Below are 115,343 nucleotides of genomic sequence, written 5' to 3' on the forward strand. Positions count from 1 at the left end.
CCCTCCCTCGCCCCCCCCGCCGATAACAGGCTGCGCCCCCATGCACCCAGCCCCAAGCCTGGACCAACCACCCAGACCGAGGCAGCTTTCCCAAGCGCCAGCAGTTGATTGGCTGACGCCACCGGGGCTGCCATCACCTCTGGAATTCGCGCCTGAGCAGCTGCCACGTGCTCCGCCCGGGTCGCCAGGGAAACCAGCCCGGCACCGCTACGCTGCGCACTTTGCGCAGCAAGCAAGGCGGCACCGGCAAAATTGCGATCACCTCCCACAACCAGCACATGCCCCAACTGGCCTTTATGCACAGTCGGCAGGCGTACAGGCAACAGTGGCAGGTTACCCGCCGCCAGACGCTCAGCCGTGGCGGCCTGTGCCGCGACAATAGCGGGGTCGGGCTGCAAGGCATCGAACTGCAACTGTCCCACGTAGTCGGGTGCCGGCCCGGTGAACAAGCCGAGCTTCAGGCCAATCAGGCTCAGGGTAATATCGGCCCGCACGGCGCAACCAAGGACCTGTCCAGTATCGGCACTCAAGCCCGAAGGAATATCCACTGCCAGCACCGGCAGACCACTGTCATTGATCTGGGCGATGGCCGCGCTGTACGGCGACCGCACTGCCCCCTTGAGACCGGTACCGAGCATTGCATCAACCAGCACGCCCCGCAGCGACGCCTGGTCGGACCAAGGCTCAATCGACACGCCTGCCGCCTGCGCCTGCCTGAACGCCAGTGCTGCATCGCCAGCCAGCTTTGCCGGATCGCCAACGGCAAGCACCTTGACCTGCCAGCCTGCGCGCAATGCCAACTCAGCAATCAAATAACCATCACCGGCATTGTTGCCGCAGCCGGCCAAGACACTTAGCTCACCGACAGCATCCCAGCGCCGGCGCAAGGCGCGCCAGATTGCATGCGCGGCCCGCCCCATAAGCTCGAAGCCTGGAGTTCCCGCGGCAATCAAGCTGGCGTCAAGCTGCCGCACCTGGGCAGCGCTATAGAGGGCTAAAGGAAAATAGCCTGTAGAATCCGGCATGCGCGTCCTCCGTTGTCTGGCACAATTATACGCACCTCACCTCATGGTTTGCCGCTGAACATGTCTATCGAACCCCTTGACCTCAACCAACTCGCACAGTCGATAAAGGACTGGGGCCGAGAGCTGGGCTTCCAGCAGGTTGGAATCAGCGGGCTCGACCTGGGCGAACACGAAACCCACCTGCAACGCTGGCTGGATGCCGGATACCACGGCGAGATGGATTACATGGCCGCGCACGGCAGCAAGCGCTCGCACCCCGAACAGTTGGTTCCCGGTACGCTGCGGGTGATTTCGCTGCGCATGGACTACCTGCCCGGCGACACACAAATGGCCAAGCGCCTGGCCCAGCCGGAAAAAGCCTATGTCTCCCGCTATGCACTGGGGCGCGACTATCAAAAGCTGATTCGCAAGCGCCTGCAGCATCTGGCAGAACGCATCCAGAAAAAAATCGGACCCTTTGGCTTTCGCGCCTTTGTCGACAGCGCGCCAGTGCTCGAAAAGGCAATCGCCGAAAAATCAGGCCTGGGCTGGATTGGCAAAAACACCCTGGTGCTCAACCGCAAGGCTGGCAGCTATTTCTTTTTGGGCGAACTCTTTGTCGATATCGAACTGCCAGTGGATCCCCCGCACGGCAGCGAGCACTGCGGACGCTGCACCGCTTGCATGGATATCTGCCCGACCCAGGCCTTTGTCGGCCCCTATGAGTTGGACGCAAGGCGCTGCATTTCCTATCTGACGATTGAACTCAAGGGCGCAATCCCCGAAGAGCTGCGCGCGCCCATCGGCAACCGCGTATTCGGTTGTGATGACTGCCAGATGGTCTGCCCCTGGAACCGTTTTGCCAGCCCCACAGAGCAAACAGATTTCAAGCCGCGCCACCAACTCGACAATGCCGAGCTTGCCGAGTTGTTTGGCTGGAGCGAGGAACAATTCCTGAGCCGCACCGAAGGGTCGCCACTGCGCAGGGCCGGTTACGAACGCTGGCTACGCAACCTGGCCGTGGGCCTGGGCAACGCCCCCTCGAGCATCCCGGTGATCGAGGCGCTCAAGGCACGCCGCGAACATTCCTCGGCATTGGTACGCGAGCATGTCGAATGGGCGCTCAAGCGCCACAATCAAGCCTGATCAGACCTTGAGGAAGTGCTCGCGGTAGTACTGCAGCTCAGCGATGGACTCGCGAATATCATCCAGCGCCTGATGGGTGCCTTTCTTGACAAAGCCTTCCTTGATTTGCGGCGCCCAACGGTCCGCCAGGATCTTCAGGGTCGAGACATCCAGGTAACGGTAGTGGAAGTACGCCTCCAGCGCAGGCATGTAGCGATACAGGAAACGACGATCCTGGCCAATGCTGTTGCCGCAAATCGGCGACTTGCCTTTCGGTACCCATTGCTCAAGGAAGGCGATGGTTTGTGCTTCGGCCTCAGCCTGGCTGATCTTGCTCTCGCGCACCCGCTGAGTCAGCCCGCTGTCACCATGGGTGCGGGTGTTCCATTCATCCATGCCTGCCAACGCTTCATCGCTCTGGTGCACAGCGATGACCGGCCCTTCGGCCAGGATCTTCAGGTCGCTGTCGGTGACAATTGTGGCCATCTCGATGATGACATCACGCTCAGGATCAAGCCCGGTCATTTCCAGGTCGATCCAAATCAAGTTGTTTGCGTTTTGCATGTATCGCTCCTCTGCGGGTCTGTTGACGCTGCCGGCCCTATGGCTAAGGATGCTCGCGACGAAACATCAATAAACCCTGGCGCCGCAAGTTTAACCAATAAATCAGCCGGGGATACGCCAAAGCAGCAGGCTCGAGTCGCGCCAGTCATGTAAATCCAGCTCTCGGTCCGCCGGCACGCCAGGCACGGCGAAGGTATTGCTCACAAACAATGCACCGGGCTGCATCTCGGCACATACCTTTTGCCAGAGCTGCGGCATGGGCGCTGGTGATAAGAAACAGTACACCACATTGAACTCAGTCAAATCTGTGCGCCAAAGGCTCTGGTAGCGAATGCTGCAATTGCGCTGAAACAATGACCGAAGCCAGGCCAGCAAATAGGATAATGGCGCGGTTTCGACGCCCACAAAGCGCCCTTCAGGAAACTGCCGGGCGAGCGCCAGCAATGGCCCTGCGGGACCGCATCCCAAATCGACAAAACGCAGCGGCGCAGGTTGCCGGGCGAGGATATCGGCCAGCAACTGCGTGCCCTGCGCACCCGTGAGGTACAGCGGCACCCGTTCACTGAAACTGTTCCAGTTGAGCAACAGCAAAATAAAAAACACCAGCAGGAACAGCCAGGACGGCAACGGCGCGCCGCCAAAGGCCAACAACGCAGGTACGAACGCCAGGTTCAGCCACCACCACCAACGCGACAAGCCCAGCCAGCGGCCAATGCTTGCCGCCATCAAACCTTGCAGCAGGCCCGCTGTCAGCCAGGCAAAGCGCCAGTGCGCAATGTAATTGGCAAACAGCACAATGACCGTCAGCAATGCGGTCGCCGTCAACTGTGCAAGCAGCGCCACCAATGCCGGATAACGCTGAGCCAATCCGCGCAGCCCCTCAACCCACCCCATCAAAACGCCCCCTCAATAGTGCAGCATCAGGATTTCATTGCCTGCCTGTCCAGGCCGATGCGCTTCGCAGTTTAGTCGCAGCCGCAGTCTTTGGCGCCGCGCGTGGTAGAATCGCAAGCAAAATAAACGGCTGTAACTCTGCCACCCTTAAGTACCAAACCTTCGGAAACTCCATGGCCAAACGCCAACTCAATCGCCGGCAAAACTGGCGCATCGAAAAAATCCAGGGCGAGCGTGCTGCCCGCGCCGCCAAGCGCGAATCACAAGCACTGCAAACGCTGGAAGGCGGCGACCTTGGCCCAGAGCAAACCGGGCTGGTGATCGCCCACTTTGGCGTTCAAGTCGAGGTCGAAGCGCTCGAAGGGGAAATGGCTGGGCAGTTCTTCCGCTGCCACCTGCGCGCCAACCTGCCAACCATGGTCACTGGTGATCGTGTAGTCTGGCGCCCAGGCAATCAGGGGATTGGCGTAATTGTTGCGCAACTGCCGCGCAACACAGAGCTGTGCCGCCCTGACCCCCGTGGCCAACTTAAACCGGTGGCAGCAAACGTTGACCTGATCGTCATTGTCTTTGCGCCGCTGCCGGAACCCCATGCCAACCTGATCGACCGCTACCTGGTCGCCGCCGAGCATGCAGGCATCCGCCCCTTGCTATTGCTCAACAAGGCAGACCTGATCGATGAGCAAAACGCTGTCGCACTCAATGCCATGCTCGCGGTCTATCGCCAGCTAGGTTATCCACTGCTTGAGGTCTCGGCCCATCAGGGCGACGGCATGGAGCAGCTCATGCAGCAGCTTGACGGCCATGTCAGTGTGTTCGTTGGCCAATCAGGGGTTGGCAAGTCGTCGCTGGTCAACAGCTTGCTGCCCGAGGTGGAAACCCGCGTCGGCCCTTTGTCCGAGCTGACCGGAAAAGGCACTCACACCACAACCACGGCGCGCCTGTTCCACTTCCCGGGTGGCGGCGAATTGATCGACTCGCCCGGAATTCGCGAATTTGGCCTGGTCCATGTCAGCCGTGATGACGTTGAAGCCGGGTTTATCGAGTTCCACGAACTGCTCGGCCACTGCCGCTTTCGCGACTGCAAGCATGATCGCGAGCCAGGCTGCGCACTACTCAAGGCCCTTGAAGAAGGCCGTATCCAGCCACAACGCATGGCCAGCTACCGGCATATCCTGGCCAGCCTGCCTGAAGACGAGTATTAAGGAAAAGGGCCGGCAGCGCTGATGCCTATGCCTAGAGCTCGGGCTTATCGACCTTGAGCGTTCCGTCTTCAAAGATATTCAAGCGCTGCTTGATCTCTTCAGATGGCAAGATATCTGGCGCCGCCGGGGCCGGGGCGTCCGGCTTGGCTGAAGCCCCAGGCTCAGCCGCTTCCCCCGAACCCTGGGCGCCATCGATGGCGCGCTGCGCCCGCTTGGTCAATACGACTATGTCGATACGCCGGTTGACCGGATTAAAGGGGTCCTCCCGGTCGAACAACGCCGAAGACGCATAGCCCACCACCCGCGCCACTTTATCGGCGTCATAACCACCCTCGACCAACACCCGACGCGCCGCGTTGGCGCGATTGGCCGACAACTCCCAGTTGCCAAAACCGCCAGTGCCAGCAAAGGGCTTGGCATCGGTATGGCCGCTGATGCTGATTTTTTTCGGCACCGCGTTGATGGTGTCGGTCAGCGCCAGCAGGATATCCTCGAAATAAGGCTGCAGGCGTGCACTACCGATGGCGAACATGGGCCGATTTTCAGCATCCATGATCTGGATACGCAAGCCATCCTGGGTGATTTCAAAGAGAATCTGATCCTTGAAATTACGCAATTGCGGATCTTCGTTGACCTTGTTCTGCAGTTCCTGCAGCAAAAGCTCCAGGCGCTCGCGCTCCATTTGCTCGGCAATGCTTTCGGCCTTTTGCGGATCAACCGAGCTGGAGTCGGCATCTCCCGGCTGCACATCGGTGGCACTTTCCGACTCCTGGGGCTGAATCTCGGGATTCAATGTTCGGTCGGGTGAAGGGGTTGGCGAACCGCCCAGATCAATCACATAAGGGCTGGCGCTTTCAGTAAAGCCGATCGGGTCCTGAAAGTAGCCGGAAATCAATTTTTTCTGTTCAGGCGTGGCCGACGACATCAGCCACATGACCATAAAGAACGCCATCATCGCGATTGCGAAGTCGGCAAAGGCAATTTTCCAGGCACCACCATGCCCGCCGCCAACGACTTTCTTGACGCGTTTTACAATGATTGGCTGATTATTCTCCATGATTCAGCCTTTAGTTCCCGCGCATTGCCTGTTCAAGCTCGATAAAGCTTGGGCGGTGCGCCGGATACAAGACTTTACGTGCGAACTCGACAGCCAGTGACGGTGGCATCCCCGAGGAAGATGCGACCAAACCCGCCTTGATCGCCTCGTAGACATTGACCTCTTCCTTGGCGTCATGCTCAAGGGAACTGGCCAAGGGGCCAAAAAAACCATAGGAGGCCAAGATCCCCATGAAGGTACCTGCCAGTGCGGTACCGACCTTTTCACCAATCTCGGCATTATTGGCTTCGGCCAGAACCGACATGGTAATCACGATCCCCAATACGGCGGCGACGATACCCATTGCCGGCAAGCCATCGGCAATCTTCGCAACAGCATGGCTGGGATGCTCAAGCTCTTCCTTGAGACTGGCGATTTCCATGTCGAACAGGCCTTCAAGCTCATGGGGGGCCATGTTGCCGGACGACATGATGCGCAGGTAGTCACAGATGTACGAAGTCATCCGTTCGTCCTTGAGGATCGCCGGGTACTTGCTGAAGATGGGACTCGCCGCCGGGTCTTCAAGATCGGCCTCAATGGCCATCATGCCTTCACGCCGGCTCTTGTTAAGAATTTCGTAGATCAGCTTCAGCACATCCAGGTAGTAGGCGTGAGTGAAGCGCGAGCTGAACATCTTCAACGATTTCTTGAACACATGCATAAAGGTGCTGCCAGGGTTCGCCTGGAGGAATGCCCCCAAAGCCGCGCCCCCGATAATCAGCACCTCGAAAGGATGCACCAATGCCATGACATGGCCGCCAGACATGATGAAACCACCCAGGACGCTGGCGAACACCACTATGATGCCGATGATTTTTGCCATAATTTAAAAACTTATCTGACCTTGAAGTAAGGGAACGACCGAAAGAGCCAACCTGCCACGAGCAAACACGGTGCCAGGCTCAACCGATAACGCAACCCTTGGCGCGCCTGGTTTTTTCAGCCTGTTACCCGGAATAATTAAAACAGCCCTTCTCTATATCGGAAGATTTGCGCGAGACTATAGTCAGTTAATAATAAAAGCCAGTTTGGCCCACCCGATGCCCAATCAAATTGCTAGACCGCGCACATTGAAAGCATGGCTGGAGCTGTTGGATAAACAGCCACTGCCCGTACAGATCGAAAGCCGACAAAAAGTCCTGGCAGCGCTGACTGACAGTCGCCGCTCCCTGCGCGAGATAGCAGAATTAATTCAAAGCAGCCCCGCCTTGGCAATCAGCGTACTGCGCGAAGCCAATGCCTCGGAAAACAGCCTGGGCGAACCGGCTGAAAGCCTCGAAAACGCACTCAACAGGCTTGGACTGCAGCGCACGCAAACCCTGCTTGAACGCCTACCGGCCCTGAGTAGCGAAGAAATACCGCTCGCATTGCGCCAGATTCAATTGATTAGCCAACATGCATCGCAGCAGGCAAATGGCCTGTTCTCCAGCCGCCTGGCCCGGCTGTGGCAGGAAATTCACTGGGGCAGCCTGTTGTTTCTTGCCCCAGCCTGGGCACTGGTATCGGCCTACCCCGACTTGCTCGATACCTGGGAGCAACGCGTGCTGGTCAAGGCCGAACCCGCGCAAAAGGTCGAAATCGACATGCTCGGCGTGCCCCTACTCCAGCTTTGCCTGGCCCTGGCCGAACGCTGGAAGCTGCCCGAATGGATCTGCTACAGCTACCGGCTGCTGCTCAATGACCGTCGCTTTCTGGCCAAAGCCCTGCTGATTGCTCGTGACAATGAGCACCCGTTGCACCAACAGCAATGCCTGGATGCCGACCCCGACCTGCAGCGCTGGTTTGGCCAGCCTGCCAACTGCATTCTCCTGGCCAACGGCCTGGCACTTTCAGCGCACCACGCCTGGGATGGCCCGCACAGCCTGCGCTGGCAGCAGCTTACCGGTTTGTACCTGCAAGTTCCGGTTGCAGACCTGCAACAGTGGGTCCACCAACAAGCCGCAATCAGTGCGCGCAAACTGGTGACCAACGGCCTTTGGCATCCCGCGCAAGCAATGCTCTGGCCTTGGCATGTCAGCCACCTGCAGCCAGCCAAGCCGCCACCAGCCGGGATCATCGACAAGGACGACTGGCGCCAGCTTTGCCAGCAACTGCTGAGCGAGCCAAGCGCGTTTAACAATGTGTTGCAACTCACTTCCTGCGCCAGCCGCGCCTTGCATGCCTGCGGCATGCAGCGCGTCTTGTTGCTCCTGGCGGATCGCACGCAAAGCAAGCTGGTCGCGCAACACCCCATCGGCCTCAATCAAGCAGCCAACGGTCTGAGTCTTGACCCACAACACAGCCAGGTGATTCGTACCCTGCTGAGCAAACCCGGACAGCTTCGCCTGACGCCTGAAAACATGGCGCAATTCTCTGCCCGCCTGCCCGGTGCGCTCAAGGAGCTGTTTACTGGCGAACATTTGTTGCTCAGGTCACTGGGCGCCAATGGCCGTGTGGTGATGATTGCGATCACTGATTGCGGCGGCGCAGCCTTTGATGAAAGCCGCCTGCAGCTCTTCGCCAAAACCAGCCAATGCATTGAGCGTGCAATCAGCAACTTTGCCAATCGCGGACGCTGAGCGAACAGCAAAATGCCGAGGACACAATCTGACAAGCCCTTGAGATCATGCTCGTACCGCGACAGGCCGTCTCTCGTACAGCAGTTGTTCGAAGCTTATCCAGCCTTTCCGCTACAATGGCGCCCATCAACCCATCAGCAACCTATTTACTGAGGTCCGGCATGTCCGCCTTCGCTGAACTCCCACTGGTTATTGAGCCTGCCGAGCTGGCCAGCCGCCTTGATGCCCCCGAACTGATACTGGTCGATCTCACCAGTGCCGCGCGCTACGCATCCGGGCACATTCCAGGCGCCTACTTTGTCGATCCGAAGCGTACACAACTGGGCCTGCCACCAGCGCCCGGCCTACTGCCCACCCATGAAAACCTGGAGCAGATGTTTACCGAGCTTGGGCATAATCCCAATGCCGTTTATGTGGTGTATGACGACGAGGGCGGTGGCTGGGCCGGACGCTTCATCTGGTTACTCGACATCATTGGACACAAAAACTATCACTACCTTGATGGCGGCTTGCTCGCCTGGCTCGCGGAACACCGCGAAGTCAGCGTCGCCCAGCCAGCCCTGCACAGCGCCAAGGTCGAACTGCAGCTCGATGACAGCCCGGTCGCCAGCCGCGAATACCTGCAAAGCCGGCTCCGCGCCAGCGACCTGGCAATTTGGGATGCGCGCGGCCCGAGTGAATACAGTGGCGAGAAAGTGCTGGCAGCCAAAGGCGGCCATATTCCTGGGGCCATTAACTTTGAGTGGACCGCAGGCATGGACCCGGCCCGCTCGCTGCGCATTCGCCAGGATATGGCCGAGGTGCTGCACAATCTCGGTATCACGCCCGACAAAGAAGTGATTACCCATTGCCAGACGCACCATCGTTCGGGGTTTACCTACCTGGCGGCAAAAGCCCTGGGCTATCCCAATGTCAAAGCCTACGCCGGTTCCTGGGGCGAATGGGGCAACCACCCCGATACCCCGGTAGAATGCTGAGCAATCGCTTGCACACGCATTAGCCAGTGCAGTGCCTGCAACATCGCCGCACTGCACAATCAAGAAAGCCTCTAAGGAATTGCAATGAAACAACGCCTATTCATCATCAGCCAATATTTGCTGCCACATCATTTGTTGTCGCGGCTGATCGGCTACGCTGCTGAGTGCCGCACGGCCTGGTTCAAAAATCGCCTGATCAACTGGTTCATCAAGCGCTACAACGTCGACATGAGCCAGGCGCAGGTCGAAGACCCAACAGCTTTCGAGCATTTCAATGCATTCTTCACCCGTGCCCTCAAAAACGACGCACGCCCACTCGACCTCAGCGATGACGCAGTGCTCTGCCCGGCAGACGGCGCCATCAGCCAACTTGGCAAAATCGAGCACGGCCGGATATTCCAGGCCAAGGGGCACAATTTCAGCGTGGTCGAATTGCTGGGCGGCGATACCCAGCTGGCAAGCCCGTTCATGGGCGGTGAGTTTGCAACGGTTTATCTCTCGCCCAAAGACTATCATCGCGTGCACATGCCGCTGTCCGGCACACTCAAACAGATGATCTATGTGCCAGGTCGCCTGTTCTCGGTCAACCAGGCCACAGCTGAGAACGTGCCTGAGTTATTCGCCCGTAACGAACGCGTGGTTTGCCTGTTCGACACCGAGCGTGGCCCGATGGCCGTGGTGCTGGTTGGTGCAATGATAGTTGCCTCGGTCGAAACCGTCTGGGCTGGCCTGGTCACACCGCCTAAGCGCGAGCTGAAAACCTTTGCCTACGATGAAGCTGCACGCGCGCCAATCCATCTTGAAAAAGGCGCCGAAATGGGCCGCTTCAAACTAGGTTCGACCGCCGTTGTATTGTTTGGCCCCGAGCAGGTTAAATGGAGCGAGGCCCTGACCGCAGGCAGCAGCGTCCAGATGGGTCAACTCATGGGTTCCAAAGCGCTGAAGGCTGACGCATAGACACCGCACGACACCCAATAGTGTAGAGTTGCAAAATCGCTCGATCAGGGATTCCGGGCAGGACTGAGTCATAATGAACTGGAGCAATAGCTTTGTGACTCAGCTACCTACGGCGAGCTTTTTATCCAGTGTCACACAGGGATGATGCTAGAGTTTCTAGTATGACCACTAGAATGTTGGCCCTTTGCCGGCATGGAGTATTCAGGTTTGACTGAGACACAAGCACCTCACCTCTTGCTTCGCGTTTCGACGCCGAAAAACCAGAGCCTGTCGTTCTGTGACTCTACGCCGCGTGACCTCAAACGCTGGATAGCCCACCTGCCCAAAGCCAATATTGGCGAGACAGCTCGCCAGCTTTACCAGGCTCTGGTCGAGATCAACCAACTACTGACCCCTTCCGACAATCGCTTGCAGCTTTTGGAGTTGTTGCGCCCGGAAGTGCACTATGTCTGTCAGCATCTGGAAAAGCACTTCCTCAATCAGGCCATCGTCCTTGACGAGCGCCCGCGCAAGGTTGCCAACCTTTGCCAGGCCCTGCAGAACCATCTGGCAAACGGCTACAAGCTGGTTATCTCGCGTAACGTCATCAAAACCACCAAAGAGTCGAAGCAACTGCTGACAATCGCCCTGCAACGTGCGATCCACAGTCTTTGCGGTCCACTGGTGCGAGCCAGCCAGTTGTATTGCCCCGTTCCAGAAGGGTTGTGGTTTGAGTTGCATCAGCTGTATTTGATAGCCAAGCAGCGCGGCTTGAAAAACATCGTGGTGCGTGATCCTTTGGCCCGCCGCAGCCAAGGCTTGAGCGTCGAGCAAAACTATATCTTCGCGGCATTGATCGGCTGCTCGCGCTGTAACCAGATGCGCCAGAGTTCGATTGCCCGTGTCGCCGAAGCGCTTGAGCAATGGAGCACGCTGGTCAATATCGAGGACGGTAACGACCCCGAAAGCTTTTTCGCAATTGCCACCCAGCTCGATGGCCCGCCACGCTACACCTCGTTGTTTCAGAGCAAAGACCTGCAGATTGCGATCGGTATCGACACCCATCCGCTTGTCGATGCACTCAAGGAACACCTGCTCCTTGCACCCGAGGCGGCAGGCAAGTCACGCCTGGTGGTGCCGGAAGGCTTGAGCATCGACCTTTTGCAGCACCTGAGCGCCGCCTGGGGCGATATTTCCGAGCGCACTTTCCAGCGCAGCACAGGCCAGGGCTCGCTAAACCTGTGCATTGGCATGAGTGCACTGCACTATTTCATCGCCAACAAGCCCACATTTGCCGACATCCTCAAGCTACCCGTTGAGGTCAGCAAAGTTGAGTTCAAAGAATCAACGGGCAGGCCGGACATCTGGTCAAACGCCTTCGACGCCCAGAAAAATCCATCCTGGGATCATGGCCTGCCTTTAGAAGAGATCGAATACGAAAAACCGCAAGCGCCAGCCCATGCCAGCGCGCCAAATGAGCCTGCCCGGCAAGACGCCGACAGCTCGCAAGTTTTCCCGACGTTCGAGCTGCCCATTATCAATCTCAGCCCCGGCGGTTATTGCCTGACCTGGCCAAAGGACGTCCCCAGCCAGTTGCAAGCAGGGGAACTGCTCGGCATCCAGGACACCCCGGGCCAGGCCTGGAGCGTGGCGGTGGTTCGCTGGATACGCCAGGCGCGCGGTGGCGGCACCCAGATGGGGATTGAACTGATGGCCCCTCACGCACAGCCTTGTGGCTTGCAGCTGACCCGTAAAAGCGAGCAAAACAGCAGCTATCTACGCGGATTATTGCTACCGGAAATCAGTGCGATATCGCGCCCGGCATCGGTCCTGGTGCCACGTCTTCCGTTCCAGGAAGGCAATAAAGTGATGGTCAATATAGCGGGCGTGGAACACCGCGCCGTGCTGGGTCAGAAGCACGCCTCGACCGGCAGGTTCAAACAGTTTGAATAACGCCTCAGCAGCCTTGCAACTGAAGACCCCGGGAAGCCCGTCACACCCGCGGGAAGCCAACGCGCCGGTTCGGAGGAAGACTTTGACTCACTCTGGAAGTCGCTGTAGATTCCGTGCATCTTCACTCATTCAGTGAGCCGCCAGCGTAACTAATCCAGTGTGGCAGCTTTGTTTTGCATCCCCTGGCCCAACGCACCCCCAGTGCGCACAGCACAAGAGCCAAAGCGGCAGGCAGCAACAACCCCACTGACGATTAACCCTTGGCCGAGAGCTCGAATACCTTGGCGCAGATCGAACTAAACAATGGCCATCGAAAAAAAGACAATCCGCCTACTGATACTCGAAGACTCGCAAAATGAGGCCGAACGCCTGGTCAGCCTGTTTCGCAACTCCGGCAGCGCCACACGCGTCCACCGCCTGACCTCCAGCGATGATCTCAATGAAGTGCTGCAACAAACCTGGGACCTGTTGATTTGCGCCCCCAGCAGCGAACAGCTGTCGCCAACCGAGGCCATCAGTACCATTCGGCGACTTGCCAAGGATGTCCCGGCCATACAGTTACTCGCCGATAATGATTCGGACAGCATCACCGAGGCCCTGGCCATGGGCGCGCAGGATGCCTTGCCGCAAAGTGATGACGAACGCCTGATCCTGGTTGCCAAACGGGAGCTGCACAACCTTGAAGAGCGCCGGGCCCGCAGACGCGCGGAAGTTGCCCTGCGTGAAGCCGAAAAGCGCTGCCAACTGCTACTCGAAAGCTCCGTCGACGCCATTACCTACGTCCACGACGGCATGCATATCTACGCCAACCGCGCTTACCTGGAGCTCTTCGACTACGAAGATGCCGATGAACTTGAAGGCATGCCCATGATCGACTTGATCGACAGCGGCGACCAGGGTGAATTCAAGAATTTCCTGAAGAACTACGCAGATAGCGAAAGCACGACCGAACTCAGGTTCTCAGGGGTAAAAGCCGGCGGCAAGCGGTTCAAGGCGCGCATGAGCTTTCTGCCTGCCACCTATGATGGCGAACCTTGCACCCAGGTGGTCATTCGCTCGGATGCCGACAACAGCGAACTGGAAGAAAAGCTGCGTGAAATCAGCAGCCAGGACCTGGTCACCGGCCTGTTTAACCGCACCCACTTCCTGGAACTGATTGATGCCGCCGCTGATCGTGCGGTGAATGCAGGGCAACCCTCCAGCCTGGCCTATATCCGGCTGGATCAGTACGCGACACTGCTGGCCGATATCGGCATTGCTGGTATCGATATGCTGCTGGCCGACCTTGCCAGCCTGCTACGCACCCATTTTGCCGGTGAAGCGCAACTGGCGCGCTTTGGCGACGATGTATTTGCAGCCTTGCAACTGGGCTTAACCCCCGAACAAGCAGAGCCCGGCCTCAAGGTTCTGTTGAAAAAAGTTGAAGGCCACCTGTTCGACGTTAACGGCCGTACCGCACAGACCACCTTGTCCATTGGTGTTGCCGGACTCAATGAGACCACGCCCAAAGCGCAAATCGTTGTTGATCGTGCCCACCGCTGCGCCGATGAACAAGAACAGGGCAACAACCTCAAGCTGTTCAACCCAGCCGATGTCATAGCCGCGGCAGCCAATCGTGGCGATGTGGTGGCCATGATTAAAAAGGCCCCGGACAACAACGGCCTGCGCTTATTGTTCCAACCCATTATCAGCCTGCGCGGAGATAACCAGGAGCACTATGAAGTGCTACTGCGCATGCTCAACTCCAAAGGTGAGGAAATCCAGCCGACCGACTTCCTCGCCGATGCGGTTTCGGCTGGACTGGGCGAGAAGCTTGATCGCTGGGTAATTCTCAATGCGATCAAGCAACTCACTGAGCATCGTAGCAACGGCCACAACACGCGCTTGTTTGTGCATTTATCGAGCGCCAGCCTGCAAGACCAGACACTGCTGCCATGGCTTAGCGTTGCCCTCAAGGCCGCGCGCCTGCCTTCGGACGCACTGGCCTTCCAGCTTAGCGAAACCGATGCAGTGACCTACCTCAAGCAGGCCAAAGCCCTGACCCAGGGCCTTAACGAACTGCACTGTAAAGTGGCGCTCAGTCAATTTGGCTGCGCGCTCAATCCATTCAATTCGCTCAAGCACCTGCATATCGACTTCGTCAAGATCGACGGTTCGTTCAGCCAGGATCTCAATCGCCCTGAGAACCAGGAGGCATTGAAAACCCTGCTGGACAGCTTGCACTCACAAGCCAGGCTGACCATCGTCCCCTTTGTGGAGTCGGCCACCATGCCCTCGACCCTCTGGCAAGCCGGCGTCAATTACATTCAAGGCTACTATCTACAAGGGCCGACCCAGTCAATGAACTACGACTTCGCATCAGACGACGAGTAGCTGATATAACGCCCTGGGCCTCCGCGCTCCAGGGCTAGAGTGGCCATTGCGCAAGTGCTCGATAACGGCCCTTGTGCGACTCATACAAAACAAAGTGATCGGTCTTGAGCCAGAATTCTGGAGGCGTAACAGCCTCTGGTACCGCCATTCTGTAATCCCGGGACAGGGTCAGGTGTGCACGAAACTCACGCTTGTCCAGCACCAGGCCAAAAGGCAACAGCGCCTGCTCCAGCGCGTAGACCAAGCGTCCCAGTGCTGGCGGAGGGTCTTGTGGCGCCAACAATAAAATATTGGATTGGCGCCAGACATCCAGGGTGTCCAGGCAAAGACTCATGGATTTATTGCTCACCGGCATATGATCGATTGCAGCGCAGATTGCGCCAATCATGCTGACCGGAACCGAGCCAAGAAACGCCAGGGTCAGATGGAAATTCTCAGCGACAACCGGTCGACCAGAACGCAACTGCAAATGCCGGCGCCACTGTGAAATGGCGCTACGCTGCACGGCCGAGCATGGCAAGGCGAAGAACAGGCGCTTGCTGGGTTCAGCATTCAACAAGGGCATCGCGCCTCCAATCCCGTAACCGCGCCAGCACCTTTTAGTCCAGGCCGTCGCGGTCACGGAAACCGAGCAGGTACAAGATCCCGTCGAGTCCCAAGGTCGAGATCGCCTGCTTGGCTGACTGCTTCACCAGCGGCTTGGCACGAAACGCTACGCCAAGCCGGGCAATCGCCAGCATTGGCAGGTCATTGGCACCATCACCCACGGCAATGGTCTGTTCCAGACGCAAGCCTTCCTTGTCGGCAAGCAAACGCAACAGATCAGCTTTGCGCTGGGCATCGACAATGGGCTCGACCGCAACGCCGGTGACCAGGCCGTCGACAATTTCCAGCTCATTGGCGTAGACGTAGTCGATGCCCAGCTTGGCCTGCAATTGCTTGGCAAAATAGCTGAAGCCACCAGACAGGATCGCCGTTTTGTAACCCAGGCGACGCAGTTCGCTGAACAGGGTTTCGGCGCCTTCGGTCAGGCGCAATGAAGCACCAATTTCGCTTAACACCGACTCCGGCAAGCCTTTAAGCAAGGCCAGGCGCTCCTTGAAACTGGCAGCAAAATCCAGCTCGCCACGCATGGCCCGCTCGGTGATTTCAGAAACCTGGTCACCAACACCCGCCGCCTTTGCCAGCTCATCGATGACCTCGGCCTCGATCAGTGTCGAGTCCATGTCGAACACGGCCAGGCGACGGTTACGGCGAAACAGCGAGTCGCTCTGGAAGGCGATGTCGACATTCAGCTCCTGCGCCACACTGAGGAACTCCGCGCGCAATGCCGCCGGGTCAGCAGGCTCGCCTCGTACGGAAAACTCGATGCAACCCTTGCCTTGCTCAGCAGGCATGTCCAGCGGCATACGCCCGGAAAGGGGGTCGATATGATCGATATTCAAGCCGTACTTGGCTGTGATTGCACTGACTCGCTGCAGCTGTTCGGCCGTGACCTTTCGTTTAAGCAAGGTCACTATGTGGCGAGCCTTGCCCTGGCCGTCGACCCAGAGCTGGTAGTCGGCTTCGGAAACTGGGGTGAAGCGCACCTGCTGGTCCAACTCATAGGCACTGAACAATACATCCTTGAGCACTGAAGAGCCGCGCTCGGTATCAGGAATCTCGACCAGAATGCCAAACGACAGGGTGTCGTGAATGACCGCCTGGCCAATATCAAGAATATTGACGCCACCCTGGGCCAATACCCCTGTGATGGCGGCTGTAAGACCGGGACGATCTTCACCGGTAATGTTGATCAGGACGATTTCGCGCAAGGCGCACCCTCCGAGGCTCAGGAAGTTATAAACAGTCGAAAATGACCGTTAAGGCAATTAGTGACGTGCCAAATAGGACGCCAAAAGATAATAGCTAGACGGAAAAAGCATTTTTCCAGCCTATTTCGACACCTACCCAGCCTGGAAAATAGTTTTTCAACAGGAGGTTATACCCAGCAGGGCCGGTGAAGCGCTCACATTCTACCCACTTTCCCAGCAATTCGGACATGCGCAGTGCTTTGCCGTACGCGGGCCGCTCGCTATACTGCGCGGCATCTTCAGTCGACAAGAACCGAGCGCTGTGAACCGGCCCCCCCCCGTGAAATCCGATAACTTCTTTATCTTGCTTTTCCAGGCACTGCGCCAACGTCGCGTGCCGCTGGTATTGCGCATCGCTAGCCACAGCTTATTGCTCGTCGCCATGGCGTTGGTGATCTATGCCTGGGTGATCGGCATGCAATTCAAGCAGGCCATGCAGCAACAGGCTGAAGCCCTGGGAACCAGCCTGATTACGCAGACCGCATCCTCGGCCACTGAACTGCTGGTCTCCAACGATATTCTCAGCCTCAACGTGCTGCTCAATAACCTGGTGAAAAACCCGCTGGTCGCCCATGCAGCCATCTACAGCGTCGACAACCGAATTCTGGCCGAGGCCGGGTCACGCCCAAGCCAAGGCATGCTGGGCGAGACAGAAGGCCTGTACTCGACCCCCATTACCTTCCAAGAAGTGATCGCTGGACAACTGCGCATCAGCCTGGACATGCGCCAGTTTGAACAACCAATGACCATCAGCCTGCAAAGCATGGGTATTCTCAGCCTTATTTTGCTGGCGCTGGCCCTGACCCTGAGCCTGCGCCTGGGCCGCTATATTTCGACGCCGCTGTTGCAACTGCGCGTGTGGCTACGTGAACCTGATGACCCAGCCCCCGGCGCCGGCCGCCAGGATGAAATTGGCGATCTCGCTCGCCAGTTGCAAGCCCGGCTGGTTCCAGAAAAACCTGAGCCGGAACACGAGTTGGAACCCGAAGACCTGTACGAGGATACGGACTACGACGATGAGCATGACGCCGATGACCAGGCCTATGATGACGACGCCGATGAACCAGGTTTTTCGATGCCCAACCTCAGCGCCAGGGACGATGACCTGCACGACTTTGACGAGCCTGCACCACGCCCAGTAGCGAACCCGTCGCCACATGCGGCGCAGCAGGCCAAGCCAGACCCCTTTGCAGACTTGCACGATATCGACGAGCCAGAAGACAACCCGCTCCCAGAATCTGCGCCCTTTGCCGCTAAAGCCGCCAAGGCATCCCAGCCAAGCGCCGTGCTGGCAATTCAGCTAGGGGCACAGGAACAGCTGCGTCGCCTGCCACGCGCGCGCCTGATGGATTTATTGAAGCGTTATCGCGACTGCCTGGAGCGTGCGGCAAACCTCTACCAGGCCGAGTTGCACACACTCAAGGACGGCAGCAGCCTGATGCTGTTCCACCACCAGGATAGCGGCGAAGAGTTCCTGATCCACGCCATTTGCTGCGGCGAACTGATGCGCGCCCTCGGCCACGCCTTGCAAATCGAGGTCGCCGACAGCGGCATCACCTTGCAGTTGCAGCTGGGCATGACCCTGGGCGAAGACCTGATGGACCTTAGCCAGGGTGAGTTGCTCCTCAACGAAACCTCCCAGGATGCGCTGGCATTATCACAACACAGCCGTAATTTACTGCTGGTTGAACGTGGCGTCGCCGACGACGAACTGGTTCGCCAACGCGCCCGCACGCGCGCGATTGCCAGTCCAGAGGGTGCCTATTGCGTCGAAAGGCTGCTTGACCCGTACCCAGCCCTGCTGGAGCGTCAGCTAGGCAAGCTGCGCGACCACTAAGGCTGCTTCTTCGCAGCGTTTAATGCGCTGCGGCTCGCGCTCAAGGCCTGCTGTGTACAACTGCCGCTAATGCACCCTTGCAGACACTAAAAAACCCGCAATAGCGGGTTTTTTAGTGTGTTGCTCAGTCGCTCTAGAAACGGAACACTTCAGAATCAATCCGTACTGGCTGAGCCATTGGGATCTTCGGCGGATCTTCCTTCTTGGGCATGGTCACCGGCGCCTTTTTAGGTGCGCGCTCGGCAATTGCCGGAATTTCGCCATCATGCGCCTTGACCGCCGAGGCGACTTGCTCGACCAGTTGCCGCATCAGCGTACTCTGGGCATGCACCTGATCAGCAATAGTGCCACTGTGGGCCTGCTCCAGGCGCACCAATCGACCATCGAGCAATTCACCATTCTTGCCCATCAAGCGCCATTGCGCTTCAAGCACGGCAGGCCGGTGCGGGCCTGAATCAAGCCGGGCAATCGACATCAGGATTTGCACCTGCGGCGTAAAGCCAGGTGCTGCAGGCGCCAGCGCCAGACGCTGGCTATTGAGCTGCGAAGACAGTTGCAGGAGCAACTGCTGGTCAATGTCAGCTGCCAGGCTACCAGCCCAACGCGCATCTCTCGAGGCGATCAAGCTGCCGTCTTCCTGGCGCTGCAGCAAGGCTTCGCGCTGCAAGTAGTCGGCAATGGATACCGGGCCCAGCAATACCGCCAGACCCTCTTTAGCGGACGGGACTTCAGCGTCGCCACTATCGAGCTGGTACAAAGGCACTGGCTGGTAACGTGCACATCCAGCCAACCCGAGTAGAGCCACCAACAGAATCGAGGGGAGTCGCATTGCAATCATCAATATCATCCAGCCAGTCACGAGACCGGTCTATATATCCATAAAATTCAAAATATGGCGGAGGTTACAACTATCCATTCTTAGCGAGTTTATAACCCCGAATAGGGCTTACCTGAAATACAAATACCAGCCCTAAGATCAGATATGCTGTGGAAGTATTTGCAATAGTAATTAGCCATTACAGCGCCCACGGCAACGCCTTGAAAATGAAACCGCCAGAAGCTTCCAGCGGTCATATCATCCTAGAAAGCTGCGCCAGACTCCAGCGCTGATCTGCCAATCAGTATTTCAGGTGTTACCGCGCTACTCAACCAATAGACTATCAACTCGCTGGAAGCCCCGTGGCAGCTTGTTACCACGCCGGCCTCGCTCACCCTTGTAATGTTCAAGGTCTTCGGCCTTGAGTGACAAAGTGCGCTTGCCTGCTTGCAACACCAGGGTCGCTCCGACTGGAAGAACAGCGAGATCTGTCAGGTATTCTTCGCGCGAAGCGACTCGGTCACCAGGGATACCAATAATCTTATTGCCCTTGCCTTTACCCAATTGCGGCAAGTCTGCCACATTGAACAACAGCAACCGACCCTCGGTTGTCACCACAGCCAGCCAATCATCTTCGCGACTGACCAAAGGCTTCGGCGGTATCACTTTCGCCCCATTGGGCAGGCTCAACAAGGCTTTACCCGCCTTGTTCTTGGCTTGCAGGTCCTCGCCTTTAACCACGAAACCATACCCCGCATCGGATGCGATCACATACAGCGCCTCATCGTCCGGCAGCATCACGCACTCAAACGTAGCGCCAGGTGGCGGCGTCAAGCGCCCGGTTAGAGGCTCACCCTGCCCGCGCGCCGAAGGCAGAGAGTGGGCGGCCAATGAATAACTGCGCCCGGTCGAGTCGATAAACACGGCAAATTGATTCGAGCGCCCAGGCGCCATGGCCTTGAAGCCATCTCCGGCCTTGTACGACAAACCGGTGGCATCCAGGTCGTGGCCTTTACCGCAACGTACCCAGCCCTTCTCGGAAATCACCACAGTGACCGGCTCGGCAGGCATGAGCTCGTTTTCAGACAACGCCTTGGCTTCGGCACGCGCAACAATCGGCGAGCGTCGATCATCGCCGTAGGTTTCAGCATCCTTGATGATTTCGTCACGCACCAGTTTTTTCAGGCGCGCCTCGCTACCGAGCAACTTGAGCAGTTTTTCACGCTCCTTGGCCAGTTCGTCTTGCTCGCCACGGATTTTCATTTCCTCAAGACGGGCCAACTGACGCAAACGCGTATCGAGGATGTAGTCAGCCTGAATATCGGTCAGGGCAAAGCGCTCGATGAGCACCGCCTTTGGCTGGTCTTCGGTCCGGATGATATGAATGACTTCATCCAGATTGAGGAACGCCACCAACAAACCTTCCAACAGGTGCAAGCGGCGCTCGACCTTGTCCAGACGGAACTGCAGGCGGCGGCGCACGGTATTGACCCGGTACTCCAGCCACTCACGCAGCATCTGGCGCAGGTTTTTCACCTGGGGCTTGCCGTCCAGGCCGATCACGTTGGTGTTGACCCGGTAACTCGACTCCAGATCAGTGGTGGCAAACAAGTGCTGCATCAGCTCTGCTGCATCAACCCGGTTTGAACGCGGGATGATCACGATACGGCAAGGGTTTTCGTGGTCGGATTCATCACGCAGGTCAGCCACCATTGGTAGTTTCTTGGCCTGCATTTGCCCGGCAATCTGCTCCAGCACTTTGGAACCCGAAACCTGATGCGGTAGCGAAGTGACGACGATATCGCCATCTTCGATCCGGTAGACCGCTCGCATGCGCACCGAGCCACGGCCGGTTTCGTAGATTTTCAGCAAATCCGCGCGCGGGGTAACGATCTCGGCTTCGGTAGGGTAATCCGGACCGGATACATGCTCGCAAAGCTGCTCGACCGTGGCATTGGGCTCGTCGATCAGGCGCACACACGCTGCCGCGACCTCCCGCAGGTTATGCGGCGGCACGTCAGTCGCCATGCCGACAGCAATGCCGGTGGTGCCATTGAGCAGCAGGTTGGGTAGACGTGCAGGCAAGGTCGCCGGCTCGTTCATGGTGCCGTCAAAGTTTGGCACCCAATCGACTGTGCCCTGCCCCAATTCGGTCAGCAGGACTTCCGAATAGCGCGACAGGCGCGCCTCGGTATAGCGCATGGCCGCAAAGGACTTTGGATCATCCGGCGCACCCCAGTTACCCTGGCCATCAACCAGGGTATAGCGGTAGCTGAACGGTTGCGCCATCAGCACCATCGCCTCGTAGCACGCCGAGTCACCGTGCGGGTGGAACTTGCCCAGCACGTCACCGACTGTACGCGCCGATTTCTTGTGCTTGGAGTCCGCATCCAGCCCCAGTTCACTCATGGCGTAGATGATGCGGCGCTGAACCGGCTTCATGCCATCACCAATGTGTGGCAATGCACGGTCCATGATTACGTACATGGAGTAATTGAGGTAAGCCTGCTCGGTAAAATCGGCAAGGGAGCGGCGTTCAACGCCGTCCAGACTCAAATCGAGAGAATCGCTCATGCGTGCCTCATTGCAAGGTTGATTGGCGCAGCAACAACGTGCCGTCGCGCTGGGTAAATTCAAGTTTCTTCAGGGCACTCATGCCCAACAATACTTCATCACCGGCCATGCCGGGAGCAATCAGAGCGGCGACATCCCGCAGCACAATATCGCCTAATTTAAGCTGTTTGAGTCGCGTTCGATGCCCGGTTGTTTGACCATTTGCGGTTCTCAACCGGACCTCGGCTCCTGCAGGCAAACCCAGTCGTTTGGCCAGATCTGCCGGGACAGCGACATCAGTGGCCCCGGTATCCAGTAAAAATTCGACGTTTTCGCCGTTGATTTGCCCATTGGCGTAATAATGCCCCTGTCGGCTGCTGGCCAGGCGAACTTCGACATAGCCGTTGGCATGTATCGATTGTGGATCGCGGTTCGGGTTGCGCTGTTTATCTTCAAGGTTGCCAAAAAAGTGTGTCGCAAGGAACATGCCCGCCCCCCACGCCAGGAACAGCATCACCCGCCCCGCGCGCTTGCCGGCTGGCTGCGAACTCACTTGCCGTGCTCCCAGCCATCTTTCGGCGCGGCAAAGCGCCATACGATTGGGCGTGATTCACCATCGGCACGAACCAGGCCACCGTTATCAACGCCCAGCCAGGCGCCCTGTTCATCAATCTGCAAGGCTTCAACCCGCCCGAAAGTACTCGGGTAGCGTCGCGCATCGGTCAACACTTGATCGGCAAATGACCAGCAACGCTCAACTTCACCATTACTCAAGGTACGCCGGCATATGCGATGGGCCTGGCGCTCAAGGGTGAAGAGCTTTTCTGCGTAATAGCTCACATCAGAAAAGTCCTTGGGTTGCGGTTTGCCGCCAAGCTTCTCGGGGGCAGGTACCTTGCCGCTCTCGCTGAGCAGTACACAGCCGCCGGTACAGCCCCAAACCGAATTTTTCTTGTGCAGCACCAACAACCCACGGCGCTGGCGTTCGGCGGCCAGCCACATGCGTTCACCTGCCGGGTCAATTGCAATACCTTCAAGCAATGCATTGAAGTGCAGCAGCATGCCACTACCCCGGGCCTGGCGCACCAGCGATTCAGGCAACCGGAGCCATTCAGGGTCGGCCGCCACAGGCAACTGCAGCACTGCCACCTTGGCTTCGCTGACCAGGTAACGGTTTCCATTGGAGTCGCAGGTCATGCCCTCGAAGTCGAGCGAGCCGCCGCGCACCAGACCTGTCGCCCAGGCACGCATGCGAATCCCCCAGGGCAAGCCTGAATCGGGTGCAGGCGGAGCGGTAAACAGTTCGGGCTCAGCCTGCCAAACGCCCTCGCCACCGCTGAGACGGTAGATGCGACCATCATCCCGGTCCGAAACCGCCCACAGGGCATCACCGCACCAGGCAAAACCCGACAGGTTGCCCGCAGACATACCATCGACCGGGTGTTCACTGACGAGCTTGAGCGACTCTTCAGGCTGAGCCATCGCCTGGGAAGCAGCCGCTACAAGTGGCGAAACAGCAAGCAACAGCAGGGCGTAAAGCGCACGCCTCAAAGCAGAACCTCAGCCAGATCACCTTTGGACCCAAGCCACGCCTTGCGATCGCTCGCGCGTTTTTTCGCCAGCAGCATGTCCATTATTTCCTGGGTCGCGGGGTAATCATCCAGCGTCAACTGCACCAGCCGTCGCGTATTCGGGTCCATGGTGGTCTCACGCAACTGCGGCGGGTTCATCTCACCCAGGCCCTTGAATCGAGTGACCTGAGGTTTGCCGCGACGCTTCTCGGCTACCAGGCGGTCCAGGATACCGTCACGCTCGGCATCATCAAGGGCGTAGAAAATCTCTTTGCCCAAGTCGATCCGGTACAACGGCGGCATTGCGACGAAGATGTGCCCGGCATCGACCAGGGCACGGAAATGCTGGACAAACAATGCACAGAGCAAGGTTGCGATGTGCAGGCCGTCGGAGTCGGCGTCGGCGAGAATGCAGATCTTGCCGTAGCGCAGTTGCGCCAGATCGCTGGAGCCGGGATCGATACCAATGGCCACAGCAATGTCGTGCACTTCTTGCGAGGCCAAAACTTCGCTGCCGTCGACTTCCCAGGTGTTAAGGATCTTGCCGCGCAACGGCATGATCGCCTGAAACTCCTTGTCGCGTGCTTGCTTGGCCGATCCGCCGGCGGAGTCACCCTCAACCAGAAACAGTTCGGAGCGCATGGGGTCCTGCCCTGCGCAATCGGCCAATTTGCCCGGCAATGCTGGCCCTTGAGTGATTTTCTTGCGCTCGACCTTCTTGCCCGCCTTGAGGCGCCGGTTTGCATTGCTGATCGCAAGCTCGGCCAACTGCTGGCCAAATTCAGGGTGCGCGTTCAGCCACAGGCTGAAGGCATCCTTGACCACACCCGAGACAAAAGCCGCAGCTTCACGCGAAGACAGGCGCTCCTTGGTCTGTCCGCTGAACTGGGCGTCCTGCATCTTCATCGACAAGACGAAAGCAATTCGCTCCCAGATATCTTCCGGAGCCAACTTGACCCCGCGCGGCAGCAAGTTGCGGAACTCGCAGAACTCACGCATGGCATCGAGCAGGCCCTGGCGCAGGCCATTGACGTGCGTACCGCCCTGGGCCGTCGGAATCAGGTTGACGTAGCTTTCCTGGACACTGTCGCCGCCCTCGGGCAACCACAACAGCGCCCAGTCGACGGCTTCCTTGTTACCCGACAAGCTGCCACAGAATGGTTCATCCGGCAGGCGTTGATACTCGCTGACGGCATCGACCAAATAGGAGCGCAAGCCATCTTCAAACAACCATTCGACACGCTCGCCACTGGCCTTGTCTTCGAAGCTGACGCTCAGGCCCGGGCACAGTACCGCCTTGGCCTTGAGCACGTGCTTGAGGCGACTGATGGAAAACTTGGGGGAATCGAAATACTTGCCATCGGGCCAGAAGTGCACGCTGGTACCGGTATTGCGCTTGCCCACGGTGCCGACGACTTCGAGTTCACTGGCCTTGAAGCCGTTTTCGAAGGTCATGCGGTATTCGCTGGCGTCGCGCTTGACCCGCACCTCGACCAGGGTCGACAAGGCGTTGACCACGGAAATACCAACTCCGTGCAAACCGCCGGAGAACTGGTAGTTCTTGTTGGAAAACTTACCGCCGGCATGGAGCTTGGTAAAAATCAGCTCGACCCCGGGCACCCCTTCATCGGGGTGGATATCAACCGGCATGCCGCGGCCGTCATCGGTGACTTCGAGGGAATTATCCTCGTGCAGGATCACCTGAATGCTGCGGGCATGCCCGGCGAGCGCCTCATCGACCGAGTTGTCGATGACTTCCTGGGCCAAGTGATTGGGGCGACTGGTATCGGTATACATGCCCGGGCGCTTACGCACCGGGTCAAGACCGGAAAGGACTTCGATGGCATCGGCGTTATAACTGGCCATAGGGTCTCTTAATCATCAGTTAATCGAGAAATTCACAAAGTCGCTGGCTGCGCTGCCGAAAGTAAAAGGCAACGACGGCCAAGCGGAATCCGAGCCATTCAAAGGCCAGAAAAATCGATATCGCTCCACAATTTGGGCGCAATACCGGCAAAAGCAAAGAGCATGGGCAAGCGCTGGGCAAACCCCTGGAAACCATGGTCGCCACCTGCTTGAATACGCAGCGCACATCCCCGGTAAAATGCCTGGGCCTGGCGATAATCCAGGGTTTAATCCGCCGTTTGCAACCATACCTGATAACGCTCGGGGTCTTTAGGCGGCGTGACCTCCAACTCAGCCAAGGCGCTGACGTGATCGGCGGTCAGGTCCCAGGTTTCATCGCTGTAAAAGTTCTTTTGCGGTCCGAGGTAACCGTCAAACAGTGTATGCGGGCGAACAGCGGGGTTAATCAGCAGCGTTTTAAAGCCATGACGCTCAGCCAGATGCGTCGCATAGTAGCCGCCCAGAGAGCTGCCGACCAGCAACGGACGACCCAAGGCTGCAATTTCGGACTCAATCTGCACAATGGCTTGGCGCGGATGATGATGCAATGCCGGAACCCGTAATTGCCCAGCCAGCCCCATGCTTGTCATCGCACGGCGCAACTGACTGGCTTTAAGCGAGTCTGGTGAACTGTTAAGTCCATGCAAATAAAGGATAGTTTCAGTCATGGAGCAGGAGGCTACTCGTTCACGGCCACAGGCTGCAAGGGCCTGGTTCATGGTGCTTGTAGCAAAATACGAAGTGCCTGGCCGAGATGGCGGTCAATAGCCCTTGACGCTGTAATCGACTTCGAAATCGATTCCGGTCACTCGCGATACGCCAGTTTCAATCCGCCCATCTGCAAACAGGCGCAGCCAGCGATAGCCTGGGGCACTGGTATCGACCTGAAACTCTTCACTACCCGGCGCAAACTGCACACAGGTCGAAGGCGAAGCCAGCAGCCGCACCGCGTTGCGCACTTGATCGAACTCTTGATGGATATGCCCCCAGAGTAGGCAGCGCACCTGCGGGAAACGCTCCACAATCGAAAACAGCGCATCGGGTTTGCGCAAGCCAATCGGGTCCATCCAGCGACTACCAATGGGAACTGGATGATGATGCATGCAGATCATATGGTGGCGCTCGGGCGCCTCGCTTAGCGCTCGCTCCAGCAACGCCAATTGGCGATCACAGAGAAAGCCTGGCACCGCCCCGGGAATTGCAGAGTCGAGCAGGATCACTCGCCAATTGCCAACATCAACCAGGGTATCGAGCAAGTTACTGCCGACACAGGCCGCCTGCATTGCTTGAATTTCATCGTGATTACCGGGAAACCAGCGCATCGGTGCACGGATAGCCGAAGTCATTTGCCGGAAACGAGTGTATGAGGCTTCACTGCCGTCTTGCGACAAGTCGCCACTGGCCAACACGAGGTCGATTTGCGGCTGCTCTTCCAGAACCCGATCGATCACGCGTTGCAAGCTTTCCTCGGTATCCATACCTAGCAGCTTGCCATTAGCCTCGGCAAAAAGATGACTATCAGATAGCTGAACCAGCAGTATCGATGAGTCGGCGGTATTAGTTTGCGCGCTCGGCAAGGCCGTCTCCTTGAGCGGAATAGTTTAATTATGGCGGCTTGCATAGCGAGGGGAAACTCGATTTGCGCGGCCTGGTTCACAGAACCTGTGCACAACTGCAGCAAAACCATCGGTTTCAGTGAACCAAACCCAGCAATCCCCCCAAACACTGCCCGCCCTATTCAACGACTTCGTCCTTGCCCAAGCCTTGCAAGTCCCGACGCAAGGCACCGGCCAGTCTGTTAAATCCAGCGTAGCAAATGATGGGAGTTGTACAGGAGCCAAGTCACCCGGGCTGCGAAAAACGGGTTGCAGGGCCTCTGAAAAGGGTGGTGAAGGTGTGAAATGCGGCCAGCAGCGCCCTCGGCTTTAGCTGTTCCGAATAGGCATTATTCAGCAGAATCGTGCACGCGCCCAGGCTACAGCTCGCTCAGTCCAATGGCTGTGGGCAGCTTTCGACGCCCTTATATTTAAGAGGTTCCCTAGATCTGCAGCTCGGCTTCGTGCCCACACGCCAGGCAATGACTTAGCCATTCACCTAGGAAGAGATTGAGCTGGGTTTTCTCATCGGGCTGGTGCATGTCGGCATTGGGGTAGGGATAGACCCCACGGAAGCCGCGTGGGCTTTTCGCTCCCACCACTTCAGCCATGCGCGCATCGTGGTACACGCGCACCTCCAGCGCCGGGACCGGCAACCAGGGCAAGCTGTGCTCCTGGCGTACGCGGATCGTCGAGGTGTATGGGCAGTTTTCCAATACATCCAGCGCCAGCACCCCCAACAGCTTCTCGCCCTGGCTGACCGCAACACGGCGAGCACTAGGCTCTTCGCGCATCGCCGGGAGCAAACGCATCAACCGCGCGTAATTAGCCTCGCAAGCCGTTTGCAGCTCGACCAGGTCAACGCGGTAACGATCACGGATCACATTTACTGCCATAACCCCCTAACCTCGGCGCGGTTAAGCGCCAGCCATTGCAAGGCAATAATGCTTGCGGCGTTATCGATTCGCCCATCTTTTACCGCATCCAATGCGTCCTCAAAAGGCCAGACATGCACCTGAATGTCTTCGCCTTCCTCGGCGAGACCAAAGACTCCGCCGACCCCTTCGCTGTCACAACGGCCAACAAACAAGTGCACACGTTCGTTGGAGCCTCCAGGTGAAGGATAGTACTGAGTGATCGGCCACAGCGCCCCCAACTTCAGCCCTGCTTCTTCCATCGCCTCGCGGTGTGCCACCGCTTCGGGCTCCTCGTCCTTGTCAATCAGCCCGGCAACCAGCTCCACCAGCCACGGGTTGTCACTCTTGTGCATGGCGCCGACCCTGAACTGCTCGATCAACACCACCCTATCGCGCTGCGGATCATAAGGCAGCACACAGACCGCATCATGGCGCAGAAAGACTTCCCGATTAAGCACCGGCCCCATTTCGCCGGAGAACTGACGATGGCGCAAATGCAGGCGATCAAGGCTGTAAAACCCGCGAAAGCAGGCTTCACGCTCAACAATTTCGACCGCATCCGGCCCCGGTTTGAAGGTATCTGGCATGGAGTCCTCACTCGGCTGTTAACCTGACTTTCACGCATCCTACCCCTGCAACTCGCGCGACGCAGCCTCTTTACATTGGCTCGGCCAACACTTTGCAGATGCACGTGCGGCTGGAATCATGCAGCATAGATGGGGTCGCCAAGGCTCGAACTCAAGCGCCTGCCTGTAGTCGAAGCCTGCAACCCTTAACAGCCTTCAGCCAAATGTTGGATTACATGTCACTGACCAAAAAGCTCGCAATCGTCGGCATCAGTCTCTTCCTTGGTGCCTGCCAAAGCATGATGACTGGCGAAAAACCCTTGGTTGCCCAGCGTGTCGCCTGGGAACACGTAACGCCAGGTTGTACCGGTGAACCTTGCCCGCTGGTCAATATCGACACACTGCGCTTTGCCCAGGAGCCGCAGCTGAACCCACTGATCGAACGCGCCCTGCTACGCATGACCACCGATGCACCGGACGCGCCGCTGCCAGCCTCACTGGAATCCTATGAAAAGGACTTCCTGGTACGCGCCGAGCCCGGCTGGAAAACCTACCTGCAGGCCAAATTGCGCGAGCAACATGACCAAATGGTGATCATCGAGCTTTCCAGCTACCTGGCGACCGGCGGCGCACATGGCATGCCGGGTCGCGGTTTCATCAACTACGACCGCGACCAGCACAAGGCCCTGACCCTTAAAGACATGCTCAAGCCGGGCACCGAAGACGCCTTTTGGCATCTGGCAGAGCAGGCCCATCAGCGCTGGTTGAAAGCCAACAAGCTCGACCAAGACCCGGAGTATGTAAAAACCTGGCCTTTTGCACGCACCGAAAACATAGCCCTGCTGAAAAAGTCAGTCTTGCTCAAGTATGACGTCTACACCCTGGCGCCGTACTCCAGCGGCCACGTGCCCTTGACCATTCCTTACTCGCAACTTGGGGCAATACTCAAGCCGGAGTACATGCCGGCTTCGCAATAGCCCTGCCAAGCACCCATTGCAACCCGCCGGCGATCACCAACGCTGGCAGGGTTGCGCCGACGTCCGGCAGCAAATTGCTCAGCATGTGATAGACCACCACCCCGCACGCCCAGGCCAGCAAGGTATCCCAGCGCAGGCCGACCTTGGGCGCTAGAGCGGCCTGGCGACTGCGCAAGATGAAGTGATCGACCAGCACCACGCCAAACACCGGCGCAAACACCGAGCCGATCAGCAGCAAGAAGTTCTGGTACTCAGCCAAGGGCGCCAACAAGGCGATCAAGGTGCACAAGGCACCTATTGCCAGCGCCAGGTGCTCGACTTTGAACCTGAGCAAGATACCGCCAGACACTGCCGCCGAGTGGATGGCGGGAAAGGCGTTTTCTGACTCATCGAGCAGAATCAGCAATAGCGGAATCCCAAGCCCTGCGCCTGCCAATGCCAGCAACAGCGCATTGGCCTCACCGCTCGGTGCGAAGGCCAGGGTGTAAGCCACGCCGAGGCTCATCAGCCAGAAATTACCCAGGAAGAACCCCGCTGCGGTACCGCCGAAAACGTTGCGCGCACGCTTGCCAAACCGGGAATAGTCGGCAATCAGTGGCAGCCAGGACAACGGCATGGCGATGGCAATGTCAAAGCCCAGGGCAAATGGCATGGAACCGTCACCCGCACGCGCCCACAGCACAGACAGATCGGTCTTGTCGAATAGGTTCCAGGTCAGCCACACGCAAGCGCCCAGCAATAACCAAATCCCCCACTTGCGCAAAATACGCCGGACAAAGGTCAAGGGGCCGGTTACCGCGAGCAAGGTGGCTATTGCCCCAAAAAACAGGGTCCACAACGCGGCATTTGTCAGCACACTGCCTTCACCAAAGGCACGGGCCGAGAGCAGGCTGGCCGCATCGCGCATGACAATAATTTCAAACGCACCCCAACCGACCAGTTGCAGGATATTCAGCAAGGCAGGCACCACAGCGCCTTTAGCGCCCAGGCTGAGCTTTAACGCAGCCATGGCTGACAGGCCGGTATCGACACCTATTACCGCCACGGCACCCAGCAGCAAAACCCCCACTGCAGTGCCACAGGCGATTGCCAGCATTGCCTCTGCCATGCCCAGGCCCGGCGCCAGCAACGCACCGAGCTGCAGCACCATCAAGCCGATGCCAAGCGAGAACCAGAGTGAAAACAAATCGCGCGCGCCAAAAACCCGCTGATCGGCAGGTACCGCGTGATGTGGTGAATAAGTACTAGGAGTGTTCACACGCAAGACTCTCTAAAATTGGTATTGGAAGCGCAAACGCCCGACTGAGGGCAGCCGGGCGTTTGCAGCCTTGCTCAGCCTTTTGTTCAGACCTGGCGGTAGATCACCGAGCCTTCCTCTTTGAAGCGCTGCGCCTGCTCCTTGAAACCCGCCTCGATGGCCTGGCTCTCCTCGGAAAGACCATTGACCTTTGCGTACTCACGTACTTCCTGGGTGATTTTCATCGAGCAGAATTTCGGCCCGCACATGGAGCAGAAGTGCGCGACCTTGGCCGAATCCTTCGGCAGCGTCTCATCGTGATAGCTGCGCGCGGTGTCCGGATCAAGACCGAGATTGAACTGGTCTTCCCAACGGAACTCGAAACGCGCCTTGGACAAGGCGTTGTCACGAATCTGCGCCCCGGGATGGCCCTTGGCCAAATCGGCAGCGTGAGCTGCAATCTTTTAGGTGATGATCCCGGTCTTCACATCATCCTTGTTCGGCAGGCCCAAATGCTCCTTGGGCGTCACGTAGCAAAGCATGGCGCAACCGAACCAGCCAATCATCGCCGCGCCGATGCCCGAAGTGATGTGATCGTAGCCCGGGGCAATATCCGTGGTCAGCGGGCCTAGGGTATAGAACGGCGCCTCGTCACAACACTCAAGCTGCTTGTCCATGTTCTCCTTGATCAGGTGCATCGGCACATGCCCCGGACCTTCGATCATGCACTGAACATCATGTTTCCAGGCAATCTTGGTCAACTCGCCAAGGGTTTCCAGCTCACCAAACTGCGCGGCATCGTTGGCGTCGGCAATCGAGCCGGGGCGCAGACCATCGCCCAGCGAGAAGCTGACGTCATAGGCCTTCATGATTTCGCAGATTTCTTCGAAATGGGTATAGAGGAAGTTTTCCTGGTGGTGCGCCAGGCACCACTTGGCCATGATTGAGCCACCGCGCGAGACAATCCCGGTCACCCGCTTTGCCGTCAGGGGCACATAACGCAGCAAGACCCCGGCATGGATGGTGAAATAGTCGACACCCTGCTCGGCCTGCTCGATCAAGGTATCGCGGAACAACTCCCAGGTCAGGTCTTCGGCAACCCCATTAACCTTCTCCAACGCTTGGTAGATGGGCACTGTGCCGATTGGCACTGGCGAGTTGCGAATGATCCACTCGCGGGTTTCGTGAATATGCTTGCCAGTCGACAAGTCCATCACCGTGTCCGAGCCCCAGCGAATGCCCCAGGTCAGCTTGGCGACTTCTTCTTCGATGGATGAGCCGAGCGCCGAGTTGCCGATGTTGCCGTTGATCTTCACCAGGAAGTTGCGCCCGATGATCATCGGCTCAAGTTCGGTGTGGTTGATATTGGCCGGGATAATTGCCCGGCCACGAGCGACTTCCTCGCGCACGAACTCGGCGGTGATCTGCTGAGGAATCGACGCGCCAAAGCTCTGCCCCGGATGCTGCTCTTTCAGCAAGCCAGCGGCGCGGGCCTCTTGCAGCTTGAGGTTCTCGCGGATGGCCACGTATTCCATCTCAGGCGTGATAATGCCCTGGCGCGCGTAGTGCATTTGGCTGACATTACGGCCTTCCTTGGCCCGACGCGGATTACGCACATGGGCAAAACGCATTTTGCCAAGTTCTTCATCAGCCAGGCGAAGTTGCCCGAAATGCGAACTCAAGCCCTCGAGTTGTACGGTGTCGTCACGGTCCAGGATCCACGGCGTGCGCACATCAGCCAAGCCCTTGCGCACATCAATCTGCACCTGCGGGTCGGTATAGGGGCCTGATGTGTCGTAGACCAATACCGGTGCATTGACTTCACCGCCGAAGTCAGTCGGCGTAACGTCCAGGCTGATTTCGCGCATTGGCACGCGGATATCGGCGCGCGAGCCCTCAACATAGATTTTGCGCGAGCGGGTAAACGGCTGAACTGATTGCAGGTCAACCTGGGCGGACTCACTGAGGTTCTTGTGGCTATTTTGTTGTTTTACGCTCATCGACGTCTCTCTCCTGAGATAGTTGTCGGAGCGAACATGAACGAGGGAGTGCTGGCGCGGGGCACCGAGACGGTGCACAGAGGACTCGCCGAGGCAATGGCGAGGACATCTTGTTCCCTACGCAGGCCTTAACCTGATCAGGTTCAACGGGATCCGGCGACAGCCAATCTCAGCCCCTCGATTAGGGCACCCCGACAAGAACATCGCCATTCTAATCAGCACGCCCGGGAAATCCAACCCGCCAGTCAAAATAAGCTGACCCACGCGTCGTTTTTCGACCCTGGCACTTGCAGCAGCCCTATTAAGCCACTGATCTATTTGCCTGCATCTTTCATTGCCTGCCGATCGATTCGTGACGCGGTAATAAAAGAAGTATTAAGATCCACAACAGTGCCTACACTGAGCTGTGAATTGTTGCGGTCAAGCAACATAGCTTGTTGCAAACTACACCCATGACGCTAATTGTCAGCCTTGACCCTCCCGTCAGCGACGCTTAGCCTTGTCGATTACTGCTAATTCTAGGAACACCCCTAATGTTGCGTAGACTTTCTCTGGCTGTCGCTGTTGCGTCCGCGATGACCGGTCAAGCTTGGGCTGCACAAGCTCCGACCACCGCAATGAATGACCTGATATCGGTATACCGCGAAGCTGCACAGAACAACGCTGATATCGCCGCTGCCCGCGCCGACTACCAGGCACGCCGCGAAGTCGTGCCGCAAGCACGTGCTGGGCTGCTGCCCAACCTGTCTGCTGGCGCCGAGCTCGCCGACACCCGCACCAAGCTTGATTCCCCGTCCTACACGGCGAACCGCAGCGGTACCGTGTACCAGGCTAACCTGAGCCAGCCGCTGTTCCGTGCCGATCGCTGGTTCCAGCTGCAAGCCGCCGAAGCAACAAGCGAAAAAGCTGCACTTGATCTCTCGGCCACCGAGCAGAACCTGATTTTGCAAAGCGCCGAGAGCTACTTCAACGTGCTTCGTGCGCAGGACAACCTGGCCTCGACCAAGGCTGAAGAAGCTGCGTTCAAACGTCAGCTGGACCAGTCCAACAAACGTTTTGATGTCGGCCTTTCGGACAAGACCGACGTACTCGAATCACAAGCAGGCTACGACACCGCACGAGCCAACCGGATCATCGCCGAACGCCAGGTTGACGACGCCTTTCAAGCGCTGACCACCCTGACCAACCGCGAATACCCGGCGCTTGAAGGCATGCGCCACACGCTGCCGATCCTGGCGCCAACGCCAAACAATGCCAAGGCCTGGGTCGATACTGCATCAGCACAGAACCTCAATCTGCTGGCCAGCAACTATGCCGTCGACGCAGCCAAGGAAACCCTCAGCCAGCGTAAGTCGGGCCACGCCCCAACGCTCGATGCGGTTGCCAGCTATCAAAAAGGTGACAACGACAGCCTGGGCTTCACCAACAGCGGCTTGAACAGCGGCATCCCGCCCTACAGCGGTGATGTCGAGCAAAGTTCGATTGGCTTGCAGTTGAATATCCCGATCTACAGCGGCGGCCTCACCAGCTCGCAAGTGCGTGAAGCCTACCAGCGTCTGGACCAAACCGAGCAACAGCGCGAAAGCCTGCGTCGCAAGGTGGTACAGGACACGCGCAACCTGCACCGCGCCGTGAACACCGATGTTGAAACGGTCAAGGCACGCAAACAGTCGATCGTCTCCAACCAGAGCGCGTTGGAAGCGACCGAAATCGGTTATCAGGTGGGTACCCGCAACATCGTTGACGTGCTCGATGCCCAGCGCCAGCTATACAGCTCGGTTCGCACCTATAACGATGCGCGTTACGACTACATCCTCAACAACCTGCGCCTGAAGCAGGCGGCAGGCACCTTGAGCCCAGCTGACCTGGAGGCGCTGGACACCTACCTGAAGCCAGACTACAACCCGGACAAGGATTTCCTGCCGCCGGATCTGGCCAAAGCAGCAGAAGCTCAGATGCAAGGCAATCCAAACTACTAAGCTTGGATTGCAGGTATAAAAAACCCGACATCAGTCGGGTTTTTTATACCTGCAGACAATCATTGAACCTTTATAAGTCGCTGCAAACTTGCCAGCAATCGCTGCAGGGCACCCTGATTCGCCCGCATCACCGACACACCTGCATCGCGCATCGCCTGCGCCTGCTCCGGCGCTTGCCACAACCGGCCAATCTCTCTGGCCAAGCCTGCAGCATCACTTACCTCAACCAGTGCGCCTGCCTGACGCAGTTGGTTGGCGATATCGAGAAAGTTGAACAGGTGCGGCCCACTTAATACAGGTTTGCCCAACGCCGCCGGCTCCAGCAGGTTATGCCCACCATTGGCCACCAGGCTGCCGCCAACGAATGCAACATCAGCCAGGGCATACAGGAAAAGCAACTCGCCCATGGTATCGCCCAGCAAAGTCTGATGTTCAGCCGTAACCTGCGCACCAGTCGAGCGCCGCTGAACCTGCAAGCCAGCGGCCTTGAGCTGCTCGTACACCGAATTGAAACGCTCGGGGTGGCGCGGCACTAAAATCAACAACGCATCAGGCCACTGCTGGAGCAGGCTCCGATGCGCCGCGATCATCTGCGCATCCTCGCCTTCATGGGTACTGGCGGCAATCCACAGCGGCCGCTCAAGTGCGCCCCACTCGGCTCGCAATGCCTGGGCCCGCTCCAGCAATGCCGGGTCTATGCTCAGGTCGAACTTGATAGAACCGGTCACCTCGACACAGTCGGGACGCGCACCCAACTGACGGAAACGCTCGGCTTCAACCGCAGTCTGCGTGGCAATCAGGCTCATCTGGGCCAGCATTGGCGCTGTCAGCCTGGAAAACCTTGCATAACCACGTGCCGAGCGCTCGGACAAGCGCGCGTTGGCCAGCGCCACCGGAATGCCGCGCCTGGCGCACTGGTTGATGTGGTTGGGCCACAACTCGGTTTCCATGATCACTGCAAGTTTGGGCTGCACCCTATCCAGAAACCGCGCCGCGACCCAAGGCAAGTCGTACCCCAAGTAACAGTGCTGAATGCGGCCTTGGTATTCGGCACCAGCGAACAGCGCCTGGATACGCTCCGAGCCGGTTGGCGTCATGCAAGTAATGGTAATCGGCAAGTCGGGGTAACGTGCCAGCAGCTCACGGATCATCGGCGCAGCAGCAATGCTCTCCCCCACAGAGACTGCATGCACCCAGATGCCACCGGGCTTGAGCGCAGGCAAAGCAAAGGAAAAACGCTCGCCGATTCGCAACGCATAGGCAGGAGCCTTGCGTGCCCGCAAGGCCAGACGCACAGCCACCAATGGCAGTCCGAGGTGAAATAACAAGGTATAAAGCAAACGATTCATTGGCGCTCGGCTTAGTCAATTTTGAACGGCGATCAGCTTATCAGAGGCTCAGCCAATTGCGCGCAGGTGCTCGGCGAAGCGATCCGCCAACCAACGCGCCGCCGGCCCCAGGGTTTCATCTCGCCGCCAGACCAACTCAACCACCAGCGGCGGCGGAGTCCAGTCACTGCTCAATTCAACCAAATGATTTTGATAGGTAGGGTACTGCACAACGTGACGCGGCAACCATGCCCAGCCCAGGTTGCGTATCAACAATTCGGCCATGGCGTAAAAGCTGTCGGCACGCCATACGGCTGGACTGATTTGCTCACCGCCGGGGTAACGGCTGCCCTGGAGCGCCATCAATAACTGCCTGTGACGAGCCAGTTCACGCCGGTCAACCCGCTTGAGCCCGGCAAGCGGGTGCCCGGCACCACAGACAGTGACCATCTCCACCGTGCCCAAGCGCTGACGTTCAAGGGTGTCAGGCATTTGTTCATGATGAAACAACAGGCCCAGGTCTGCACGGCGCTCCAGTAATTTGCGCGCAACCTCGCCTTGCGCACCACTCGCCAACTGAACCTCGATCAAGGGATACGCCTGCGAGAGCGCCTCCAGGCTATCAAGCACGGGTTGATAAGGCATGGCCTCGTCTTGCGCCAGGCGCAAACGCAATTCCTCGCCACGCACCAGGCCAAGCGCTCTTCCCTCCAGACGCTGGCATTGGCGCAACACCTCGCGCGCCTCCTCCAGGAGCACCGCGCCCTCTTCGGTTAAGCGTGGTTGTCGACCACTGCTGCGCTCAAACAGCAACACCCCAAGATCCGCTTCAAGCATCGCGATCGAACTACTTACGGCCGACTGGACCCGATTCATTTGCCGAGCCACGGCAGAGAACGACTGGCCCTCGGCAACACTCACAAATAACCGGATCTGCTCAAGATTCCATTGCACAACCTATCTCCATAACAGGCAGGTAATGACTTTATCCCATCAGCTTAATAACTAGAATAGCGCGCATTGAAGAGGAGACTGGATATGAGCGGATACCTTTACCTGGCAATTGCAGTGACGGCTGAAGTCATAGCGACAACATCAATGAAAGCCATTAGTGGCCTGAGCAAACCGCTGCCGCTGATCCTGGTGATTGTCGGCTATGCAATCTCCTTCTGGATGCTCAGCCTGGTGGTCAAGACCATTCCGGTAGGCATTGCCTATGCCGTTTGGGCAGGGCTGGGAATAGTGTTGGTCAGTATTGCCGCGACCTTTATCTACCAGCAACGCCTCGACCTTCCTGCCATGCTCGGCATGGGCTTGATTATCGCGGGCGTCATGGTGATTCAACTGTTTTCACAGTCCACAGGGCACTGATCCTCACGTACGAGCACGTCGAGAACCTTGGGCTGCCCATAGGTTTTCGGCGTAGCCAGGCAAGCTCAATCCGTCAGGCAGGTTATACTGGGCGTCTGATATTTTTGATGAGACGCGAGCATGCCCAACACTCTAAGCACAGACGTTCTAATCATTGGCGGCGGCATCGCTGGCCTCTGGCTGAATGCACGTTTGCGCAAAGAAGGTTTCGCCACCCTCCTGGTTGAAAAAGACAGCTTGGGAGGCGGCCAAAGCGTTAAATCACAAGGCATCATCCATGGCGGGGCCAAATACGCGCTGCATGGCGCCCTCACTGGAGCATCCGAGGCGATTGCCGATATGCCTAGACGCTGGCGCGAAGCGCTGGCAGGCACTGGCGAGCTGGGCCTCAGCGGTGTACGCCTACTCTCCGACGCTCACTATTTATGGTCACCAGGCACAATTGCCGGCAACCTCACCAGTTTTTTTGCCAGCAAGGCCGTGCGCGGACGCGTCGACCAGGTAAAAGGCGATCAACTGCCACCCGCGCTGCAACACCCCAAATTCAAGGGCAAGGTCTACCGCCTCGCCGAGTTGGTGCTGGACGTACCAAGCTTGATCACGCGCCTTGCTGAACTGGCGGGCGACAGCTTGCTTGCAGGCCAGACTATCGAGCCGATACTGGAATCTGGCAAGCTGGTTGGGCTGCGAGTTGATGGTCGCGAAATCCGCGCACAACGGATCGTCCTCAGCGCAGGCAGCGGTAATGAAGCGCTGCTCAAGGCCCTCGATATCAGCCAGCCTGCGCAACAGTTGCGCCCGCTGCACATGGTGCTAGTCAAAGGTCCGACCTTGAAACCACTCTACGCTCACTGCCTCGGCGGCGGCCCCAAACCTCGCGTCACTGTCACCACGCATCCGGCAGCGGACGGTCAGTGGGTCTGGTATTTGGGGGGCGACATTGCCGAAGGCGACGCGATAAACCGCGAAGCTGATGCGCAGATAAAAGCAGCGCAAAAGGAGCTTGGCGACTTACTGCCCTGGATTGATCTCTCTGACGCGCAGTGGTCAACCTTGCGCGTTGATCGTGCCGAGCCCGCGCAATCAGGCCTGGTACGCCCCGACAATGCATTTCTCGCGGAGTCAGCCCCCCTGCTTATTGGCTGGCCGACAAAACTGGCGCTTGCCCCAGACTTTGCTGACCGGGTGCTTGCAACGCTGGAACGCGATGGCATCCGACCGGGCTACCAACCCGAACTGCCGGAGCTGCCTCGCCCCGCCATCGCCCAGCCCGTATGGGAGACTTTGTTTTGACTCAAACGCTACATGGCCTGCACCGCCCGCTTGGCGCCACAGGCCTGATGGTTTCCCCGCTGGGCCTGGGCACCGTCAAGATCGGGCGCGACCAAGGCGTGAAATACCCTAATGGCTTTACCATTCCCGATGATGCCAGTGTGCGCAACCTGCTTGCCCTCAGCCAGGACCTGGGCATCAACCTGATCGACACGGCCCCCGCTTATGGCACCAGTGAAACGCGCCTGGGTCCCTTATTGCGTGGCCAGCGCCAGGATTGGGTGATTGTCAGCAAGGTCGGTGAAGAGTTTGAAAACGGCCTGTCGTATTTTGACTTCAGCCCGGCGCACACGCGCCTGTCAGTGGAACGCAGCCTGCAACGCCTGGAAACCGACTATATTGATATGCTGCTGGTACATTCTGACGGCAACGACGTCTCGATACTCCGCGACAGCGGTATTTACCTCGCACTTTCAGAGTTGAAGCGTGAGGGCAAGATTCGTGGTTTCGGCTTATCCGGAAAAACCGTTGAAGGCGGCCTATTGGCACTGGCCGATGGCGATTGCGCAATGGTGACCTATAACCTTAACCAGCAAGACGAACGACCTGTACTGGATTACGCCCAGCAACACAGCAAGGGCATTCTGATCAAAAAGGCACTGGCCAGCGGCCATGCATGCCTGGCCCCGGGCGAAGACCCTGTGCGCGCAAGCTTCGAGTTGATATTTGCGCACCAGGCTGTTTCCAGTGCCATTATCGGGACCATTAACCCGCAACATTTGACCGCTAACGTCGCAAGCGCAGCAGCAGTGATTCGAGACATCAACTGAAACACATGCTGCCTAGCTTATCGCTTGGGTAACAGTGAAGTTGTGGCAGTCTCTAGCCTCTAGAGCCGTCACCCACTGCATTGGGGCTAACCGCATAGGAGTTGAGATGTCGCGCACCTTGATCAGCAAAGACCCTGGCAACTTTAAAACCCTGCCATTGCGTGTCGAAGCCACTCCCGACGGACTGACCTACCAGGGTTACGGATGGCCGCTCAACTTCGATGAAATGCTTGAGCGCCGAAAAGACGTAGATATCACCGACCCGCAACGTTTTTCGGTGGAACTGGCCAACCTTGGCGTTTCAGTGCGCCTGACACTGAACTGGCAAGGCCGGGAGTACTGGGTCTTGGTCCGCCAACGCCGCCTCGATCGGGGCGATGTCGTGCTCAAGCTGATATCGGGTTATGTTCCGGCTCACGAAATCAACCTGCCGCTGCTCACCGCCATTCAAGAAGTCGCGGAGGAATGCCTGCTGGAAACGCCGGAAGGCTGGCTCAGCGGCCGGTTTGGCGACACCTGGCTACCTGCCCCCTATCAGGGCACCCTGCATTATCGCGAAGCAGTCAACTTTAGTTTAAGCCCGCTTTCCGGCGCTGCTCGTCCGGTGCAGTGCGGCAACCTGAGATTACTGGAGCGCCCTCGCGCGTACGTACACCTCCCGACCGCTTCATTGCAGTTGGTTTACGACCTCAAGCTGGAATTGCCAAGAGAAGCTAAGCACCTGAGCCTGTTCCATGTCGATGAATGCCTTGAAGACGGCAAGTTGGTTGCACGCTTGCAGCGCACCCGGCCCGACCTGTTCCTGATTCCCCTGGAGCAAGGCCGCCCAACCGGCGAGCTGTACACCTTGCGCAAAGGGGTGCTCAAAGCCGCATCGACTCGCGGCATTTGGCTGGCCGAGAGCTTTGCCCCCCAGGACGGCTGGGTGGTACGAGACTCGCACATTCACTGGAAGGACTGGCTGCAGCAGCAAAAGCTGCAAGCAAAAACCAAACACGCGCCTAAAGCCGCAACCAGCGACATCCCCAACAACCCGCCACTCAAGGCAGCAGCTCATGCATAGAATCGTGCAAGCATGCAGCTACTTCAGTTCTGACGAAGTCTTGCCCAGCAAGCGACGGGCGATTATCAATAGCTGAATCTGTTGGGTGCCCTCGAAAATATCCAGGATTTTTGAGTCTCGCGCCCATTTTTCCAGCAACTCATCCTCGCCGTAACCCAGGGCACCGACCAACTCCACGCACGTCAAGGTCACTTCATTGGCCATTCGTCCGGCCTTGGCCTTGGCAATGGAAGCTTCTTTCGAGTTGGCAATCCGGTTGTCTGCCATCCATGCGGCTTTAAGGGTCAGCAATCGGGCAGCTTGCCAGTTGGCTTCGAGCTCGTATAACCTGGCTTCGGCATGACTGACGCTCAGTAGCGGCGCGGAGTAATCAAGCGGACAGCTTTTCCCGAGTAACTGCCGAGTACGATCAAGCGAGGCCTTGGCCACCCCAATGGCCATGCCGGCAACCAACGGCCGGGTGTTGTCAAAGGTTTCCATGACCCCGGCAAAACCCTTCTCGACATCAACTTCAGGCCGCCCCAACATGTTGCTGGCTGGCACCCGACAATCGTTGAAGCTGATGGATGCCGTGTCCGAAGCCTTGATACCGAGTTTTTTCTCCAGCCGCGTCACAGTCATGCCCGGCGTACCCTTTTCAACCACGAAGGACTTGATTGCCGCACGGCCAAGGGCCTTGTCCAGCGTGGCCCAAACCACTACCGCATCGGCGCGCTCGCCCGAGGTGACGAAAATCTTTTCACCATTGAGCACATATTCGTCACCCAGCTTTGTTGCAGTTGTGTGGATGGCAGCGGAATCCGAACCACAGCCTGGCTCAGTAATCGCCATTGCAGCCCAAACGCCCTTGAAGCGCTCAAGCTGCTGAGGGTTTGCCACTGCGGCTATCGCGGCGTTACCCAAGCCTTGGCGGGGCATCGCCAGCAACAAGCCGACGTCCCCCCAGCACAGCTCCATAATGCCCAGCAGGGCAGCCATATTGCCGCCGTTTTGGTTGGCATGATCCTGGTTGCCAACGCTACGCTTGCTGGCCGAGGTGGCTCCCACGGCCTCAGGCGAGCTGGCGTTCATTCCATCAAGCAACCCGGCGAGCAGATCCAGCTCACGCGGATAACTGTGTTCGGCTTTATCGTACTTGCGCGAGATTGGCCGGTAGTAACGCTCGGCGACCTGGTGAGCCTGGCTTACCAGCCCGCTGAATTTCTTCGGGATATCGAGGTTCATTGTCATTCCTCCAGGCAAAGTGGCCGGGACATGGCTGTCACTGGCTAGATCTGCAATCCACCCTTGAGCAGGGAGATGGCGCGAATGTCTCGATACCAGCGCTCTACTGGATGCTCCTTGGTAAACCCGTGCCCACCCAGCAACTGCACCGCGTCGGTAGCAATTTTCATCGATTTTTCGGCGCACAGGAGCTGGCTCAGGTAACTGGCCTGATGAAAAGGCTTGCCACGCTCAGCCCTCGAACAGGCGTTCCACACCATAAGTCGCATGGCGTCGATCTCGATTGCCATGTCGGCGATCATAAATGCCACCCCTTGACGGTGGCTGATCGGCTCGGCAAAGGCGACCCGCTCGTTGCAGTAGCCAATAACGTAGTCCAGGGCCGCCTGGGCGGTGCCTACCGCCAACGCAGACCATGCCAGGTCGGCATAATCGAGGAAGCCCTCATAATTGAAATCCTGGGCACTCAAGCGTGCCTCAAGCGGTACTTTCACCGCATTTAACTGCACCCTGCAGGTACGGGCTGCCTTCAAGCCCATCGCCGGCTCGGCTTTACGCTGGACGCCCTTGCTAGCGGCCTCGACAATAAACAGCGCAGGCCCGCGCGCGGCCTGCGCAGCGACAATCAAGTGGCTGGCATCAAGGCCAGCAACCACCAAGCACTTCTCGCCCCTGAGCACATAATGCTTGCCCTTGCGGCGGGCTCGGGTCGTCAGCTTGCGTGGGTCAAACAAGGGGTAAGGTTCATTGAACGCTATCGCCATACGAGGTCGGTCATTGTTGGCGAGAAAGCGTGGCAACCAGCACCGCTGCTGCTCGACCGAGCCCCAGCGGTGAATACAGTTGGCGCTGGACAATGGCACCAGCATAGTCGCGGCTAGGGATAAATCACCCTTGGCGAGTGCTTCGGCCATCAACGCATTGGTCAGTGCCGTACGCTCGCCCGCCATACCGCCGTCAAGCTCAGGCACCGCATAATGAACCAGGCCCAGCTCATCCATTTGCGTGAGTAACTGCGGTGCGACTGCCGCCTGCTCATCAGCCTCATGGGCCGCAGCGCGCAACACCTCGCTGGCGAAGCCTTCAAGCATCTCCACCAGCATTTCCTGCTCATCCGACAAGGACAGGTCAAAGAGTGCGCTCGAATCCTGCAAGGCCAGACGGGGCTGGATTTTGGTGGAGCGTCGCGCGGCAAGCTTGAAACCTGCTCGCGCACTGCTGTAAACCAAGGTTTCGAAAGGTTTGCGTAACTTCAGGTAGTCGGGCCAGTCAGCCTGGGCGGAGCGATTAAGCAACGCCAGGGCATGGCCATTAACAGTCGATGGCATGGCATCACGCTCCTTGAGCGATGAATGATGCCGAAGATCATGCCGCTAGGCGGATAGCCAGACCATGACCGCACAGCCAGTGGCCAGTGGCGATGGAGCCAGTGGCCAGTATTGCGCAGCTTAACGATTACGAATCTTGTCCACTATTGCGGTGGGGGAGCTGTTCTCGACCAGGCCCAGCACCTTAACTCCCCCACCATAGGCGGTGACGATATCAGCGCCGACGACTTTATCAATGGAGTAATCGCCGCCCTTGACCAGGACATCCGGCTGAACCAGCTTGAGCAGGTTTTCAGGGGTGTCTTCTGTAAAGCTCACCACCCAGTCAACAGCACCCAGCCCCGCCAGCACTGCCATGCGTCGATCAACCGAGTTTATCGGCCGGCCCGGCCCTTTGAGTCGGCTGACAGAGGCGTCGTCATTAACTGCCAACACCAGGCGGTCACCCTGGGCCCGCGCCTGCTCCAGGGAGGTCACATGCCCGGCATGAAGTATATCAAAGCAGCCGTTGGTGAAGACTATTTTCTCTCCGTGGGCGCGTGCATCTTCGATTGCAATAAGCAGTTGGTCGGGCCGCATCACGCCACGCTCGGAACCTTGCTCGCGCTGCACCGCACGGCGTAATTCAGGTGCACTGATAGCGGCCGTGCCGAGCTTGCCAACAACGATGCCAGCGGCCAGGTTGGCCAGTGCCACTGCCTGTGGCAACTCTTCGCCAGCTGCAATAGAGGCTGCCAGGGTTGATATAACAGTGTCGCCCGCGCCGGTGACATCAAATACTTCACGCGCACGAGCGGGAAGGTGCAAGGGAGCAAATTGTGGACGCAACAGCGTCATGCCATGCTCACCGCGAGTAACCAGCAAGGCCCCAAGCTCCAGCTCCTGCATCAGCTTGGCGCCTTTGCTTACCAACTGGGCCTCATCGGTACAAATGCCAACAATCGCCTCGAACTCACTGAGGTTCGGCGTGATCAGGCTGGCACCTCGATAGACTGAAAAATCCTTGCCTTTCGGGTCAGCCAATACTGGAATGCCACGCTTGCGCGCAAGCTGGACCAGGGCTTGATGATTTCTCAGCGCGCCTTTGCCGTAATCGGACAGCACCAGCACCTTGACCCCATCAAGCAGCGCATCGACATCCTTGGCCAATGCATCGGAGTCGGTATTGAACAGCTCTTCGAAATCCATGCGCAGCAATTGCTGGTGTCGGCTCATGACCCGCAGTTTGACTATGGTTGGCTGGTCATGGATACGCTGAAAACGTGTCTTGACACCAACGCAGCTCAAGCTGGCGCTGAGGCTGTCGGCGGCTTCATCTTCGCCAGTGACACCCACCAGTGTGGCAGGCGCGCCCAGCGCGGCAATGTTCAAGGCAACGTTGGCCGCACCGCCCGGGCGGTCTTCAATTTGATCAACCTTGACTACTGGCACCGGCGCTTCGGGAGATATCCGCGAGGTTCCGCCATGCCAATAACGGTCGAGCATGACATCGCCCACAACTAAAACCGGGGCTTGTTCAAAACGTGGCATGGACAACTTCATTTGGACTCCGAGGGCCTTCGATGGCGGTCGATAGTTTATCAGGCGTGATCGAGTGGTGCGTTTTCATCCAGACCCAAGGCATGCAAACGGGCGTAGTAACCGTTCAATGCCAGGAGTTCGACATGGGTGCCCCGTTCCACAATCTGCCCCTGATCCATAACCAAGATAAGGTCTGCTTTTTCAATCGTCGATAACCGGTGGGCAATCACCAAGGTCGTGCGTCCTTTCATCACACGGTCCAGCGCCGCCTGGATATGTCGCTCCGACTCGGTATCCAGTGCAGAGGTGGCTTCATCAAGCACCAGTACCGGCGAGTCCTTGAGCAAGGCCCGGGCAATAGCCAAACGCTGGCGTTGGCCTCCGGAAAGCAGGACACCATTTTCGCCCACTTCGGTATCGAGCCCCTGGGGAAGCTTGTCGACAAACTCCTTGGCGTACGCCGCTTCCACAGCCTGTTCAATCGCTTCACGCGGTGCGCCAGCCAAATCGCCATAGGCGATGTTGTTGGCAACGGTGTCGTTGAACAATGTGGTCTGCTGGTTCACAAAGCCGATGTGGCGGCGCAGGTTGCGCAGCTTGTAGTCCTCGACATCGACGCCGTCGAGCAGGATTTGTCCGCTTTCATGATGATAGAAGCGTGGAATCAGGTTTGCCAGGGTCGATTTACCACTGCCGGAACGTCCGACCAAGGCGACCATTTGCCCGGGCTCGGCAGTGAAATTGATGTTCTGCAGCACCTGTTTCTCGGCACTGGGGTATTTGAAGTTGAGATCCTTGATCTCCAGACGGCCGATGGCTTTGTCGACTTCGTAGGTACCGGTGTCAACCTCGGGCGCCTCATCCAACTGCTCGAAGATACTGTCGGCAGCCGCCAGGCCTTTCTGGATGGTGGCGCTGACCTCTGACAGCTGGCGGATCGGCTTTTGGAACAAGCCGGCAGCCGTGATGTAGGCGACCAAGTCCCCCGCAGTTGCATCACCGCGCAGATATAGAACCAAGAACAACAAAACAGCCATGGCGATGTAGATGACCAACTGCAGCATTGGGGTATAGACCGCTCCGGTCTTGGTCATTCTCAGCTGCTTGAGGGTGTTGTCGCGACTTGCAGTCTCAAAACGGGCGGACTCATAGGTTTCCCCACCGAAACTGCGAACCACCCGATAGCCCTGAATGGTTTCCGAGGCCACGTGAGTGACGTCGCCCATTGCAACCTGGATCTTCTTGCTTTGCTTGCGGAATTTTTTGCTGGCACTGCTGACCATCACCGCGATGACCGGCAAGATCGCGAGCATGACCAACGTGAGGTGCCAGTTCATCCACAGCAAATAGCCGAACAGGAACACCACGGTCAGGCCTTCGCGAATCACGACCTTGATCGCATCCGTCGCGGCCCCGGTAACCATGGTTACATTGAAGGTGATCCGTGAAATCAGGTGGCCCGAGTTATGACTGTCAAAATAACGATTGGGCAAGCTCAGCAGGCTGTTGAACAATGAAGTGCGCAGGGCATGGACCAGGCTCAGAGAGACCTTGGCCAGATAGAAGTTACCCAGAAACGAACCCAGGCCCTGCCAGGCGGCAATCAGAACTATCAATAGCGGCACTGCCTGCAACAGCTGCAGGTCTTGCAGGTAAGGCACGCTGGGAAAGAGCACCACCTGTGGATTGGACAAGCCATCAACGAAATACTTGAGAATCCCGGCAAGCATGGGCTGAGTCGAGGCAAAAATCACATAGCCAAGGATGCTCAGGCTAAAGTAGCCAATGTAAGGTTTTACATAGCTCAGTAGGCGAAAATATATTTTCAGACTGGTTGAGGCAGGAGTTTTAACGCTCATAGGGCTCGACGCACCGGTAGGATAAAAAAGTATATCACAGGCCCTCTATGTCTCGAGATGCACCTGTACTGCACGCATAAAACTGATCACAAATCAGCACATAAAGCCTACAAAAGCTCCATCTTCTGGGCAGATGAATTATGCTACGCGCCTTTCTAACAACCCCGTCCTGACAATGCAATCTACCTCGACAGCAAAAATAAGTGCAGGTGCACGGCTACATACGCTGGTTGAGCAGTACTGGATACCGCTTGGCTACATGGTGCTGCTGACCGGGCTGATCTGGGTGTCCGACACCAGTCTCTATACCAAGCTGTACTACGGTCTATTTGCGTTCCCTGCACTGCTGGGGCTGGTATTGAGACCGCGCTATATAAAGCAGTTGCTGCGCGAGCCTATCGTTATTTGCTTTGTGCTGTTTTCGGCCTGGGTGCTGATCAGCCTGGGCTGGAGCCTCACCGACTCCAGCCCCTCAAGCGTAGCAAAACGTCCCGTGTACGTACTGATGCTGTTTGTCGGATGCGCAATGATGGCGTGCCGGGATGAACAACTGTTGCTCAAGGCATTACAGTTCAGTGCGATCATCATGGCCATTGGCGCCGTGGTGAACCTGATCCAGTTTTTGCCGAACGCCAGCACTAGTGCCCGCCTGATCGGTACTGGCGCCATGCGCAACCCATTGCTTTCATCCCACGTATTCGGCTTCTTCTGCACCTACTGGCTAGCCTTTTGGGTCACACAACAAGGTCGATTCAACCGCTTTAGCATCCTTCTGGCCTTGCCATTGCTAGCAGTTCTGATCGAAACCGGATCGAGAACCCCCTTGATGGCGCTTTTTGCCGTAACCATCTGGCTGATGCTGATATCGGGTAAGAAAGGCCTTTATCTGTTTCTCGCTGTCTGCCTGGCGGGCGCCGCACTGTACTTTTTCCTACCCGGCACACTGATGTCCCGAGGCTTTTCCTACCGCCCGGAAATCTGGCAGCAAGCCCTGGCCATCGCCCAAGAGAAGCTCTGGCTGGGCCACGGCTATCAAAGTGAGTTCATTTTCAACGCCGGCGGACGCAAGCTGGAAGACCCGCACAATGTCGAACTGGCGGTATTGCTCGATACCGGCCTGATCGGGCTGACACTCTGGTTTGCCATGTACGCCGCGCTGTTACGCAAGACGGTGGAACTGCGGCACGACAAGACCATTCAACTGGTGTCTGCCCTGGCCTGTTATGGGGTGTTCGCCGGACTCACCGAGGGCAGCGCCTTTCTTTCCAGGCCTAACGAGAACTGGTTTCTGACCTGGATTCCGGTTGCGCTTTTTGCTGCCTTGTCTATTCGCCAACGTATGCAGGCCCCAGCATGACCACGCTGACGCAAGCACAACTGAAGGCAAGACTGGAAGGCTCGAAAACCATTGAGGAAGATGGCCATGGCCTGAAGGTCGCAGAACTTGCCGACGGCAGCTTCCTCAAGCTGTTTCGACGCAAGCGCCTGCTCTCCTCTGCATTATGGGCGCCGCCCTCGGTACGTTTCGCCCGTAATGCCGAGCGCTTGATCGCACTGGGTATTCCAGCGCCAGTAACCCTGGAGCTAATCCTGGTTCCGGAGCTGGAACTCAACGGCCTGCGCTACGAGCCCGTTGCCGGTGTCACCCTGCGCAACCACTGGCGCGAACTCAATCCAGAGCAACTGGAAGAGCAACTGTTCAAGTTCGGTACCTTTCTCGGCCGCGTGCATCTGTCCGGGATCTACTTCCGCTCCCTGCACCTGGGAAATGTCTTGAGCATGCCCGATGGCCAGTATGCGCTGATTGACGTGTCCGACATGAAGATATTCTCGCGACCGCTCTCGGCGTGGCAGCGCGCGCGCAATGTCCAGCACCTGCTGCGCTATCAGGAAGACGCCACCTGGCTGGCCAATGAGCACCAGGCAACACTGCTACGCGGTTATGCCCAAAGCGCCGGGCAATCTGCTGCCGCACAATTAGCCCAGGCCTTTGCCAGGCATAGACAGCGCGTCAGTTAAGCCGCGCTGCCCAATCGGCAATTCAGGCGGGCATCAGGTAACGGCCAAATGCACGCAGCGTCTTGGTGTTCCAGGCACTGACGGGCAAACGCCTGATAAGCTCCCGGGCCAGTTTTTTATCTGTGCGAGCACACCTGACCAACATGGAGTTGATAAAGCGATTACAAACGTACGGATAGCGCGGGTGATCGCTAAAGCAGGCGTATGTGGCCAGGACGTTATCAATCATGAATCGCAAGTTTTTATAGGTATTGGTGTCGTGCATCCGGTATTGCGCCAAGACTTCCTGCAACACATCGATATAGTAGCCAGCCTGGGTAATCTTCAGCTCGATATACAGGTCTTCAAGGCGGATTTCCGGGTTAAAGCCGCCAACCTTCTCCAGCGCTTCACGGCGAAACAGCAAGGTGGGCGCAGGCGCAATCGGTTCGGTCTTGAGAAATACTGCGTCAAAATCCATACGCCTTGCAGCACGAATGCGCTGCCTTTCCCTTACCCGCCCATGGCTGTCTATTTTTTCGATATTACCCGCGCAGATGCCAGCCTCGGGCGCCGTTGCCATATGGGCGACCTGTAACGCTATGCGCTCGGGAAACATGATGTCGTCCGAGCCAAAAGGCGCGATAAGGCTACCCTTGGACAAGGCGATGGCCTGATTCAAGGTTCTTGAGAGCCCTTGGTTCTGTTGTGCCTTGAAATAGAAGCCGTGCTGCTGTTGCAATGCGCTAATGCGCTCGACGCTATCATCGCTTGAGCCGTCATCTATAACCATCAGCTCGATATTTGGATAGGTCTGGGCCAATACACTCTTGATGCTTTCTTCGATGTACTGGGCATGGTTGTACGAGGCGATGATCACCGTAACCAAAGGGGATTCAAGCAACTTATCCATGGGGTAAAGCCTCTGTAATGCTTATCTGTTCGATCAAATCTCGGTAGTGTTGCTGATAGTCAGCGATAGAGTGAGACCGACACACGTAGGCATAGGCACTACTCCCCTTGGCTTGCAACTCCTCGGCGGACAGGGATAACACCTTCTCCATCTGCTCAGCCAACGCCGGGACATCCTTGACCGGGAACAGATAGCCCTGGCTATCTTCAAGAATGGATTTGAGGCTGTCGATATCAGAGCCGATCACCGTCAAATGCCCAGCCATTGCCTCAAGCATCGCCAGTGGCAAGCCCTCGGAAAGCGAAGGCATCATAAAGACGTCAAAGGCCTTAACGTATTGCTGTGCATCGTTGCGGTCACCGACAAGATGCACGCGCCCTTGCAACCCCAGGCGCTCGATGCCGTGCTCCAGTTCAGCCCGCGTGCGACCTTCACCGATAATCACTAGCTGCGCATTCGGGTGGTCATCCTTGATCAGGGCGAACGCTTCTAGCAGATAGATATGCCCCTTGACCGGAACCAGGCGGCCGATGGCACCGAAGATGAACGGATCTGGCGCAATCCCCAGCGCCTTCCGCGCCTGCTGGCGCGACAACTGGATGCTTTCAGCGCGCTGAATATCAATTGCGTTGTCAATCCTCAGGGTATTGGCCGCTGTAAAGCCGCCACCGCAATTGAGCAGGTATTCATATACGGCGCGGGAAACCGCCACAATCCGCCAGTTTCCAGTCAAGAGCCTGCGCGTTTCCCAGCGCCGGTAGGCGCGGTCGAAATCGCCAACGCCATGCTGGACGCCAATGCAAAGCGAAATGTTCAACCAACGGTTGAGCAGCATCAGCAGGCTTATTGGCTTGAATCGATGGGCAATCACCACATCGAATGACTCGGCACGGCAGAATGCATACAACCGGAACAAGGCCTTGAGACGCAACCCTTTGAGCTGCGACTGGCTGAGATCAAAGTAAACCGTGCGAGATGCGACGCTCTGCACTGGCGCTTCGCTTGGAGCGCTCGACAGAAAGGCATTGACCACTTCGACCCGATCCGTCGGCAGACCCTGAATGATCTGCTCAGCCAAGCCTGAAATACCTATGTTGTAGCTGCCCTGCAATTGTAGAACCTTGAGTCTGCGCGACATTAACGCCCTCTCAGCAAGAGCTTCAGTGCCTTGCGGGTATAAGACCAATTTGTTATTAGACGCCAGTCTGCTTGTAGCGCTTTGCGGTAGAAACCCAGGCTGGCTTGCCGCTCGCCGGCACTGTAGAAGGTGCGGAACAATGAAGCACAACGCTGAGCAGTGAAGCTGCGCTTCAAGTCCTGTAGCTCAGCCGGCATGCGAACCGGATCGAACACTTCGTCGACCAGCGTCAGCCCGGTTTCATACGCAAACTTCAAGTTATGCCTCAAGCTCGTCGGGTGCTTATAGATAAACGCCAGGGGCTGGTCCAAGGCCGTACAGGGAAAGCGCGCCAACACCTGGGCAAATACCGGGATATCCTCGGCACTGCGAAATGTTTCGGGATAGTTGCCTGGCGCAAAGACCTCGCGATGCATGGCGCAGGCACCATTGCTCACAGCAATGGTTTTCTTTATCAGGTAGCCGGAGACACGTTCACGGGCGGTACGGGGAATGACTGGCGCCCGGCGCTGACGACGCTTGCCGTCGACAGCCACTGACCAGAACCCGCCAATGACCATGCGCGTCTCGGGATTGTCCTGGATATGCTCGGTCAAGGCCGACAGGGCTCCGGGCGCCATTTCATCATCGGCATCAAGGAAGACCAGGTACTGGCCGGTGGCTTGCTTGATTCCAAGGTTGCGCACAGAAGCCAATCCACCATTGGCCTTGCTCACAATCCGAAAACGCCCCTGGTTTTGAGCCAGTAACTGTTCGAGCACCTGCAAGGTATGATCAGTGGAACCATCGTTTATCACCAGCAGGTCGGCGGCGGCTTCGCCAAGCTGCGAGACCACCGACTCGACTGCCCGCGATATCTTCTCCGCGTAGTTATACGCAGGGATGATCACGCTGATCAGGGGCTCAGACATCGTCGAACCAGTCCACGCCGTCTTTGACAACCAGGATATCCTCCATGATCAGGTACTGCAGATCCGAACCATAGAACATGTTGAGCGCGTCGGTTGGCGAGCAGATCATGGCCTCGCCGCGCCGGTTCAGCGAGGTGTTCAGTGAAACGCCGTTGCCGGTGAGGTTTTCCAGCTCTTTCATCATGTCGTAGTAACGCGGGTTGTATTCACGCTTGAGCACCTGAGCGCGTGGAGTACCGTCTTCGTGAACCACTTCAGAGACCCGGGTTTTCCACTCTTCATTGACTTCAAAGGTGAAGGTCATGAAGGGCGAAGGATGATCGACCTTGAGCATCTGCGGGCCCACGGTATCCAGCATCGACGGGCAGAATGGGCGCCAGCGCTCACGGAACTTGATCTGTTCGTTAATCCGGTTGGCCACACCGGCAATGCTCGGGCAACCGACAATGGATCGTCCGCCCAGTGCACGCGGACCAAACTCCATGCGGCCCTGGAACCAGGCCACTGGATTGCCCGCGACCATGATCTTGGCGATGCGCTGGGGCATGTTGTCGATGTGCTTGAAAACCGGCTTGGTCGGATGACGCGCACAGGCCGCAATGACATCTTTATTGGAGTAAGACGGCCCGAGGTAGACGTGTTCCATCTTCTCGACCGGCACACCCCGCTGGGTCGACACATAAGCCGCAGCGCCAACCGCGGTCCCCGCATCACCAGCTGCTGGCTGCACGAACAGTTCCTTGACCTCAGGACGAGCGATGATTTTCTGATTGAGCTTCACGTTCAAGGCGCTGCCGCCAGCAAAGGCAATCTTGCCGGTTTCCTTGATGATGTCACCCAGGTAGTAATCCATCATCTGCAGCGCCAGCTTCTCAAACAGTGCCTGAATGCTGGCGGCATAGTGGATGTATGGGTCATCCGCGATATCGCCTTCTCGCTTTGGACCAAGCCAGTCGATCAGCTTTTGCGAGAAGTAGAAGCCCTTGCCGTTTTCCTTGTAGCGGCGCAGGCCAATCACGTTGGCGTACTCGGTGTTGATCACCAGTTCGCCGTTTTCAAAGGACGCCAGGCGCGACAAATCGTACTTGGATGCGTCGCCATAAGGGGCCATGCCCATGACCTTGAACTCACCATCAAGCATTTCAAAGCCAAGGAACTCGGTCATGGCGCCATAGAGGCCGCCGAGCGAGTCCGGATCAAAGAATTCTTTGATTTTGTGGATCTTGCCGTTCTCGCCATAACCGAAGAAAGTCGTAGCGTATTCGCCCTTACCATCAATGCCGAGGATCGCCGTTTTCTCGGTGAACCCGGAGCAGTGATAGGCGCTGGAAGCGTGGGCCAAATGGTGCTCCACGGCTTCGATCTTGACCTTCTTCAGGTCAAAGCCAAGCTGTTCCAGACACCACTTGATCTTGTTGCGGTAGCGCTTGTAGCGACGGTTGCCGGTCAGGATCGCATCCAGTGCGCGATCCGGCGCATACCAGTAGCGCTTGGCATAGTGCCAACGTGCCTTGTCAAAAATGCTGATCGGCGCAAAGGGAATGGCGACGACATCAACATCAGACGGCTTGATCCCCGCTTGTTCAAGACAGAACTTTGCCGATTCATAGGGCATGCGGTTTTTTGCATGCTTGTCTCGCACGAAGCGCTCTTCTTCTGCAGCTGCGATCAACTTGCCGTCGATATACAGTGCAGCCGATGGGTCATGGCTCAGTGCGCCAGATAATCCAAGAATCGTCAGTGCCACAGGGTAAACCTCTTGAAATCTGCCGCGCAGAACAAAGCGCGGCGCAAAATTTATTTACATAGCCTTGATGGCTACTTACACCAGCAGGCCTCGACACTCAGTCTTCAGCGGCCTCGCCAGGCTTGGGTAAACGTTGATCAAGTAACTGGTGCAAGCGACTGCCCGCTGGCCAATTACGCAGAAACCGTGCCCGGTCACGGGCAAATGCCGGTGCAAAACTACGCTCAGACCCATGCTGTTGCATCGAATCAAGATCAATCAAGGCCCAGCGATTCTCTTGCCACAGTATGTTGGTGCCCTTGAGGTCACCATGGCTGATCCGCTCGCGCTTGAGCGCTGCAAACAACTCATCCAGGGCGCCAAGCTCGGATTCTGCAGGCATCGACTGCGAATCTGCTGCGGCATGGGGCTCAAAACGGCTGATTATATCCTCACCGGCAAGATGTTCGGTAATCAGATATGCCCGGCGTCGTAACCAAAAGCTGCGCAACTCCAGCATGGCCAGCGGCAGGGGAGTGGCAATGCCCAAAAACGCCAGGCGATTACCTTCACACCAGCTATGCCAGGCCCGACTCGGACGCCAGAAGCGTTTTAGCCAGTGCATGAAGCTCTTGATGTTATAGCGCTTGACTACCAGTTTGCGCTCGCCCAACTGCACCTGGGTGACCGTTGATGAGCCTCCGAGCTTGAGCGCCTTGCCCGCCTCGATTGCCGCATCTGGATTGGCCAACAGAGGCTCAAGCCCGGCTTGCTCGTCACGTTTGAAAATACGCAGCAGCGATGCCCCACGCTGCACACTGAACAGGCTGCAGTCGCGCCCGAGCTTGTGCATGTAGTCGCCCAGGCGCCAGCGACGAACCTTGGCTATTTCCTTCTGCAATGCCTCAAGCGGCAAGGCATGTTCGCCATTGACCAGCACATAGTGAACCAGCAGCTCTTCAAGGTGGCCGTCGACACTGGCCGGTAACTGTGCAAAGAAAACACCCAGGTTAGCCAACACCTTGTCGCGACTCAGTGCCTGACCCGGCACTTCAGCACGAACGCCACCGCCATCGACCAGGTAAAGTTGGTCGGCACGGCGCATCAGGTTGTCGAGGTGTAAATCATCCTGCCAAAGGCCACGGCTATGCATTTGCGCAATGACCGCAAGCGCTTCGCCCAAAAGTGCCTGCTGGGCCGCGCTAAGTGCAGCCTGTGCCGGCAGCTGGCGCCATGCATCGGCCAGGCTCTGCGCATTGTCCAGGTATTCAAAGAGCAGCCAGCCACCCTCGGCGCTTGAGCCATGCTCCAGCAACCTGGGGGTCAGCAAGCCTTGCGCCGCGAGCGCCTGGGCACCGTCAAGCTCGCGTTGGAAATGCCGCTGGGCGCTGGCGCCCGTCAGAATCTTCGCCAGTACTGGCTGTTCATTCCACAAAGCCTTGCCGACATAACGCTGGCCGGGAAGCACACGCAACAGACTCTGCAACTGTATTGCCGACTGAGCAACACCCTCAACGAGCAAGGGCAGCTCAGGCGAGCGCCCCGCCCCCTTGAGCTCACCGAGCCTCATGCGCTCACCGCCTTGGCTTTGCGGCGCTTGGTCAAGCGTTCAAGCCAATGATCCATATTTGCCCTGGACCCCAGATAGGCACTGAGGAAACGCTGAATATCAGCGTCTTGCCAGACCTGTGCCCGGCGCAGCAAGGGCTCGATATCCTTGACCCGGTCACGCTCCCCCCACAACACAGGGCGGGTTTTCTCCAGATCAATCAGTTGCGCTGCAAATGCCTCTCCGCGTGGCTGCAAGAAGATATGCTTGGGATAAAAGCAGCCGTGGATCTGGCCGCGCCCATGCAGCCGCCGGGCCAGCAGCCCGCACGCATCAAGCACCGCATTGCGTTGCGCCAGTGGCATTGCAGGCCAGTCTTGCAATACCTGGTCGAGGTCTTGCCAGTTATCCAGGGCGCGGGTCAGCAGCACGGCTCGCTGCTCACCGGCCACTCTACGCTGGGCATAGAACACGGCTTGCAACGCCGGTATGCCAAGCTCGGTATAACGCTGGATATTGCGAAACTCACGCGAAAACGTCGGCTCGCCAAATGGGTGCGACAAGGTATGCGTCAGGTAATTGCTCTGGCGCTTGAGGTAAAAGGCCTTATCTTCCAACTCCAGGCGAAACACTGTGCTCCAACCGCCACGCTCGGTGTTTGGCTCGTCCACGGCCTCGAGCTTGAGCGCCCAAAGCGCATCGAAGCTATCCAGGCCATTGCGCGCAAGGAGTTGCTGTTCCTCGCTGGCGATAAAATCTTTCACTCTCGCCCCTCGAAGAATTTCAGGATTTGGCCAATATTCTTTTTATCACGCATATCCAACCGCTGATGCCCGCTGTATTGCATATAAAAGCGCAAGCGCTGGGTGCGCGACAAGGTGTACTTGGCCACTTTATCGAGGCAGGCCAGGTCTTTGATAATGCGGTACCGCAGGAAAACGCCCCACCAAAAACCGCCGGTCGGGCAGTCAATCAGAAAGACCTTGCCCTGGCTGTCGACCAGCACATTGCGCCACTTTAGATCATTGTGCGTGAAGTTATTGTCGTGCATGCGGCGCGTCAGCGTTGCAATCTGCTCGCTGACCTGACGCACCCAGCCCCCCTGCTTCAAGCGTGGATCCTGAGCATTGGCCATGGCAGCCAGGTCTTGCGTATTCGGCAGTTCCTGGGTCACCAGGGCTCCACGCACAAAGGCGCCATTGTTACGCTCAAGACCCGAGGCAACCACTTTCGATGTTGGTATGTCCCACTTGGCGAAACGCTTCAGATTGCGAGATTCAGTGCGCACCCGCGTACGCCCGATATAACGCCTGAAGCCCTTGCCAGCGCTCTTGTAACGCTTGACGTAGTAGCGCACCCCTTCACGTTCAACCCGAATAACCTCGGAGATTGGATCGCGGGTAATCGGGTCGCCTTGCAAAGCAAAAACTGCATCCAAACTGCCAAAATCCTTGGCCAAGCCACTGTAAGCGGCCTCCAGTTTCCAACCCGCCATTACAGTGCGCCCCCATAACGCTCTTTACGCGCATAAAGCTTTGCCACCTGGCGCTCCAGTTGCGCCAGTAAAGGTTGTTCTTCGGCAAGGATCTGCCGCAGCGGCCGCGCACGACCCGCAGCGGCAAAGTAGTCTCGCAGAAAACGATATTTATCACGCTCGGTCAGACCAATCTCCAGCGCCGAATAGTACAAAGCGCTGAGGTCTTTATCACGCCAGCGACGCGGTACTGCGTCACGCAGCTGGGCACGGTGCAGGTCAATCACCGAGAGCTTGAAGTCGTCCGCCACAACCGTTTTTTCAGTGTGCAGCAAGAAATGGCAAATGTAGCAGTCGCGATGATTCACTCCGGCACGATGCATTTGTCCAACCATCTGCGCCACACGCTTGATCAGCGCGCGCTTGAGACCTGGCTGGGGCGGTTGCGTCGGCCAATCGACAGCGTAGTCTTCAAGGCTGATGGTCGGCGCCAGCTCTTCGGTAATGATGAATGAATGCTGTCGCGCCGGGTTGCTGCCGCGTTCACCAAAAGCCACGCAGGTCATGGTGTCAATGCCTACCCTTTGCAGGCGCTCGATCGCATCATGCTCTTGGCGTGCGCCCAGCACGGGCAGCTTGGCCACAAGCAGGTTCTTGACGATCTCACCCCAGCCAATGCCACGATGGATCTTCACAAAAAAACCACGCCCGTCCACCACCGTACGCAGCGTGAGGCGTCCATCCAGCTCGCGGTAAACCTCGCCTTGCATCTGTTCGACCTCGACAAAGGGGTCCTTGCCGGCCCACAGGGTTTTGAACGGTTCGTTCAATATCACTTGCATGGGCGCTCCGCTAATATCACATCAGCCGCATGTTGCGGCATGCTGTATAGATCCGCGTGATCGGCGTAGGCCAATCCATTTCGCTGCCAGCTTGCCCGCTGCTGGTCATCAGCCAACATCTCGGCCAGCATTGTATTCAAGCGCTGTTGTTCAAAGGGGCTGGGCAATACTCGCCCGGCATCGGCATCACTGATGTAGTGGGCATAGCCGCACACATCGGTTACCAACACCGGCCGCCCGGCAACCAGGGCCTCGAGCAATACCGTGCCAGTGTTTTCGTTGTAGGCGGGGTGAATCAATAAATCAGCCCCCAGCAAGAACCGCGGAATATCGCTGCGGCCCTTGAGAATTTGCACCTGATCCGACAAACCCAGGGCTTTGACCTGCAGTAAAAAGGGTGTCGGATCATCCTGGCCAATCGCAATCAGCCGTGTGCGTTTCTTCAGCTCCCGCGGCAGTGCGGCCAGAGCCTTCAAGCTGCGATCAAGGCCCTTGGTCTTGAACCCGGAGCCAATTTGCACCAGCAACAGATCATCATCGGCCAGCTTGAACTCGCGGCGAAACCCGGCACGGATCTCGGCAGCGTTAGCAGGTGCGCGGCGGTCCTGGGCGATACCCGGCGGCAGCAGATGAAAGCGCTCGAGCGGAGTCTGGTAATGCTTGATGAACAGAGGTTGCTGGACTTCGGAGATCATCAGCACCTCGGTCTTTGACTCCGGCGCAAACACCGCGCGTTCGTAATCGGCGAAGTGCTTGTAGCGCCCCCATTTACGGTAGATCGAGTTGCGCAGGTTTTGCGCCTTGTCCTCAAAGCAGCCGTCGGCGGCATAGTAGACATCAAGCCCTGGCATCTTGTTGAAACCGACCACGCGGTCGACTGGACGTCGTTCCAGGTCCGCCTTGATCCAAGCAGTAAGCTTCTTGTTGCGCCAATGATTGAACAGCGCCTTGACCGGCACCACCACGACCTCGAAACCTTCGGGTATCTCACCCTCCCAGATGGGTGTGTACACGCGAATGCTATGGCCGCGTTGCTGGCATTCAAGGGCGATGCGCATGAAATCGCGCTGCAGGCCGCCGAACGGGAAATATTTATAGAGAACAAAAGCCAGACGCATTACACCGCCTCCCGGTTTGAAAGCAGCGTGTCCAGCTCAGCCGCAACCTGGCTCGCTGGTAGATTTTCAAAACATGGCTTATGCCGGTCACCCGACCCTGCATTCGGGCCTGTGGCGCACAGGTGTACCTGCGAACGACCGTACGCACCTACCCGCCCGGGCAATGTTGGCCCATACAAGGAGATGCTCGGCACATCGAGTGCCGCCGCCAGATGGCCCAGTCCGGTATCGACTGCAACGCAGGCTTGCGCACCGGCGATGACCTTGGCCATGCCCGCCAGGTTCAACTTAGGCAGAACCTGGGCCTTGTCAAAGCCACTGACAATACGTTCGGCGCGAGCCTTCTCGGCCTCATTGCCCCACGGCAGACGTACGGCCCGACCCTGCTGGTTCATCACCCCTCCCAGCTCGCGCCAGTTGGCTTCCGGCCAATGCTTACTGGCCCAGGTCGTGCCGTGCAGGAACAACAAGTAAGGCTCGCCCACGTCCCCGGCCATTGCCACGCGATCAAGACCGTAGTCGGCCCCGTGCCCGGCCAAGGAATACCCCAGGGCCTGGGCAAAGAGCTGGCGCACTCGCTCCAGGGCGTGCTGCTCGCGCGGTACGGCATAGCGCCGGTCGTAAAAGCGACAGGCAATTGGCTCGCGCGCCGAATCACGATCTAGCCCGGCAACCGGCGCGTCGACATAGCGCGTCAACAAGGCGCTTTTCAGCAAGCCCTGGGCATCGATGACCAAGTCGTAGCGGGTTTCGCGCAAGCGTGCCTTGAACCGACTCCACTCGCCATTTTTCCAGGTTTGCAGCAGGTTTTTCCGCCAGCGACGGATCGCCACGGGAATAACCTGGGCCACGGCGGGATGCCATGCCGGTATCTCGGCAAAGCCTTCCTCAACCACCCAGTCGAACTGGATACCGGGAATTGCCCGCGCAGCATCAGTCAACGCAGGCAAGGTATGCACTACATCGCCAAGCGAAGATGTTTTGACTAGCAGAACTCGCACTATTGCACCTCAGCCGGGTCAGCCACCAAGCGATCCAACGCTTCAATGACTGGACGAGGCTTTAGCTGGCGCAGGCAATTGTAGTGACCAAACCGGCAGGTACGATCAAAGCATGGACTGCACTCGATCCCCAGGCGGACAATTTCCACCTGTTCGGCCAGTGGCGGGGTGAATTGCGGCGAAGTAGAGCCGTACACCGAAACCAGCGGACGCCCCAGCGCTGCGGCAACATGCATCAAGCCAGAGTCGTTGGAGACCACGGCCTGGGCACATGAGAGCAGATCGATCGCTTCGGCCAGGCTGGTATCACCCGACAGGTTGCTGACCTCTTCACGCAAGCCGGGGATCAGGCGACTGCGAATATCTTCGCCAACAGCATGGTCATTCTTCGAGCCAAACAGCCACACTTGCCAGCCCGCGCGAATCTTCAGCTCTGCAACCTTGGCGTAATGCTCACTCGGCCAGCGCTTGGCCTCACCGAACTCAGCGCCAGGACAGAGCGCCAGCACCGGGCGATCAAGACTCAGTCCAAACTTGGCCAGTGCCGCATCACGGCTGACTGGATCGATCTCCAGCAATGGCTTCGGATACGGCTTTGGCAGCTCAGCGCCCGGTTCGAATGCCAGCGCCATAAAGCGCTCGATCATCAGCGGATAACGCTCTTTGTCCAGCGTGCGCACGTCATTGAGCAGGCCGTAGCGCATCTCGCCTTTCCAGCCCGTGCGCTTGGCAATGCCGGCAAAAAACGGCACCAATGCCGACTTCAGCGAATTAGGCAGCAAGATTGCCTGGTCGTACTGGCCCTTGAGCGACTTGCCGATTTTGCGTCGCGTCGCCAACTGCAGTACGCCGTGGCCCAGGGGGAAGCTGAGCGCGCTGCGCACTTCAGGCATGCGTTCAAGGATCGGTCGGCTCCAGTCTGGCGCCAGAACGTCAATTTCGCAGCCGGGATAGCGCACCTTGAGACACTGGAACAGTGTCTGCGCCATCACCATGTCACCCACCCAACTAGGGCCTACGATCAGTATTTTCATGCTCATTCCAGAAACGACCAAGGAGGCAGACCGGCCGGCAAGCGTCACGAACAACGCTTAACCGGCCTGCATGCCTCCCTGTTGCGGTTAACCCCAGGCCTTATTTAACCAGCGTGCGCCACTGCGCGTGAGCACTGGTCTGGCCGGTAACCAGGTCAAAGTAAGCCTTCTGCAGCACTTCGGTTACAGGGCCACGACGACCTTCGCCAATCTGGCGACCGTCAACCTCACGAATTGGCGTGACTTCAGCAGCAGTGCCCGTGAAGAACGCCTCATCGGCAATATAGACTTCATCGCGGGTGATACGCTTCTCGACAACCTTGATACCCTGCTCTTCGGCCAAGGTAAGAATGGTGTCGCGGGTAATGCCATTGAGGCATGAAGTCACTTCCGGCGTGTACACCACGCCATTTTTGACCAGGAAGATGTTCTCGCCCGAACCCTCGGCAACATAGCCTTCCGGATCAAGCAGCATCGCTTCATCAGCACCGCCGGAAATGGCTTCTTGCAGCGCCAGCATCGAGTTGATGTAGTTGCCGTTGGCCTTGGCACGTGTCATCGAGATATTGACGTGATGACGGGTAAAGGAGCTGGTACGCACCTTGATACCCACCTGCAAGGCTTCATCACCCATGTAGGCGCCCCAATTCCAGGCCGCGACTATCACTTGGGTTTTCAGGCCGTGAGCACGCAAGCCCATGGCTTCTGATCCGTAAAACACCATGGGCCGGATGTAGGCACTTTCAAGGTTGTTTTCACGTACTGCGGCACGGGTGGCTTCGTTGATCTGCTCTTTGCTGAACGGAATCTTCATGCCCATGATGTGGGCCGAATCAAACAGGCGGTCGGTGTGCGCCTCCAAACGGAAGATCGCGGTGCCTTCAGGGGTGTTGTAGGCACGGACGCCTTCGAAAACACCCATGCCGTAATGCAGCGTGTGGGTCAGCACATGCGTGGTCGCATTGCGCCACGGAACCAGTTCGCCGTCATACCAAATCACGCCATCACGGTCGGCCATCGACATAGTTGCCAGTCCTCAAGTTTGATTCAAACACAGCAGCCCAGAGCGTCTCGCGCCCCACAGCCGAGCTAAATTCAGGTTAGACCCAGTACCTGCCAGATTCGCAGGACGCTGCGTCTTTGTTCATGAAACTGATCACCGCTAACCACCCCCGGCTGCTTCTGTAGCGCCTGACGGTGAGCGGCTGAACGGTAAGCCTTGTAGACATCCTGCAACAACAGAACATCGTCTCCAGCCAGGGCGCCGACCTGCTCCAATCCCTCTAATATGCGGATATTGTCGGTAAATTCAAGGAGTTCAGGGTGTTCGTGCGACCATGCCAGAGCCGCGTATTGCACCATAAATTCAATATCGACGATACCTCCAGCATCCTGCTTGAGGTCAAACACCGAATCCGCGCTGAAGGCATTTTCAGCCGTCCCCGCTGCCGTTTTCCGGGTTCCAAGGTTGTCGCGCATCTTCGCACGCATCTCACTGACTTCTGCGCGCAACTTATCCAGATCACGCTTACGCCCCAGAACAGACGCCCTCACCCGCCCAAATTCTGCTGCTACAAGCTTACAGCCAACCAACATACGGGCCCGCACCAGTGCTTGATGCTCCCATGTCCAGGCTTCGTTTTCCTGATAGCGCTCAAATGCGCCGAGCGAACTGACCAACAGGCCGGACGCACCAGATGGACGCAGGCGCATATCGACCTCATAGAGCTGCCCCGAGTTGGTCTGGGTGGTCAGCAGGTGGATGATGCGCTGACCCAGGCGGGTGAAGAATTGCGCGGTATCGATTGACTTGGGACCGTCGGTCTCGGACTGCGGATCACCGTCGTGGATAAACACCAGGTCAAGGTCCGAGGTATGGCCCATTTCAATCCCGCCGACCTTGCCGTAGCCGACAATAATAAAGCCCGGATCACAATCGCTGCCATCCACACGCTTGGGCGTGCCGTATTTGGCGCAAGTATGGCGCCATGACAATGCCAGCACCTGGTCAAGAATGGCCTCGGCCAGCCAGGTCAAATAGTCGCTGACCTTCATCAATGGCAAGGTCCCGGTAATTTCAGAAGCCGCAACCCGCAGGCGATGGGCCAGTTTGAAGTGACGCAGGGCTTCCATTTGCTGCTCGAGATCATCCTCCGGTATCCGCGCCAGCCGCTCACGCAACTCGGCCGCAAGTTCAGGCGCCAACGGCGGGTTGAACAGCCGCCCTTCATTCAGCAGCTCATCAAGCAACAACGGGAAGCGGGTGATCTGCTCGGCAATCCAGGGGCTGCCCGCACACAGGTTGAGCAACCGTTCAAGCGCCCCCGGGTTTTCGCTGAGCAGCACCAAATAGGCAGAGCGCCGCGCCACGGCCTCGATCAGCGGCAGCACCCGTTCCATCACCAAGTCCGGGTTGTCGTGCTCGACCGCCTGTGCCAGCAGCCTGGGGATAAAGGCATCCAGGCGCTCGCGCCCCAAGCGCTGCATGGCGCGAACCTGGTTGCCGGTGCGCAGATCCACCAGGCGTCGCCACGCTGCCTGGGCGTCACTGAAGCCAGCGTCGGTCAGTTGCCGACAGGCCGACTCCTCGTCCTGCACGTCATCCCACAACGGCATCCACTCGCAGCCGACCACTTCAGTGGCGTCGGCGGCATTCTCATCTTCATCGGGGTCGGCGATGACCTGGCGGAAGTGCCAGTCGACCCGGCCCCGCCAGTACATCAACTGCTGGTGGAATGCATCCCAGTCGTCGAAACCCAGCATCAGCGCCACGCGCTGCTTGTCCTGCTGGTTGTCGGGCAGCATCTGCGTCTGCCGGTCATCAATCGCCTGCAACGCATGTTCGGTGTAGCGCAGGAACTCGTAACCCTGGCGCAGCTCATCGGTTACCGCAGCCGGCAGATAACCCTGGCCCTCAAGCGTTGCCAGCACGCTGAGCAACGGCCGCTGCTGCAAGCTCAGGTCACCCCCGCCATGAATCAACTGGAACGCCTGGGAAATAAACTCGACTTCACGAATACCGCCGGAACAAATACCGCCGGAACCAAGCTTGATATTGGCCGCCATGCCCTTGCGGCGTACTTCCTGCTGGATCAACTGCTTCATGTTGCGCAGCGCTTCGATCGCCGAAAAATCCAGGTAGCGCCGGTAGACAAAGGGACGCAGCATTTCCAGCAACTCGGCGCCCTTGGCCTGATCACCCCCGACCACCCGCGCCTTGATCATGGCGTAGCGTTCCCAGTCACGCCCCTGATCCTGGTAATACTGCTCCAGCGCATTGAAGCTGAACACCAGCGAACCCGAAGACCCGTAAGGACGCAGGCGCATATCGGTACGAAATACAAAGCCGTCAACGGTGATCACATCCAGGGCCTTGATCAACCGCTGGCCCAGGCGAATGAAGAACTCCTGGTTATCCAGCGGTCGCTTGACGCCTTCTGTCTCGCCGCCTTCGGGATAGCCAAAGATCAGGTCGATATCGGATGACAGATTAAGCTCATGGGCGCCGAGCTTGCCCATGCCGAGGATGACCATGTGTTGCGTCTCGCCCGTTCGTCGCCCGACTGGCGTGCCGAACTGCTCGCAGTGGCGCGGGTACAACCAATGGTAGGCCAGGTCGATGCTGGAATCGGCCAGGTCGGAAAGGTCGCGGCAGGTTTCGCGCAAGTCCGCCAGACGATTGATATCACGCCAGATGATGCGCACCTGCTGACGATTGCGAAAACGCCGCAAGCTGCTCGACATCCCTTCTTCGTCGGCGCACTGATCGAGCACGCCAGCCAACTGCCCGCGCAACTCGCCTGGCGCAAGCGTAGCTTGCAACTCGCCACTGGCTTGCAGATCAAGCAGCATCTGCGGATCGCGCAAAGACTGCTGCAATACAAAATCACTGCACGCACAGACACGCAGCAGCGCCTCCTGATATTCAGCCGACCAGTTGTCGAACTGGGCACGGGCATCGGCAGAGAGTTCGCTCATGGCACTACACAGCGATTGCTTGGCACTGTTTGCCAGGGCTTGCAAGGTGGCGGGTAAAGCAACCAGCATGGGCAGGCTCATGGTCTATCCTTTTGACAGGCTGCAATCGTGTAAAAAGGCTAAACCCTTGATCTAGAGCGCTTTACACAAGCTGCAACCAAAAAAATTGTAGTTTTGCTACTAAAGATTGTATCCAAAGTGCTGAAATAAACGTCCAAATGTAGTAAAACTACACGGCGCCGGTCCTACCTCCGGTACATCCAAGAATTTTAAATGGCCAGTTTACAAAACCGGCTGTGAATCCTGGCCTCCGATTCTGGAAGCCTTTCCGCCCTGGAGCAAGCCATGCAAGACCTCGATCCCGTCGAAACCCAGGAATGGCTGGACGCACTTGAGTCTGTACTCGACAAAGAAGGCGAAGACCGCGCTCACTACCTGATGACTCGCCTAGGTGAGTTGGCCACCCGCAGCGGTGCGCAACTGCCTTACGCAATCACCACGCCCTACCGCAATACTATCCCGGTAACCCACGAAGCACGCATGCCTGGCGACCTGTTCATGGAACGCCGCATTCGCTCGCTGGTACGCTGGAACGCAATGGCGATGGTGATGCGCACCAACTTGTTCGACCCTGACCTGGGCGGCCACATTTCCAGCTTCGCCTCCAGTGCGACCCTGTATGACATCGGCTTCAACTACTTCTTCCAAGCCCCGACCGAAGAGCACGGCGGCGACCTGATTTACTTCCAGGGCCATGTTGCCCCCGGCATCTACGCCCGCGCATTCATGGAAGGCCGCATCAGCGAAGAGCAAATGGTCAACTTCCGCCAGGAAGTCGACGGCAAGGGCCTATCCTCATACCCGCACCCATGGTTGATGCCTGACTTCTGGCAGTTCCCGACTGTATCGATGGGCCTCGGCCCGATCCAGGCGATCTACCAGGCACGTTTCATGAAGTACCTCGAAGATCGCGGCTTTATCCCTGCAGGTAAGCAGAAAGTCTGGTGTTTCCTCGGCGACGGCGAATGTGACGAGCCGGAATCGCTCGGCGCCATCTCCCTGGCTGGCCGCGAGAAGCTCGACAACCTGATCTTTGTCATCAACTGCAACCTGCAGCGCCTCGATGGCCCGGTTCGCGGCAACGGCAAGATCATCCAGGAACTCGAAGGCGTATTCCGTGGCGCCCAGTGGAATGTGAACAAAGTGGTTTGGGGCCGTTTCTGGGACCCGCTGCTGGCCAAGGACACCGACGGCATTCTGCAACGCCGCATGGATGAAGTGATCGACGGTGAATACCAGAACTATAAGGCCAAAGACGGCGCCTTCGTTCGCGAACACTTCTTCAACTCCCCAGAACTCAAGGCGATGGTCGCTGACCTCTCCGACGACGAGATCTGGAAGCTCAGCCGTGGCGGCCACGACCCGTACAAGGTCTATGCCGCGTACCACGATGCGGTCAACCACAAAGGTCAGCCGACCGTGGTTCTGGCCAAGACCATCAAGGGTTACGGCACAGGCGCAGGCGAAGCGAAGAACACAGCGCACAACACCAAGAAAGTGGATGTTGAAAGCCTGAAGAAATTCCGCGATCGCTTTGACATCCCAGTCAATGACGACCAGCTCGAGAACCTGCCGTTCTTCAAACCTGAAGAAGGCAGCGCCGAGGCCAAGTACCTGCACAAGCGCCGCGAAGCACTTGGCGGTTTCGTACCTCAGCGTCGCGCCAACAGCTTCAATATCCCAACACCACCGCTGGATACGCTCAAAGCGATCCTTGATGGCTCGGGTGACCGTGAAATCTCCACCACCATGGCTTTCGTGCGGATTCTCGCGCAACTGGTCAAGGACAAGGAACTCGGCCAGCGCATCGTTCCGATCATCCCGGACGAAGCCCGTACCTTCGGTATGGAAGGCATGTTCCGCCAGCTTGGCATCTACTCATCCGTAGGCCAGCTGTACGAGCCGGTCGATAAAGACCAGGTGATGTTCTATCGCGAAGACAAGAAAGGCCAGATTCTCGAAGAAGGCATTAACGAAGCAGGCGCGATGTCTTCGTTCATCGCCGCCGGCACCAGCTACAGCTGCCACAACCAGCCGATGCTGCCGTTCTATATCTTCTACTCGATGTTTGGCTTCCAGCGCATTGGCGACCTGGCCTGGGCCGCAGGCGACAGCCGCACCCGTGGCTTCCTGATCGGCGGTACCGCTGGGCGCACCACGCTGAACGGCGAAGGCCTGCAGCACGAAGATGGCCACAGCCACATCATGGCGGCGACCATCCCGAACTGCCGCACGTTCGACCCAACCTACGGCTACGAGCTGGCGGTGATCATTCGTGAAGGCACGCGCCTGATGATGGAAGAGCAACAGAACATCTTCTATTACATCGCCGTGATGAACGAAGCCTACCAGCAGCCAGCAATGCCTGAAGGTGCCGAAGAAGGCATCATCAAGGGCATGTACCTGCTCGAAGAAGACACCAAGGAAGCCGCCCACCACGTGCAGCTTCTCGGTTCCGGCACCATCTTGCGCGAAGTGCGCGAAGCCGCGAAGATCCTGCGTGACGAATTCAACGTCGCCTCTGACGTGTGGAGCGTTACCAGCTTCAACGAACTGCGCCGCGATGGCCTGGCTGTGGAGCGTCGCAACCCCCCTCACCCAGAACAAAAAACTGAGGAAACCTACGTTGGGCAGTGCCTGAGCGGGCGTAAAGGCCGGGTTATCGCCAGCACCGACTACATGAAGCTGTTTGCTGACCAGATTCGCCAGTGGGTTCCAAGCAAAGAGTACAAAGTCCTGGGCACTGACGGCTTTGGCCGCAGTGACAGCCGCAAGAAGCTGCGTCACTTCTTCGAAGTTGACCGTCACTTCGTCGTGCTGGCCGCGCTTGAAGCCTTGGCTGATCGCGGTGATATCGAACCTAAGGTAGTGGCTGAAGCCATCGCCAAGTTCGGCATCAACCCAGAAAAACTCAACCCACTGGACTGCTAAGGAGCGAAACGATGAGTGAATTGATTCGCGTACCCGACATCGGCAGTGGTGAGGGTGAAGTAATTGAGTTGTTCGTTAAGGTCGGCGACACCATTGAAGCCGAACAAAGCCTGCTGACCCTTGAGTCTGACAAGGCCAGCATGGAGATCCCGGCGCCTAAGGCCGGGGTCGTCAAAAGCATCAAGGTCAAGCTCGGCGACACCCTGAAAGAAGGTGACGAACTGCTTGAACTCGAAGTTGCGGGCGAAAGCGCAGCAGCCGAGCCTGAGAAAAAGCCTGAACCCGAGGCAGAAAAGGCCCCGGCGCCAAAAGCCGAAGCAGCCCCGGCGCCAGCCGCCCAAGGCAGCTCAAGCATCGAGGAAGTGCGTATTCCGGACACAGGTTCGGATGCCAAGGGCAAGATCATTGAGATCTTCGTCAAGGCTGGCGACACCATCGAAGTTGATCAATCCTTGATCACCCTCGAATCGGACAAGGCCAGCTTTGAAGTGCCATCCCCTGCAGCGGGCGTGGTTGAAAGCGTCGAAGTCAAACTTGACGACGAGGCCGGCACTGGCGACCTGATCCTCAAGCTCAAGGTTGCTGGCTCTGGCTCGGCACCGGCGGCTAAAGAAGAATCCGCCCCGGCGCCGGCTAAAGCAGCACCTGCAGCGGCCGCACCGGCTCCAGCCAAGGGCGCTTCAATTGAAGAAGTGCGCATCCCTGACACCGGCTCGGATGCCAAAGGCAAAGTCATCGAACTGTTCGTCAAGGCTGGCGACACCATCGAAGTTGATCAGTCCCTGCTCACCCTTGAGTCGGACAAAGCTAGCTTTGAAGTGCCATCTCCTGCAGCTGGCGTGGTTGAAAGCGTCGAGATCAAGCTGGACGACGAAGCCGGTACTGGCGACCTGATCCTCAAGCTCAAGGTTGCTGGCTCTGGCTCGGCACCGGCGGCTAAAGAAGAATCCGCCCCGGCGCCGGCTAAAGCAGCACCTGCAGCGGCCGCACCGGCTCCAGCCAAGGGCGCTTCAATTGAAGAAGTGCGCATCCCTGACACCGGCTCGGATGCCAAAGGCAAAGTCATCGAACTGTTCGTCAAGGCTGGCGACACCATCGAAGTTGATCAATCCTTGATCACCCTCGAATCGGACAAGGCCAGCTTTGAAGTGCCATACCCTGCAGCGGGCGTGGTTGAAAGCGTCGAGATCAAGCTGGACGACGAAGCCGGTACTGGCGACCTGATCCTCAAGCTCAAGGTTGCTGGCAGCGCCCCTGCCGAAGCCGCACCTGCCCAGGCGCCAGCCAAAGCAGAAGCAGCGCCTCAAGCACCGGAAAAAGCTCCAGCTCCGGCTGCAGCAGCCAGCTCGGCCCCAGTGACCAGCGGCAAGGTTCACGCCGGCCCTGCTGTTCGCCAACTGGCGCGCGAGTTTGGCGTGGACCTGGCAGATGTACCGGGCAGCGGCCCGAAAGGCCGGATCCTCAAGGAAGACGTGCAGGTATACGTCAAATCCATGATGAACAAGGCCAAGCAGGCACCAGCAGCCGCTGGCGCAACAGGCGGCGCAGGCATTCCTCCGGTTCCGGCTGTTGATTTCAGCAAGTTCGGTGAAATCGAAGAAGTGGCGATGACTCGCCTGATGCAGATAGGCGCCGCCAACCTGCACCGTAGCTGGCTGAACGTTCCACACGTCACTCAGTTCGATTCGGCCGACATCACCGAACTGGAAGCCTTCCGTGTTGCGCAGAAAGCGGTTGCCGAGAAAGCCGGGGTCAAGTTGACCGTGCTGCCATTGCTGCTCAAGGCCTGCGCCTTCCTGCTCAAGGAAATGCCCGATTTCTGCAGTTCGCTGGCGCCTAGCGGCAAAGCCTTCATCCGCAAGAAGTACATGCACATCGGCTTCGCAGTGGACACCCCGGACGGCTTGCTCGTACCGGTTATCCGCGACGTCGACAAAAAGAGCTTGCTGCAACTGGCTGCTGAAGCGGCTGAACTGGCAGATAAGGCGCGCAACAAAAAGTTGTCCCCAGACGCCATGCAGGGTGCCTGCTTCACCATTTCCAGCCTCGGCCACATTGGCGGCACCGGCTTCACGCCGATCGTCAACGCGCCTGAAGTTGCGATCCTTGGTGTCAGCAAGGCGACCATCCAGCCGGTTTGGGATGGCAAGGCCTTCCAGCCAAAACTGATGCTACCGCTGTCGCTGTCCTACGATCATCGTGTGATCAATGGCGCTTCTGCGGCGCGCTTTACCAAGCGTTTAGGCGATGTACTGGGCGATATCCGCACCATGCTCCTGTAACGACTTAGCGATACGTTTCGAGCACGCCACGCTCGCATCCTCACCCCCGCCATTGGCGGGGTTTTTTTATCCTGCTGCGCTGGTGCGTCAACCTTTTTGCACATTGCGAATCAAAAAGCTCATGGCCTTGGCCAGTTCCGCCGCGCCATTGTTATCGCGCACTATGGTTATCATGGCGCTGCCGCTGTGCGGATTATTCAGGGTGCAGCTGATCCCGCTCGTCGGGCAGTCGTAGCGGATATAAGGATCAACCCCAAACACATCGATACGCTGATTACGCACGGCGATATCAGTGCTGCTTTCACCACGGCTTTCCTCACGCAATAGCAACTCGCCCTTGGCGCTGAGCGCAACACTGTATATGAGGTCGCGGCGATCGGCCTGACCGACCTGGTAACCGGCGCGCAGGGCATAGGTCATGAGCAATTTATTGACATGGGCAAGCAGCGCTTTGCGCTCGTCCTGGGTGTTGTAGAGACGCTTTATCTCATGCAGGTAATTGGCTTGCTCAGGACTGCTCAAGCCCGCGGGTGGGTCGGCCGATACAGTGGATATAGAAACCAAACCGCTGCTGATCAATAAGGCAAAAATTAGTTTTCTTGTCAGTCGCATTTGCATAATGCACCCTTACTTGACGCTATAGTGAATTGGGCAGACTTTCTCGCCCTGCGCAGCATACTGGAAGCAAGCCATTTAATGAGAAGCCATCCCACCGCCGCCAACCAACTGGCGGCCGAGGTTGTGACGCAGTTGCCAGTACCATCACGACTGGGCATGCTGCGTTTCGAACGGATGAATGAGGCCAGTTGGGCCTTGCTGTTTCTTGACCCTTCTTGTGAGCGTCAACTGGGCATTGCTGCGAGCGATTTATGTGCCCTGGTCGAATCACCCTATGCCAGCCTGATGGAGCCAGAAGCGCGCCACTCACTGCACGACCAGATCCAGCAGCAACTGAGCCAGCAACCCCACTATCTCGTGAATTACACCCTGCATACGCCACTGGGCGCGCTTAACCTCATTGAAATGGGCGAGGCGTTCAAGCAGCGTGGGCATAATCTGCTGCGCGGCTACCTGCTGGTAACGGCAACGCGCCAACCGGAGCTGACAGCAGGCGTTCAACCAGGCCCCGCCCATGCGTTGCCAGAACAACTCATGCCGCAGATCGAGGATCCGCTACAACAGAAAAAGCGTACCCTTGCCCAGCAAAAGCTGATCCTGCGCCTGGCCAGCCACATCTATCAGGAAGACGCGCTACAGGATGCAGCCAGGCTGATTACCCAGGCGGCGTGCGAAACCTATGCACTCAAGCGCGCATCCATTTGGCTGGTCAATGGGGAGTATTTGCAGTCGGTGACTGTGTATCAGGCTGACACCCAGCAACATCATCAAGAAACGCACCTGAGCCTCAAGCTCTTCTCGAACTACATGAACTTCATGCGTGCAGGGCGCTCGCTGCATATCGAGGATGCACTCAATGATCCGCGAACCATTGAGCTGCAGCACTACCTGAAGCCGCTTAATATTGGCGCCCTGCTGGACGCAGGCATTCGTGTGGACGGTGAAGTCGTGGGCCTTCTGTGCCTTGAACACCTTGGTGGGCCGCGCCAGTGGAAATCCGACGAGATCGCCTTCTGCGGCGAACTGGCTGACCAGTATGCCCAGGTGCTGTCCAACCAGGAACGACGCACGGCGACCCAAGCACTCTACCTGTTTCAGCGTGCGGTCGAGCAAAGCGCCAGCGCATTTATATTGCTCAACCGCGATGGCCTTGTTGAGTACGTGAACCCGAGCTTTACCGCGATCACCCTGTACAGCGCTGAAGAAGTACAAGGCCGGCTTATTTCCGAGTTACCGGCGCTGGAGAACCTGAGAGAGTTTTTTTTAAGCAGCCAGTCGGGCCTATCGGGTCATAATAGCTGGCAAGGTGAATGCAAGAGCCGGCGGAAAAACCTCGAGCCCTACTGGAGCCAGCTGTCGATCTCCAAGGTCCATGCCGATGACGGCGCGCTGACCCACTACATCGGCATCTACGAAGACATCACCGAAAGCAAGAGCGCATTGCAGCGCATTGAACGCCTGGCCTTTCGCGATAACCTGACTGGCCTTGGCAATCGCTATTCCTTTATCCGCGCCCTGGAAAAACGCTTTGCGGTGCCCGACAAGACGGGTATCAGCCTGTTGTTGGTGGACATCGACAACTTCAAGCGGATCAACGACAGCCTGGGTCACCAAACCGGCGACAAACTCCTGTCCAGCCTGGCCAAGCGCCTGCGCAACACCCTGAGCCCGGCGGCGATCCTGGCGCGCTTTGCCAGCAATGAATTTGCCATCTTGCTTGATAAGCACGACCTCGATGCAGGGCAAGCCGTGGCCGCGCAGGTTCTGCAAACTTTGGACAAACCACTGTTTGTCGATAACCAACTGATCAGCATTACCGGCTCAATCGGGCTGGCCTGCGCCCCCGCCCATGGCACCGATCCACAAATACTGACCAAGCACGCCGGACTGGCGCTGCATAAGGCCAAGGCCAACGGCAAGCACCAGGTCTGCGTGTTCACCGAGGCACTGAATGCCGAGGCCGACCATAAGCTCTTTGTCGAAAACAACCTGCGTCGCGCCCTGACGCAGAACGAGCTTGAGGTGTTCTATCAACCCAAACTGTGCCTGAAGACCGGTGCACTGGTGGGTATTGAGGCGCTGCTACGCTGGAATCATCCACAAAAGGGCATGATCAGCCCGGATCACTTCATTGGCGTTGCCGAAGAGACTGGTCTGATCATCCCCATTGGCAAATGGGTATTGCGCCAAGCCTGCCGGATGAGTGTGCAACTCGCGGCGGTGGGCATGGGCGCCATTCAGGTCGCGATCAATGTCTCGCCCAAGCAATTTACCGACCCGGACCTGGTCGGCGCGATTCGTACCATTATCGAGGAAGAACAACTCCCGCCTGACCGAGTTGAGCTTGAGCTGACGGAAAGCTTGCTGCTGGAAGCGACCAGCGACACCCGCAGCCAACTTATCGACTTGAAGAAGCTAGGCCTGAGCCTGGCAATGGACGACTTCGGCACAGGTTATTCATCGCTTAGTTATCTGAAGAAATTCCCGATTGATGTGATCAAGATCGACCGCAGTTTTATCAAGGACATCCCGGAGAACCAGGACGACATGGAGATCACCTCGGCAGTGATCGCCATGGCCCACAACCTGAAAATAAAAGTGGTCGCCGAAGGTATTGAAACCAGCGCCCAGTTGAAATTCCTGCGCCGCCAGCACTGCGATATTGGCCAGGGGTTTTTATTCGACAAGGCAATCGCCGGGCACAACCTGATTGATAGCCTCAAGCGCTATATTCGCAACTGAGTCGACACAAGTCTTCGCCTGGAATTAATGCCAGATGCTCAATACGGGCTGGCCGATTTTGTAACGTCGTCGCACAATGGCGGTCTACCCAGTACATGAAAATGATGTTGAGGAAATGGCTCATGGCTCTGCGTTCGCAAATCCTTGTAAACAAACTAGAACTCCCAACGGCCGAACAGGCATTGCCGGGCCGTGATGTGCCGATGACAGTTCCAGACGCTCACTTCGTCAACGGCAACCCACTCAAGGGCCCATTCCCGCAAGGCCTGGAAACAGCCGTGTTTGGCCTTGGCTGCTTCTGGGGAGCGGAGCGCCGCTTCTGGCAACAGCCAGGTGTCTGGAGCACCGCTGTCGGTTATTCAGGCGGCATCACTCCAAATCCGACCTACGAAGAAACCTGCTCCGGCCTGACCGGGCATGCCGAAGTCGTACTGGTGGTTTTCGACCCTAAGATCACCAGCTTTGAGGCCTTGCTCAAGGTGTTCTGGGAAGCGCACAACCCGACCCAAGGCATGCGCAAGGGCAACGACAAGGGTAGCCAGTATCGCTCCGCGATTTACTGCAACAGCGATGAGCAGCTTGCCAAGGCACTTCAAAGCCAGGAGATGTTCCAGGCTGAACTGGACAAGGCCGGCCTGGGCAGCATCACCACTGAAATCGCCAAGGCCGGTGATTTCTATTATGCCGAGGCCTATCACCAGCAATACCTGGCAAAAAATCCAAGCGGCTACTGCGGCCTGGGCGGCACCGGAGTATGCCTGCCACCGTAATTAAGCGTACACAAAAAGGCGGCCTGGTTTAGACCAGGCCGCCTTTTTCATGGATGGCTCAAGCCGAGGTTTTTTCTTCGATCAGCCAGTCCATGCGCCAGCCACCCTGGCTCAGCCCCAGCCGTTCTGCCAACCAGGGCAACAGTTGCTTGAGTTCGTCTTCCAGTCCCCATGGCGGATTGCTGATCACCAGCCCGGAGCCATTCAAACGCAGCGACTCATCAGTTGGGTGCACATACAGCTCAACGCGCAGCAGCTTGGGTGCGCCGCTTTTTTCCAGGTCGCGGTAAAACTTGCGCAGTTGCCGCAAATCCTTGATTGGGTACCAGATCGCAACTATTGCCTGGCGCATGCGTGCAATCGCATCGCCAAGTGACTCGACACAGCGCTCCAGTTCATCGTCTTGCTCAAAGGGGGGATCAATCAGCATCAGCATGCGTTTTTCCTGGGTCGGCAACAACGCACGGGGCACATGCCAACCCCCCCCCAGGTGCACAGCCACACGCCGATCGCCCTTCATGTTCTCCTTGAGCAAGCGCCCGTCTTCCGGGTGTTTCTCATTGAGCTGCAAACGGTCCTGCTCGCGGGAAAGCCTGCGTGCCAGCTCTGGCGAGCCAGGGTAATGACGCAACTCACCTTCTGGATTCATTGCGCGAATCACGCCCAGATAATCAGCAAACGGCTCAGGCACATCCTCGGCCTGCCAAATCTTGGCAATCCCCTCAAGCCATTCACCTGTACGCGACGCCTGGTCCCCTCGCAGATCATACAAACCCACGCCTGCATGACTGTCGAGATAGGCAAATGGCGCCTCCTTTCGCGACAACAGGGCAATTATCCGGCATAAAACCAGGTGTTTAAGAACATCGGCGTGGTTGCCGGCGTGATAGGCGTGGCGGTAATTCATGGCAATAGGCTCCTCGAAGCCTTACAGTTTAACTGCTTGGCTGATTTTCGCAGTTGTTGTTTATTCGCACGCTTTCATCATGTTCTACAATTGCCTGCCCGGCGCACTCTCCAGTTAACCCCTGCCTACAACCAGTATGATTGCAGGTAGCTAATCATTAAGCCTTTGCATGAACTCTCTGCCGCAGCGCCACGTGATCTTGGCCCTACTCGCTGGCGCAAGCGCGCTGGTTGTCGTCCATGGATTGGGCCGCTTTGCCTACACGCCATTGCTGCCCTACCTGATCAGCGATGGCTTGCTGACGCTTGAACAAGGTGCCAGGGTCGCAACCTGGAATTATATTGGCTACCTGATCGGCGCCTTGCTCGCGCTGGTTCTGCATGCGCCATCACGCATGCGTATCGCCCTGCCCCTGGCACTGCTGGCCAATGCCCTGCTGACGCTGGCACAAGTCTATGCAAGCTCGGTTGAAAGCCTGACCTGGTTGCGCCTGGCCAATGGCATCAGTAACGGCGTAGTGTTTGTCCAGGCCCCGGCCTTGGTCCTCGAATGGCTCGCACAGCACCAGCGTACCCGGCTCAGCGGCCTGATCTACCTGGGCCTGGGTGGCGGCCTGCTGCTTTCAAGCGCAACAGTGACCTGGCCACACGCCTGGCTGAGCGGTCCGGATCGCTGGTGGCCAATGGCAATATTGAGCTTGCCGCTGGCGCTATTGAGCATTGGCTTGCTGAGCCGTCTTAAACTGCACGAGCCCGCAGTAAAGGTCCAACAGCACTCTAGCTCCAGCCTGTTCGACCGGGCGAGCACACCGCTGTTTCTTGCCTATACCGGCGCGGGGCTGGGCTACATCCTGCCAATGACGTTTTTACCCTCCCTGGCCAAGGAAAAACTGGCGCCGGGCGATCCACTGGTCAAGGGCGCATGGCTGTGGACGGCAAGCGCCAGCCTCATATCTCTTCCCTTTTGGAATAGCCTGGGCGCACGCATTGGTGATCGCCGAGCCTTGCTGTGCAACTACGCCGCGCAAGGACTGGGGGCCGCAGCGCCAATGCTCTGGCCTGGCTCTGTGGGCATACTGCTTTGCGCTGTGTTAGTCGGCGGCGGCTTTATCGGTACCGTGTTCCTGACCCAACGCCTGGCCCGGCAGCTTCACCCGCACCAGGGGCCTCGCTTGTCTGCAGCGCTTATTGCCTTGTATGGCGCCAGCCAGTTACTTGGTCCCTGGCTGGCAGAGCAAGCCTTGCAGATGGGCGCCACGCTCACCCAATGCTTTGCCATTGGCGCGGCCGCTCTGTTCTGGGGGCTGTGCTGGACATTTGCGATTCCAGGCCGCCAAACAGCCTAGGCAAATGCGAAGGCAACAAGCGATCTAGATTGCCATATGCCCGAACAATCAAGCATGTAGAGCTTTATCACGCCAATGGATAATGCTGGGCAGTGCCGTGGCGCCTGCCTAGACTCGGCGCGACAAACAGGAGGCCTACCATGTCCGAGACTCTGCTTAACGCCCGCAACCTTGCGTTCGAACTTTACGAAGTGCTCGATGCCCAGGCATTGACCCAACGCGAGCGCTTTGCCGAGCACAGCCGTGAAACATTCGACGCGGCAATCGATACGGCCCGCAGCATCGCAGAAAACCTGTTTGCTCCGCATAACCGCAAGAATGATGAGAATGAGCCTGAATACATAGATGGCGCAGCCAAGCTGATCCCGGAAATCAAACCGGCGGTCGATGCCTTCCTTGAGGCTGGATTTCTCAACGCCACCCGCGAGTTTGACGTCGGTGGCATGCAGTTGCCCAACCTGCTATCCCAGGCCTGCTTTGCCCATTTCCAATCTGCCAATATCGCCACATCGTCCTACGCGATGCTGACCATGGGTGCTGCCAACCTGATCGAAGCCTTCGGCGACGAGGCGCAAAAGAAGCGTTTCCTAGCCCCCATGATTGAAGGGCGCTTTTTCGGCACCATGGCCCTGACCGAGCCCCATGCCGGCTCCTCGCTTTCAGACATCCGCACCCGTGCCGAACCGGCCGCAGATGGCAGCTACCGGCTCAAGGGCAACAAGATATTCATTTCTGGCGGCGATCATCCCTTGTCAGAGAATATCGTGCACATGGTGTTGGCCAAGCTTCCCGACGCGCCCCCCGGCGTGAAAGGGATTTCACTGTTTATCGTGCCCAAGTTCCTGGTTAACGACGACGGCTCGCTCGGCAAGCGCAATGATGTATTGCTGGCAGGGTTGTTCCACAAGATGGGCTGGCGCGGCACCACCTCAACTGCACTCAACTTCGGCGATAATGGCGACTGTGTCGGCTATTTGGTGGGCAAGCCACACCATGGCCTTAGCTACATGTTCCAAATGATGAATGAGGCGCGGATTGGCGTCGGCATGGGCGCGGTCATGCTCGGCTACGCGGGGTATCTGTACTCGCTGGAGTATGCCCGGCAACGCCCGCAAGGGCGCCTGCCGGATGGCAAGGACCCCGCCTCATCACAGGTCGCAATCATTGAGCATGCAGACGTACGCCGCATGCTGCTGACCCAAAAAGCTTACGTCGAGGGTGCTTTCGACCTGGGCTTGTACGCTGCCCGGCTATTCGATGACACCCAGACGCTGGAAACCGAGGAACAACGCGGCGCCGCACTGGAGCTGCTTGACCTGCTGACGCCGATTGTCAAGTCATGGCCATCGCAGTATTGCCTCAAGGCCAACGAGCTGGCGATCCAGATCCTCGGCGGCCACGGTTACACCCGTGAATATCCGGTGGAAAAGTATTACCGTGACAATCGCCTCAATCCGATTCACGAAGGCACCCATGGTATTCAGTCACTCGACCTGCTGGGGCGCAAGGTCTCGATGAATCAGGGCGCAGCGCTCAAACAGTTGGTCAAGCTGATCCAGCAATGTTGTGAGCGCGCCAGCGCCTACGAGTCGCTGAACAGCCTACGCCTGCCCCTCGAGCAATTGCTGGCAAGGCTGTCCAAGGTGACCCTGGGGCTGCTCGGCGACCTGATGACCGGCAAGGTTAACCAAGGCCTGGCAAACTCGGCCCTGTACCTGAACGTATTCGGCCATGCAGTCATCGGCTGGCGTTGGCTTGAGCAGGCCATACGCGCCGAGCAAGGGCTGGCAAAAGGCAATAGCGCGGACCGGGACTTCTATCAGGGCAAGCTGCAAGCCGCCCGCTACTTCCTCACCTGGGAAGTGCCGAGTTGCCAGCATGAACTGGACATACTCGAAAGCCGCGACGATACCTGCCTGAAGATGCAAGAAAACTGGTTCTGACCGCCCCCCTTGCACATGCAATGTGTGCAAGGGGATCTTTTCTTCACCGCGCGCGTCACAGATACCTGGCTGGCCCAGGTACCCCCCCCCTGCCAAGCCTCACACATATAACGCCATGTGTTTTTTTAACCACGCGTCAAACTCACAGGTTATTATCTGTGGCACGTGCCATTCATAGGCGCCCAGCCAGTCGATAAAGGAGAGTGCCGCTTTGGATGCCAGTACCATCAACAGTCTGTTCTTGATCGGTGCGTTGCTGGTAGCCATGAGCATCCTGGTGAGTGCGTTTGGCTCGCGTTTCGGCATCCCGATTCTGGTTATATTCCTCGCCGTGGGCATGCTTGCAGGCGTCGACGGTCCTGGCGGCATAAGCTTCTCCAATTACCCGCTGGCCTATCTGGTCGGCAACCTCGCGCTGGCCATTATTTTGCTCGATGGCGGAATGCGAACCCGGGTTTCAAGCTTTCGTGTAGCCCTTTGGCCATCACTCTCGATGGCCACGGTCGGCGTCATGATTACCGCCGGGCTCACCGGCGTGGCGGCTGCATGGCTATTCAAGCTGAGCTGGATGGAAGGCCTGCTTATTGGCGCGATCGTCGGTTCAACCGATGCCGCCGCCGTATTCAGCTTGCTGGGCGGGCGAGGCCTGAACGAACGGGTAAGCTCGACCCTGGAGATTGAGTCGGGCAGCAACGACCCGATGGCGGTATTCCTGACCGTGACCCTGATTGCCATGCTGCAAGCAGGACAAACCGGGTTCAGCTGGGACCTGCTGATCCATCTCGGACTGCAGTTTGGCCTTGGGGCATTTCTCGGCCTGGTCGGGGGCTGGCTGCTGTTGAACCTGATCAACCGCATCACTCTTGCCAATGGCCTGTATCCGTTGCTGGTGGTCAGCGGCGGTCTGATCATCTTTGCCATCACCAACGCCCTGGGCGGCAGCGGTATCCTTGCGGTCTACCTCTGCGGCCTGTTGCTAGGCGACAAGGCTATCCGCTCGCGCCCCGGCATCCTGCATATGCTCGACGGCCTGACATGGCTCGCGCAAATCGGCATGTTCCTGGTCCTTGGCTTACTGGTAACACCCCACGAGCTGCTGAAAATCGCACTCCCTGCACTGGGCTTGGCGCTGTGGATGATTTTTATCGCACGGCCACTTTCGGTCTACCTGGGATTATTGCCCTTCCAGGCCTTCCATGACCGGGAACGCGCATTTATTGCCTGGGTCGGCCTGCGCGGCGCGGTACCCATCATTCTTGCAGTATTCCCACTGATGGCCGGTCTGGAGAATGCCCAGCTGTTCTTCAACGTGGCATTCTTTATCGTCATCGTCTCGCTACTGCTCCAGGGCACCAGCTTGCCACTCGCGGCCAAGTTTCTCCGGGTTACGGTACCGCCCGAGCCAGCGCCCTTTTCACGCTCGGGCCTGGAAATCCACCCGACCAGCCAGTGGGAACTGTTCGTCTACCGCCTCGGTGCCGAGAAATGGTGCATCGGCTCACCGCTGCGTGACCTGAAAATGCCTGAAGGCACCCGGGTTGCGGCACTGTTTCGCGGCAACGAACTACTCCATCCGTCGGGCAGCACCAAGCTGGATGCCGGTGACCTACTCTGCGTCATCGGCCACGCGCACGACCTGGAAGCACTAGGCAAACTGTTCAGCCAAGCCCCAAAACGCGGCCAGGACCTTCGCTTCTTCGGCGATTTTGTCCTCGAAGGCGACGCCGAGGTTGGCGCTGTTGCTGCTCTTTACGGCCTCAAGCTCAATGATTCCGAGGGCGATATGCTGCTCGGTCGTTTCATCGCCCATAAAATCGGCGGTGAACCAGTTATTGGCGATCAGGTCGAATGGCAAGGTTTAACCTGGACAGTCGCTGCTATGGAAGGCAACAAAATCCGTAAGGTTGGCGTTAAATTCCCTGAAGGCAGCCGCCCCGGCCCCGGTCTATTCCTCTAAACTCATTTAACTTCGAGCCGCCCGAACGCGACCATGCCCCCATTTCGTCATTTCATCGCCATCACTTTGTTCAGCCTTTTGCTGGGTAACTCCCTGGCATTCGCCGCTGCGCCGCCATCCTATGACGACGTACAAAGCCAGCTGTCCTCACTGGCCGACAGCAAGCTGCCTGAAGCTGAACAAACCCAGCTAAAGCAGACCCTTGAGAAAACCCTCAGCCTGCTGCGCCTCAAAGCGCAAAGCGAGAAAAGCCTTGAGGATCTCAACAAGCAACTGGACGCAGCGCCCCGCTTGATCGGCGAGGCCCAGCGAGAGCTGGCACGTCTAAAGGCGAGCCAGCCGACACCGGTTGGCGAGCGTTATGGCAACAGAAAAGTGTCGGAACTTGAGCAAATGATCAGCGACCGCAACAACCAGCTCAGCGATTGGCAAAAACAGATCATTGACGCCAACAGCCTGATCATCACCGCCCAGACACGCCCCGAACGAGCACAGGCGGAAATCAGCAGCAACCAGACCCGCACCCGCGAAATCAGTGAAGCACTCAAGGTCGGCAAGCTGGCCGGCTCGCCACTGACCAGCGAAACCCGTGACCAGCTCAACGCCGAACTGGCTCAATTGAATGCACAGACCCTGCTCCGCCGCCAGGAGCTGAGCGGCAACAGCCTGTTGCAAGACCTGGGCACCAGCCAACGTGCACTGCTGGATGAACGCATCAAGCGTCTTGAGCAGGAACTGATCAATCTCCAGCAACTGATCAACCAAAAACGACGCGAACAGTCCGAGATGACTGTTGCCGAGCAAGCCCAAAGCGCCGAAAAACTGGGCAACAGCGGATTGTTGAGCCGCGAAAGTGCGCTGAACGTCAAATACTCTGACTATTTGCTCAAGGCCACCAATCGCCTCAACCAGATCACCCAGAAAAACCTGCAGACCAAACAGCAACTGGACGCCCTGAACCAAAGCGATCAAGCACTGGATCAGCAGATCAGCGTGCTGCAGGGCAGTATTTTATTGTCGAAGATTCTCTACCAGCAAAAGCAGGCCCTGCCGCAGCTGGATATCGACAAAGACTTGTCCAATGATATTGCCGACATTCGCCTCTACCAGTTTGAGCTCAACCAACAACGCGAGCTGGTGAGCAATCCCGAAACCTATATCGACAACCTGCTGCAAGCCCAGCCTGAAGACGAGGTGAGCCCGCAACTGCGCAAGGCCCTGCACAATATCCTCGAAAGCCGCCGCGAATTGCTCGACCGGGTAAGTACCGAACTGGGTGCGCTACTTAATGAATCAATTACCCTGCAGCTCACCCAAAAGCAGCTGCAGAGCACTGCCAAGGCGCTGAGTGAAACACTCGACGAGCAGATGTTCTGGATCCCCAGCAATAAACCGCTCAACCTGGAGTGGTTTAAAAGCGTCCCGGCCAAGCTCCAGCGCCAAATGGCCAACATGCCCTGGCTATCAAGCACCCGGGACTTCGGCGCCGGGTTGATAGGCGCCCCCCTGCTGTTCTTGCCATTGCTGCTCCTGATTACCTTGCTGTTATGGCAACGTAATGCAATTACTCGCAAGCTTTCAGCCATTCACCTGGATATCCGCCAATACAAAAACGACAACCAGCTGCATACGCCGATGGCGATCTTGCTGAATATCCTGCTGGCATTACCAGGCGGATTATTCCTGACGCTCTGCGGCTTCGCGCTGCAAATAGATGCCCGTGGACAGAACGCCAGCCTCAGCTCAGCGTTTTTCAGCATGGCGCAAGCCTGGATGGTGCTGTACACCTGCTACCGAATTTTATCGCCCAGCGGTGTCGCTGAGCTGCATTTTCGCTGGTCACGCCCCCATGTCGCCTACTTGCGCCGCTACGTTCGGTATCTGGGCCTGATCGTTCTGACCCTGGTCGCCGTGGTAACCATTGCCGGGCATCAACCCGCAGAGCTGGCCGACGACGTACTGGGCATAGCCACGTCCGTCACCTGCTATGCACTGATGGCCTGGCTGCTCAGTCGCGTGCTGTTGACCGGCCCTACCCGTGAAAACAGCTCCCTGTTCCGAACGGTCATGGCGGTTGCAATCTGCCTCTTGCCGCTGGCACTGATCGTGATGGTCGCCATGGGCTATTTCTACACCGCGATCAAGCTCACCGACCGTTTACTCTTTACCCTCGGCCTGATGATGATCGGCTTGATCGTCGAGGTGACCTTTGTTCGCGGCCTTTCGGTTGCGGCGCGCCGCCTCGCCTACCAGCGTGCCATCGCCAAACGCCAAGCGGCTCAGGCTGCCGAAGGGTCCGACACTGGCGAGGCGGTGATCGAAGAACCGACCCTGGATATCGATCAGGTTAACCAGCAGTCGCTGAGATTAGTGCGCCTGGCCTTGCTGGGCGTGTTTATCAGCCTGCTCTGGTTGATCTGGGCCGACCTGATCTCGGTGTTTTCCTACCTCGATAACGTCACGCTGTACGAATATGTCAGTGGTACCGGAGCGATGGCCAGCATGGTGCCCATCAGCCTCAGTGACGTGCTCGGCGCATTGGTGATCGTCGGTATTACCATTGCCTTGGGGGGCAACCTGCCCGGCCTGCTTGAAGTATTGGTGCTGTCGCGCATGAAGCTCGCCCAGGGCAGCTCATACGCAACCACAACCCTGTTGTCCTACGCCATCGTCGCCATAGGTACTGTGACAACCCTCTCGACCCTGGGTGTGAGCTGGGACAAGTTGCAATGGCTGGTTGCAGCGTTGTCTGTAGGCCTGGGTTTTGGCTTGCAGGAAATTTTCGCCAACTTTATTTCCGGCCTGATCATCCTGTTCGAGCGTCCGGTACGCATCGGCGATGTCGTGACCATAGGCAACCTCTCCGGCACGGTGAGCAAAATCCGCATTCGGGCAACCACCATTACCGATTTTGATCGTAAAGAAATCATTGTGCCGAACAAGACCTTCGTCACCGACCAGTTGGTCAACTGGTCGCTCAACGACACCATTACCCGCATCACCATCATGATCGGCCTGGCCTATGAGTCCGACCTTGAGCTGGCGCGCAAGCTGATGATGCAGGCAGCCATGGAAAACCCGCGCGTATTGCGTGACCCCGAGCCGCTGCTGCTTTTCCTGACGATTTGCGCAAGCACCTTCAATTATGAATTGCGGGTGCACGTGCGTGATCTCGGTGACCGCAACGCCGCGACCGACGAGCTACTGACCCGCATTGCCATGAGCTTCCGCGAAAACAACATCGAGATGGCCTTCAACCAGCTGGATGTGATGGTCAAGAACCTCAACGGCGCCGAGCTGAACCTGAAGACCACCAGCCCGATCGTGGTGCAGAACAGCCCCCAGGCCGAACCGGAGGTAGAGTCTGAATCGGAAGATAAGAATCAGGTGACCCTGGCCAAGCCGACACCGCCTGCGGTCGACCCGAACTAAGCATCGCGTTATTGTAGTGCTTCAATTCGACGGCTGAGCTAACCCCTCAGCCGTCTTTGCTTGGCCGGAGTAGCGCCTTGAAACAACTCAGCGAACTGACTTTTGACAACCGCTTTGCACGCCTGGGGGATGCATTCTCAACCCATGTGCTGCCCGAGCCGATTGCCGAGCCACGCTTGGTCGTTGCCAGCCAGGCAGCCATGGAACTGCTCGACCTGGACCCGGAAGAGGCCAACACCGAGGTTTTGGCGCAGATATTCGCCGGCCACAAGCTATGGAGTGATGCCGAGCCACGGGCAATGGTCTACTCCGGCCATCAGTTTGGCGGCTACACCCCACGCCTGGGTGATGGCCGTGGCCTACTGCTCGGCGAAGTGGTCAATCAAGCTGGCGAGCACTGGGACCTGCACCTCAAGGGCGCCGGTGCCACACCCTACTCGCGCATGGGCGATGGCCGTGCCGTACTGCGCAGCTCAATCCGCGAATTTCTTGCCAGCGAACACCTGCATGCGCTGGGTATCGCCAGCTCACGCGCACTCTGCGTGACGGGCTCAAGCACGCCGGTCTGGCGCGAAAAACAAGAAACCGCCGCCATGGTCCTGCGTCTTGCCCAGAGCCACATTCGCTTCGGCCACTTCGAGTACTTCTATTACACCCAGCAACATAAGTTGCTGGAGCAACTGGCTGAGCATGTGCTGCACAACCACTTCGAGGCATGCTTGCAAGAGCAGGCCCCCTACTCGGCGATGTTCCGCCAGATCGTTGAGCGCACGGCTGAAATGATTGCCTACTGGCAAGCCTATGGCTTTTGCCACGGCGTAATGAAAACCGACAACATGTCGATCCTGGGCATCACCTTCGACTACGGTCCCTACGCCTTTCTCGACGACTTTGATGCCAAGCACATCTGTAATCACTCCGACGATACCGGCCGCTATAGCTTTAGCAATCAAGTGCCTATCGCACAGTGGAACCTTGCGGCACTCGGCCAGGCGTTAACACCACTGGCTGGTGTCGATGAACTAAGCGCCAGTCTTGAACTATTTCTACCGCTGTATCAAAGCCACTATCTGGATCTGATGCGTCGTCGTTTGGGCTTTACCAGCGCCAAGGACGACGACCAAGCCCTGGTCCAGGAGCTTCTGCAATTGATGCAGAACAGCGCCATTGACTACAGCCTGTTCTTCCGCGAGTTGGGTGAAAGTGAACCACAGGCAGCCCTGGCACGCTTGCGCGATGACTTTACTGATTTAGCCGGGTTCGATGCCTGGAGCCAGCGATATATGGATCGCGATCCATTACAGGGCCAATCACAACAACAGCGGCGCGAACGCATGCATGGGGTCAATCCCAAGTTCATCCTGCGCAATTATCTGGCCCAGCAAGCCATCGAGGCTGCGGAAAAAGGCGACTACAGTGTCGTGCGCGAGCTGCACCAAGTGCTCAGCCACCCCTTTGCCGAGCAACCGGGTAAAGAACGTTTCGCCCAGCGCCCGCCAGATTGGGGCAAGCACCTGGAGATCAGCTGCTCGTCTTGAACCAATGCGCCAGCCTACTCGCCAAGCAGCCAGTCGAGGCCCATCTCGACATGCAGCTCGGTACTGTCGAGCATCTCCAGCGCGGCCTGGCTGCCGTCAAGCAACAAACCGATCTCAGTGCAGCCCAGTATTGCGACCTCGGCGCCACGCTCACGCAATTGCGCCATGCATTTGAGGTAGTAGTCACGCGAGGCGGTCTCGAAGCGTCCCTGGCACAACTCGGCAAAAATCACCCGATCCACTTCTTCCACCTGGTCTTCAGGCGGGATCAGCACTTCGATAGCAAAACGCTCAGCCAGGCGTTGACGATAAAAATCCTCAAGCATGGTAAAGCGCGTCCCGAGCAAGGCAGCACGCTTGATGCCACGCTGTTGCAGGGCTTGCCCCACAGCATCGCCTATATGAAACAGCGGGATATCCACAGCCGCCTCAATCGCGGGTGCAACCTTGTGCATGGTGTTGGTAGCAAGTAGCAAGGCAGTTGCGCCGGCGCCCTCCAAACGCTGGGCGATTTCAGCCAGAACCTGGCCCGCCGCATCCCAGTCGCCCTGCTGTTGCAGCGCTGCAATCTGCGCAAAATCAACCGAGTGAAGCAGCAGTGGCGCCGAATGCAGGCCGCCCAGGCGCTGGCGCACACCTTGATTAAGCAAACGGTAATAACTGCTGGTCGACTCCCAGCTCATCCCTCCCAAAATACCCAGCTGACGCATTGCCTGCTCCTTATTAACTCAACTTGTAGGTGCCCTGCCGCCAGTGAACCAAGGCAGCGATCAGCAACTCGAAGCGCTGCAGGCTTACAGACTGCTTGCCGCTCTGCTCCCTACATTGCTCCGGATAATCGTTTTATCAGGAGCTTCGAGCCTACCGTGCATCAAGCGCATCGCACAGTAACAGTGCTGAATGCGCTTAGCGGTACAGCTTATCTGTTAAACCGAAAAGGCATATAAACCTTCTCAAACATTCTTAGACTCTCTAAGCAAACCCAACTATCTTGGCGACCTAGCGCAATCGGCAACATAACGCTTGATGCCTCACACGAGATTCAACGCTTAAAGGACACCCATGTTCGGGGACTCACTACCACTGTTATTTGTTGGCGCACTGCTTATATGGGTGCTGGTTGCCTTCATCAGGGAAAAGTGGAGCCCGGATATCGTTGCCGCGATTGCGGTGGCCGCGCTATTGGTCACGCAGCTACTGACCCCGGCAGAAGTACTCAGCGTGCTATCCAACTCGGCCCCTGTGACTATTGCCTGCATGTTCGTGCTCTCGGCAGCACTTGAACGCACCGGATGCATCGACGCACTGGGCAACTGGCTTGGTAATCTGGTCCGCACCAACCCGGTTCGCGTGCTGACCGGATTGACAGTCACTGCGCTGGTCATCTCGGCCTGCCTGAACAACACGCCAGTCGTTGCGATTCTGACGCCGGTTGCCATATCACTGGCGCGCCGCGCCGGGACCATGCCCTCCAAGCTGCTTATCCCGCTGTCATACGCCACCATTCTTGGCGGCACGCTGACCATGATTGGGACCTCGACCAATATCCTGGTTGACGGCGTTGCCCGTAAAGCTGGCCTGGCCCCCTTTGGCATCTTCGAGATAACCGGCGCAGGCCTGATCCTGGCGACGGCGGGCATGGCTTACTTGCTGCTGGTTGGCCGCCACCTGCTACCCAATCGCGACACACTATCGCGACAGTTGCGCCCAGATCTCGACCGCACCTTCATGACCGAACTGCTGGTGCCCCATGACTCGCCAGTGATAGGCAAAACCCTGAGCGAAGCCAATCTCAATGGCGGCAGCGGCCTGCAAGTGCTCAAACTGTTTCGAGCCGACCAGGAGTTCACCGAGCCCGCGCACGATACCCTGCTCGCCAACGGCGATCGCCTGGTGCTGCACGGCCAGGTCAAAAATGTGGTCGAACTGCGCGAGAGTGGGCATTTGTCGTTCAATCGCACCGACGCCTTTGAAACCATCAGCAGCCATGACGTGATCCTTGCCGAAGCCATAGTCGGCCGCAACTCACGCTACAGCCACCGGCCAATGCGCGACCTCGACCTGACCGCACGTTACGGTATCGCAGTGCTTGCCGTGCATCGCCAGGATGAAAATGTACAAGGCAACCTGGACGACTTCGAACTGCAATTTGGCGATGTGATGCTGGTCGAAGGCACCCCGGCGCAGATCAAGCGCTTCGCTGACAACGGCGAACTGATCAGCCTCAACGCCGTGCAAGAACGCGCATTCCGCCGTGACAAAGCGCCGATAGCCATCATTGCCACGCTGGCCGTGATGATCCCGGCAGCCTTCGGCGTAATGCCAATTTAAGGGCTGGCCATCATCGGTGCGGTCACCGTTTTGGCCACCCGCTGCCTGGATGTCGAGGACGCCTACAAAGCGGTCGACTGGAAAATTCTCAGCCTGATTTTCGGCATGCTGGCCATCAGCATCGCCATGGACAAAGTCGGGCTGGTCAAGATACTGGTCGAGAACATGATGAGCTGGCTGCCATGGGCGGGTCCACTGCTCATGCTTTCAATGCTCTACCTGTTCACCTCGATACTGACCGAGATGCTCTCGAATAATGCGGTCGCCGTATTGGTGACGCCTATTGCAATCGGCTTGGCGCAACACCTTGGTGTCGACCCGCGCGGCTTTGTGGTCGCGGTCATGTTCGCCGCCAGCGCCAGCTTCGCCACGCCAATCGGCTATCAGACCAACACCTTTGTCTATAACGCCGGGGGTTATCGCTTTACCGATTTCATGAAAGTCGGTATTCCGCTCAACCTATTGCTCTGGGTGGTGGCAACCCTGGTCATTCCGCTGTTCTGGCCATTGGTTCCAGTCTAATGACCCGCACCTTGAAAAGGTCCAACGCAGACCGCAGATAGCAGCCATAGCCCTGGAGTTGATCATGTCCGAACCATTGCTTATTCCCTGCCCCAGCTGCAATGCACTGAATCGTATTCCAAGCCAGCCCATGGCAGAAAAGCCAAGCTGTGGCCGCTGCAAGCAAGCAGTGCTGAGCCACACGCCAATTGAACTGACCCAGGCAAACTTTGCCAGCCAGACCAAAGGCGACCTGCCATTGCTGGTCGATGTGTGGGCCAGTTGGTGCGGTCCATGCCAGGCATTTGCCCCCACGTTCAACCAGGCTGCCGCACAACTGCAAGGGCAGTACCGCTTGGGCAAACTCGACAGCGAGGCCCATCAGCAGCTAGCGGGACAATTGGGTATCCGCTCCATTCCCAGCTTGATCCTGTTTCGCCAGGGTAAAGAAGTCGCTCGCCAGGCCGGAGCAATGGCACTGCCGCAACTGATGGCCTGGCTGCAAAGCCACTAAGGAACCACTGAAAAAGACTGTGTGAGCGAGCACTGCGGTCAAGCCCAACGACAGATTTGGTCAATTGCACGCAGGCAGCCAGAGGTTAGGCTTGGGAAACCTCTGAAATGCTGCTTTTCAGCAGCTTGTTCGTGAAACCAAGGGTCTACCTATGTCACTGCCGTTTGAAATAGCCCGCCAACTGACCGAAGAGCAAATTGCCTTTGTAAAGCGCAGCGGCCTCAAAGCCCTGGTCCTCGAGCCTGGTTTTATCCGGCTGTGCATGCCCATGGCAGGCAATGAAAACCATATCGGCAGCATGTACGCCGGCGCGCTGTTCACCCTTGCGGAAATCCCCGGTGGCGCGCTATTTCTCACGAGCTTTGATGTAAAGCGCTTCTATCCAATCGTCAAAGAAATGAACCTGCGCTTTCGACGCCCGGCCAAAGGTGATATCACTGTCGAGGCGCGTTTAAGTTCAAGCGAAATACAACAGTTGCAAGATGAAGCCCAACACCAGGGAAAAGCCGAGTACCGGCTGGAACTCCAGCTAAAGGACTCAAGCGGGGAAGTGGTCGCCGAAAGTTGTGGTCATTACCAGTTACGCATGCACTGACACATGACCTTGCTAAAGCTCGCAAGACCAGCTAATTGATGGGTAACAATAAAGGAATCTCTGGAAAACGACTGCGCTTGATAGTACTGGGGTAGCCCGTGCAGGGGCAGGCCATGCTGCGATAAATACGGCTCACAATCCTTGGGCTGGCTGAACTTCAGTTCGGCGGTCATTGGTCGTTGCGCCTCGTTCTATCTTCGTTCGTTACCTTTTCCAGAGAGTCCAAGGCGTGTCGACCGGAGAAATCTTTAATGACTGCACATATTCTTATTGCCCACGATTTAAGAGAAACCGCCGATCTCGCTTTGAGTAGGGCCGCTCAACTGGCCACGCAACATAACGCCCGGCTCACTGTCCTGCACGTCCTTGATCCCGCACAAAGCAAGCAGCAACATGAAGCGGCCAAGCGCGCCCTGGATCACAGCCTGAGTACACTCGCTCCGAAAACGGCGGCGCTGCGCATACTCAGCGGCAAGCCCTCGGAAATAGTCTTGCAGCAAATCAACGAACTTGGCTGCGATCTACTGGTTCTCGGTGCCCACCACTCGCGCCATGATTATTTTTCCGGCACCAGCCTCGACCGCATAGCCCGGCGCAGCAATGTCCCAATGCTGATTGTGGCGCGTAATGATTTCAAGCCCTACAAGCGCGCGCTGGCCCCCATCGACTTCTCGGTTTGCGCCTGCTGTGCCCTCAGCAAATCCTATGACCTGCTGCCCGACTCGGCAGGGCTGCATGCCCTGCATGTGTTCGAGCCAGACAAGGGCAACGCCAAACAAAACGAGCTGCAACTGCAGACCCAGAGCGCATTGATCGATCAGTTAATGGAAGACGAAGCGCTCAAACTGCCACCAAATGGCCCAAAACTGAGCCATTCGGTGCAACAAGGAGGCATATTGAGAGCGCTGCAGGAACAGCTCAATAGCCGCCGAACAGAGCTGATGGTACTTGGCAGCCATGGACGCAGTGCGTTATCCCAAGCGCTGCTTGGTAGCCTTGCCCAGCATTTTCTGCATAAGGCACCCTGCGATATTTTTGTCGTGCGTTAGGCCTTTCCTAGCCATAAAAAAGCGCCTTCGAGGCGCTTTTGTTTAGCCGTCAACTTAACCAGCGCTCTCAAGCAAATCGTGCAACTCGATAAACTGCTGAGTCAGCTTGTGCCGGGGTTCAAGGTAGACCAGCGGCATGCAGGCTTGATGCGACTCGCGCATTTTCACCGAACTCATCAGGTTAATGGGGAGCACGGGCAGCCCCTCGGCAATCAATTCATCAAGCAATTGCTGGGGCAAGGTCGCGCGCGGCTGGAACTGATTGACCACGATGCCCTCGACTTCCAGGCCCTCATTGTGATCTTCCTTCAGCTCTTCAATCTCCTGCAGCAAGCCATAAAGGGCATTACGGGAAAAACTGTCGCAATCAAACGGAATAAGCACGCGATCCGCCGCGATAAGCGCCGAAACCGTATAGAAATTCAAGGCCGGCGGAGTGTCGAGGTAGATCCGTTCGTAATCTTCGGACAAGTCCTCGAGCAGCTTTCGCAGCTTGTTGATCTTGTGCTTGGCCTCAAGCTTGGGCTGCAGGTCCGCAAGCTCAGCCGTGGCGGTGATTACATGCAGGTTGTCATATGGCGTTTCATAGATATCGACCTTACCCTTCTTGGCGAAAGGTCCCCCCGACAATGTTTGATTGAAGAACTCCGAGATACCCAATGGGATCTCGTCGCCAGTCAAACCCGTTAGGTAATGGGTCGAGTTAGCTTGCGAGTCAAGGTCAATCAGCAGTGTCCGATAGCCTTGCGAAGCGCTCACAGCCGCCAAATTGCAGGCAATGCTGGATTTGCCGACACCACCCTTCTGGTTAAAGACCACACGCCGCATGTTAATTGCTCCCAACCCCTGAATAGCCATGAATTTTAAAGAAAGTACATGACAAGGCTGATGTAACCTAGCACTTCAGCCTGCTGGCACAAAAGCACTAGTTTAGATATTAGTCAGCAAAATGTGAGGACTGGACTGATCACGGCCAAGAAAGCCGTAACAAAGAATCAGCAAGCAATACTTAACGAATGCCACGCAGGCGCGTTCGTCGCGGGCGTTGCACTCAAGGGCAAACTCGCGAAGATCAAGTAAGTGGCGGCGCCAACTTGCTGCGCGGCCAGGCCGCGCAGCAATACAGCTTATTGGTGGTACTGCGCCGACAACTCGTGCACCGCTTCCAGGAAGGCGCCTGCGTGGGCAGGGTCGACTTCCGGGGTGATGCCATGGCCAAGGTTGAAAACATGGCCTGTGCCGTTGCCGTAGCTGGCGAGAATACGTGCGACCTCTTTACGGATCGCGTCAGGTTTGGCGTACAGCACGGTCGGGTCCATGTTGCCCTGTAGCGCAACCTGATTGCCCACACGCTTGCGCGCCTCGCCAATATCGCAACTCCAGTCCAGGCCCAGCGCATCAGCACCAGTTGCAGCCATAGACTCCAGCCACAGGCCACCGTTCTTGGTGAACAGGATGACCGGGATCTTGCGCCCTTCATGCTCACGAATCAGGCCGCTGACGATCTTGCGCATATAGGCCAGCGAAAATTCCTGATAGGCCGCAGACGACAGGTTGCCGCCCCAGGTATCAAAGATCTGCACCGCCTGGGCACCCGCCAGGATCTGCCCGTTGAGGTAAGCCGTGACTGACTGCGCCAGCTTATCCAGCAAGCTGTGCATGGCCTGCGGGTTGTCATACAGCATGGCCTTGGACTTGCGGAAATCCTTCGAGGAGCCGCCTTCAACCATATAGGTGGCCAAGGTCCAGGGGCTGCCCGAGAAGCCAATCAACGGCACGCGACCATTAAGCTCGCGGCGGATGGTACGCACGGCATCCATCACATAACCCAGGTCTTTCTCAGGGTCAGTTACCTGCAAGGCATCGACATCGGCGGCGCAGCTGATGACTTTCTTGAAGCGCGGGCCTTCGCCGGTTTCAAAGTAAAGTCCCTGGCCCATCGCGTGCGGGATGGTCAGGATGTCAGAGAACAGGATGGCGGCGTCCAGCTGTGGATAACGATCCAGCGGCTGCAAGGTGACTTCGCAGGCAAACTCGGGGTTCATCATCAAGCTCATGAAATCACCGGCCTTGGCCCGGCTTGCCCGGTATTCGGGCAAGTAGCGGCCAGCCTGGCGCATCATCCACACAGGGGTGACATCCACAGGCTGCTTGAGCAGGGCGCGCAGGAAACGGTCGTTTTTCAAGGCAGTCATGTTCAGAGTTCTCGGTAATTCATCAAATTCATTAGCTTTCACAGCCTGCGCGGGGACATTCACAATAGCCCGCAATCCCCAGCAAGAGAAAAAAGTGCGGGTATTTTCGCAGACCGCAATGCAAAAGGCACGGCGAGTGCCGTGCCTTTTTTCAATCGTGACGATTTGCCGCGTCTGGCCGGGCCTGCAATGACCTGATCAGACGCCCAGATAGTCGAGAATACCTTCTGCGGCGTTGCGACCTTCGAAGATCGCCGTCACCACCAGGTCGGAACCGCGAACCATATCGCCACCGGCGAAGATCTTCGGGTTGCTGGTCTGGTGCTTGAAGGTGCTCTGCTCTGGCGCAACCACACGGCCCTGGCTGTCGGTTTCGATTTCAAACTGAGCAAACCAAGGCGCCGGGCTTGGACGGAAGCCGAATGCGATCAACACCGACTCAGCCGGGATGATTTCTTCCGAACCCGGAATAGGCTCTGGGCTACGACGGCCACGGGCGTCTGGCTCGCCAAGGCGGGTTTTAACCACCTTGACGTCCTCGACCTTGTCTTCACCGACAATGGCGATTGGCTGGCGGTTGAAGAGGAACTTGACCCCTTCTTCCTTGGCGTTCTTAACTTCCTTGCGCGAGCCCGGCATGTTCTCTTCGTCACGGCGGTAGGCACAGGTCACGGACTTGGCGCCCTGGCGGATCGAGGTGCGGTTACAGTCCATGGCCGTGTCACCACCGCCAAGCACGACAATGCGCTTGCCCTTCATGTCGATAAAGTCTTCAGGCGACTTTTCGAAACCGAGATTGCGATTGACGTTGGCAACCAGGAAGTCCAGCGCATCGTGCACACCCGGCAAGTCTTCGCCCGGGAAACCACCTTTCATGTAGGTGTAGGTGCCCATGCCCATGAACACAGCATCGTACTCGGCGAGTAGCTGTTCCATGCTGATGTCTTTACCGATCTCGGTATTGAGGCGGAACTCGATGCCCATGCCAGTGAAGACTTCGCGGCGATGGCTGAGCACGGTCTTTTCCAGCTTGAACTCTGGGATACCAAAGGTCAGCAGCCCGCCAATTTCCGGATTCTTGTCAAATACCACCGGGGTCACGCCGCTGCGTACCAAAACGTCGGCGCAACCCAGGCCAGCAGGGCCGGCACCAATCACGGCAACTCGCTTGCCAGTCGGCTTGACACCGGACATATCCGGGCGCCAGCCCATGGCGAAAGCGGTGTCAGTGATGTACTTCTCGACCGAGCCAATGGTCACCGCGCCGAAACCATCGTTAAGGGTGCAAGCCCCTTCGCAAAGACGGTCTTGCGGGCACACACGGCCGCAAACTTCCGGCAGGGTGTTGGTTTGGTGGGACAGTTCGGCAGCGGCCAGGATGTTGCCTTCGGAAACCAGCTTCAACCAGTTGGGGATGAAGTTGTGCACCGGGCACTTCCACTCGCAATAGGGGTTGCCGCAGCCCAGGCAACGGTGCGCCTGATCAGCAGCAACAGCCGGCTTGAAGCTGTCATAGATTTCGACAAACTCTTTTTTGCGTTGACGCAACAGCTTCTTCTTTGGGTCTTTACGCCCAACTTCGATGAACTGGAAGTCGTTATTCAGACGTTCAGTCATTTCAAAACCTCTCAACAGCATGCGCTCGTTTTGAAGCGGCGCAGCAAGACAATCACGGTGAGCGCCTGGCCTGCATATTCAGGTCAGGCGCTTGAAGCTGTGTTATTGCGGGTTAGCGCGCATGCTCGACAGCAAGGACTTGAGGCTCGCCGCCTTCGGCTTGACCAACCAGAACTTACGCAAGTAATCGTCCAGGTTTTCAAGCAGGTTAGCGCCCCACTCGCTGGCCGTTTCAGCCACGTACTCGGCCAGCACAGCTTGCAGATGGCTGCGATACGCCTCCATCGCTTCACTGTTGATGCGCTGGATTTCAACCAGCTCATGGTTAACCTTGTCGTAGAAGCTGTTGTCCAGGTCGAGCACATAGGCGAAACCGCCGGTCATGCCTGAGCCGAAGTTATAGCCCGTCTTGCCCAGCACACAGACAAAACCGCCGGTCATGTACTCGCAGCAATGGTCGCCCGTGCCCTCGACAACGGCATGGGCACCGGAGTTACGCACACCGAAACGCTCGCCGGCAGTACCTGCGGCAAACAGCTTGCCGCCGGTTGCGCCGTACAAGCAGGTGTTGCCGATGATGGCGCTTTCCTGGGTTGCAAACGGACTGCCTTGCGGCGGCGTGATCACCAGCTTGCCGGCCGTCATGCCTTTACCGACGTAGTCGTTGGCATCGCCTTGCAGGTACATGTTCAAGCCGCCTGCGTTCCACACCCCAAAGCTCTGGCCAGCAGTGCCTTTGAAGCGGAAAGTGATAGGCGCCTTGACCATGCCCTGATTGCCATGCTTACGGGCAATCTCACCGGAAACACGGGCACCGATGGAGCGGTCGCAGTTGCAGATGTCGAGCTCGAACTCACCGCCACTGGCCGATTCGATAGCCGCCGAGGCCAACTCGACCATTTTCTCGGCAAGCAGGCCCTGGTCAAACGGCGGGTTGCGATCCACAGTGCAGAATTGCGGCTTGTCTGCCGGAATCAGGTCACTGCCCAGCAGCGGGCTGATATCCAGGTTGTTCTGCTTGGCCGTTTCGCCCGGCAGGATATCCAGCAAGTCGGTGCGACCGATCAGTTCTTCCAGACTGGCCACACCAACCAACGCCAACCACTCACGGGTTTCTTCAGCGATGAACTTGAAGAAGTTCATGACCATTTCAACCGTGCCGATGAAGTGATCCTTGCGCAGCTTGTCGTTCTGGGTTGCCACGCCTGTAGCGCAGTTGTTGAGGTGGCAAATACGCAGGTATTTACAGCCCAGCGCAACCATAGGCGCCGTACCAAAGCCGAAGCTTTCAGCGCCGAGAATTGCCGCCTTGATCACTTCGAGACCGGTTTTCAAGCCGCCGTCGGTCTGCACCCGAACCTTGCCGCGCAGATCGTTGCCGCGCAGGGTTTGGTGAGTTTCAGCCAGCCCCAGTTCCCAGGGTGCCCCGGCATACTTGATCGAAGTCAGTGGCGAGGCACCGGTACCGCCGTCGTAGCCGGAAATGGTGATCAGGTCTGAATAAGCCTTGGCCACACCCGCCGCGATAGTACCAACGCCAGCCTCGGCTACCAGCTTGACCGAAACCAATGCCGATGGATTGACCTGCTTGAGGTCATAGATCAGCTGGGCCAAATCCTCGATCGAGTAGATATCGTGGTGCGGAGGTGGCGAAATCAGGGTGACGCCCGGCACTGCATAGCGCAGCCGTGCAATCAGGCCATTGACCTTGCCGCCCGGCAGTTGTCCGCCCTCGCCCGGCTTGGCGCCTTGGGCGACCTTGATCTGCAGCACTTCGGCATTGACCAGGTATTCCGGGGTAACCCCGAAGCGGCCTGTAGCCACCTGCTTGATCTTCGAGGTACGGATGGGGCCGGAACGCGCCGGATCTTCACCGCCCTCCCCCGAGTTGGAGCGCGCACCCAGGCGGTTCATCGCTTCGGCGATGGCTTCATGAGCTTCTGGCGACAATGCGCCCAGCGAAATCCCCGCCGAGTCAAAGCGCTTGAAGATCGACTCCAGCGGTTCAACCTGGTCAAGGCTCAATGGCTTGTCGGCCATTTTCAGCTTGAGCAGGTCGCGGATCATCGATACCGGACGCGTATCAACCAGTGCGCTGTATTCCTTGTACTTCTCGTAGCTGCCCTGCTGCACTGCAACCTGGAGGGTATTGACCACATCCGGGTTATAGGCATGGTATTCGCCACCGTGCACAAACTTCAGCAAGCCACCCTGCTGGATTGGTTTGCGGTTGCTCCAGGCTTCCTGGGCCAACAGCTTCTGTTCGGCCTCGATATCGACAAAGCGCGCGCCCTTGATGCGACTGGCAACACCGCGGAAGCTGAGGTTGACCACTTCATCGGACAAGCCAACCGCCTCAAACAACTGAGCACCGCGGTACGAGGCAATGGTCGAGATCCCCATCTTGGAGAGAATCTTCAACAGGCCTTTGGAAATGCCTTTGCGGTAATGCTTGAACACTTCGTAAAGATCGCCCAGCACTTCACCGGTGCGGATCAGGTCACCCAGTACTTCGTAGGCCAGGAATGGATAGACCGCCGAGGCACCAAAGCCGAGCAATACGGCGTAGTGATGCGGGTCACGCGCGGTGGCCGTTTCGACCAGGATATTACAATCGCAACGCAGGCCTTTCTCGGTCAGGCGGTGGTGCACCGCGCCAACCACCAAAGAGGCATGCGCCGGCAATTTGCCGGGCTCGATGTTACGGTCGCTGAGCACCAGCAAGACCTTGCCACCACGCACCGCCTCTTCTGCCTGGTCAGCCATATTGCTGACTGCAGCCTGCAAGCCGATGCTTTCGTCATAGTTCATGTCGATGAAGTGACGTTCGAAACCCGGGCTGTCCAGGTTCATCAGCGTCCGCCACTTGGCTGGCGAGATCACTGGCGAGCTCAGGATCACGCGGGTTGCGTGCTCTGGCGACTCTTCGAAGATGTTGCGCTCGGCACCGAGGCAAATCTCCAGCGACATGACAATAGCTTCACGCAGCGGGTCGATCGGTGGGTTTGTCACCTGCGCGAACTGCTGGCGGAAATAGTCATAGGTCGAACGAACGCGCTGCGACAATACCGCCATTGGCGTGTCATCGCCCATGGAGCCGACGGCTTCCTGGCCTTGTTCGCCGAGCGGGCGCAGGACCTGGTCACGCTCCTCGAAAGTCACCTGGTACATCTTCATGTACTGCTTCAGGCGCTCTGGTGAGTAGAAATCCGAACCATGGTCGTGGTCGTCCATGTTCGCCTGCACACGCACGCCACTCTTACGCAACCATTGCTTGTATGGGTGACGTGACTTCAGGCGATTGTCGATGTCGTCGGCATTGAGCACCTGGCCGGTTTCGGTATCGACAGCCAGCACCTGGCCAGGGCCGACACGTCCTTTGGCGATCACATCTTCAGGTTTGTAATCCCAGACGCCAATTTCCGAGGCGAGGGTGATATAGCCATTGCTGGTGGTTACCCAGCGAGCTGGGCGCAGACCGTTACGGTCAAGCAGGCACACCGCATAGCGGCCATCGGTCAGCACAACGCCGGCCGGACCATCCCAAGGTTCCATATGCATGGAGTTGTACTCATAGAACGCGCGCAAATCAGCGTCCATGGTCTCAACGTTTTGCCAGGCAGGCGGAATGATCATGCGCACGCCACGGAACAGGTCGATACCACCGGTGACCATCAACTCGAGCATGTTATCCATGCTCGATGAGTCCGAACCCACGCGATTGACCAATGGGCCCAGCTCGTCAAGGTCGGGAATCAGGCCATTGGCAAACTTGGTGCGACGCGCTTGCGCCCAGTTACGGTTGCCGGTAATGGTGTTGATTTCACCGTTATGCGCCAGGAAGCGGAACGGCTGCGCCAGAGGCCACTTTGGCAAGGTGTTGGTCGAGAAGCGCTGGTGGAAGACGCAAATGGCCGTCTGCAAGCGTTCATCACCCAGGTCCGGGTAGAACTGTTGCAAGTCAGCCGGCATCATCAGGCCTTTATAGATGATGGTCTTGTGCGAGAAGCTGCAGATGTAGTGCTCAGTGTCGTCGGCATTGGCGACCGAGGAGCGGCGGCGGGCCCAGAACAGCTTGATCGCGAACTGCTGATCGCTAAGACTTTCACCACCAATGAACACCTGCTCGATCTGCGGCAAGCGCTCAAGCGCCAGTCGGCCCAGCACGCTGGTGTCGACCGGAACCTTGCGCCAGCCGATCAGACTCAGGCCTGCGGCCAGAATCTCTTTGTTCATGTTCTCGCGAGCAGCATCTGCCTTGGCCGGGTCCTGGTTTAAAAAAACCATGCCAACGGCATATTGCCCAGGCAACTCAACCGACAATTGCTCCTGGGCAATTGCCCGCAGGAACGCATCAGGCTTCTGCATCAGCAGACCACAGCCATCGCCAGTCTTACCGTCAGCGTTGATCCCACCACGGTGGGTCATGCATGTCAGGGCTTCGATAGCGGTCTGCAGCAGGTGATGGCTAGCCTCGCCCTGCATATGGGCAATCAGGCCGAAGCCGCAGTTATCCTTGAACTCATCAGGACGGTACAAACCTGCTTTCATAGGGACTCTCACCAGGCTGCCTCCTTTTTTAGGGAGGTAATTACTTTCTAATTCAACAACTTACCACGCACGCAGGGCACAGCCCCAACTTTGCGCAGGCAAAAGGGTGGTCATTGTACATAGCAGATCGGATCGTCACAAATTTTAGTGACGACCTAATGCAATCATATGTCGCGAAAACGATGTTTTAGACCAGACAGTCGTGCTAACGACCATCTGGTCATTTCAACCCAAGCCTTGGAATTAACGTGCTTGAGCGATTTCCAGCTTGATGCTGGCAAAGGTACGTGGCCAGGGCTTTCCTGCCTGCACCTTGGCCGGCATTTTAGCGATAGCGGCCTTGGCAGCTTCGGCAGTTGCAAAACTACCATGGGTTACGACGTACAAGGGCTTTCCATTGTAGAGTTTCTTGAAGTAGTGATAGTCGCCGCCATTTTCACTTATAAATGCCTTGGCATTGCTTTCCGAACTGGTACCCACAACTTGCAAGGTGTAGCGCGACCCGGCCTGATCAGCATACCAGCCGGTGATATTTGCGGGCTTGGCCGCGGGCGCTGTGCTTTCCGGCTTAGCCGCTGGCTTTGTTGCGGGGGCAGTAGCGGGCGCTGTTTTCACTGGTGTAACCGGAACCTCTGCAGGCACCTGTTTACGGGTGTCGACGAGCAAGCGCGGGTTGGTGTCTGGAGCGGGTTTGGCAACGGGCTCAGGCTCTACTGCCTCTTGCGCCTGGTTATTGCTCACTTCAGGATCACGAATAACCGGTTGTGCCTTGCCCACGAGAGGCAGCGGCATTGGCTCGCCGGAGCCCGCAAACTCGATGGCCGGAGCATCCGGATTGCTGTTTTGGGCAACGCTACCAGAGGCTGGCTCTGCCGTCGGTTGCTGCTGAGGCTGGGCATTTTCTGTCGGTGCCTGAACCTGCTGTTCAGGCACCGCTGGCTGCTCGCGCCCCTGCATCATCCAGGCAACCAATACGCCGACCACTACCACGGCCAATGCGAGCATATGCTTGCGCGGGATATTCAAAGAGAACCCCGCGCTTTTACCCGCAGCACGCTTGCCCTGCATGGCGTCTACCAGCACCTCGCGTGCAGCCTGGTTGATCGCGCCCGGCCAGCCTTCGGATTGCTCATAAATAGTCGCGAGTTGCTCCTCGGAGAAGACTTCCAAGCCTTGCGCGGCACCTTCAAGACGCTGCGCAAGGTACTCGCGCGTATCCTCTTCGGTATAGGGCTGCAGCTCGATTACATGGAAGTGCTCTTCACCGTCAGATACCTGATCAAACCGTGGCAGCATTGCTGTATCGGCAAACAGAAAGACATGGGGGCGCCCCTCCGGACCACCAGCGGACAATGTCACCAGGTTACGCAAGTCACTGTCGCTGAGCTGCTCGGCGTCATCCACCAGGACATAAACTTCCTGGCCGGTTATGGCCAGTTGCCCGACCTGGGCCAGGATGGACTGCATGTCCGGTTGCGCGACCTGCAGGCCTTGAGCCACCTGACGTAAAACGCCCATGCCCTCGCCGGCATTCTGGGTAACCACAACGCTCAGCACCGCCTGCTTATTTGTGCTGGCGACCAGAGCCTGGCGCAACAGCGTCTTGCCGCTACCTTGCGGCCCAGTTACGGCAAGCAATAACTGGCTGTAACGCGCCAGGTGATGCAGTTGCCCCAACACCGGCTTGCGTTGTGCAGGGAAGAACTTGAAGCCTGGCACCCGCGCAGCAAATGGGTCATGGCTAAATTGGTAATGGTCGAGGAACGCCTCGTCAGCGTGCAAACTAGTCATGGGACACTCTTTAATTTTTTAGCTGTTCAGCCATCGCTGCATAATCGGCGTTTAGCGTGGCACTTAAAATCTCGCGTGGATACTCACTGGTGACCACTGCGTCGCCCATCTGACGAAGCAACACCAACCTTAACTGACCATCGAGCACTTTCTTATCGACAGCCATATGCTCAAGAAAGTGCGCCGGCGTCATAACTTTCGGCGGAACGACTGGCAAGCCGGCAGCCTGGAACAGACGGATGGCACGATCGCGCTCAGCTGGCTCGATCCAACCCAGGCGCGTCGACATCTCCAGCGCCATGACGGTACCGGCGGCAACCGCTTCACCATGCAGCCATACGCCATAACCCATGTGCGTCTCGATCGCATGGCCGAAGGTATGCCCCAGGTTGAGCGTTGCCCGCACCCCGGACTCCCGCTCATCGGCCGCGACTATACGCGCCTTTGCCACACAAGAGCGCTCAATTGCCTGGGTCAAGGCTGCTTGATCCAACTCACGCAGCGCGGGCATATTCGCTTCGAGCCACTGCAAAAAAGGCTCATCGCAAATCAGGCCATATTTAATCACCTCAGCCAAGCCAGCGGATAGCTCTCGCTGCGGCAAGGTCATCAGGCTCTTGGTGTCGATCAGTACCGCTTGTGGCTGATAAAAGGCTCCAACCATGTTCTTGCCAAGCGGATGGTTGATCCCGGTCTTGCCTCCCACCGAGGAGTCCACCTGCGACAGCAGTGTCGTTGGGATTTGCACAAAGTTGACGCCGCGCTGGTAACAGGCAGCGGCAAAACCGGCCATGTCGCCCACAACACCACCACCCAGAGCAATGATTGTGGTGCGCCGGTCATGCCGGGCGGTCAACAGCCCGTCAAAGATCTGCTGCAGCACTTCCCAGGTCTTGAACTCCTCGCCATCGGGCAATACGACCGAGGTCAGGCTATAACCACTCAGCGCGGTTTCCAAAGCCTGCAAATACAAGGGGGCCACGGTTTCATTGGTAACAATAGCCACCTGGCGGCCGGCAATATGCTGGGCAAGCAATTGTGGCTGCGCAAGCAGATCGGCACCGATATAAATAGGGTAACTACGCTCACCTAGCTCGACTTGAAGAATTTGCATGCCGCCCCCTGTCAGAAAAGGGCTCTAGGATAGCGCAGTTCTGGCTGCGCTTTAACGGGGAGGAAGCGCTTCTAGTCGTTCAAGTATCTCTTGCACGACCATTCGCGGCGGGCGTTCATCGGTTTCGATGACAACATCGGCGATTTCACGGTACAGCGGGTCACGCAGAGCCAGTAGGTCACGCAGGACTTTGCCTGGATCATGGGCACGCAGCAGGGGGCGATTACGGTCTCGCGCAGTGCGGTTGATCTGCTGCTCGACCGAGGCATGCAAATAGACCACCCTGCCGCCACGATACAAAGCTGCACGGTTCTCCGGGCGCATCACCGCACCACCACCGGTGGCCAGCACTATGCCCTGAGACTCGCACATTTAAACGATTACCGACTGTTCACGCTCACGAAAGCCTTGTTCACCTTCAACATCAAAGATCCAGGGAATATCGGCACCGGTACGGTGTTCGATTTCCTTATCGGAATCCTTGAAGGGTAAACGCAACTCTTTGGCTAACAAACGCCCGATGGTGCTTTTTCCAGCGCCCATCGGGCCAACAAGTATCAGATTTTGCACTTAATCAACGGCTCACCGCGACAGCTTGGGTGTTCATGATGCGCGGGGTGAGGAAGATCAGCAACTCAGATTTTGAGTCCTCGACGATATCGCGTCTAAACATGCGGCCAAGGTATGGCAGGTCACCCAAAAACGGCACCTTATCAACCCCTTTGCGCTGCTCGTTGGAGAACACGCCACCGATCACGATAGTCTCGCCATCGTTGACCAGCACCTTGGCATTGACCTCATTCTTACGAATGGTTGGCGTGCCGTTGACCTGGTTGGCGAAGTCCGGCTCATCCTTGTTCACTTTGACTTCCATGATGATCCGGTTGTCAGGTGTGATCTGCGGAGTCACTTCGAGCGACAGAGCGGCCTCAACGAAGGTTGTGGAAGTCGCACCGCTTGATGAAGCTTCCTGGTAGGGAATATCCGCACCCTTGAGGATCTTCGCGGTTTCTTTATCCGAGGTCACAACCTTAGGCTGCGATACAACCTCGCCGTTACCGGTCTTTTCCATCGCCGACAACTCAAGGTCGAGAATGGTGTTGTCGGTTACAAAGCCAATCCCAAGCGATGAAGTGGCGTTGGTAACCCCCATATCGACGAAGTTACCCAATGCAGTCGCCGGGTTGCCGCCGGAACCGGTACGGTTACCACCGCTGCCGCCGACAATGAAGTTGCCATTGCCGACCTGCGCACCGCGCCAGTTAACGCCCAGGGACTTGTCATAGTCGACGTTGGCTTCAACAATCCGTGCCTCGATCATGACCTGGCGTACAGCAACGTCAAGCTGGGCAACAACACGACGCAACTCATCAAGACGCTCTTGGGTCTGGTAGGCAATGATGCTGTTGGTGCGGTCGTCGACCGTGATCGAACCACGATCATCTGCACTGCCGTTGGCACTGGTCACCGACTGGAACAGCTTGGCCATGTCGGAGGCCTTGGCGTAGTTGACCTGGATCAACTCACGACGCAGTGGCGCCAATTCGGCGATTTGCTTTTGCGACTCCAGTTCTTGACGCTCGCGCGCTGCGATCTCATCTGCCGGGGCGACCAGCAGGACGTTGCCTACCTTGCGCTTATCCAGGCCTTTGGTTTTCAGTACCAGGTCCAGCGCCTGGTCCCAAGGCACGTTTTGCAACCGCAGGGTGATGTTACCGGCAACGGTATCACTGGCGACCAGGTTGAGATCGGTAAAGTCAGCGATCAACTGCAGCACCGAACGCACGTCGATGTCCTGAAAGTTAAGCGAGAGCTTTTCACCGCTGTAGGCAAAGCGCTCGGTCTTGCGTTTTTCAGCATCATCCTTGGTCAGCGGCTTGATGCTCAGCGTCAGCTTTTTGTCGGTCGGGAAGGTTAGTTTGTCATAAAAGCCGGTTGGCTAAATGACGATGCTGGCTTTATCCGCCGAACCAGTGGCGCTAACAAACTGCACAGGCGTGGCGAAGTCCTTGACATCCAGGCGTACGCGCAACGCTTCAGGCAATTGGGTCTTGGCAAAGTCCAGGCGGATCTTGCCGCCCTGCTCTTGAATATCCGGGCTTACCGAAGGATCGGACAAGGTGATGACAACATTGCCCTCGCCCTGATCGCCACGCTGGAAATCAATGTTGCTGATCGCCTTTGTCTGAGCGACATAACTTCTGGTTGGTGGCTTCTTATAAGTAGTGGCCGCCGGGGGCGGAGCCGCCGAAGCGGTTGCCGCACCCGCACCAACCAGAACGAACAGGTTTTTGCCCTCGACACGGGTGCTGTACGGGGCCAGGTCCGACAGGTTAATGATCAAACGCGTGCGATCCTTGGCCTCGACAACCGTCACGCTGCGCGCATTACCGACGCCCAGCTCGCGATTTTTGGTGCCCAGCTTGTTGGACACGCCAGGCAGGTCAAGCGCAATGCGCGCCGGTTGCTCGATAGTGTATCCACGTGGCGCCGCCACAGGTTCGTCGAACGACATCTTCAACTCAACGCGATCACCTGGCAGCGCAGCGACATCAAGCGCCTCTAGATTAGCTGCCAACAGCACAGGCGAAAGCAGAACTCCCAACAAGGAGATACTTAGACGTGTAAGGGAGCTATTCATTCTCAGGTTCCGTTTGGCAAACAGATTATTTTTTTTCATGTTCTCTCCGCTCATTTAAGAGCGCTCCTTGAGGGAGAGGCTTCGCGGACGTTCCAGCCAGCCACCTTCACCATCGGGAACGATTTCAATCACATCGATTTGTGATTCGCTGATAGCAGTGATGCGCCCATTATTACGGCCAAGGTAATCCCCAACCTTGACCCGGTGAACGCCTCCTGCACCGCTAACCAGGGCATAGGTCCCACGATCGTTGGCCAAAGTGCCGACCATCTCGAAAACCTCGATATTGAAGCCTTCAAGGAACTGCTTCACCCGCGTTTCGTCGGGCTTGATTTCCTTCGAGCCCTTGGCTCGCTGCACCATTTCGATCTTCACTGGCGGCTGGAATGGGCTCCTCAGCGACGCAGCGCTGTAGGTAAAGCTTTCATAAGGCTGGAACTTCGGCAGCGGTTCGATGGAACCCTTTGGCCGAGCTCGTACCTCATCCATATAGGCCTGCAAATCAGCAAAATCACTGCTCGAACCACAGCCGCTAAGCGTCAATACCGTTAGGAAAGTTGCTAAATGGGCGCGTTTCATTTCTGCACCCCCTTATCGTTATAACGGTAGGTTTTAGCAAGAATCGACATACGCAGCTTGCTCGTTGTGTCTTTACTGGCCGGCACAAGATCAAAGTCATGCAGCGTTACAATACGCGGCAGGCTGGCGACCCCGCTGACGAAGGTAGCCAGGTCGTGATAAGTACCAACCACCTTGATCTGTATCGGCAGCTCGATATAAAACTGTTGCGTCACTTCCGGCAGGAGCTTGATCTCTTCAAACTCGAGACCACTGCCCAGACCGGTGCGCGTAATGTCTTCGAGCAGGCCAGGCACCTCGGTGTCACTCGGCAGTTGCTTGAGCAGCGCGCCGAAGGAAACTTCCATTTCCTTCATTTGCTCTTTATAAGCCTCCAGGTTTGCAGCCTGAAAAGCCTTGGACGAGAACTGCTCCTTGAGCGTGACCTCTTCCTGCTGCTTGCCCGAGAGCTGGGTTTGCAAATCTTCCAAGTGGAATTTATAGCCCAGTGCCAGCACCAGAACTAACAGCAGTGCACCCGCAATCACCTTGACCGCTGCAGGCCAGGAGCCAACATTATTCAAATCAAGGTCGTTTAGATCGACCTGCTTCAAACTTTCCAGCGATTCTCTCAGGCTCATTTTTTAACTTCCTCGCCATCAAGCTTCGGCTGGGTTTGCTGCACCGTCAGCTGAAACACGTTTGCCTGATCAACCGCTCCAGCAGTCACCGCCTTAACTTCGGTCAAGTTAGGTTCGGTCAACCATGGTGATGAGTCGAGATTGCGCATTAAATTGGATACACGGTTATTGGATTCAGCGGCACCGACAATCGCGATGTTCTTACCGGTCATTTTAAGCCCGGTGAAGTAAACGCCATCGGGCAGAGTTCTCACTAACTGATCAAAAACCCGGCCAATAATCGGCCGATTGCCCTGCAAGTCCTGAATGATTTTCATCCGCTCAAGCAATTGCTCACGGCGTTTTTTCAGCTCGCTGATTTCCTTGATCCGGGTGTCGAGCACAGCAATTTCTTTACGCACAAATTCATTACGCGCATTTTGCTGTTCAATCGCACTGCTTAAGTACTGATCGCCCAAAAACACCAGGCCAGCAGATACTGCCAGCACGCCGCCGAGAGCAACCAGGAAACGCTGCTTGCGCTCCTCGCGTAACTGCTCTCGCCACGGAAGTAAGTTGATCCGTGCCATTAGTCGAAACTCCTCATCGCCAGACCACAAGCAATCATCAGTGCCGGCGCATCACTGGCGAGCGCCCCCGCATTGACCTTGCTACTTAACGCCATGTCAGCGAACGGATTAGCGACCAATGTCTGCGTGCCGATCTTCTGTTGAATCAGGCGATCGAGATCAGGGATAGAAGCCGTGCCTCCAGCCAACAGGATGTAATCGACATCGTTGTACTGGCCAGCTGCAAAGAAGAATTGCAACGAACGCGAGACCTGCTGCACAACCGCCTGCTTGAACGGCTGCAAAACCTCGCTGTCGTAGTCGTCTGGCAATCCGCCTTTTTTTTTCGCAAGGCCAGCTTCCTCGACAGACAAGCCATAGCGACGCTGGATTTCTTCAGTCAGCTGCTTGCCACCGAACATCTGCTCACGCGTATAGATGGTCTTGCCGTTATGCAAGACACTCAAGGTGGTCATGGTTGCACCGATATCGACAACCGCCACGGTCAAGTCATCATCACCGGAGCCCAGTTGCTCTGCGAGCAGGGCGAAGGAGCGCTCGAGCGCATAGGCCTCAACGTCCACCACCTTGGCGGTCAGGCCAGCGAGGGCCAAGGCGGCTTCGCGAACCTCGACATTCTCTTTGCGACATGCCGCGAGCAACACCTCAACTCGCTCAGCATTGCGCGGCGACAACCCCTGGACTTCAAAGTCGATAGCAACTTCTTCCAGTGGATAAGGAATGTATTGATCCGCCTCGATCTTCAATTGATTCTCAAGATCATCATCGGAAAGCCCGGCTTCCATTTCGATGGTCTTGGTAATCACCGCAGAACCCGCAACTGCAACCGCGACAGTCTTGACTCCGGTTTTGGCTTTAGCGAGCACGCGCGTCAGTGCCTGGCCGACCCCCTCCATCTCGGCGATATTCTTTTCAACTACAGCATTAGGTGGGAGTGGCTCAACAGCATAGGCCTCTACTTTGTAGCGGCCTCCTGAGCAACTCAACTCGAGGAGCTTTACCGAGGTCGAACTGATATCAATCCCCAGCAGCGTATTCGCTTTCTTATTGAAGAGCCCTAGCACGACCGATTTCCTATTGGCATCCGTTACTTACGGACTATTTATGTTTTTCTACATTAAATAACAGTCTTGACAGAAGCGCAAATGGCTCCCAGTGGAAAAAAACGCTTATAATGTGATCGATTTTTTCCTTTTTGCTTTGTCTTGTTCTTAACTCATTCTTTTATCTGGAAATCCAAAAATCTTGATGCGTTTGCTGAAATTCTTTGCTTGGTCCTGTGTCGCCATTTTTTGTGGCCTGCTACTCAGTTTAAGTGGTGCGTTCCTCTACCTAAGCCCGAGCCTGCCCTCTGTCGACTCATTGCGTAGTATCCAGCTGCAAATACCCTTGAGAGTATTTAGCAGCGACGGAAAACTGATCGCCGAATTTGGTGAGATGCGACGCTCCCCCATCGAATTCAAAGATATCCCGCCTGACTTCATCAACGCATTACTGGCTGCCGAAGACGATAACTTCGAGCACCATTATGGCGTCGACCCAAGTAGTTTGATGCGCGCTGCCACGCAAATTTTAAAAAGCGGCCAAATTCAAACCGGCGGTAGCACTATTACCATGCAGGTCGCCAAAAACTACTTCCTGACCAACGAGCGCAGTTTTTCCCGGAAAATCAACGAAATCCTGCTGGCCCTGCAAATAGAACGCGAACTCAGCAAGAACGAAATTCTCGAGCTGTACGTCAATAAGATCTACCTCGGCCAACGCGCATACGGTATAGAAGCAGCATCACAGGTTTATTACGGCAAACCCATCGGTGAGTTGACGCTCTCCCAACTGGCAATGATTGCCGGGCTCCCCAAGGCACCATCGCGCTATAACCCACTGGTAAACCCGACCCGTGCCAAAGAACGTCGCGACTGGATTCTGGGCCGTCTTCACCTGCTCGGAAAAATTGACGAACAACGCTATCAGGAAGCACTCGCCGAGCCAGTCAACGCCAGCTACCACGTCGCCGCCCCGGAACTCGCTGCACCCTATATCGCCGAGATGGCCCGCGCCGAAATGGTCGGCCGTTACGGCAGCGATGCCTATACCGAAGGCTTCAACGTCTACACCACTGTACCCAGCAACCTGCAAGAAACGGCCAACAGTGCGCTGCGCAGCGGCTTGCTGTCTTATGACCAGCGCCACGGCTATCGCGGCCCTGAAAGCCGCCTGCCAGGCATGACCAAGGAAACCTGGCTGGCTGAGTTGGCAAAGAAATCCCAGCTTGGCGGCCTTGAACCCGCAATTGTCACCCAGGTTGAGAAGAGCGGTATTCTGGTCCTGACCCGCGACGGCAAAGAAGAAGCCGTCAACTGGGAAAGCATGAAATGGGCACGCCCTTTCCTCAATACCAACAGCATGGGCCCTCGCCCCAAACAGCCGAGTGACGTAGCCCAGGTCCGCGACCTTGTCCGCGTGCAACGCCAGGAAGATGGCAGCCTTAACTTTGTACAAATGCCGGCCGCCCAAGGCGCGCTGGTTTCGCTTGACCCCAAGAACGGTGCAATTCTCGCGCTGGTTGGCGGCTTCTCATTCGAGCAAAGCAACTATAACCGCGCAATTCAGGCCAAGCGCCAGCCAGGATCAAGCTTCAAACCTTTCTTTTACAGCGCCGCCCTCGACAAAGGCTACACCGCTGCGACCCTGGTTAACGACGCCCCGATCGTCTTTGCCAGCAGCAACACCGATGAAGTCTGGCGCCCCAAGAATGACAACAACACCTTCCTGGGCCCGATCCGCTTGCGCGTCGCCCTGTACAAGTCGCGCAACCTGGTTTCGATCCGACTGCTACAGGCGATTGGCGTTGAATACGCCCGCAACTATGCGACCAAGTTCGGCTTCAACAAACAAGACCTGCCGCCAAACTTGTCCCTGGCCCTCGGCACCGCCGACCTGACGCCGATGGAAGTTGCAGGAGGCTGGTCGGTATTCGCCAATGGCGGCTACAAGACCGAACCCTACTTGATCCAGAAAATTGACGATCGTCACGGCAAAACCGTATTCACCGCCAACCCGCCGACGGTGCCCAGCGTAGAGCAAACTGAAGATGAGCAATTGCAAGAGCTGGCCCAAGACAGCGCCGGCCAGGCAGCACCTGAAGCACCGGCACTGGAAACCGAGGTTGCAGCACCAACCGAAGCTACAGATCCACAAGCCCCGGTTGAACCCGCTGTTGCCAAGCGCATCATTGACGCGCGCACCGCCTATATCATGACCAGCATGCTTCAAGACGTGATCAAGCGCGGCACCGGACGGCGCGCGCTGGCACTTGGTCGCGACGATCTTTCCGGCAAAACCGGCACCACCAACGAGTCTAAGGACAGCTGGTTCTCAGGCTACAACGCCGACTACGTCACCACCGTATGGACCGGTTTTGACCAACCGGAAAGCCTTGGTCGACACGAGTTTGGTGGCACCGTCGCCCTGCCAATCTGGATGAAGTACATGGGCGCCGCGCTCAAGGACAAACCCAGCAATCCACCGAAAGAGCCACCTGGAATACTGACGCTGCGCATCGATCCTTTCAGTGGGCGCACCGCATCGCCCGGCACGCCTGGCGCCTATTTCGAACTGTTCAAGAACGAAGATACGCCACCTTCAATGGGAGAGATCGATCCCAACCTCGGCGTACCCGGCAGCCCATTGCCAGCCGATGACTCGGCCCCGATCGACCTGTTCTGAGGCGCCGGGCTCACAACATGCGTGAGCCCGAACAGCGCGCATAAAAAAACCGCCGAAGCGGTTTTTTTATGCGTCAGGCTTAACCCTTGAACACATCATCCACCGATTGCAGCGGATAGTGCGCAGGGTATGGCAGCGTGGGCACGCCGCTCTCGATTGCCGCTTTGGCAACAGCATCAGAGATCAGGGTGATCAAGCGGGCATCCATTGGCTTCGGAATGATGTACTCGCGGCCAAAGGACAGCTCAATGCCACCGTAGGCGTCGCACACTTCCTTGGGCACTGGCAGCTTGGCCAGGTCACGCAGCGCAATTGCAGCAGCGATTTTCATCTCTTCGTTGATGCGCGTAGCACGAACGTCAAGGGCGCCACGGAAGATGAACGGGAAGCCGAGTACGTTGTTGACCTGGTTTGGATAGTCGGAACGACCCGTCGCCATGATCACGTCGCTGCGTGTGGCGTGCGCCAGTTCTGGCTTGATTTCCGGGTCCGGGTTGGAGCAGGCAAAGACGATTGGGTTTGCCGCCATCCGCAGCAGACCTTCAGGACTGAGCAGGTTTGCACCGGACAAACCAACAAATACGTCAGCACCGTCAAGCGCGTCATCCAGGGTGCGTTTGTCAGTTTCGCTGGCAAAGACAGCCTTGTACTGGTTGAGGTCATCACGGCCAGCGTGGATAACACCCTTGCGGTCGATCATGTAGATGTTTTCGACCTTGGCGCCCATGCTCACCAGCAACTTCATGCATGAGATGGCTGCAGCGCCGCCACCGAGGCAAACAATCTTGGCTTCTTCGACAGTCTTGCCGGCGATTTCCAGCGCATTGAGCATGCCTGCGGCTGTCACGATCGCGGTGCCATGCTGGTCATCATGGAACACCGGAATATCGCACTGTTCGATCAGCGCGCGCTCGATTTCAAAGCATTCAGGGGCCTTGATGTCTTCAAGGTTGATGCCGCCGAAGGTGATGGAGATACGCTTTACGGTGTCGATAAAGGCCTGCGGGCTTTCAGAATCGACTTCGATATCGAACACATCGATACCTGCGAAACGCTTGAACAGAACACCTTTACCTTCCATAACAGGCTTGGAAGCCAATGGACCCAGGTTACCCAACCCCAGAATCGCGGTGCCGTCAGAGATCACCGCAACCAGGTTACCTTTGCCGGTGTACTGGTAGGCCAACTCAGGATCGCGGGCAATTTCACGCACAGGCTCGGCAACGCCTGGGCTGTAGGCCAAAGACAAATCACGAGCAGTTGCAGTTGGCTTGGTCAGCTCTACGCTAAGCTTACCCGGACGTGGCTGGGCATGATATTCGAGAGCGGCAGTTTTCAAATCAGACATATTGGCGTTCCGCTTTTTTGGGCTGTTAATGCAGACCGTCGAGGATACGCAAATTGTATACAGCTGCACAAGACTGTTCGGTCAGCCTTAGCACTAAACACCCCGGCCTTGCCTACTGTGAAGGTTCTTAAATCCAGCCAAATCCGAACCTTGGTTGTGCATAATTACGGCGTCAAGGCAGCACCTGCATCATTGACTGATGCCCCAGGGTCAACATCCAGCGTGCCTGCTTTTTCGTTTTGGCTGAACGCCGGGCTCGGTCGACCACCCAGCCGCGCGCCTCGATTGATCGCCCAGTCAAGGCGCTGCCATGCACCCTGGTAAAGTCATCAACCTGCTCTACCGGAACACGCAACACCAGCGAGCCACCCATCTCCAGCCAAAGGCCACCACGGTTACGCTGCACTTGCCTGACCTTGCCGCGCACTAAGGCGAAACCACCTGAGCGCAGCGATTCAGGTTCAACCACCGGGGATTTGCGCCATAACCCAAGCCCGGCCTCCCGGGCAGATTGTTCTGCGCCTTGCAAGCACTGCCACTGTCCAAGATTGGGTGCTAGCGCCACCCAATAGCCAAGTCCCTCGACAAGCAACTGCGCCTCAAGGCTGCGCCCCTGAACATCAAATACATGGGCGAGCGTGCGCCCATAGCGATCCTTGGGCTCAACCCCAAGCTGCAGGGTTACCTGCCCGCCACTGGCAGCGACCAATGCACTGAGGCGGCGCCGTGCCTGCACCGCATAGGGTTCGACGCTTCGCCCTTTGCGGGCCATCTCGGGCGCATTGATACCGATCAAGCGCACGCTTCGCCCATCGACCAGACGCAGCGTGTCACCATCGACTACCCGACTGACTTCCACCGGCGCCTCAACAATCGTTGCAGGGCAAAGCGCCAGGGCAGGAGAAAGGTAAAGCCCGGAAACAAAAAAGGCGCCCACCAGGGACGCCTTTTTCAGTTTCGAGAAGAGCACCATCGGGCGACTCTTGACGATTCGGCTGCTTACTTGGCGCCGAACACACCGAAACGCTGCTTGAAGCGGTCGATACGGCCGCCAGCGTCCAGGACTTTCTGCTTACCGGTGTAGAACGGGTGGCACTCAGAGCAAACGTCGAGGCTCAGTGGCTTGGCCAGAGTCGAACGCGTGTGGATAACGTTACCGCAGCTGCAAGTAGCTTCGATAGCGACGTATTCTGGATGGATATCGGCTTTCATCGGGTATTCCTCAATAATGTGTGCCGCCGCCTAACCGGATGTCAGGTACCGCACGGAACGGGTTGCGGACTATACCAGACCCACAAACCCACGCAAGCAGTGTAAAGCACCGGCTGTCGCTTGATCACATGCTAATATTCGGCTCCTTCTCACCGGGAGCCTGTGTGTGACCGACGCCATCTTGCGCCTCGCATTGCCTTCGCCACTGCGCCGACTATTCGACTACCTGCCGCCCGCGGGCGTCGCGCTTGAGGCTTTGCAGCCAGGCAGCCGGCTGCGCGTGCCGTTTGGCCGCCGAGAGATGGTCGGCATTCTGGTCAAGGTCTGCACACATAGCGACATACCGGCCGACAAGCTGAAGCCGGCACTGGAACTGCTCGACCCGCAATCACCGCTGCCAAGCGCATTCTTCAAGTTCTGCCTGTGGACGGCGCAGTATTACCAACATAGCCTGGGTGACACTTTCAGTTGGGCGCTGCCAATCCTGCTACGCCAAGGCGAACCGGCGCAGGCACGCCAGGAGCGCTTCTGGCTGGCCAATGATGGTGCCAGCATCGACGACCCACGCCTGAGCCGAGCCCCGCGCCAGCGAGACGCCTTGAAAACCATCGCCCAACACCCGCACGGCGTGGCACACGGCCTGCTCAGCCAGTTGCAGCTTAATAAAGACAGCCTTGAGTTACTTCGCGAAAAGGACCTGGTACGCATCGAGGTGCGACGCCATGCAGCCCATCCACGGCCGACCAACTGGCTGGCGCAACCCGAGCTGACCCTGAACCCCGAACAAAGCGCAGCCGCCACAGCGATCCGCTCAGGGCTTGGTAGCTTCAATACCTACCTGCTCGCAGGCGTGACCGGCAGCGGCAAGACCGAAGTCTATTTGCAACTCATCCGCGAAACACTGGAGGCTGGCAAGCAGGCGCTGATTTTGATCCCGGAAATCAATCTTGGCCCCCAAACCCTGGAGCGCTTCGAACGGCGCTTTAATGCCCGCATCGCCTTACTGCATTCTGCCGTTAACGATCGCGACCGGCTCGATGCCTGGCTGGCGGCACGCGACGGCGAGGCCGATATTATTATCGGCACCCGCTCAGCACTCTTTACGCCGATGAAAAATCCGGGGCTGATCATCATTGATGAAGAACACGACGCCTCCTATAAACAGCAGGAAGGCCTGCGCTATCACGCCCGCGACCTGGCCATTGTCCGCGCCCACCAAGAGAACATCCCGATTGTGCTCGGCTCGGCCACGCCATCCCTGGAAAGCCTGCACAACGCCAACATAGGCCGCTATGCCCTGTTGCGCCTCAATCAGCGCGCGGGAAGCGCCAAGGCGCCCAAGTTTCTGCGGCTTGATGTAAAGAGCCTGCCGCTCGACTCCGGGATTTCCGGCCCCATGAAGAAAGCCATACGCAAGACATTGGAGGCAGGCCAACAAGTCTTGGTATTCCTCAACCGGCGCGGCTTTGCGCCAACTTTGCTATGCCATGATTGTGGCTGGCTGTCGGAGTGTCCGCGCTGCGATGCCAGGATGACGGTACACCAGCGCTCTCGCGAACTGCGTTGCCACCACTGCGGCCACGCTGAACGCCAGCCACACAACTGCCCGAAATGCCAAAGCGTCGACCTGCGACCCGTTGGTGCAGGCACCGAGCGTGCCGAGGAGCGCCTGGAAATACTCTTTCCGGAGATCCCGGTACTGCGCGTCGACCGTGACAGCACTTCACGCAAGGACGCGATGACCAAGCTGTTTAACACCATCCAGAAAGGCGAGCCCTGCATCTTGGTCGGCACGCAAATGCTCGCCAAGGGGCATCACTTCCCCCGCGTGACACTGGTGGCCATTCTTGATGCCGACGGCGGCCTGTTCTCCGCGGACTTCCGCGCCAGCGAGCGTATGGCCCAGTTGATTGTGCAAGTCGCCGGGCGCGCAGGACGGGCTGAAGAACCAGGCAAGGTCATCATTCAAAGTCATTTAGCTGATCATCCGCTGCTGGTACAGCTCACCGAGCAAGGCTACTTCGCATTCGCCGAACAAGCCCTCAGCGAGCGCCGCAGTGCAGGCTTGCCGCCATTCACTCACTTGGCCCTGCTCCGTGCAGAGGCGCACAAGCCAGGCCAGGCTGAAGGCTTTCTCGATCAGGCCTGCACCGAGGCCGAGTTACAACTTGAAGAGCTGCAACTGAGCGGCATCGAATTACTGGGGCCTGTCCCCGCACCAATGGAGCGTCGAGCTGGTCGTTACCGTGCGCAGCTTCTAATCCAAAGTAATGCCCGAGCGCCCCTGCACCGTTTGCTTCACAGTTGGCTCAACGCGCTGGAACAAATGCCCAGCGGCCGAGCCGTGCGCTGGTCACTGGATGGTTATCCAATTGACTTGTTCTAACCCATTGCAGGCGCCAACAGACTAGGCTTGATAAGCAATCAATCAGGGTTTTAGCCACCACTGAGAGCTTTGCCCTTGATGCGAGCCCCCAAACCTGCCGATAATGTGCAGTTTTCAACCAGTGCCCCACGCGCAGCCGCGCCAGATCGGCCGACAGAGCAGACCATGAAAGACAGCATTCGCCACCTGATCCAACAAGCCCTGACCGTCCTGACCGCTGACGGCGTGCTGCCAGAAGGCTTGACCCCGACGATCCAGGTGGAGAACACCAAAGACAAGAGCAACGGGGACTTCGCCAGCAATATCGCCATGATGCTGGCCAAGCCCGCCGGGATGAAACCACGCGACCTGGCTGAAAAACTGGTTGCCGCGCTACCGGCCGACCCGCAAATCAACAAGGTCGAAATTGCCGGCCCAGGCTTTCTCAACTTCTATCAAAACAGCGCAGCGCTGGCCCAGCGCCTTGAAGCCGCGCTGGCTGATCCACAGCTGAATGTGCGCAAGGCTGGCGCGGCGCAACGGGTTGTTATCGACCTGTCGTCACCCAACCTGGCCAAGGAGATGCACGTCGGCCACCTGCGTTCGACCATCATTGGTGACGCCGTGGCGCGCGTGCTCGAGTTTCTTGGCGACGAGGTCATCCGCCAAAACCATGTTGGCGACTGGGGCACCCAGTTCGGCATGCTGCTGGCCTATATGGAAGAGAATCCCGAGGCGGCAAAGAGCGAGCTGTCCGACCTCGAAGTGTTCTACCGGGCCGCGAAAAAGCGCTTTGATGAATCCGAAGACTTCGCCAACCGCGCCCGCGAACTGGTGGTCCAACTGCAGGCCGGTGAACCCGAGTGCATGCGCCTATGGCACCGCTTCAATGAAATCTCCCTGAGCCACTGCCAGAAAGCCTACGACCGCCTCAACGTCAAACTGACCCCAGCCGATGTTCGCGGCGAGAGCGCCTACAACGACGACCTGGCCAACATAGTCGCAGACCTGCAAAGCAAAGGCCTGCTCAGCGAAAGCGAAGGCGCCAAGTGCGTATTCCTCGATGAGTTCAAGAACGCCGAAGGCAATCCCTTGCCAGTGATAGTGCAGAAAGCCGGCGGCGGTTACCTGTATTCGACCACCGACCTTGCCGCCATGCGTTATCGCAGCCAGACGCTCAAGGCTGACCGCGCTTTGTATTTTGTCGACCAGCGCCAGGCGCTGCATTTCCAGATGGCATTTGAAGTGGCACGCCGCGCCGAGTTTGTCGCACCACACATGCAGCTTGAACACATGGGCTTTGGCACCATGAATGGCGCAGACGGTCGCCCCTTCAAGACCCGCGATGGCGGCACGGTAAAGCTGATCGACCTGCTCGACGAGGCCGAAGAGCGCGCCTATCAGTTGGTCAAAGCGAAAAACCCCGATATCGCCGAAGACGAGCTGCGCACCATTGCCCACGCCGTTGGCATTGGCGCCGTTAAATACGCCGACCTGTCGAAGCATCGCACCAGCGACTACAGCTTCAAC

At 57.6% G+C, this 115,343-nt stretch carries 81 protein-coding genes, 7 pseudogenes and 1 riboswitch (1 of these 89 running past the window's edge); of the genes and pseudogenes, 33 read left to right on the forward strand and 55 right to left on the reverse strand.

Annotated features, from left to right (window positions below; all coding sequences use genetic code 11):
- Positions 1-1,025 (reverse strand): NAD(P)H-hydrate epimerase (locus tag PSES9_RS0115325; RefSeq protein WP_010488392.1); only part of this gene is annotated, 1,025 nt, incomplete at its 3' end.
- Positions 1,026-1,085: 60 nt separating this feature from the next.
- Here PSES9_RS0115325 and queG point away from each other — a divergent pair.
- Positions 1,086-2,150 (forward strand): tRNA epoxyqueuosine(34) reductase QueG, encoded by a 1,065-nt coding sequence (gene queG, locus PSES9_RS0115330; RefSeq protein ID WP_010488394.1) that lies wholly within the window; start codon positions 1,086-1,088, stop codon positions 2,148-2,150.
- On the opposite strand, the gene orn is transcribed toward queG, so the two are convergent.
- Complete coding sequence (orn, locus tag PSES9_RS0115335) at positions 2,151-2,693, reverse strand: oligoribonuclease (protein ID WP_010488396.1); 543 nt, start codon at positions 2,691-2,693, stop codon at positions 2,151-2,153.
- A 102-nt stretch (positions 2,694-2,795) separates the two neighbouring features.
- Positions 2,796-3,587, reverse strand: a complete 792-nt coding sequence (locus tag PSES9_RS0115340) for a class I SAM-dependent methyltransferase (RefSeq protein WP_010488398.1) — start codon at positions 3,585-3,587, stop codon at positions 2,796-2,798.
- A gap of 173 nt (positions 3,588-3,760) precedes the next feature.
- On the opposite strand from PSES9_RS0115340, the gene rsgA reads away from it, so the two are divergent.
- Positions 3,761-4,792 (forward strand): small ribosomal subunit biogenesis GTPase RsgA, encoded by a 1,032-nt coding sequence (rsgA, locus tag PSES9_RS0115345; RefSeq protein ID WP_010488400.1) that lies wholly within the window; start codon positions 3,761-3,763, stop codon positions 4,790-4,792.
- 31 nt (positions 4,793-4,823) lie between these two features.
- Here the strand turns inward: rsgA and motB are convergent, their stop codons facing one another.
- Together motB and motA are read right to left on the reverse strand one after the other, a co-directional pair.
- Complete coding sequence (gene motB, locus PSES9_RS0115350; RefSeq protein ID WP_010488402.1) at positions 4,824-5,849, reverse strand: flagellar motor protein MotB; 1,026 nt, start codon at positions 5,847-5,849, stop codon at positions 4,824-4,826.
- Positions 5,850-5,859: 10 nt separating this feature from the next.
- Positions 5,860-6,711 carry a flagellar motor stator protein MotA gene (motA, locus tag PSES9_RS0115355; protein WP_010488404.1) on the reverse strand — a complete coding sequence of 284 codons (852 nt, stop codon included), beginning with the start codon at positions 6,709-6,711 and terminating at the stop codon, positions 5,860-5,862.
- Between the two features lie 217 nt (positions 6,712-6,928).
- Here motA and PSES9_RS0115360 point away from each other — a divergent pair, with 217 nt between their 5' ends.
- The 5 genes and pseudogenes from PSES9_RS0115360 (at position 6,929) to PSES9_RS0115380 (ending at position 14,685) form a co-directional block, all read left to right on the forward strand.
- Positions 6,929-8,446 (forward strand): HDOD domain-containing protein, encoded by a 1,518-nt coding sequence (locus tag PSES9_RS0115360; RefSeq protein ID WP_029529586.1) that lies wholly within the window; start codon positions 6,929-6,931, stop codon positions 8,444-8,446.
- A 161-nt stretch (positions 8,447-8,607) separates the two neighbouring features.
- The gene (locus PSES9_RS0115365) at positions 8,608-9,423 is read left to right on the forward strand and encodes a rhodanese-like domain-containing protein (RefSeq protein WP_010488408.1); all 816 of its coding nucleotides are present in this window, start codon (positions 8,608-8,610) and stop codon (positions 9,421-9,423) included.
- A 78-nt stretch (positions 9,424-9,501) separates the two neighbouring features.
- A complete protein-coding gene (asd, locus tag PSES9_RS0115370; RefSeq protein WP_177313050.1) occupies positions 9,502-10,380 on the forward strand; it encodes an archaetidylserine decarboxylase in 879 nt (292 codons plus the stop codon).
- A 192-nt stretch (positions 10,381-10,572) separates the two neighbouring features.
- Positions 10,573-12,420 (forward strand): annotated as a pseudogene (locus PSES9_RS23740) (molecular chaperone).
- A gap of 195 nt (positions 12,421-12,615) precedes the next feature.
- Positions 12,616-14,685, forward strand: coding sequence for an EAL domain-containing response regulator (locus PSES9_RS0115380; RefSeq protein WP_010488413.1), 2,070 nt, complete (start codon positions 12,616-12,618; stop codon positions 14,683-14,685).
- Between the two features lie 34 nt (positions 14,686-14,719).
- On the opposite strand, the gene thpR is transcribed toward PSES9_RS0115380, so the two are convergent.
- Positions 14,720-15,250 (reverse strand): RNA 2',3'-cyclic phosphodiesterase, encoded by a 531-nt coding sequence (gene thpR, locus PSES9_RS0115385; protein WP_010488415.1) that lies wholly within the window; start codon positions 15,248-15,250, stop codon positions 14,720-14,722.
- 34 nt (positions 15,251-15,284) lie between these two features.
- Positions 15,285-16,499 (reverse strand): phosphoserine phosphatase SerB, encoded by a 1,215-nt coding sequence (serB, locus tag PSES9_RS0115390; protein ID WP_010488417.1) that lies wholly within the window; start codon positions 16,497-16,499, stop codon positions 15,285-15,287.
- A gap of 301 nt (positions 16,500-16,800) precedes the next feature.
- Here serB and PSES9_RS0115395 point away from each other — a divergent pair, with 301 nt between their 5' ends.
- Entirely contained in the window at positions 16,801-18,375 is a 1,575-nt protein-coding gene (locus PSES9_RS0115395) for an AhpA/YtjB family protein (protein WP_010488419.1), read from the forward strand.
- Positions 18,376-18,508: 133 nt separating this feature from the next.
- Here PSES9_RS0115395 and PSES9_RS0115400 read toward each other — a convergent pair whose 3' ends face one another.
- The 9 genes and pseudogenes from PSES9_RS0115400 to PSES9_RS0115440 form a co-directional block, all read right to left on the reverse strand.
- The gene (locus tag PSES9_RS0115400; RefSeq protein WP_010488420.1) at positions 18,509-19,213 is read right to left on the reverse strand and encodes a PqiC family protein; all 705 of its coding nucleotides are present in this window, start codon (positions 19,211-19,213) and stop codon (positions 18,509-18,511) included.
- A 303-nt stretch (positions 19,214-19,516) separates the two neighbouring features.
- Positions 19,517-21,766: a DNA topoisomerase IV subunit A gene (gene parC, locus PSES9_RS0115405; RefSeq protein WP_010488422.1), complete on the reverse strand. Its 2,250-nt coding sequence runs from the start codon at positions 21,764-21,766 to the stop codon at positions 19,517-19,519.
- 7 nt (positions 21,767-21,773) lie between these two features.
- The gene (locus PSES9_RS0115410) at positions 21,774-22,298 is read right to left on the reverse strand and encodes a retropepsin-like aspartic protease family protein (RefSeq protein ID WP_010488423.1); all 525 of its coding nucleotides are present in this window, start codon (positions 22,296-22,298) and stop codon (positions 21,774-21,776) included.
- Positions 22,295-23,296: a hypothetical protein gene (locus PSES9_RS0115415; RefSeq protein ID WP_010488424.1), complete on the reverse strand. Its 1,002-nt coding sequence runs from the start codon at positions 23,294-23,296 to the stop codon at positions 22,295-22,297. The genes PSES9_RS0115410 and PSES9_RS0115415 overlap by 4 nt, the downstream gene beginning before the upstream one ends.
- Complete coding sequence (gene parE, locus PSES9_RS0115420; protein WP_010488425.1) at positions 23,293-25,182, reverse strand: DNA topoisomerase IV subunit B; 1,890 nt, start codon at positions 25,180-25,182, stop codon at positions 23,293-23,295. The genes PSES9_RS0115415 and parE overlap by 4 nt, the downstream gene beginning before the upstream one ends.
- 98 nt (positions 25,183-25,280) lie before the next feature.
- Positions 25,281-25,889 (reverse strand): annotated as a pseudogene (locus PSES9_RS23745) (YqiA/YcfP family alpha/beta fold hydrolase).
- A gap of 93 nt (positions 25,890-25,982) precedes the next feature.
- A complete protein-coding gene (cpdA, locus tag PSES9_RS0115430) occupies positions 25,983-26,798 on the reverse strand; it encodes a 3',5'-cyclic-AMP phosphodiesterase (protein ID WP_010488427.1) in 816 nt (271 codons plus the stop codon).
- A gap of 461 nt (positions 26,799-27,259) precedes the next feature.
- Positions 27,260-27,712 carry a DUF1249 domain-containing protein gene (locus tag PSES9_RS0115435; protein WP_010488428.1) on the reverse strand — a complete coding sequence of 151 codons (453 nt, stop codon included), beginning with the start codon at positions 27,710-27,712 and terminating at the stop codon, positions 27,260-27,262.
- Positions 27,703-28,320 (reverse strand): NUDIX domain-containing protein, encoded by a 618-nt coding sequence (locus PSES9_RS0115440; protein WP_010488429.1) that lies wholly within the window; start codon positions 28,318-28,320, stop codon positions 27,703-27,705. Before PSES9_RS0115440 ends, PSES9_RS0115435 begins: the two co-directional genes overlap by 10 nt.
- Before the next feature lie 215 nt (positions 28,321-28,535).
- On the opposite strand from PSES9_RS0115440, the gene PSES9_RS0115445 reads away from it, so the two are divergent.
- Positions 28,536-29,276 carry an RsiV family protein gene (locus PSES9_RS0115445; RefSeq protein ID WP_029529587.1) on the forward strand — a complete coding sequence of 247 codons (741 nt, stop codon included), beginning with the start codon at positions 28,536-28,538 and terminating at the stop codon, positions 29,274-29,276.
- On the opposite strand, the gene cytX is transcribed toward PSES9_RS0115445, so the two are convergent.
- On the reverse strand, positions 29,245-30,534 hold the full coding sequence (cytX, locus tag PSES9_RS0115450) for a putative hydroxymethylpyrimidine transporter CytX (RefSeq protein ID WP_010488431.1): 1,290 nt from the start codon (positions 30,532-30,534) through the stop codon (positions 29,245-29,247). The two genes, PSES9_RS0115445 and cytX, sit on opposite strands and share 32 nt — an antisense overlap.
- Positions 30,535-30,620: 86 nt before the next feature.
- A pseudogene (gene thiC, locus PSES9_RS23750) lies at positions 30,621-32,513 on the reverse strand (phosphomethylpyrimidine synthase ThiC).
- A gap of 97 nt (positions 32,514-32,610) precedes the next feature.
- A riboswitch (TPP riboswitch) is annotated at positions 32,611-32,717 on the reverse strand.
- Between the two features lie 329 nt (positions 32,718-33,046).
- On the opposite strand from thiC, the gene PSES9_RS0115460 reads away from it, so the two are divergent.
- Positions 33,047-34,492 (forward strand): TolC family outer membrane protein, encoded by a 1,446-nt coding sequence (locus PSES9_RS0115460; protein WP_010488436.1) that lies wholly within the window; start codon positions 33,047-33,049, stop codon positions 34,490-34,492.
- Positions 34,493-34,551: 59 nt separating this feature from the next.
- Here the strand turns inward: PSES9_RS0115460 and waaA are convergent, their stop codons facing one another.
- Positions 34,552-35,841, reverse strand: coding sequence for a lipid IV(A) 3-deoxy-D-manno-octulosonic acid transferase (gene waaA / locus PSES9_RS0115465; RefSeq protein WP_010488438.1), 1,290 nt, complete (start codon positions 35,839-35,841; stop codon positions 34,552-34,554).
- Between the two features lie 48 nt (positions 35,842-35,889).
- Positions 35,890-36,774 (reverse strand): LysR family transcriptional regulator, encoded by an 885-nt coding sequence (locus PSES9_RS0115470; RefSeq protein ID WP_010488439.1) that lies wholly within the window; start codon positions 36,772-36,774, stop codon positions 35,890-35,892.
- A gap of 84 nt (positions 36,775-36,858) precedes the next feature.
- Here PSES9_RS0115470 and PSES9_RS0115475 point away from each other — a divergent pair, with 84 nt between their 5' ends.
- The 4 genes from PSES9_RS0115475 to PSES9_RS0115490 all read left to right on the forward strand — a co-directional run bounded on the left by PSES9_RS0115475 (position 36,859) and on the right by PSES9_RS0115490 (position 40,356).
- The gene (locus PSES9_RS0115475; protein WP_010488442.1) at positions 36,859-37,191 is read left to right on the forward strand and encodes a DMT family transporter; all 333 of its coding nucleotides are present in this window, start codon (positions 36,859-36,861) and stop codon (positions 37,189-37,191) included.
- Positions 37,192-37,311: 120 nt separating this feature from the next.
- Entirely contained in the window at positions 37,312-38,484 is a 1,173-nt protein-coding gene (locus tag PSES9_RS0115480) for an NAD(P)/FAD-dependent oxidoreductase (protein ID WP_010488444.1), read from the forward strand.
- Positions 38,466-39,293 (forward strand): aldo/keto reductase, encoded by an 828-nt coding sequence (locus PSES9_RS0115485; protein WP_036988281.1) that lies wholly within the window; start codon positions 38,466-38,468, stop codon positions 39,291-39,293. Before PSES9_RS0115480 ends, PSES9_RS0115485 begins: the two co-directional genes overlap by 19 nt.
- 106 nt (positions 39,294-39,399) lie before the next feature.
- Entirely contained in the window at positions 39,400-40,356 is a 957-nt protein-coding gene (locus PSES9_RS0115490) for a hypothetical protein (RefSeq protein ID WP_010488449.1), read from the forward strand.
- Between the two features lie 18 nt (positions 40,357-40,374).
- On the opposite strand, the gene PSES9_RS0115495 is transcribed toward PSES9_RS0115490, so the two are convergent.
- The 4 genes from PSES9_RS0115495 to msbA all read right to left on the reverse strand — a co-directional run bounded on the left by PSES9_RS0115495 (position 40,375) and on the right by msbA (position 46,288).
- Positions 40,375-41,580 (reverse strand): acyl-CoA dehydrogenase family protein, encoded by a 1,206-nt coding sequence (locus PSES9_RS0115495; RefSeq protein ID WP_010488450.1) that lies wholly within the window; start codon positions 41,578-41,580, stop codon positions 40,375-40,377.
- A 44-nt stretch (positions 41,581-41,624) separates the two neighbouring features.
- Positions 41,625-42,908, reverse strand: coding sequence for an acyl-CoA dehydrogenase family protein (locus tag PSES9_RS0115500; RefSeq protein ID WP_010488452.1), 1,284 nt, complete (start codon positions 42,906-42,908; stop codon positions 41,625-41,627).
- Positions 42,909-43,028: 120 nt separating this feature from the next.
- A complete protein-coding gene (hldE, locus tag PSES9_RS0115505) occupies positions 43,029-44,450 on the reverse strand; it encodes a bifunctional D-glycero-beta-D-manno-heptose-7-phosphate kinase/D-glycero-beta-D-manno-heptose 1-phosphate adenylyltransferase HldE (RefSeq protein ID WP_010488454.1) in 1,422 nt (473 codons plus the stop codon).
- A 38-nt stretch (positions 44,451-44,488) separates the two neighbouring features.
- Positions 44,489-46,288, reverse strand: coding sequence for a lipid A export permease/ATP-binding protein MsbA (gene msbA, locus PSES9_RS0115510; protein ID WP_010488455.1), 1,800 nt, complete (start codon positions 46,286-46,288; stop codon positions 44,489-44,491).
- A gap of 175 nt (positions 46,289-46,463) precedes the next feature.
- Here msbA and PSES9_RS25355 point away from each other — a divergent pair, with 175 nt between their 5' ends.
- Positions 46,464-47,645: an O-antigen ligase family protein gene (locus tag PSES9_RS25355; RefSeq protein WP_238530397.1), complete on the forward strand. Its 1,182-nt coding sequence runs from the start codon at positions 46,464-46,466 to the stop codon at positions 47,643-47,645.
- Entirely contained in the window at positions 47,642-48,307 is a 666-nt protein-coding gene (locus tag PSES9_RS25360; RefSeq protein ID WP_010488460.1) for a toluene tolerance protein, read from the forward strand. Before PSES9_RS25355 ends, PSES9_RS25360 begins: the two co-directional genes overlap by 4 nt.
- A gap of 22 nt (positions 48,308-48,329) precedes the next feature.
- On the opposite strand, the gene PSES9_RS0115525 is transcribed toward PSES9_RS25360, so the two are convergent.
- The 13 genes from PSES9_RS0115525 to glnE form a co-directional block, all read right to left on the reverse strand.
- Entirely contained in the window at positions 48,330-49,199 is an 870-nt protein-coding gene (locus PSES9_RS0115525; RefSeq protein WP_010488462.1) for a glycosyltransferase, read from the reverse strand.
- The gene (locus tag PSES9_RS0115530) at positions 49,192-50,337 is read right to left on the reverse strand and encodes a glycosyltransferase family 4 protein (protein WP_010488464.1); all 1,146 of its coding nucleotides are present in this window, start codon (positions 50,335-50,337) and stop codon (positions 49,192-49,194) included. Before PSES9_RS0115530 ends, PSES9_RS0115525 begins: the two co-directional genes overlap by 8 nt.
- Positions 50,337-51,248, reverse strand: a complete 912-nt coding sequence (locus PSES9_RS0115535) for a glycosyltransferase family 2 protein (RefSeq protein ID WP_010488466.1) — start codon at positions 51,246-51,248, stop codon at positions 50,337-50,339. Before PSES9_RS0115535 ends, PSES9_RS0115530 begins: the two co-directional genes overlap by 1 nt.
- Positions 51,241-52,995: a carbamoyltransferase family protein gene (locus PSES9_RS0115540; protein ID WP_010488467.1), complete on the reverse strand. Its 1,755-nt coding sequence runs from the start codon at positions 52,993-52,995 to the stop codon at positions 51,241-51,243. The genes PSES9_RS0115535 and PSES9_RS0115540 overlap by 8 nt, the downstream gene beginning before the upstream one ends.
- Before the next feature lie 97 nt (positions 52,996-53,092).
- Entirely contained in the window at positions 53,093-54,544 is a 1,452-nt protein-coding gene (locus tag PSES9_RS0115545; protein ID WP_010488469.1) for a lipopolysaccharide kinase InaA family protein, read from the reverse strand.
- A complete protein-coding gene (locus PSES9_RS0115550) occupies positions 54,541-55,287 on the reverse strand; it encodes a lipopolysaccharide kinase InaA family protein (RefSeq protein ID WP_010488471.1) in 747 nt (248 codons plus the stop codon). Before PSES9_RS0115550 ends, PSES9_RS0115545 begins: the two co-directional genes overlap by 4 nt.
- Complete coding sequence (locus tag PSES9_RS0115555; protein ID WP_010488474.1) at positions 55,284-56,018, reverse strand: lipopolysaccharide kinase InaA family protein; 735 nt, start codon at positions 56,016-56,018, stop codon at positions 55,284-55,286. Before PSES9_RS0115555 ends, PSES9_RS0115550 begins: the two co-directional genes overlap by 4 nt.
- Entirely contained in the window at positions 56,018-56,839 is an 822-nt protein-coding gene (gene rfaP, locus PSES9_RS0115560; protein ID WP_010488476.1) for a lipopolysaccharide core heptose(I) kinase RfaP, read from the reverse strand. Before rfaP ends, PSES9_RS0115555 begins: the two co-directional genes overlap by 1 nt.
- Complete coding sequence (locus tag PSES9_RS0115565) at positions 56,830-57,957, reverse strand: glycosyltransferase family 4 protein (protein WP_010488477.1); 1,128 nt, start codon at positions 57,955-57,957, stop codon at positions 56,830-56,832. The genes rfaP and PSES9_RS0115565 overlap by 10 nt, the downstream gene beginning before the upstream one ends.
- Positions 57,957-58,958: a lipopolysaccharide heptosyltransferase I gene (waaC, locus tag PSES9_RS0115570; protein WP_010488478.1), complete on the reverse strand. Its 1,002-nt coding sequence runs from the start codon at positions 58,956-58,958 to the stop codon at positions 57,957-57,959. The genes PSES9_RS0115565 and waaC overlap by 1 nt, the downstream gene beginning before the upstream one ends.
- Positions 58,958-59,992 (reverse strand): lipopolysaccharide heptosyltransferase II, encoded by a 1,035-nt coding sequence (gene waaF / locus PSES9_RS0115575; RefSeq protein ID WP_010488479.1) that lies wholly within the window; start codon positions 59,990-59,992, stop codon positions 58,958-58,960. The genes waaC and waaF overlap by 1 nt, the downstream gene beginning before the upstream one ends.
- A 100-nt stretch (positions 59,993-60,092) precedes the next feature.
- Positions 60,093-61,016: a branched-chain amino acid transaminase gene (locus PSES9_RS0115580; protein ID WP_010488480.1), complete on the reverse strand. Its 924-nt coding sequence runs from the start codon at positions 61,014-61,016 to the stop codon at positions 60,093-60,095.
- A 71-nt stretch (positions 61,017-61,087) separates the two neighbouring features.
- Complete coding sequence (glnE, locus tag PSES9_RS0115585) at positions 61,088-64,051, reverse strand: bifunctional [glutamate--ammonia ligase]-adenylyl-L-tyrosine phosphorylase/[glutamate--ammonia-ligase] adenylyltransferase (RefSeq protein ID WP_010488481.1); 2,964 nt, start codon at positions 64,049-64,051, stop codon at positions 61,088-61,090.
- Positions 64,052-64,315: 264 nt separating this feature from the next.
- Here glnE and aceE point away from each other — a divergent pair, with 264 nt between their 5' ends.
- The 3 genes and pseudogenes from aceE to aceF all read left to right on the forward strand — a co-directional run bounded on the left by aceE (position 64,316) and on the right by aceF (position 69,243).
- Positions 64,316-66,961: a pyruvate dehydrogenase (acetyl-transferring), homodimeric type gene (aceE, locus tag PSES9_RS0115590; protein ID WP_010488482.1), complete on the forward strand. Its 2,646-nt coding sequence runs from the start codon at positions 64,316-64,318 to the stop codon at positions 66,959-66,961.
- A gap of 11 nt (positions 66,962-66,972) precedes the next feature.
- Positions 66,973-67,182 (forward strand): annotated as a pseudogene (locus PSES9_RS25365) (biotin/lipoyl-containing protein); the annotation flags it as partial.
- A 132-nt stretch (positions 67,183-67,314) separates the two neighbouring features.
- Positions 67,315-69,243: a dihydrolipoyllysine-residue acetyltransferase gene (gene aceF, locus PSES9_RS0115595; protein ID WP_036988289.1), complete on the forward strand. Its 1,929-nt coding sequence runs from the start codon at positions 67,315-67,317 to the stop codon at positions 69,241-69,243.
- Between the two features lie 87 nt (positions 69,244-69,330).
- Here aceF and PSES9_RS0115600 read toward each other — a convergent pair whose 3' ends face one another.
- Positions 69,331-69,861: a hypothetical protein gene (locus PSES9_RS0115600; RefSeq protein ID WP_010488484.1), complete on the reverse strand. Its 531-nt coding sequence runs from the start codon at positions 69,859-69,861 to the stop codon at positions 69,331-69,333.
- A 78-nt stretch (positions 69,862-69,939) separates the two neighbouring features.
- Here PSES9_RS0115600 and PSES9_RS0115605 point away from each other — a divergent pair, with 78 nt between their 5' ends.
- Both PSES9_RS0115605 and msrA read left to right on the forward strand, forming a co-directional pair.
- The gene (locus PSES9_RS0115605; protein ID WP_010488485.1) at positions 69,940-72,603 is read left to right on the forward strand and encodes a putative bifunctional diguanylate cyclase/phosphodiesterase; all 2,664 of its coding nucleotides are present in this window, start codon (positions 69,940-69,942) and stop codon (positions 72,601-72,603) included.
- A gap of 122 nt (positions 72,604-72,725) precedes the next feature.
- Complete coding sequence (gene msrA / locus PSES9_RS0115610; RefSeq protein WP_010488486.1) at positions 72,726-73,373, forward strand: peptide-methionine (S)-S-oxide reductase MsrA; 648 nt, start codon at positions 72,726-72,728, stop codon at positions 73,371-73,373.
- Between the two features lie 58 nt (positions 73,374-73,431).
- On the opposite strand, the gene PSES9_RS0115615 is transcribed toward msrA, so the two are convergent.
- A complete protein-coding gene (locus PSES9_RS0115615) occupies positions 73,432-74,280 on the reverse strand; it encodes a 23S rRNA (adenine(2030)-N(6))-methyltransferase RlmJ (protein WP_010488487.1) in 849 nt (282 codons plus the stop codon).
- 178 nt (positions 74,281-74,458) lie between these two features.
- Here PSES9_RS0115615 and PSES9_RS0115620 point away from each other — a divergent pair, with 178 nt between their 5' ends.
- The 5 genes from PSES9_RS0115620 (at position 74,459) to selO (ending at position 84,495) form a co-directional block, all read left to right on the forward strand.
- A complete protein-coding gene (locus PSES9_RS0115620) occupies positions 74,459-75,625 on the forward strand; it encodes a YbfB/YjiJ family MFS transporter (protein ID WP_029529589.1) in 1,167 nt (388 codons plus the stop codon).
- A gap of 140 nt (positions 75,626-75,765) precedes the next feature.
- A complete protein-coding gene (locus tag PSES9_RS0115625) occupies positions 75,766-77,568 on the forward strand; it encodes an acyl-CoA dehydrogenase (RefSeq protein WP_010488490.1) in 1,803 nt (600 codons plus the stop codon).
- Positions 77,569-77,779: 211 nt separating this feature from the next.
- Complete coding sequence (locus PSES9_RS0115630) at positions 77,780-79,525, forward strand: potassium/proton antiporter (protein WP_010488492.1); 1,746 nt, start codon at positions 77,780-77,782, stop codon at positions 79,523-79,525.
- Between the two features lie 33 nt (positions 79,526-79,558).
- Positions 79,559-82,957, forward strand: coding sequence for a mechanosensitive channel MscK (gene mscK / locus PSES9_RS0115635; RefSeq protein WP_010488494.1), 3,399 nt, complete (start codon positions 79,559-79,561; stop codon positions 82,955-82,957).
- Between the two features lie 77 nt (positions 82,958-83,034).
- Entirely contained in the window at positions 83,035-84,495 is a 1,461-nt protein-coding gene (selO, locus tag PSES9_RS0115640; RefSeq protein ID WP_010488496.1) for a protein adenylyltransferase SelO, read from the forward strand.
- A 14-nt stretch (positions 84,496-84,509) separates the two neighbouring features.
- Here the strand turns inward: selO and PSES9_RS0115645 are convergent, their stop codons facing one another.
- Positions 84,510-85,205 carry an aspartate/glutamate racemase family protein gene (locus PSES9_RS0115645; RefSeq protein ID WP_010488498.1) on the reverse strand — a complete coding sequence of 232 codons (696 nt, stop codon included), beginning with the start codon at positions 85,203-85,205 and terminating at the stop codon, positions 84,510-84,512.
- Positions 85,206-85,557: 352 nt separating this feature from the next.
- On the opposite strand from PSES9_RS0115645, the pseudogene PSES9_RS23755 reads away from it, so the two are divergent.
- From PSES9_RS23755 to PSES9_RS0115665, 4 genes and pseudogenes are all read left to right on the forward strand, one after another.
- A pseudogene (locus tag PSES9_RS23755) lies at positions 85,558-87,348 on the forward strand (SLC13 family permease).
- A 64-nt stretch (positions 87,349-87,412) separates the two neighbouring features.
- Positions 87,413-87,841, forward strand: coding sequence for a thioredoxin TrxC (trxC, locus tag PSES9_RS0115655; RefSeq protein ID WP_010488500.1), 429 nt, complete (start codon positions 87,413-87,415; stop codon positions 87,839-87,841).
- A gap of 151 nt (positions 87,842-87,992) precedes the next feature.
- Positions 87,993-88,436, forward strand: coding sequence for a YiiD C-terminal domain-containing protein (locus PSES9_RS0115660; protein WP_010488502.1), 444 nt, complete (start codon positions 87,993-87,995; stop codon positions 88,434-88,436).
- A 251-nt stretch (positions 88,437-88,687) separates the two neighbouring features.
- Positions 88,688-89,485, forward strand: a complete 798-nt coding sequence (locus PSES9_RS0115665; RefSeq protein WP_010488504.1) for a universal stress protein — start codon at positions 88,688-88,690, stop codon at positions 89,483-89,485.
- A 54-nt stretch (positions 89,486-89,539) separates the two neighbouring features.
- Here the strand turns inward: PSES9_RS0115665 and PSES9_RS0115670 are convergent, their stop codons facing one another.
- The 12 genes and pseudogenes from PSES9_RS0115670 to PSES9_RS0115730 all read right to left on the reverse strand — a co-directional run bounded on the left by PSES9_RS0115670 (position 89,540) and on the right by PSES9_RS0115730 (position 106,226).
- Entirely contained in the window at positions 89,540-90,313 is a 774-nt protein-coding gene (locus PSES9_RS0115670; protein ID WP_010488506.1) for a ParA family protein, read from the reverse strand.
- A 299-nt stretch (positions 90,314-90,612) separates the two neighbouring features.
- Positions 90,613-91,680: a uroporphyrinogen decarboxylase gene (hemE, locus tag PSES9_RS0115680; protein ID WP_010488507.1), complete on the reverse strand. Its 1,068-nt coding sequence runs from the start codon at positions 91,678-91,680 to the stop codon at positions 90,613-90,615.
- A gap of 198 nt (positions 91,681-91,878) precedes the next feature.
- Positions 91,879-93,297 carry an FAD-dependent oxidoreductase gene (locus PSES9_RS0115685; RefSeq protein WP_010488508.1) on the reverse strand — a complete coding sequence of 473 codons (1,419 nt, stop codon included), beginning with the start codon at positions 93,295-93,297 and terminating at the stop codon, positions 91,879-91,881.
- Positions 93,298-93,399: 102 nt separating this feature from the next.
- Positions 93,400-97,848: a glutamate synthase large subunit gene (gene gltB, locus PSES9_RS0115690; RefSeq protein WP_010488509.1), complete on the reverse strand. Its 4,449-nt coding sequence runs from the start codon at positions 97,846-97,848 to the stop codon at positions 93,400-93,402.
- Between the two features lie 243 nt (positions 97,849-98,091).
- A complete protein-coding gene (locus PSES9_RS0115695; RefSeq protein WP_010488510.1) occupies positions 98,092-99,639 on the reverse strand; it encodes an AAA family ATPase in 1,548 nt (515 codons plus the stop codon).
- 10 nt (positions 99,640-99,649) lie between these two features.
- Positions 99,650-100,753, reverse strand: a complete 1,104-nt coding sequence (gene aroB, locus PSES9_RS0115700) for a 3-dehydroquinate synthase (protein WP_010488511.1) — start codon at positions 100,751-100,753, stop codon at positions 99,650-99,652.
- A gap of 51 nt (positions 100,754-100,804) precedes the next feature.
- Positions 100,805-101,323, reverse strand: a pseudogene (gene aroK, locus PSES9_RS23760) (shikimate kinase AroK).
- A 4-nt stretch (positions 101,324-101,327) separates the two neighbouring features.
- Positions 101,328-103,394: pseudogene (gene pilQ, locus PSES9_RS23765) on the reverse strand (type IV pilus secretin PilQ).
- A gap of 54 nt (positions 103,395-103,448) precedes the next feature.
- Positions 103,449-103,973, reverse strand: coding sequence for a type 4a pilus biogenesis lipoprotein PilP (gene pilP / locus PSES9_RS0115715; protein WP_010488514.1), 525 nt, complete (start codon positions 103,971-103,973; stop codon positions 103,449-103,451).
- Positions 103,970-104,593, reverse strand: a complete 624-nt coding sequence (gene pilO / locus PSES9_RS0115720; protein ID WP_010488515.1) for a type 4a pilus biogenesis protein PilO — start codon at positions 104,591-104,593, stop codon at positions 103,970-103,972. Before pilO ends, pilP begins: the two co-directional genes overlap by 4 nt.
- Positions 104,590-105,162, reverse strand: coding sequence for a type 4a pilus biogenesis protein PilN (gene pilN, locus PSES9_RS0115725; RefSeq protein ID WP_010488517.1), 573 nt, complete (start codon positions 105,160-105,162; stop codon positions 104,590-104,592). The genes pilO and pilN overlap by 4 nt, the downstream gene beginning before the upstream one ends.
- Complete coding sequence (locus PSES9_RS0115730) at positions 105,162-106,226, reverse strand: pilus assembly protein PilM (protein WP_010488518.1); 1,065 nt, start codon at positions 106,224-106,226, stop codon at positions 105,162-105,164. The genes pilN and PSES9_RS0115730 overlap by 1 nt, the downstream gene beginning before the upstream one ends.
- Positions 106,227-106,407: 181 nt before the next feature.
- On the opposite strand from PSES9_RS0115730, the gene PSES9_RS0115735 reads away from it, so the two are divergent.
- Positions 106,408-108,888 carry a penicillin-binding protein 1A gene (locus PSES9_RS0115735; RefSeq protein ID WP_010488520.1) on the forward strand — a complete coding sequence of 827 codons (2,481 nt, stop codon included), beginning with the start codon at positions 106,408-106,410 and terminating at the stop codon, positions 108,886-108,888.
- Between the two features lie 79 nt (positions 108,889-108,967).
- On the opposite strand, the gene PSES9_RS0115740 is transcribed toward PSES9_RS0115735, so the two are convergent.
- The 3 genes from PSES9_RS0115740 to rpmE all read right to left on the reverse strand — a co-directional run bounded on the left by PSES9_RS0115740 (position 108,968) and on the right by rpmE (position 111,448).
- The gene (locus PSES9_RS0115740) at positions 108,968-110,236 is read right to left on the reverse strand and encodes a malic enzyme-like NAD(P)-binding protein (RefSeq protein WP_010488523.1); all 1,269 of its coding nucleotides are present in this window, start codon (positions 110,234-110,236) and stop codon (positions 108,968-108,970) included.
- A gap of 172 nt (positions 110,237-110,408) precedes the next feature.
- Entirely contained in the window at positions 110,409-111,209 is an 801-nt protein-coding gene (locus tag PSES9_RS0115745) for a thermonuclease family protein (RefSeq protein ID WP_010488524.1), read from the reverse strand.
- Between the two features lie 26 nt (positions 111,210-111,235).
- Positions 111,236-111,448: a 50S ribosomal protein L31 gene (rpmE, locus tag PSES9_RS0115750; protein ID WP_010488526.1), complete on the reverse strand. Its 213-nt coding sequence runs from the start codon at positions 111,446-111,448 to the stop codon at positions 111,236-111,238.
- Between the two features lie 166 nt (positions 111,449-111,614).
- Between rpmE and PSES9_RS0115755 the strand changes: the two genes are divergently transcribed.
- Together PSES9_RS0115755 and argS are read left to right on the forward strand one after the other, a co-directional pair.
- Positions 111,615-113,834 carry a primosomal protein N' gene (locus PSES9_RS0115755; RefSeq protein WP_010488527.1) on the forward strand — a complete coding sequence of 740 codons (2,220 nt, stop codon included), beginning with the start codon at positions 111,615-111,617 and terminating at the stop codon, positions 113,832-113,834.
- Positions 113,835-113,999: 165 nt separating this feature from the next.
- Positions 114,000-115,343, forward strand: the 5' portion of a protein-coding gene (gene argS, locus PSES9_RS0115760) for an arginine--tRNA ligase (RefSeq protein WP_010488529.1). 396 nt of this gene lie beyond the right edge of the window; the window shows 1,344 of its 1,740 coding nt (coding positions 1-1,344); the start codon lies at positions 114,000-114,002; the stop codon falls past the right edge of the window.

This window comes from Pseudomonas sp. S9 (assembly GCF_000222125.1).
In the GTDB taxonomy this organism is placed as follows: Bacteria; Pseudomonadota; Gammaproteobacteria; order Pseudomonadales; family Pseudomonadaceae; genus Aquipseudomonas; species Aquipseudomonas segetis.

What these genes read in the sequence shown, in the direction of transcription:
- PSES9_RS0115530 (WP_010488464.1), bottom strand. Translation starts at nt 50,337, where the DNA reads ATGTCGCGCAGACTCAAGGTTCTACAATTGCAGGGCAGCTACAACATA.
- msbA (WP_010488455.1), bottom strand. Translation starts at nt 46,288, where the DNA reads ATGAGCGTTAAAACTCCTGCCTCAACCAGTCTGAAAATATATTTTCGC.
- PSES9_RS0115360 (WP_029529586.1), top strand. Translation starts at nt 6,929, where the DNA reads ATGCCCAATCAAATTGCTAGACCGCGCACATTGAAAGCATGGCTGGAG.
- waaF (WP_010488479.1), bottom strand. Translation starts at nt 59,992, where the DNA reads ATGAAAATACTGATCGTAGGCCCTAGTTGGGTGGGTGACATGGTGATG.
- aceE (WP_010488482.1), top strand. Translation starts at nt 64,316, where the DNA reads ATGCAAGACCTCGATCCCGTCGAAACCCAGGAATGGCTGGACGCACTT.
- PSES9_RS0115545 (WP_010488469.1), bottom strand. Translation starts at nt 54,544, where the DNA reads ATGAGGCTCGGTGAGCTCAAGGGGGCGGGGCGCTCGCCTGAGCTGCCC.
- PSES9_RS0115670 (WP_010488506.1), bottom strand. Translation starts at nt 90,313, where the DNA reads ATGCGGCGTGTGGTCTTTAACCAGAAGGGTGGTGTCGGCAAATCCAGC.
- msrA (WP_010488486.1), top strand. Translation starts at nt 72,726, where the DNA reads ATGGCTCTGCGTTCGCAAATCCTTGTAAACAAACTAGAACTCCCAACG.
- trxC (WP_010488500.1), top strand. Translation starts at nt 87,413, where the DNA reads ATGTCCGAACCATTGCTTATTCCCTGCCCCAGCTGCAATGCACTGAAT.
- PSES9_RS0115475 (WP_010488442.1), top strand. Translation starts at nt 36,859, where the DNA reads ATGAGCGGATACCTTTACCTGGCAATTGCAGTGACGGCTGAAGTCATA.
- mscK (WP_010488494.1), top strand. Translation starts at nt 79,559, where the DNA reads ATGCCCCCATTTCGTCATTTCATCGCCATCACTTTGTTCAGCCTTTTG.
- rpmE (WP_010488526.1), bottom strand. Translation starts at nt 111,448, where the DNA reads ATGAAAGCCGATATCCATCCAGAATACGTCGCTATCGAAGCTACTTGC.
- PSES9_RS0115495 (WP_010488450.1), bottom strand. Translation starts at nt 41,580, where the DNA reads ATGAACCTCGATATCCCGAAGAAATTCAGCGGGCTGGTAAGCCAGGCT.
- gltB (WP_010488509.1), bottom strand. Translation starts at nt 97,848, where the DNA reads ATGAAAGCAGGTTTGTACCGTCCTGATGAGTTCAAGGATAACTGCGGC.
- PSES9_RS0115440 (WP_010488429.1), bottom strand. Translation starts at nt 28,320, where the DNA reads ATGCCAGATACCTTCAAACCGGGGCCGGATGCGGTCGAAATTGTTGAG.
- queG (WP_010488394.1), top strand. Translation starts at nt 1,086, where the DNA reads ATGTCTATCGAACCCCTTGACCTCAACCAACTCGCACAGTCGATAAAG.
- glnE (WP_010488481.1), bottom strand. Translation starts at nt 64,051, where the DNA reads ATGAGCCTGCCCATGCTGGTTGCTTTACCCGCCACCTTGCAAGCCCTG.
- rsgA (WP_010488400.1), top strand. Translation starts at nt 3,761, where the DNA reads ATGGCCAAACGCCAACTCAATCGCCGGCAAAACTGGCGCATCGAAAAA.
- pilN (WP_010488517.1), bottom strand. Translation starts at nt 105,162, where the DNA reads ATGGCACGGATCAACTTACTTCCGTGGCGAGAGCAGTTACGCGAGGAG.
- PSES9_RS0115685 (WP_010488508.1), bottom strand. Translation starts at nt 93,297, where the DNA reads ATGACTGAACGTCTGAATAACGACTTCCAGTTCATCGAAGTTGGGCGT.
- rfaP (WP_010488476.1), bottom strand. Translation starts at nt 56,839, where the DNA reads ATGCAAGTGATATTGAACGAACCGTTCAAAACCCTGTGGGCCGGCAAG.
- parC (WP_010488422.1), bottom strand. Translation starts at nt 21,766, where the DNA reads ATGAGCGATTCTCTCGATTTGAGTCTGGACGGCGTTGAACGCCGCTCC.
- motB (WP_010488402.1), bottom strand. Translation starts at nt 5,849, where the DNA reads ATGGAGAATAATCAGCCAATCATTGTAAAACGCGTCAAGAAAGTCGTT.
- PSES9_RS0115580 (WP_010488480.1), bottom strand. Translation starts at nt 61,016, where the DNA reads ATGTCGATGGCCGACCGTGATGGCGTGATTTGGTATGACGGCGAACTG.
- PSES9_RS0115660 (WP_010488502.1), top strand. Translation starts at nt 87,993, where the DNA reads ATGTCACTGCCGTTTGAAATAGCCCGCCAACTGACCGAAGAGCAAATT.
- pilO (WP_010488515.1), bottom strand. Translation starts at nt 104,593, where the DNA reads ATGAGCCTGAGAGAATCGCTGGAAAGTTTGAAGCAGGTCGATCTAAAC.
- PSES9_RS0115555 (WP_010488474.1), bottom strand. Translation starts at nt 56,018, where the DNA reads ATGGCGGGTTGGAAACTGGAGGCCGCTTACAGTGGCTTGGCCAAGGAT.
- PSES9_RS0115365 (WP_010488408.1), top strand. Translation starts at nt 8,608, where the DNA reads ATGTCCGCCTTCGCTGAACTCCCACTGGTTATTGAGCCTGCCGAGCTG.
- PSES9_RS0115625 (WP_010488490.1), top strand. Translation starts at nt 75,766, where the DNA reads ATGTCCGAGACTCTGCTTAACGCCCGCAACCTTGCGTTCGAACTTTAC.
- PSES9_RS0115615 (WP_010488487.1), bottom strand. Translation starts at nt 74,280, where the DNA reads ATGAATTACCGCCACGCCTATCACGCCGGCAACCACGCCGATGTTCTT.
- PSES9_RS0115745 (WP_010488524.1), bottom strand. Translation starts at nt 111,209, where the DNA reads ATGGTGCTCTTCTCGAAACTGAAAAAGGCGTCCCTGGTGGGCGCCTTT.
- PSES9_RS0115380 (WP_010488413.1), top strand. Translation starts at nt 12,616, where the DNA reads ATGGCCATCGAAAAAAAGACAATCCGCCTACTGATACTCGAAGACTCG.
- PSES9_RS0115600 (WP_010488484.1), bottom strand. Translation starts at nt 69,861, where the DNA reads ATGCAAATGCGACTGACAAGAAAACTAATTTTTGCCTTATTGATCAGC.
- PSES9_RS0115340 (WP_010488398.1), bottom strand. Translation starts at nt 3,587, where the DNA reads ATGGGGTGGGTTGAGGGGCTGCGCGGATTGGCTCAGCGTTATCCGGCA.
- PSES9_RS0115490 (WP_010488449.1), top strand. Translation starts at nt 39,400, where the DNA reads ATGTCGCGCACCTTGATCAGCAAAGACCCTGGCAACTTTAAAACCCTG.
- PSES9_RS0115535 (WP_010488466.1), bottom strand. Translation starts at nt 51,248, where the DNA reads ATGTCTGAGCCCCTGATCAGCGTGATCATCCCTGCGTATAACTACGCG.
- PSES9_RS0115740 (WP_010488523.1), bottom strand. Translation starts at nt 110,236, where the DNA reads ATGTCTGATTTGAAAACTGCCGCTCTCGAATATCATGCCCAGCCACGT.
- orn (WP_010488396.1), bottom strand. Translation starts at nt 2,693, where the DNA reads ATGCAAAACGCAAACAACTTGATTTGGATCGACCTGGAAATGACCGGG.
- aroB (WP_010488511.1), bottom strand. Translation starts at nt 100,753, where the DNA reads ATGCAAATTCTTCAAGTCGAGCTAGGTGAGCGTAGTTACCCTATTTAT.
- PSES9_RS0115565 (WP_010488477.1), bottom strand. Translation starts at nt 57,957, where the DNA reads ATGCGTCTGGCTTTTGTTCTCTATAAATATTTCCCGTTCGGCGGCCTG.
- PSES9_RS25360 (WP_010488460.1), top strand. Translation starts at nt 47,642, where the DNA reads ATGACCACGCTGACGCAAGCACAACTGAAGGCAAGACTGGAAGGCTCG.
- PSES9_RS0115460 (WP_010488436.1), top strand. Translation starts at nt 33,047, where the DNA reads ATGTTGCGTAGACTTTCTCTGGCTGTCGCTGTTGCGTCCGCGATGACC.
- PSES9_RS0115485 (WP_036988281.1), top strand. Translation starts at nt 38,466, where the DNA reads ATGGGAGACTTTGTTTTGACTCAAACGCTACATGGCCTGCACCGCCCG.
- thpR (WP_010488415.1), bottom strand. Translation starts at nt 15,250, where the DNA reads ATGCCCTTGTTGAATGCTGAACCCAGCAAGCGCCTGTTCTTCGCCTTG.
- PSES9_RS0115480 (WP_010488444.1), top strand. Translation starts at nt 37,312, where the DNA reads ATGCCCAACACTCTAAGCACAGACGTTCTAATCATTGGCGGCGGCATC.
- PSES9_RS0115435 (WP_010488428.1), bottom strand. Translation starts at nt 27,712, where the DNA reads ATGGCAGTAAATGTGATCCGTGATCGTTACCGCGTTGACCTGGTCGAG.
- motA (WP_010488404.1), bottom strand. Translation starts at nt 6,711, where the DNA reads ATGGCAAAAATCATCGGCATCATAGTGGTGTTCGCCAGCGTCCTGGGT.
- waaA (WP_010488438.1), bottom strand. Translation starts at nt 35,841, where the DNA reads ATGAATCGTTTGCTTTATACCTTGTTATTTCACCTCGGACTGCCATTG.
- PSES9_RS0115665 (WP_010488504.1), top strand. Translation starts at nt 88,688, where the DNA reads ATGACTGCACATATTCTTATTGCCCACGATTTAAGAGAAACCGCCGAT.
- PSES9_RS0115645 (WP_010488498.1), bottom strand. Translation starts at nt 85,205, where the DNA reads ATGCGTCAGCTGGGTATTTTGGGAGGGATGAGCTGGGAGTCGACCAGC.
- PSES9_RS25355 (WP_238530397.1), top strand. Translation starts at nt 46,464, where the DNA reads ATGCAATCTACCTCGACAGCAAAAATAAGTGCAGGTGCACGGCTACAT.
- PSES9_RS0115605 (WP_010488485.1), top strand. Translation starts at nt 69,940, where the DNA reads ATGAGAAGCCATCCCACCGCCGCCAACCAACTGGCGGCCGAGGTTGTG.
- PSES9_RS0115695 (WP_010488510.1), bottom strand. Translation starts at nt 99,639, where the DNA reads ATGACTAGTTTGCACGCTGACGAGGCGTTCCTCGACCATTACCAATTT.
- PSES9_RS0115400 (WP_010488420.1), bottom strand. Translation starts at nt 19,213, where the DNA reads ATGATTGCAATGCGACTCCCCTCGATTCTGTTGGTGGCTCTACTCGGG.
- PSES9_RS0115445 (WP_029529587.1), top strand. Translation starts at nt 28,536, where the DNA reads ATGTCACTGACCAAAAAGCTCGCAATCGTCGGCATCAGTCTCTTCCTT.
- hemE (WP_010488507.1), bottom strand. Translation starts at nt 91,680, where the DNA reads ATGACTGCCTTGAAAAACGACCGTTTCCTGCGCGCCCTGCTCAAGCAG.
- PSES9_RS0115525 (WP_010488462.1), bottom strand. Translation starts at nt 49,199, where the DNA reads ATGGATAAGTTGCTTGAATCCCCTTTGGTTACGGTGATCATCGCCTCG.
- hldE (WP_010488454.1), bottom strand. Translation starts at nt 44,450, where the DNA reads ATGAAGTTGTCCATGCCACGTTTTGAACAAGCCCCGGTTTTAGTTGTG.
- PSES9_RS0115500 (WP_010488452.1), bottom strand. Translation starts at nt 42,908, where the DNA reads ATGCCATCGACTGTTAATGGCCATGCCCTGGCGTTGCTTAATCGCTCC.
- pilP (WP_010488514.1), bottom strand. Translation starts at nt 103,973, where the DNA reads ATGAAACGCGCCCATTTAGCAACTTTCCTAACGGTATTGACGCTTAGC.
- parE (WP_010488425.1), bottom strand. Translation starts at nt 25,182, where the DNA reads ATGGCCAGTTATAACGCCGATGCCATCGAAGTCCTTTCCGGTCTTGAC.